This is a genomic window from Vogesella oryzagri, from assembly GCF_040148885.1.
GTDB lineage: Bacteria > Pseudomonadota > Gammaproteobacteria > Burkholderiales > Chromobacteriaceae > Vogesella > Vogesella oryzagri.
In genome coordinates, this window is record NZ_JBEFLD010000008.1 from 1 (window position 1) to 111,544 (window position 111,544).

Consider the following 111,544-nt stretch of genomic DNA (forward strand, 5'->3'; position numbering starts at 1 on the left):
CGAGGCTTACCAGTGGCCCGGCCAGCACCAACGGTACCAGCACGGTGATGATGCCGGCAGACACGCCGCCGCGCCCGCGCAGCTTGTGCGTCAGCCAGCGCTGCACCGGCGCCAGCAGAAAGGCCAGACAGATGCCCCACGCCAGCGCATCCCAGAACGGCGCCAACATCCTGTACAGCGCCAGACCACACAGGGCGATGACAGCGATGACAAAGCCCTTGAGATAGAGATCCACGCTCGCTCCTCTGTGATTCCGGTAGCACACCGCGGGCAGCAATAGACAAGCCGGGCGGCGGGTACGCGGTTGCGGCCAACCTTTGCAGGCAGACCCTCACCGCCGCACCGCATACCGCGGCTTAAAGACGACCGCTAATCAACCGTACCAGAAACATCACGACGGCGATGACCAGCAAAATATGAATGAAACCGCCGAGGGTGTATGACGACACCAGCCCCAGCAGCCACAGAATCAGCAGGATCACTGCAATGGTGGTAAGCATGCTTCGTACTCCTTTTCCGGCGCATTACTTAGTGCTTCAGAAAGCCGGCATGTTGCTGTCGTTCAAAACGCTTGATCAGTTGCTCGGCCTCATTCCGGCTGATGCCGTAGGCTTGCTGCAGCTTGTCCGACAACGTCACGCGCCTGCCGGCAATCGTGTCAAGGCAATCGTCGGGCAGATTGCTCCACTCGGCTTTTACCTTGCCTCGGAATTCCTTCCAGTTTCCTGCTATCCGGTTCCAGTCCATCATCGTTCCTTCCGCATGGTGCCCGCATGCTGACATCGCCAAGCGGGCTGCCGATCATGCAGCCGGCTGTGCACTACTGCTGCCCCCATGCAAGAACAGGGTACTGCAGCCAAAGCAGGCCATCGTGTGTACTGTGCTCATGAACAAGCCGGTTACAGTATTAAGGATAAACAGTGACCGCGGTCCTGTCGGTACGCTGCCAGACATAAGCCGATGATTGTCCGCCACCAGGGTGCCGACCTGGAGCCGACCGATATTCCACCGATTGCTACACGACCCACCGCAGCTTGCGGCTGCGCGGTAGGCGCCAGCAGTCGGTGCCGACGGTGTTGGGTGCGCTGGCGCACAGACGGCAGCGCGCGTTGTCGTAGCATCAAATGGCACGCCAAAGGTTGGCCGCAGACGCTGGCCGGGAGCCGTGCACGACGGCAAAGGAGTGGAATATGCAACTCGGCCTGCTTGATCTGCCCTGGTGGGGTACGCTGCTGGTCACGCTGGGGCTGACCCACGTCACCATTGCCGCGGTGACCATCTTTTTGCACCGCCACCAGGCGCACCACGCACTGTCGCTGCATCCGGTCGTCAGCCACCTGTTCCGTTTCTGGCTGTGGCTGACCACCGGCATGGTCACCCGCGAGTGGGTGGCGATCCACCGCAAGCATCACGCCGCCTGCGAACTCGCAGGCGACCCGCACAGTCCGCAGGTGTACGGGCTGCGCACGGTGCTGCTACAGGGCGCCGAACTGTATCGCCGCGCGGCCACCGACCCGGCGATGTTGGAGAAGTACGGCCACCACACCCCCGACGACTGGCTCGAACGCCGGCTATACGCCCGCTACAGCGTGCTGGGCGTTAGCCTGATGCTACTCATCGATCTGCTGCTGTTCGGTCCGCTCGGTCTCAGCGTGTGGGCGGTGCAGATGCTATGGATTCCATTCTTTGCCGCCGGTGTCATCAATGGCGTCGGCCACTACTGGGGCTACCGCAATTTCGCACCCGACGACTGTTCGCGCAATGTCGTACCCTGGGGCATCCTGATCGGCGGCGAAGAGCTGCACAACAATCACCACGCCTATGCCAGCTCTGCCCGGCTGTCGCGCCAGCGCTGGGAGTTCGACATCGGCTGGCTGTACATCCGCCTGCTGGCCGCGTTGCGGCTGGCCACCGTGCACAGGCTGGCGCCGCCGCTGCGCTACAACCGCGCCAAGACGGCGTGTGATGCCGACACGCTGCAGGCCGTGATCGTGCACCGCCATCACGTACTGGCGCGCTTTGCCCGCCTGCTGCACCCGGTAGCCATCGCCGAACTCGGTAGCAATGCGGCACTACCGCAGCCGCTGCCACACGCGGCGATTCGGCAGTGGCTGCAACGCGGCAGCCACGCCCTGTCGCTGCCACAACGCGCCGTACTGGAACAGGCGCTGCGCCACAACCGCAAGCTACATACCATTGAACTGATGCGCCAGGATCTTACCGCCCTGTGGCGCCGCTCTGGCACCTCGAAGGAGCAGCTGGTCGCCCAGCTGGAGGACTGGTGTCGCCGCGCCGAGGGTAGCGGCATTGGCGCGCTGCGGGAGTTCTCCCGCGTGCTGCAAAGCTACGACTTACCGTTAGAAGAGGCTAAATGAGCTTAGGAACCATACTGCTGATCGTGGTGGTCATAACTGCTGCTTGGCGCCATTCCCAGTTGGCCGCATAGCCGCCACTGGGGTTACGGCCCCAGTGGCGAGCGTGGATTGCTGTTGCTGGTATTGCTGATTCTGTTGGTGCTCAACCGTTTGTAAACCAGCAGCCACCCCAGCCAAACAAAAGCATCCCCGCACCTTGGTGCGGGGATGCTTTATGTCGGCAACTGCCGCCGTTACGACAGGATAATGCCGCGTGACCTGGGCTGGTGACGGATGACGCTGCCCGCCGCTGAGCGGCATTACCCCACCGCGATCTTCGACTGTCAGCAGATTGCGGGAACGGGGGGGCAGTTAAACCGGCGCGGGCACAATGCTTACGCCGGCGCCGGGCCCCGCGACAGTGGTGCAGCCCGGCCATTCCGGCCGGGCTGCACCGTTTAGTTAATGCCGATCATCGATTTCATGACCGATGACACCGCCAATGGCGGCGCCGCCCAGCGTGCCGAGCGTGCTACCACCGGTCAGTACTGCACCGCCGATAGCACCCACGCCAGCGCCGACGGCGGTGTTCTGCCCTTGGCGCGACATGCCGGCACACCCACCCAGGCTCAGCAGCATGGCTACGCTGACTGCACCGAGCGTCAATCTCTGCATTGTTTTCATGGGGTTACCTTTTTCCTGAATAGGCTGTTCCGGGTGAGCGGTAGCGGCACAGGCGTCGCTGACGCCTTGGCCGGACTAGTCACGCGGCTCACCTTGACTCCTTTGTGTGAATGGGCAGTGCCATGCCGGCAGGAGCTACCGTATGCACTGCTCGTCGCCAATACCAGGCGGCCCACAGGCCGGCATGGCACGCTGCAACAGGTGCAGTGGTATTGGCGCCAATGAGAACAGCTTAAAAGCACCGCCCCGGGCCGTCTGTCTGCTAACACACAAACAAAGGGAAATCGTCGCAAATGGCCAGCCGGATGCGGCGAGGTGAGTCGCGCAAGGGGAATTGCGCATGGTGCCCGCCAGCGGCGGGCTTACCAGCCTGGCGCTAGCAGACGGTACGGTTACGCGTCAGCAGTGCTGCCATTTTGTGACGAATGCCACGGCGGACTGCTATGTATGGCAACGAACAGACTGCGGCCAACCTAGGCACGATGATGATCCCATCTGTACCGGCCCCGCCGCCGGCACAGGCCGCGTGGCCAGGCATCCCTCCCAACAACATCGACATGCCACGCCACACCGCGCGCTTTCGAGCCGCCCCCGCCCGCAGTGCCAAGCGCGACCGGACAACCGGACAAACTTCGCCGCCGTCGTCCAGCCCCCCGGCAGGCACACCCGCCAGCTGCAGGCCACAGGAGAGTCACCATGAAAAGTATTCTGCTTGCCACGGCCATTACAGCCGCCACCGCCTTCGCCTCCCCAGCCCTTGCTGCCGACGTTGGCGTTTCAATCAGCATCGGCCAGCCCGGCTTCTATGGCCGCCTCGATATTGGCGGTTACCCGCCACCGCTACTGCTTTATCGCGAACCGCTCGTCATCCGCCGCGTGCCGGAGAGCCGCCAACCGATCTATCTGCGAGTCCCACCGGGACACGCTCGCAACTGGGGGCGCCATTGCCGCACTTACAACGCCTGTGGTGAACGGGTCTACTTTGTGCAGGATCGCTGGTACACCAACGAGTACATGCCACGCTACCAGCGTTATCAGCGTGATCGCCAGCAGCAGCGCCGCCATCGCACCTATCAGCAGGACGACCATTGGGATCACCGCTACGACCAGCAGGACATCCCGCCCTTGTATAACCGCAACAGCGGCGATCAGGACGGCAATGACGGCTATCAGAACCGCTGACCATGGTGCCGCATCTTTCTGGCCAGGGTCGCGCTTTCCAAGCGCTCCAGGCCGGCGCCATTTGCCCTCCTCCCTGCAACCGCCAGCAACCGCCACCGCATCACGACATTTTGTCTGGCGGCCACCGCCGGTGCTGCAGCCCTTGCCGCACTCAAACCGGCATAACGTAGGCGATGTGCGGGTGCCGGCGCAGCAGCGACACCACCTGCCGTGGGGGTAACGAATTTATGGTGATCCTGTCGTAGCGAAGGGGAAGACCCGGATCACAGGTAGTGCCCAAGATCCAGCATGCGCTGGCGCAACCTTATCTGCTGGGCCAAGAAGCACTGGCGATCACCACCAGTATCGGCATCGCCATGCTCCGCCGCCGGCAGTAAAGCGCGGACGAATTGCTGCCGCAGCCCGACGGCAATATGTACCGCAACAAGCAAGCGGCCAGTGCGACCCGCGCCGCACCAGCCCAGCACAACCTGCAGCCGTAAGCGCCGCCAGCTGGGCGGCATCAGTACCGAAATCTTGGAGTGGGCTTCAGCGTGAGGCGGAAATTTGTCTACCGCCCCTGGGACAGTCCACCTGGCAAGCAAACCGAGCGACAACTGCTCCCTAGCAACGTCAACCTGAATCATGACCTTACGCGTTTGGAGAAGCCTTCAACATTCGATTCTGCTTCACTGAATACGCCGTTCAATCACCATCATGCTGTCGAGAGGAATCGTGCTTGGTCATGTCTTTTCAGCTTCTTGGGCGATTGGCCGCTTTGCACGATCAGGCTGCACACCTGAGTAGTAGTGAAATGCCCGATGATTGGCTAAGGGCTCCATAGCGTCGCGATAGCGAGGTTTAGCAATGAGGTTGCTAAGCTGACCGAGTAACGCCGCATTGAGGGGGAGAAACTGCTGCCTGGCATAGCCCCCCAGGATGGCGTGGAAAACGCTGCGGCCATCGGCATTCAGATTGCGTAGGTCGTCAAAGGTAAAGGGCAAAAGGGTGGGCCGGGCATCCATCTGCAACCAGAAACGGGCCAGCAGCTCGCGGTTGTCACGCCCGGCTACGGTCTGGATTCTGGCTAAAAGCTCACTTTCATTCATCCCATATCTCCTGGCTGAAGGTAAGTCAGTGCCATACCTTGCGGGGTACAACCCTGGCGCAAACGCACGACACAGGAGCAGCATGCGCTTTGCGCGTACACCACCTCTGTTCACTAACACACACAAGCATCGAAATAGCCGCTATTCGGGTGGCCAACAGCGTACGGCCCCCACCCGACCGGCCCCGACTCTCATGGAGGGACTGCCCCAGGTCCATCAGGTATTTGTCTACAACAGAAGAAGACGCCACGATGGCCATCAGGAGACGCCCTATGACACCACAGAAATCTGACGCAGCCCCCCTCCCTCGCAACGTTGATCACTTGCGTTTTCACCGTCCTCATATGCACCTTGCCACCACCTTTGGCAACGATCGGTTCGCACTCAAAGCAGAAGCTTTCGCCCGCTTTTTCGGCACGCCAGTTTTCTTGGGAGCTCAGACCATCATCGTCGCCATCTGGATTGGCATCAACGTGCTTGGCCTCACCAAGTTTGACGTCTATCCATTCATCCTTCTCAACCTCGCGTTCAGTCTCCAAGCGGCCTACGCGGCACCACTCATTCTGCTCGCGCAGACAAGACAAGCCGCACGCGATAAAGCTCACGCAGAAGCAGATGCCTTACATCGAGAAGCTCTTGCGGTCGCCAACGAGCAGCGCCAGACGATCGCCGCACAAAATGCAGCACAAATATTGGAGTTGCTACAGCAGAATACGAAGCTGACCGAGCTTACAAAGCAACTAACGGAGCGGATCGAACTACTGACGGTAGAGATGCACGAGCGATTCGTGCCCAAAGATGCTCGACCATAGTGGCGAGCACCTGAGGCAAGGTGCGGGAAGAAGGATTAAGAAATACGGTGCAGAGTGGAGTAAGTCGCCCCGCTTTCCTAGATACTTTTACGGCAGCTTTTAACATGAAAGCTGCCATCTTTAATCTGGCCCATGAATGACTGCTTCGGCCGACGATCTGCCAGCACGCATGATGAGCTGGCCTACAAGCCTGCCAAAGCGGTCCCCTACTTTTTGCTCAGACCATGACTGCTTTCTGTCAGAAAACAGCCTCTTACTTCCTGTTGGAGCTGGGGCAGACCAGACAGTCATTAGTACAGCTCGATGGTCATCATCGAGAGTGATGGCGGACATTGAGGAAATGACTTCCACTGACAGAAGTTCGGCGTTCGTCGCCGTTGCGATGCTCTCAGTAACTGCGCCAGCAAAATAGCTGCGGATTGCTGACTGTAGTGAAGCTTGGTGTGCCAAGGCGCCACGTCCACCATCGACTAAATATGCCGAGCTGCCATCTGGTTGCTCACATCTCTTGTCAGCTTTCGTCCGGCGTGACCATGCGCATGGGGCGGGTCCCGATCTTCGCCCCGGTGACCTCATCCACGGCGACGGCCTTGATTTCGGTGCTGGTTTCCGCGTCGAAGAAACGCGTCAGCTTGCCGCCGCCCCGGTATTGGCGCCCCCAGGCACCAATCATGAACAGCACCGGCAGAAAATCGCGGCCGGCGGCGGTCAGCAGATACTCCTCGCGCGGCGGGTGTTCCGAGTAGCGCCGCTTCTCCAGCAAGCCCTCCTCGGTCAGTGCCGCCAGCCGGCGGGTCAGCATCGTCGGTGCAATGCCTAGGCTTTTCCGGAATTGGTCAAAGCGCGTGAGGCCGGCGTGGGCGTCCCGCAGGATCAATATGCTCCACGCGTCGCCGGCGACAGCCAGGCTGCGCGCGATCGGGCACGGGTTATCGCAACTATTTTCATAGTCCATACTATTTTGATAGTGACTTACTTTCAGATTGGTAGTATTGTTCGTATCAGTTTGATACTAACACTTCGACGACCAGCAATCCACCCGCACGGAGATTTCATCGATGGGCACGAACAATACAGGTATCGCTCCGGCAAGCGGGGCATCGTCAGGCATCGGCGCCGCCACTGCGGCGCGGCCGATGGGCAAGGTGACATGGAAGGATGTCCCGACCCGCACGCTAGCCGTTGGCGGGGTGGCTTTCGCCTACCGTGAGCTCGGCCCCGACGCCGGCGTGCCGGTGATCTTCCTGCACCACCTGATGGCCGTGCTCGACGACTGGGACCCGCGCGTGATCGACGGCATCGCCGCGCAGCGCCGGGTGATCACCTTCGACAATCGCGGGGTCGGCGCCTCGGGCGGATCGGTACCGCACACCATCGAGGAGATGGGGCGCGATGCCATCGCCTTCATCCGCGCCTTGGGACTCCAGAAGGTCGATCTGCTCGGCTTCTCCCTGGGCGGCGGCGTCGCGCAAATGGTGGCCTTGCAGGCGCCCGAGCTTGTGCGCCGGATCGTCCTTGCCGGCACGGGGCCACGTGGCGGCGGCGGTATCGACAAGATCACCAGAATTGCCGTCACCGCCTACCTCAAGGCGGCGTTGACCTGGAGCGATCCGAGGAATTTCCTGTTCTTCCCCCGCACCCCGGAGGGCAAGCGCGCGGCGAAAGACTATTTCGCCCGGCTGAAGGAACGCATCCAAAACCGTGACAAGCCCATTTCCCTGCAGGCCCGGCGTGCCCAGCTGCAAGCCATCAGAGCGGCGGGGCTGAGTGCGCCCGACGACCTGTCGGTGATCACGCAACCGGTTTTCGTCGCCAACGGCGACCGTGACCTGATGGTCGACAGCAGCCATTCGGCCGACATGGCTCGCCGCCTGCCGAATGCCCGACTCACGATCTATCCCGATTCCGGCCACGGCGGCGTCTTCCAGCACTACCGGGCCTTTGTGCCGGCGGTGCTGGACTTCCTCGCAGACTGATCTGATCCGACCAGAATGAAAAACCAGGGATGAACAATCAAACCATGAAAGCCCTCACCTTCAAACGCTATGGCAAGTCGCCCGGGATCGGGCTCGCCGAGGTACCCCGCCCCACGCTGAAGGGCGACGAACTGCTGGTGCAAGTCCACGCTGCCAGCGTGAACCCGATCGACAACATGATTCCGACCGGGATGTTCAAACCGGTGCTGCACTTCCAGCTGCCGGCCACGCTGGGCAGCGATCTGGCCGGCGTGGTGACCGAGGTTGGCCGCAACGTGACCCGTTTCAAGCCGGGCGACGCCGTCTTCGCCAGCATCTTCGACCTCGGCACAGGGGCCATTGCCGAGTTCGCGGTGGTGCCGGAGCGCGCCGCCGCGCTGAAGCCGGCCAACCTGGACTTCGTGCAGGCCGCGGCTCTCCCGATGGTCGGCCTCACCTCGTGGCAAGCGCTGAAGGAACGCGCCAGTCTTCAGGCCGGTCAGAAGGTGTTCATCCCTGCAGGTGCCGGCGGGATCGGCACCTTTGCGATCCAGCTGGCCAAGCACCTTGGCGCCACGGTGGGCACCACCACCAGTACCGGTAACGTCGAACTGGTGCGCAGCCTGGGCGCAGACGAGGTGGTCGACTACAAGCAGCAGGCATTCGAGAACGTGCTGCGCGACTACGACGCGGTACTTGGCACCGTCAGGGGCGACGCGATCGAGAAGTCCATCGCCATCCTCAAACCGGGAAGCAGGATCATCTCGCTGATCGGGCCGCTGGACGCCGCCTTCGCGCGTGCCAAGCGCTTGAACTTCGTGCTGCGGTTCGTGTTCGGGTTGATGAGCCGCAAGATCATGCGTCTCGCGAAGCAGCGGGACGTCAGCTACTCGTTTCTGTTCATGCACCCCGACGGCGCCCAACTCACCGAAATCGGCAAGCTGCTCGAAACCCAGCGCATCAAGCCCGTGATCGACAAGGTGTTTCCGTTCGAGCAGGCCAAGGAGGCGCTTGAGTACCTTGCCCAAGGGCGATCCAAGGGCAAAGTGGTCGTCAAGATGCGGTGAACCGTCACCATCAAACCCCCAGTTTTTACCCACCAGACCGACAGAAGAAAACCATGAACTCATCCAGAAAAATCGCGGTTGTCACCGGCGCTTCATCCGGCATTGGTGCTGTCTACGCCGATCGTCTTGCCCGGCGCGGCTATGACCTATTGCTCGTTGCCCGGCGCGGCGACCGCTTACAGACGCTCGCCACAAGGCTTGAGCAGGCTTACGACATCAAGGCCGAAACGCTGGTCGCCGACCTGGCGCAAGAAGCCGGTCTCACGCAGCTGGAAAGCGTTCTCGCAAGCAATCCCGCCATCCGGGTGCTGGTGAACAACGCCGGCATCGCCAGGCTGAGCCCGGTTGCCGACGCACCGCCGCAAGACTCGCTGTCGCAGATCGCGTTGAACATCACCACCCTGACGCGCTTGACGCATGCCGTGCTGCCGGCGTTCAAGGCGCGCAACGATGGCGTCATTATCAATATTGCCTCGGCGTTGGCGCTTCATGCGCTGCCGGTCAGCGCCGTCTACAGCGGCACCAAGGCTTTCGTGCTCAATTTCAGCCGCGGCCTGCAACAGGAACTGGCGAATACCGGCGTCCGGGTGCAGGTGGTGCTGCCTGCCGCCACCGCCACCGATCTTTGGGATATCTCCGGGGTGCCGCTGGCCGCATTGGCGCCAGACACGGTGATGTCTGCCGAGCATCTTGTCGACGCCGCGTTGGCCGGTTTCGACCAGGGCGAGTCGGTCACGTTGCCGTCCATGGCAGATACCGGCCTGTGGGCGCGATACGACACGGCACGCGCCGAGCTGTTCACCACGATGCAGACCGGCCAGCCCGCGCCGCGACTCCTTGCCCTCTGACACCGAACGACATCCCCTGGAGATTTTCATGAGCAGCACCCTCTTCACCCCCACCGAGCTTGGCCGCCTGACGCTGAAGAACCGCATCGTCATGGCACCGCTGACGCGCAGCCGCGCGCCCGGCAACCTGCCCAATGAACTGATGGCGCACTACTACCGCCTGCGGGCGGAGGCCGGACTGATCATTACCGAAGGCACCTCGCCGTCACCCAACGGCCTGGGTTACGCACGCATACCCGGACTGTTCAACGCAGAGCAGGTGCAGGGCTGGCGACGGGTGACTGATGGCGTCCATCAGGCCGGCGGCAAGATTTTCGTGCAATTGATGCACACCGGGCGGGTCAGCCATCCCTCGAACATGCCAGCCGGCGCCAGCATCCTGGCGCCCTCGGCGGTCGCCGTTCCCGGCGAGATGTGGACCGACGCCGACGGCATGCAGCCGCATCCCGTACCACGCGAAATGAGCGAGGCGGACATTGCGCAGAGCATCGCCGAATATGCAGCGTCGGCCAAACTGGCGATACAGGCCGGTTTCGATGGCGTCGAACTGCATGCGGCCAACGGTTATCTGATCGACCAGTTCCTCAATACGGCGTCCAATCAGCGTCAAGATCGCTGGGGCGGCACGGTCGAAAACCGCATCCGCTTCGCAGTCGAAGTCGCCAGGGCGACCGTCGCCGCCATTGGCGCCGGGCGCGTCGGCATGCGGATCTCGCCGTATGGCGTCTTCAATGCCCAAGTGCCAGACGCCGAGATGGATGACGTGTACCTGCGCCTGATCGACGAGTTGAATGCGCTCGGCCTGCTCTACATCCACGTCGTGGATCACAGCGCCATGGGCGCGCCGGAAGTCAGCCCCGAATTGAAAGCCAGGCTCCGTGCCGCGTTCAACGGGCAATACATACTCTCCGGTGGCTACGATGTCGCCCGCGCCGAGGCCGATCTCGACGCGCAGCGTGGCGACTTGGTGGCTTTCGGCCGCCCGTTCATCTCGAATCCGGATCTGGTCGCCAAACTGAAGTCGGGGCAGGAACTGGTGGCGCCTGATTTCGCGACTTTTTACACGCCTGGCGAAAAGGGTTACACCGACTATTGAAGCCTATCCCAGGTTATATACCTGCCATTGAGGACCGGCGTGGAACTGGTCGCGTCAGTGTGGGAAGCGGGCATCTATCCTTCTGGGGAGGCTGGCGCCCGACGCGCATTGGCCGGTTGTGGAGCCGGCTGTATGCTTGGGCGTCTGGTCTTGTCCTCGTGCCAAGGCTGCTCCTCACGCTACGTGGACTGCCCCGGGACAGTCCAGATCAGCCAAAGCGGTTTCTCAATTTCTGCTCGAACCTCGGCTGCTTTATGCCGCAAAGCCGCCTGTTCTGCACTGGATGCTGGAACGCAGAGCAACCGAAGAAGCGGGACAAAGCAGGCCGACGAACCGTCGGCAGCGCTGCCGACCCGGCAGCCGTACGGCCTGTCGCCGAGCCTCCGAAGAGATCTCTGGCTGCTTCACATACATAAAGCAGCCAGCGGGCCATCTTGCGCATCATGTCAATTCAAGCGGGGATCACGATGGCCAGTGATTAGCAACCCTGAGGGGGCTATTTCAGGTTGCCAGAAAGAAACTGCGCCAGGCGCTCACTCTGCGGCGACACCAGTACCCGCTTGGGGTCACCTTGTTCCTCTACCCTGCCCTGATGCAGAAAGATCACGTGGTTGGACACCTCACGCGCGAAGCCCATCTCGTGCGTCACCACCAGCATGGTGCGGCCCTCTTCGGCCAAGGTTTGCATCACCTTCAGCACTTCGCCCACCAGCTCCGGGTCGAGCGCCGAGGTCGGCTCGTCGAACAGCATTACCTCCGGCTCCATCGCCAGCGCGCGCGCGATCGCCACGCGCTGCTGCTGGCCGCCCGACATGTGCGACGGGTACTTGCCCTCGACACTTTCCGGCAGCCCGACCTTGGCCAGGTACTTGCGCGCACGCGCCTCGGCCTCGTCGCGACTCAGCCCCAGCACGTGCATCGGCGCCTCGATGATGTTCTCCAGCACCGTCATGTGGCCCCACAGGTTGAAGTGCTGGAACACCATGGCGAGCTTGGTGCGCATCTGCTGCAGCTGCTTCGGGTCGCTCACGCGCAGCGCGCCCTGCTTGTCCGGCGCGGTACGGATCGCCTCGCCGTTGAGTGTGATGCCGCCAGCGCAGGGCTGCTCAAGGAAGTTGATGCAGCGCAGGAAGGTGCTCTTGCCCGAGCCCGAGGAGCCGATGATGCTGATCACGTCGCCGGCCTTGGCCTTCAGCGACACCCCCTTGAGCACTTCATGTTGGCCGTACTTCTTGTGCAGCTCGTCCACGGTCAGTTTGTACATTTCAATTTCTCCCAATACGGCGAATCAGTGAGCCTGCGGCTTCAGGAAGGCAAGCCAGCGCAGCTCGCAACGGCGGAACAGCCAGACCAGTGCGAACACCAGTACGGCGTACAACACGGCAGCGATGCCGAAGGCTTCGAACGAGGCGTAGGTGGCGGCATTGACGTCGCGCGCCACCTTGAGGATGTCCGGCACCGTGGCAGTGAACGCCAGCGTGGTGGAGTGCAGCATCAGGATCACCTCGTTGCTGTAGTACGGCAGCGCGCGGCGCAGCGCCGAGGGCAGGATGATGCGGCGGTACAGCGTGAAGCGCGACATGCCGTAGGCGCGCGCCGCCTCGATCTCGCCGTACGGCGTGGCGCGGATCGCGCCGGCGAAGATTTCCACGGTGTAGGCGCAGGTGTTGAGCGCGAACGCCAGCAGCGTGCAGTTGATACCCTCGCGGAAGAAGGCGTCCAACAGCGGCTGGGCGCGCACCGACTCGATGCTGTAAATGCCGGTGTAGAACACCAAGAGCTGGATGTAGAGCGGGGTGCCGCGGAACACGTAGGTGTAGAACCACACCGGGCCGCGGATCAGCGGGTTCTCCGACACCCGCGCCACCGCCAGCGGCAGCGCCAGCACGAAGCCGATGGCGATCGAGGCGACCAGCAGCCACAGGGTCATGGCGACCCCGGACAGGTGGTAGCCGTCGCTCCACAGGTAGGCCTGCCAGTATTGCTGCAGAATCTCGTTCATAGTGCGGCCTTTCTGACGCCGACCGAGTAGCGCCGCTCCAGCCAGAGCAGAACGCCGTTCGATACCGTGGTGATGGCGAGGTAGATCAGCCCGCCTACCACGCAGAAATAAAACAATTGCATCGAGCTCTTGCCGGCGTCCTGGGTCGCCTTGACGATATCGGACAGGCCGATGATCGATACCAGCGCGGTGGCCTTGATCATCACCTGCCAGTTGTTGCCGATGCCGGGCAGCGCGAAGCGCATCATCTGCGGGAACAGCACGCGGCGGAACACCTGCCACGGCTTCATGCCGTAGGCCACCGCCGCCTCTAGTTGGCCGCGCGGCACGGCCTGAAAGGCGCCGCGGAAGGTTTCGGTGAAATAGGCGCCGTAGATGAAGCCCAGCGTCACCACCCCGGCGAGGAAGGGGTCGATGTCGATCTGGTCGACGCCGGCCCACTCGGTGGCCTGGTTGAGCAGCATCTGCAGGCTGTAGAACAGCAGCAGCATGATCACCAGGTCGGGGACGCTGCGGATCAGTGTGGTGTAGCCGGTGGCAAAGCCGCGCAACAGGCGGCTGCCGGACAACTTGGAACTGGCGCCGATGAGTCCGATCAGCACCGATGCCAGCATCGACAAGAGCGCCAGCTTGATCGTCATCCAGGTGCCGCTCGCAATCAGCGGGCCATAGCCTTGTAAAAACATGTCATTACTCCTCACAAATGGATGTTGCGCGCACGACCTGGCTGACTGGCGCCAAGGGCGTGCGGCAACGCGTCCATGATCGACAGCATTCTGATGGCCGACTTGCCGTGCTGCCGGGGCCGAAGGTGGGTGAAGCTGCCCCCGGCCTTAACGTGCCGGCAAGCGCTCAGTTGTAGATATCGAAGGAGAAGTATTTCTTCTGGATCTTGTCGAAGGTGCCGTTCTTGTGGATCTCGGTCAGCGCGCCATTGAGGATTTTCTTCAGTTCGGCATCCTCCTTGCGTAGACCGATGGCGGCCCCGATGCCCAGTGTTTTGGTATCGCGCAGCGCCGGCCCGGCAAAGGCATAGTCACGCCCCTCCGGGCTCTTCAGGAAACCCACCTCGGCCTGCACCGAATCCTGCAGCGCGGCATCCAGGCGCCCGGCCAGCAAGTCCTGGTACACCAGATCCTGATTCTGGTAGGCAACCACCGTCACCCCCTTGGGCTCCCAGTAGGTCTTGGCATAGGTTTCCTGCGTCGAGCCCTGCTCTACCCCTAGCCGTTTGCCATTGAGCGATTCGGCCGTCGGCAGAATACCGAGGCCCTTTTTCGCTACCAGCCGGGCCGGGCTGCGGTAAATCTTGTCGGAAAAATCGATCTGTACCAAACGCTTCTCGGTCACGCTCATGGAGGAAAGAATGGCGTCGAATTTTTTGGCTTTCAGTGCCGGGATGATGCCATCCCAGGCATTCTCGACCCACACGCACTTGGCTTTGAGCTGAGTGCAAATGGCGTTGCCCAAGTCGATATCAAGACCCACCAGCTTGCCGTTGGAAGCCTTGGACTCGAATGGGGCATAACTCGGATTGACGCCGAAACGAATGACGGTCCAGTCCTTGGCATAAGCGCCGCTGGCAGCCAGGGCCAAAACAACAGAAATTGCTAGCTTCTTCATGGGATTCTCCGTAGACATGCGGGTTACTACTGGGGTTGAGGGAGGCCAGCCTGCTATTGGATTTGCTTTGTGCCGGTTGGCCAGGGCATTACTCTTCATTCTTGAGGTGATCAGTGCTCACCTGCTTGCGACTGCGACAAAAAGCGCTCTGCCAGCCGCGCCCAGTAGGCGGCGCCGATAGGCAGGTTGTGGTCGTTGAAGTCGTAGCCGGGGTTGTGCACCATGCAGCCGTCCTCGCCCTCGCCGTTACCGATGCGCAGGTAGCAGCCGGGACGCTCCTGCAGCATGTAGGCGAAGTCCTCGCTGCCCATCAGCTGGTTTGTGTGAGGTACCACGCAGTCGGCTCCCACCAGCTCTTGCGCGACCTGGATTGCGAACTCGGTTTCACGGTCGGTATTGATCACCACCGGATAACCCATCAGGTACTCGATTTCGGCCGTGGCGCCATAGCTGGCGGCCTGTTGATGCACCAGGCCAGTGATGCGCTCTTTGAGCAAGGCTCGCACTTCGGGGCTGAACGAGCGGACGCTCAATTCAAGCCGGGCACTGTGCGGAATGACATTGTTGGCGCTGCCGGCCTGCAGCACGCCCACGGTCACTACCGCCGCCTGCGCCGGCTCGATATTGCGTGCGACGATGGTCTGCAGCCCCATCACGATGCTCGAAGCGACCACGACCGGATCGACCGTCAGGTGCGGGCGAGCCGCGTGACCGCCGCGACCCTTGATCGTGATGTAGACGTTGTCGCCAGCGGCCTGGAACGGCCCGCTGCGGAACAGAAGGGTGCCCGCCGGCGCGCCGGGGTGGTTGTGCATGCCGAATACCGCATCGCAGGGAAAGCGCTCGAACAGCCCGTCCCGGATCATGCTGAGCGCACCACTGTTGATGCCGTGCTCCTCTGCCGGCTGGAAATACAGATGCACGGTACCGGAAAAACGGCGCGTTTCAGCCAGGTACTGCGCCGCGCCCAGCAGCATGGTGGTGTGGCCATCGTGACCGCACGCATGCATCTTGCCGTGGTGCCGGCTGGCATAGGGCAGGCCAGTTTGTTCGTGAATCGGCAGAGCATCCATGTCGGCACGAATCCCGATACTGCGCTTGCCATCCCCCACCCTGAGCGTACCGACCACACCGGTGTGCCCGACGCCGGTAGTGACCTCGTAACCCCACGCCGCCAGCTTCCGGGCAACCAGCGCGGCAGTTTCGGTTTCTTCATAAGCCAGCTCGGGGTGCTGATGTATCTGGTGCCGGATGACACGCAGCCCTTCGGCGGCGGTGGCTAGGTCGCCGATTTCGCAATAACGCTTTGCAATGTCCATATCGCCTGGCTTCTCTGGCTGGTTTCCCGCATGGCGGGAAGCGGTTGCAGGGGGTGCTGCCGTGTGCCGCACCGTGATGGAAGCCACGATAAAGATTGATCAGCGCTCTGAAAAGATGTAATTTTTTTGAAAATGATTACTTTTATTTATCACGAGGCCGCGCCATGAAGTTGCAGCAATTACAGGTATTCGTTGCCGTTGCGGAAGAGAAGAGCCTGCGTGCGACCGCACGGCGCCTTGACCTGACTCAGCCCGCAGTGACGCGCTCGGTGCAAGAGCTGGAGAGCGACCTGGGGGTGGTGCTGATGACGCGCAGCGTGCAAGGTGTGGAGTTGACCGAGTATGGCGCGTCGCTGAAAACGCGCGCCCAGCAGATACTCGAAGACATGCGGCGCGCCCGCGAGGAGATCGCGCAGATCAAGGGCGAGATGCGCGGCAAGGTCAGCATCAGTGCCACATCAACCATCGCACTGACCATCCTGCCGAAGGCACTGGAGCAGTTTCGGCAGGCCGCCCCGGAGGCCGAGCTATCGTTCCTGGAGGTCAAATTCCCGCTTGCAGCGCAGCATTTGCGGGACGGTTCCATCGATTTCGTCGTTTCGCATGTGCTACCCGACATGCTGGGCGACGACCTGATCAGCCTGCCCTTGTTCTCAACCGATTTCGTCGTGATGGCACGGGCAGGACACCCACTGTCCGGTGCGCGTCATCTGGCAGACCTGGCCGAGGCGCAATGGTCGACCACCGTTCCCTTTGGCGGCTTCCAACATAGCGTCATGGAAACGATGTTCGAGCGCGAAGGACTGCCGCTGCCCAGCCGCATCATCCCGTGCTCGTCATTCGCCATCGCGTTGGGACTGGTTTCCGGTACGGACACCCTGGTGCTGTTCTCGCGGCTGCTGGCACGGCAGATTGCCAGTTACGGGCTGCAGCAAATCCCGTTGGAAAACCCGTTGCCGGCGCTGGAGATGAGCATCATCATGCGCAAGAACATTCTTCTCACCCCGGTTGCCCAGCATTTCATGAGCTGTTTGCAGGCGGCTGCGAAAAATATTTAACTAATGAAGTGGTAGATGCCACTCGCTGAGGGCTGCGAGATAAACCTGCTTACCTGCCAATAGCTGCCGCTGCGGCGACGTGAAGTTAATGGCCGCTTCGGCCGACGCAGTCTTCAGTCTACAAACAGGTCGTCGACCAAAGTGAACAGTCTCCTCTGCCAAGGAGCGCGGCGGCTTGCTGGTTTGTTCCTACCATTTTTTGAAACCAGCAACTCAGAGAGGCAGAAGGCGATCTTGTATGACGTTCTTCATGACCAGCGTCGAGGTCAGGCGCTGCACGCTGGGTAAGGTGGAAAGCTGTTCATCGTACAGCTGCTGAAACGACGCCAGATCGCTGGTGAGCACATGCAGCAGGTAGTCCGGGTCGCCAAAAAGCCGCTGCGCCTGAATCACCTGCGGAATGGCAGTCAGTGCATCTTCAAATACCTGAACTGCTTGGTGATCGCCAGCTCGCAACGTCACAAAGACCAGTGCCGAAAAATGTAATCCCAAACGTAGGGGATCAAGGTGGGCACGGTAGCCCTGAATAGCCCCTGCCTGCTCCAAAGCACGCACCCGACGGTGACACGGGGAGACGCTAAGCCCGATGCGTTCGGCCAGGTCAGTAACCGACAGGCGCCCATCACACTGCAGTTCCGCAAGAATCTTGCGATCTAGCTTGTCCACGTAGAAAACTTTCCCAAAATTCGTGTCATTCGTAACGGTATTCGGAAGCACATTCTAGTCACCAATGGATAGTATTTCCAAAACTTGTTTACATGTTGGAAATATCTACTTTTTGCATGCTCATGCATGCAAAGAAACTACGGTGAGAGGAGAGACGAATGGAGAAGCCTATATGTCGGCAACTTTGGGCGGGCCGCGTGACAGGCATCACACATGGGCAAGGTGAGCAGGAAACGCTCGAGGAGTGTCAGCCATGCCGGTAAGCATTGTTGCCGCGTTCTGGGCGGTCTCCATCCTGTTTGTTATTACCCCAGGCGTGGATTGGGCCTATGCCATCGCGGCCGGTATGCAGGGAAGAGTCGTGGTGCCTGCGGTTGCTGGCCTGCTATTTGGTCACCTGACTGCCACCCTGGTGGTGGCCGCCGGAGTCGGGGCGCTGGTGGCAAGCATGCCGGCGATGCTCACCATCCTGACGGTTATCGGTGCCGCTTATCTGCTCTGGATTGGTATCAACATGCTACGGCATCCTGCCAACCCGAGTGCGGCAAGCATGGCCTCCACTCCGTCCTGGCGCCGTTGGGCTATCAAGGGCGCATGCGTGAGCGGCCTGAATCCCAAGGTGTTCTTGTTGTTTTTGGCGCTCCTGCCACAGTTCACCGACAAGACGGCTGCGTGGTCAATTCCAGCGCAGATTATGGCGCTTGGGTTGATACATATTTTCAGCTGCGGAGTGGTGTACTTGTGTGTCGGTTTCAGCGCTCAGACCGTCTTGCAAACACGCCCTCGCGCTGCGCGTTTAGTCAGTCGCATCTCTGGTGCTGCGATGGTCCTGATTGCCGTGCTACTGATTGCGGAGCAAGTTGTACGTTGAGTCAAGTACGAACGAATGGCTGCTACTGGCGTCAATTAACGCCACGACATGGCTAATCAGGTGGAGGCAACACCGCACCGGACAAACAAGAAGGAATACCATGGACCATCTACAAGACAGAATACCAGCTCCATCTTCGCAGCCTTTGCGACCTTGCGTTCTGTCTCTTTCTGGACCGTCACGCTACTCAAGCCGGACTCCAGCTCCCCAATCTCTAAGTCGTACACGGCAGCCATCAGCAGACCACTCCACGCAAATTTCAAATGACATAAAAAGTACGAACAGCTTCAAAGCCAGGCCTGGCAAGGCGGTGAGGTTGTTTTCGACTTTAATGTTTTGTTTTCGACTTTAATTGGCAGGAACAAGCTGTTCTGCCCGATGCCCATTACACCACTAGACCGACCGGTCTAATTGTTCTATAGTCGCAACATGACCCGAGACCGACAGCAACCCGACACCCGCGAACACATCCTGGCCACCGGCGAGGAGCTGATTCATGGCCGCAGCTTTACCGCGCTGGGGCTGACCGAACTATTGTCGGAAGCCGGCGTGCCCAAGGGCTCGTTCTACCACTACTTCAAGTCCAAGGAAGACTTTGGCGTGGCGATGCTGATGCGCTACTTCACCAGCTACCGCGAGCGAGTGGGCGGGCTGCTTACCGACCAGAGCGTGGGCAACGGCCGCGAGCGGCTGCTGTGCTACTTCCAGCAATGGCTGGACAACCACGCCCGCTGCGAGGCGCAGAGCTGCCTGGCGGTGAAGCTGGCGGCGGAGGTGTCCGACTTGTCGGAACCGATGCGGGTGGCGCTGGACGAAGGCATGCTGGCCATTGTGCAACGGTTGGCCGCATGTATCCGCGCCGGCCAGGCCGATGGCTCGATCAAGCCGCAGCTGCCGCCGGACGACACCGCTTACGCGCTGTACAGCCTGTGGTTGGGCGCGGCGCTGATGTACAAGACCCAGCACAGCCTGCAACCGTTGCAGGCGGCGATGATTCACACCCAGGGCCTGTTGCTGCCATGTAATGCAACCTGAAACCGCTGCCGTTTGCCATGCGCAGACGGTTTTTTTTGAGCCGCAAACTAGACGACCGGTCTAATTTTATTCAACACCCAGCCAGAGGACTTACCATGCAAGCCGACAAACTGCTGACTCCGCTGCACCTCGGTGCCGTGACCCTGAACAACCGCGTGCTGATGGCGCCGCTGACCCGTCTGCGCAACACCGAGCCGGGCGACGCGCCGACCGCGCTGGCGATCGACTACTACCGCCAGCGTGCCGGTGCCGGCCTGATCATCAACGAAGGCACCCACATCTCGCCAACCGCCAAGGGCTATGCCGGCGCGCCCGGCATCTACAGCGAAGAGCAGGTGCGCGCCTGGCGCGAGGTCACCGACGCGGTGCATGCCGAAGGCGGCAAGATTGCCATTCAGCTGTGGCACACTGGCCGCATCTCGCACAGCAGCCTGCAGCCGAACGGTGACGCCCCGCTGGCGCCGTCCGCCATCAAGGCCGACAGCAACACCAATATCCGCGACGAAAACGGCCAGCTGGTGCGCGCCCCGACCTCCACCCCGCGCGCGCTGGAAACCGCCGAGATTGAAGACCTGATCGAAGACTACCGCCGCGCCACCGATAACGCGCGCCGCGCCGGCTTCGACCTGGTGGAAATCCACGGTGCCCACGGCTACCTGCTGGACCAGTTCCTGTCGCCGGCGGCCAACGTGCGTACCGACCAGTACGGCGGCAGCGTCGAGAACCGCGCCCGCCTCGTGCTGGAAGTGCTGGATGCAGTGATCGCCGAATGGGATGCCGCCCACGTCGGCATCCGCCTGTCGCCGCTGGGCGTGTTCAACGGCCTGTCCGAGACCGACCAGCAGGAGATGGCGCTGTACCTGATCGGCGAGATCGCCAAGCGCAATATCGCCTTCCTGCACCTGTCGGAGCCGGACTGGGCCGGCGGTCCGAAATGGCCGGACGAGTTCCGCAAGGCCGTGCGCGCCATCTACCCGCACCCGATCGTGGCCGCCGGCGGCTACAGCGTGGACAAGGCGGAGCAGCTGATCGGCGCCGGGCTGATCGACGCAGTGGCGTTTGGCCGCCCGTTCATCGCCAACCCGGACCTGCCGGCGCGCTTCGCCCGTGGTGCCGAACTGAACCAGCCGCAGCCGGAAACCTTCTACGGTGGCGGCGCAGCAGGCTACACCGACTACCCGGCACTGGCAGGGTAAGCCATAGCAAGCAGCCGGCCTGAGCATCAACACGGTGGCGCCTACAGTGCAAGTGGGCGCCATTTTTTGTATCCGCTACGCGGATGTTGCTTGAAGTCGCCGGTTCCGCCCGGCGGACGGGGCGGGGGGCGTGCCGCCGCCCCCCCACCCCCGCTCGCCCCAATGGTCCACGAAACCCCGGCCCAAAAGGCATTCGCCAGGCGCCAGCAATTCGCCATTTGCTAACGTCAAACGGCTCAGCTGCCGTCTTAACACCTGGCGAACACCATTTTGACCGGCGCTCCCCGTAGGGCAATCTGGTGCCTCACCACGTTGGCCGCATGCTGTGTCGGCTTGACCAACAAGACGGTAGCTACGGTGGACGCTGTACGCCCCCGCCCCACCCTCCGGGCTGAAGCGACGGCTGTAAAAAGTATCCGCGCAGCAGATTCAATATCGCTTTTCTTCAAACGGCGCAGCAAGCTCTGGCGCCGCCGCCTGCCGCCTGCACTATGCTGCTGTTACAGGCCGCCCGGTCACGCCGGTTGCCGATCAGGGTTGGCCGCAGGCCGGCAAACAATTCGCGAGGAGGTGCCATGAAGCATGTGCTGTTCGTCCTGACCAGCCACGACACGCTGGGCAACACCGGCCACAAGACCGGTTTCTGGGTGGAGGAATTCGCGGCGCCCTACTACCTGCTGGCCGATGCCGGCGTGCAGATCACCCTGGCCTCGCCCAAGGGCGGCTACCCGCCGATCGACCCCAAGAGTGCCGACCCGGCGTTCAGTACCCCGGCTACCGAGCGCTTCAATGCCGATGCCGCACTGCAGGCCAAGCTGTCGCAGACACTGCCGCTGGCCGGCATTACCGCCAGCGATTTTGACGGCGTGTTCTACCCCGGCGGCCACGGCCCGCTGTGGGATCTGGCTACCGACAAGCATTCGCTGGCGCTGATCGCCGCCACCATCGGTGCCGGCAAGCCGGTGGCGGCGGTGTGCCATGCACCGGCGGTACTGATCAACGCGCAAAACGCCGATGGCAGCCCGCTGGTGGCCGGTAAGCATGTCACCGGCTTCAGCAATAGCGAGGAGGCGGCGGTGCAGCTGACTGATATCGTGCCGCTACTGGTGGAAGACGGCCTGAAAGCCCGCGGCGGGCTGTATGTGAAAGCCGACGACTGGGCATCACATGTGGTGGAAGACGGCCTGCTGATTACCGGCCAGAACCCGGCGTCGTCGGAAGCCGTGGCTCACGCACTGTTGCAACGGCTGCAAGCCTGAGGCTGCGGCCAACCTTGCCGCCAAGATCACGCCACACGGCTTGCCGTGTGGCGTTTTGCCATCTGCGCTAACGGCCGCTGCTACCGTGCACCGCCTGTTGCAGGCCATGCACCGCCACGCTCAGCTGATCCTGGAACCCGGCCTCGGCCTGCTGGCTGCTGTAGACATCCTCCAGCCCTTCGCGCACCAGTGCCAGCAGCGCTTCCTCCTGCCGCTCGGTCAACCCCAGCCCCACCATGGATTGCTCCAGCCGCATCAGCACGCCATTGAGCACCGTCAGCGCATCGGCCCGGCTCTGCCGCTGCTGCAGGTCGACATCGGCCAGCACCCGGGTCAGGGTTTCGATGGTGCCGCTGATGGCATCGCCACGGCGGCTGGCCAGGCTGGCGTTGTTGATGGCCGCCAGCCGTGCCTCGGCAGCCTCCAGCAACATGGCCAGATGGTCGCGCAGCCGGCCGCAACGATCCGGGTCGTCCACCGGCATATTGGTCACCACCAGCCGGCAATGCGGGTAGCTGATGGACATGCGGGTCTTGAACTGGGTGATGCGATCCATGGTGGCCATATGGTGCAGCACCGAGATTTCCAGTTCGCTGGCCGGGCCGCGGCCATTGAGCGCGATGCCGCTACCCCCTTGCAGCAGCAGTTCCACCACGCCATCCACCGCGAACAGCGCCAGCGACTCCTGCAGCGCCTGCGCCAGCTCGCGCGCTTCGCCGCACTGGTTGAAACGTTTCATCACCTCCAGCAGCAGCCCGGTTTCGCTCATGCTGGTCATCGCCGTCATGGCGGTGCTGGTGGCGTATTGCGCCTGCGATTTGAGCTGGCTGCGCTCTTGCTGCAGCGCCAGCACCTTGGCCACCTTGGCCTGCAGGATGCGCGGGTTCACCGGCTTGGTGACAAAGTCCTCGCCGCCCACTTCAAAGCCGCGCAGGCGATCTTCGATGCCATCCAGCGCCGACAGGAACAGCACCGGCGTGTCGCCGATGTCGAAATCGTCCTTCACTTCGCGACACAGCGCGTAGCCGTCCATCTCCGGCATCAGCACATCCACCAGCATCAGTGCCGGCGCCAGCGCCCGTGCCCGCTGCAGCCCGTCTGCCGCGCCGGCGGCGCAGTGCACCGCGTAGTGCTCGCCCAGACTGTCGGCGATGAAATCCAGCATGAAGCGGTCGTCATCCACCACCAGCACTACTGCCCTGTCGTCATCGGTCACCATGTTCGCCCCCTGTTTGCCAATCGCCGCCAGCCTGTACCGCACCGGCGTGCCTGTTGCTATCGTCCGCTGCCCGTTACCGTCTCATGCTGTTGTTGCCACTGCTGCAGCCAGTGCACAAACGCTCCCGCCGCCATCGGACGGGCAATGAAATACCCCTGCACGTCCTGGCACCCAGCGGCCACCACCAGATCCAGGTCGTCCTGGGTTTCTACCCCCTCGGCCACCAGTTTCAGTGCGAAGCGCCGCCCCAGGCTGACACTTTCTTCCAGTATGGTGCGCGCCCACGGGTCGCGGCTGGCGCCGGTGACGAAGGCGCGGTCGATCTTCAGCTCGGTAAACGGCGTACGCATCAGGTGTTCCATGGTGGAAAAGCCGGTGCCGAAGTCGTCGATCGACAAGCCGAAGCCCTTGATGCGCAGCCGGGTGAGGATGTCCAGGCACATCACATGGTCGCGCCCCAGCCGGGTTTCGGTGATCTCCAGCATGATGTCACCCGGCGCCACGCCATACTGCCGCGCCAGCTCGGCAAACTGCTCCGGCAGGTCCAGCCGCGACAGATTGTCCATCGACACATTCACTGCCAGCTGCAGGTCGATGCCCTGCTGCTGCCAGCTGTGCTGCTGCTGCAGCGCCTGGCTCAGCACCGCGAAGGTCATCTCGTCGATCAGCCCCAGCGATTCGATCATCGGCACGAACAGCCCCGGCCCCAGCAGACCCAGCTGCGGGTGGTGCCAGCGCGCCAGGCATTCGGCGCCGCTGACGCGCCAGGTGCTGGTATTCACCTTGGGCTGAAAGTACAGCTCGATGGCGCCCTGCTGCAGGCCGCGGCGCAGCTCGGCCTCGTCCAGCTGCGGCTCGCTCATATTGCGTACCGGCCGCACCGCCTGATCCGCGCCCGGCTGGTGCAGCAGCGTCTGCAGCGCATCGCGGCTGACCGGCTTGCCCAGCGCACCCTGAAAGTTGAGGCCGAAGGAGCGTGCCAGCCGCTCGGTAGCTTTCAGCACGTGGCTATCCATGCCGGACAGGATCACCACCCGCCCCGGGTAGTGCAGCTCGCCCAGCAGCCGCAGGAAGGCGATGCCGTCCATGTCCGGCATTTGCAGATCGCAGATCAGCCAGTCCGGTGTCGGCTGGCTATCCAGCTGCGCCAAGGCCGCGCGCGCGCTGGCGCAGGTGATGACATGCCCGGCCTGCAGCTCTTGCAGTTGTTGCTGCAGCAGCTCCAGCGTGAAGGCGTCGTCGTCCACCAGCATCAAGCGCGGCGCACCCTGCGGCACGTTGGCCGCAACCACGCTGACGGCCGCCGGCAGCTGCGGCAGGCTGGACAGCAGCTGCTGGCGGTGCAACTCGTCGCAAGTGGCGGCAAAGCATTGCTGCACCGCGCGCAGGCCGCGGCCAACCTCAGCGATGCCACGCTGCTGCGGCCATTTTTCCAGCTCGGCCAGCGCCTCGCCCAGCGCCATCGCGCCCACGGTGCGGGCCACCGATTTCAGGCGATGGCTTTCGCGCGCCACCGCATCGCCATCCTGCTGTTGCACCACCTTGTCCAATGCGGCCAGCCCCTCGGTCAGCCAGCCGGCAAACTTGTCGCAGTAGCGGCGCAGCTTGTCCTGCTCATCGCCCAGCATGGTGTGCAGCACGCTGCTGTCCAGCAGCAACGGCGCCGCCGGCAGCGCTGGAGGCGGTTCACTATCGTGGAGGCTGGCCGCAGCCGGTATGGCGGCGGCACTGTCGGCGACAGCCAGCACCGGGCTATGGCTGCCATCCAGCCAGTAGCTCAGCGTGTGGTATAGCGTGGCCGGCTGTACCGGCTTGCCGACAAAATCGTTCATGCCGGCATGCAGGCAGCGCTGACGGTCTTCGGTCGCCACGTTAGCGGTCATGGCGATGATGGGCAGGTGGTCAAACGCCGGCTCGCGCCGCAGTTGGCGGCTGGCCTCCACCCCGTCCAGATTGGGCATCTGCATGTCCATCAGCACGGCGTCGAAGGACTGGCGGTGCGCCAGCGCCAGCGCCTCGTTACCATCGGCGGCGATGCTGACCTTGATGCCCACCGCCTGCAGCAGCTCGGCCGCCACCTGCTGGTTGAACGGGTGATCGTCCGCCAGCAATACGCGCTTGCCGGCCAGCTGACGCCGGTAATCCTGCGCCGGGCGCGGCGCCGCCGGCGGCGGCGGTGCCTGCGGCACTGCCGGCAACGCCAGGCTGAAGCCGAATTCGCTGCCCTGCCCAGGCTGACTGCTGACCTGCAGGTTGCCCCCCATCAGCTGCACCAGCTGGTAGCTGATGGCCAGCCCCAGCCCGGTGCCGCCGTACTTGCGCGAGGTGGAACTGTCGGCCTGCTGGAATGACTGGAACAGCCGCGCCTGCACCTGCGGCGTCATGCCGATGCCGCTGTCGCAGACGCTGAAGCCGATGCGCTCATCCGCCTGTACAGTCACCCGCAGCTGCACCTGGCCGTGCTCGGTGAACTTGATGGCATTGCTCAGCAGGTTCAGCAGCACCTGGCGCAAGCGCAGCGCATCGCCACGCAGATAGCGCGGCACCTGCGGTACCAGCTCGATCGCCAGCCGCAGCCGTTTTTCCTGCGCCCGCTGCGCCACCAGGCCGCGCAATTCTTCCAGCAGCGCCTTGAGGTCGAAGTCACCGCTATCCAGCTCCAGCTTGCCGGCCTCGATCTTGGAAAAATCCAGGATGTCGTTGATCAGGCCCAGCAGGTGCTGGCCGGAGACGCTGATCTTGTCCAGGTAATCGCGCTGGCGGGCGTCCAGCCGCGTTTGCAGCGCCAGGTGCGCCATGCCCAGCACGCTGTTGAGCGGGGTGCGGATCTCGTGGCTCATATTGGCCAGGAAGCTGCTCTTGGCGCGGTTGGCGCTTTCGGCCTGTTCGCGCGCCACCTCCAGCTCGCGGGTGCGTTCCTGCACGCGGTACTCCAGCGAGGTGGCCAGTTGCAGCAGCTCCTCTTCCGCTGCCTTGCGCTCGGTGATGTCGCGCACCACCGCGGTGTAGATAGGTTGGCCGCCGTTGTCGGCGTAGGAAATGGACACCTCCACCGGAAACGGCACCCCGTCGGCACGCCTTCCCAGCAGCGGGCGCGGGCTGCGCGTGGCCATGCCGCCGGCCCGCGCGGCCTCGTCGGCAAAGCGCAGCATCAGCTGGTGATGGTGCTCGGCCCGGCCGTCCGGCAGCAGCAAGTCCAGCGGCCGGCCAATCATCTGCGTGGCCTGATAGCCGAACATGCGCTCGGCCGCCGGGTTGAACACCACGATGTTCAGCGCCGCGTCGGTGGTGATGATGCCGTCCATAGCGGTTTCGATCATGCTGGACAGCCGCAGCTGGTTGGCTTTCAGCGCCAGCTCGGTAGCCTTGCTGTGGCTGATGTCGGTCATGGTGCCGATCATGCGCAGCGGCTGGCCATGCTCATCGCGGCGAATCACCATGCCGCGCCCCAGCACCCAGATATAGCTGCCGTCCTTGTGCCGCAGGCGGTGCTCGGTCACAAACGTGCTTTCCAGCCCGGCCAGCGCCGGCTGCAGGCGGCCGTTGAGCAGCTCGACGTCGTCCGGGTGAATCCGCTCGCGCCATTGCGCTTCGCTGCAGGAAAGTTCGTCGTCGGTATAGCCCAGCATGCGCGCCAGCAGGGTGGAGCCTTCCACCTTCTGGGACGGAATATCCCAGTCCCACACGCCGTGGCCGGCCCCTTCGATGGCGAACTTCCAGCGTTCTTCCGCCTGCCGCAGCGCCTCGCTGGCCAGACGGAATTCATTGCGGCTGCGGGTGGCGCTGATCACCTGGCCATAGGTCACCAGCAGCGGCTGCAGCAGTGCCAGCAGCTGTTCGTCGTAGCCGCCGGCGCGGTTGGCAACGCCGACCAGCCCGACCAGCTGCTCGCCGTGCAGCACCGGCACCGCCATGAAGTTCTGCAGCACCGGATGGCCGACAGGTTGGCCGCCGGCGCGCGGGTCCTGGGCCGGGTTGTTGCTCAGCACCGGCTGTGCGGTTTGCAGCACCTGGCCCAGCAGGGTATCCAGCCGGCGGAATTCCATGCCGGTGTGCAGGCGGTTGGCAAACGCCGCACGCGAGGCGTCGTCCCAGCTAATGTCGGTCAGTGCGTGCAGACGCAGGAACGGCTGCCCGTCGTCGTCATGCAGCACTTCGCCCACCAGCCCGTAGGCGCTGGCGGTGAGCTGCAGCAGCTGTGCCAGTACGGTTTCGTAGGTGGTCTGCTCGTTGTGGTGCTCGATGTATTCGCCCTGGATGCGGGCCACCGCCTGCAGCTCGGCGGTGGACAGCGCCAGTTGCTGCTGTGCCTGCCGGCTGGTGGTGATGTCCTGCTGCGACACCAGCCAAACTTGGCCGTAACGCGGGTGGCGAAACAGCGAGATGCCGGTCTGCGTCCAGAAGCAGCTGCCGTCCAGCCGCCGCGCCGGCCACTCGCCCTGCCAGTGGGTCTGCTGCTGCAGCGCCAGTTGCACCTCCGGCGGCAATGCCGGCCCGTCCTCCGCCTGCAGGCACAGCAGCGGCAAGCCATTCATGCCGCCCGGCGGGTAGCCATACATCGCCAGCAGGCGCGGGTTGGCGTACAGGATGCGCTGCTCGGCGGCATCCACCAGGCACACGCCTTCGAGCATATTGTCGAGAATCTGCGCATGCAGGCGCAGGTCGGCCTCCATGCTGGACAGCCGCTGCTGCAGCGCCAGCTGGCTGCGCCACTGCGCCCGCGCGCGGATGATGCGTCCCTGTGCATCGCGCACCACGCTGATATCCAGCTCCACCGGCAGCAGGCTGCCGTCGCTGGCCAGCACCTCCAGTGCCACCGTCTTTATCTCCTGCCCGGCCAGCAGAGCCGGCAGCAGGCGCTCCTGTAGCAGCCGGCGGCTGGCCGGCGGGTGGAAGTCGAAAATCGCGCGGCCAACGAAGGCATCGCGCCGGTAGCCCAGCGTCGCCAGCAAGGTGCGATTGCAGTTGAGCACCAGCCCGCTGTACGGGTCCAGCGACAGCAACAGCTCGGGGGCGTGGTCGTAGGCATCCTGCAGCTGTTGCTGGTTGTCCAGCAGCTGCTGCCGCCGCTGGCGGTGATGGCTGATGTCGGACAGGAAGCCCTGCACGTACAACAGCTGGCCATCGGCGTCGTACACGCCGTGGCAGGCGTCGGCCACCCATTTCACGCTGCCGTCGGCCGCCACCAGCCGGTATTCCAGATTGCACGGCTGCTGCGCCTGCAGCTGCTGCCAGTATTGCTCCTGCACCGCCGCGTCCTCGGCATGCAGCAAGGCGCCCAGGCCGTAGTCCGGCCGGCCCAGCAGCGCCGCCGCCGGCAGCCCGGTCAATGCCAGGCAGCCGCCGCTGCAGTATTCCAGCGTGCGTGCACTATCGTTACGGCAGCGATACACCATATACGGCAGGTTGCTGGCGGCGACCTCGGGCAGCGGCACCGCCGGCACCACCCCGGCCAGCAGATAGCCATAGCCGTCCGCGACGCGGATCAGCACATCCTGCGGCCCGGCCGGCAGCTGCAGCCGGCAGGCGTATTCGAATGGCACCTTGTCGGCAAGCGCCTGCTGCCAGGCCGCCAGCAGCAGCGGTCGCTCCGCCGCGGCCAGGCGACACAGCCAGCCCTCCCCCTGCGCCTCGGCCGCGGACAGTGCCAACAGTTGGCAGCAGGCGGCATTGGCGTGCAACAGCCGGCCCGGCGCGGCGGCCCGGAATACGGGCAGCGGCAAGGCATCCAGCGATGCATCGTCATGGGGCGGGCTTGGCCGGGTAGCGCTCATGCGGGCAGCAGTCCTCTGCATGGAAGTGAAAGCCAGCGACAGCCGGCAGGATGGCCTGCCGTGGCTGGCTTGGCGTCTGCATACGCGACTGGCATGCAGCTTCACTCTAGGAAAATTCTCGGCGTTAGGCCAGCGAAACGCGCAAGGATGCTGCATTGCAATGTAGCGGCAGTCGCTTTGTCACCCGGCTGCCATGTAACGGCGCAACTACACCACAGTCGCCACTGGCGGCCGGCCGTTTTTGCGCATTACGCCACCTGGTGGATTGACAGCCGAGAACGGATGCTTAGAATCACACCGAAAATAAAAACAACAAATTAAGTACAAAAACAAACACAAAACAAACACAACCAACAGTAAGACGTACAGCCCAAGGAGACTTTCAATGCAAGACCAGTACATCCTGGCGTTTGACCAGGGCACTACCAGTTCTCGCGCCATCCTGTTCGACCGCGGCGGCAATATCGTGTCGTCCGCACAGAAGGAGTTCCGCCAGATCTACCCGCAGCCGGGCTGGGTAGAACACGATCCGCAGGAGATCTGGGCCGGCCAGGTCGGCGTGGCCGCCGAGACGCTGGCGCGCGCCGGCATTCCGGGCAGCCAGGTGGCGGCCATCGGCATCACCAACCAGCGCGAAACCACCGTGGTGTGGGACCGCGACACCGGCCAGCCGGTGTACAACGCCATCGTGTGGCAGGACCGCCGCACCGCGCCGTTCTGCGACGACATCCGCGCCCGCGGCCTGGCCGACAGCATCCGCGACAAGACCGGCCTGCTGGTGGATGCCTACTTCTCCGCCACCAAGGTGCGCTGGATCCTGGACAACGTGCCGGGCGCGCGCGAACGCGCCAATGCCGGCAAACTGGCATTCGGCACCATCGACAGCTGGCTGATCTGGCAGCTGACCCACGGCCAGGTGCACGTCACCGACGTGTCCAATGCCTCGCGCACCATGCTGTACAACATCCACAGCCTGCAGTGGGATGCCTCGCTGCTGGACATCTTCGGCATTCCGGCCAGCATGCTGCCGGCGGTGAAAAGCTCCAGCGAAGTGTACGGCCACACCCACGCCGCGCACCTGGGCGTGTCGGTGCCCATCGCCGGCGTGGCCGGCGACCAGCAGGCGGCGCTGTTCGGCCAGCAGTGCACCACGCCAGGCATGGTGAAGAACACCTACGGCACCGGCTGCTTCATGATGATGAATACCGGCGATACCCCGATCACCTCGCACAACCAGCTGCTGACCACCATTGCCTGGCAGGTGGGCGACAAGGTGCAGTACGCGCTGGAAGGCAGCATCTTCATCGGCGGCTCGGTAGTGAAATGGCTGCGCGACGGGTTGGGCATCATCAAGCAGTCCAGCGATGTCGGCCCGCTGGCGGCCACTGTGGACGATAGCGATGGCGTGTACCTGGTGCCGGCCTTTGCCGGGCTGGGTGCCCCGCACTGGAATTCCGACGCGCGCGGTACCATCGTCGGCATGACCCAGGGCACCGGCGCCGCGCACATCGCCCGCGCCGCGCTGGACAGCATCGCCTTCCAGACCATGGACGTGCTGGGCGCGATGCAGGCCGACTCCGGCATCACCATCGCCGAGCTGCGTGTGGACGGCGGCGCCTGCGTCAACAATGTGCTGATGCAGTTCCAGAGCGACATCCTGCGCACCCGCGTGGCACGGCCGAAGATCACCGAGACCACCGCGCTGGGCGCCGCCTACCTGGCCGGCCTCGCCGTCGGCTACTGGCAGAGCACCGACGACATCCAGGGCCAGTGGCAGCTGGACACCTGCTTTGCACCGTCGCTGCCACAGGACATGGTGGATCGCTACGTGGCCGGCTGGCAGCGCGCCACCCGCGCCGCCATCGGCTGGGCCAACGACCAGGCCTGATCCCGCGCGCGCCCCGCGACATCCCTCAATCAACGCGCCCGCCGCCGTGCCCGCACGGCCGGCGCTGGGTGGGCTTTTGCCTGCGGCCAACGTTGGCCGCAAACCCGCGCGGGCGTCAGGAGACAGTTTTATGCATGCATTGTTTGGAGAATTCATCGGTACCGCCTTGCTGGTGCTGCTGGGTAACGGCGTGGTGGCCAATGTGCTGCTGAAAGGCACCAAGGGCCACAACAGCGGCCTGATCGTGGTGGCCTTCGGCTGGGCGATGGCGGTGTTCGTCGGCGTGTTCAGCGTGGCGGCCATCAGCGGCGCCCACCTCAACCCGGCGGTGAGCGTGGCGCTGGCGGTGGCCGGCAAGTTCGCCTGGGCCGACGTGCCCGGCTACGTCGCCGCGCAGATGGCCGGCGGCATGGCCGGCGCGCTGCTGGTGTGGCTGATCTACCGCGACCATTTCGACAGCACCGACTGCGCCGACAGCAAGCTGGCCACCTTCTGCACCGGCCCGGCGATCCGCAGCCTGCCGGCCAACCTGCTGTCCGAGGTGTTGGCCACCTTCGTGCTGGTGTACGCCATCCTCAGCATGGTGGCGCCCAAGGTCTCGCTGGGGGCAATGGACGCGCTGCCGGTGGCACTGCTGGTGCTGGGCATCGGCGTGTCGCTGGGCGGCACCACCGGCTACGCCATGAGTCCGGCGCGCGATCTGGCGCCGCGCATCATGCACGCGCTGCTGCCGATTCGCGGCAAGCGCGACAGCGACTGGCGCTATGCCTGGATTCCGGTGTTCGGTTCGCTGCTGGGCGGCAGCCTGGCGGCGGTGGCACACGGCATCGCCTGAGCGGCGACTGACCGCGATTGCTTTCTCTCCCTTGAGGGCGCCTGGTGCGCCCTGTTTTTTTGCCATCAATACAACATTATTCGAACATTAATTTTCGTTTTATGTTGTTTTGTCGTTTGAATTTGCTTATCTTCTATCATCAGATTATCGACGGCGCTACCCGCCGGCCAGACAGCAAAGGACCCTCCGTGGAAAGTTATGACCTGCTCGTGATCGGTGGCGGCATCAACGGCGCCGGCATCGCCCGCGACGCCGCCGGCCGCGGCCTGAAAGTATTGCTGTGCGAAAAGGACGACCTGGCCGCACACACCTCGTCCGCCAGCACCAAGCTGATTCACGGCGGCTTGCGCTATCTGGAGTACTACGAGTTCTCGCTGGTGAAAAAGGCGCTGCAGGAGCGCGAAGTGCTGCTGGACGCCGCGCCGCACATCATGTGGCCGCTGCGCTTCGTGATGCCGCACGACGCCGAACAGCGCCCGGCGTGGCTGATCCGCTGCGGGCTGTTCCTGTACGACCACCTGGCACGGCGCCGCCGCCTGGCCGGCAGCCAGCGCATCCGCTTCGACCGCCACCCGGCCGGTGCCCCGCTGAAAAGCCGCTACCACCAGGGTTTTGTCTATTCCGACGGCTGGGTCAACGATGCGCGGCTGGTGGTGCTCAACGCCATGGATGCCGCCCAGCGCGGCGCCACGGTGCTGACCCGCACCGCCTGTGTCGCCGCCCGCCGTAACGGCGACGGCTGGATCTGCACGCTGCAGGATGCACGCGGCCAACGTGAGGTACGCGCCCGCGCGCTGGTGAATGCCGCCGGGCCGTGGGTGCAGCAGCTGCTGGGCGGGGTGATCCACGCGCCAGCCAGCAAGGCCATCCGCCTGGTGAAGGGCAGCCACATCATCGTGAACAAGCTGTTCGAGCACCCGTTTGCCTACATCTTCCAGAACCCGGACAAGCGCATCATCTTCGCCATCCCCTACGAGCAGGAGTTCACCCTGATCGGCACCACCGACGTGGATTTCCATGGCGACGCCAACCAGGTGGCGATCGACGGCGACGAGATCGCCTATCTGTGCGCGATGAGCAACCGCTATTTCGAGCGCCAGATCGGCCCGGCCGACGTGGTGGCCACCTACTCCGGTGTGCGTCCGCTGCTGGACGACGAGCATGGCGATGCCAGCGGCGTCACCCGCGACTACGCGCTGGAGCTGGACAGCGACGGCGCGCCGCTGCTGTCGGTGTTCGGCGGCAAGATCACCACCTACCGCAAGCTGGCGGAACAAGTGGTGGACCAGCTGGCGCCGCTGCTGGGCAATATGCGGCCAAGCTGGACCGCCGGCAGCACGCTGCCGGGCGGCGATCTGCCGGATGGCGACTTCGACACCTTCCTGCGCCAGCTGAACACCAGCAAGCCATGGCTGCCGGCCACGTTGGCCGCCCGCCTGGCGCGCGCCTATGGCAGCCGCGTGTTCATGCTGCTGGGCAGTGCCGGCAGCCTGGCGGAGCTGGGCCACGAAGTGCAGCCCGGCCTGTACGAGGCGGAACTGCGTTATCTGGTAGCAGAAGAATGGGCCACCACGGCAGAAGACATCCTGTGGCGGCGCAGCAAGCTGCGCCTGCACCTGCCGGCCGGCGCCGACGCCGCGGTGGCGGCCTGGCTGGCAACGTACCAGCGCCAGGCGGCCGACGCCGGCCTGCTGCGCACCGGCTAAGGCTGGCAGCTGGCCGGCTGCAGCTGGTAGCGGCGCACCAGCCGCGCCATGTCGCCGCTGCGGCACAATTGCTGCAAGGCGGCGGCAAAACGCGCCGCATCGGCGGCATCCACCCGCTGGCGCGACAGCCCGAACGAATACAGCAGCTCGCGCACCGGCGGCAGCAGACGCACGCCGCCAATCTGCTGGTGGCTGATCAGCCACTGCGCCGCGCCCTCGTTCACCAGCACCAGGCCGTTGCGACCATAGCGACCGGCGGCCAACTTGCGCAGCGCCACCAGATTGTCGGTTTCCTCGCTGGCCTGATACGTCAGCCCGCTGCCCAGTTCGCGCAGCGCCTGTTCGGTGGCCGACGGGCCATACACGCCGATGGTGCGGCCGGCGATATCCGCCACCGAACGCCACGGCGTCGGGCTGCTGGCCTGCTCGGCAAAGGCGTAGCGCGCGCGGATCACCGGCGGGCTGATATGAAAGTAATGCCGGCGCTGCGCCATGTTCACCACGGTGAAAATCCCGTCCACCCGGCCATCCTCCGCCAGCTGCAGCGCCCGCCGCCACGGCAGCACCTCGATGCGGCACGGCAGCGCCAGCTTGCCGCACACCGCGCGCAGCACATCCGCCATCGGCCCGGCCGCCTGGTCGCTGGCATAGCTGTAGGGCGGGAATGACTCGGTAACAAAATGGTAGCCGGCGGGGGCCGCCAGGGCGGGGCTGGCCAGCAGCAGCAGCCAGCTAGAACGGAAAATCATGCGCGCTACTCGTCATTGGCATACGCCATGGTATGCCAGCATCCGCCGGCTTGCCAAAGCCGATGTCATGGCGTGGCCAGCAGTCGGGCGACCCGCGCCTGCAACGCTGGCAGCACTGCGGCCTGAAACCACGGGTGCTGACTGCGCCAGCGCTGGTTGCGCGGGCTGGGATGCGGCAGCGCCAGCACGCCAGCCGCCAGCGTGGCCTGCCAATCCGCCACTGCCGCCGTCACCGTGGAGTACTGCGGCAGGTGCCAGGCCAGCGCGTACTGCCCCAGCACCAGCGTCAACTGCCGCTGCGGCAGCTGCGCCAGCAAGGCGCTCCGCCATTGCGGCGCGCATTCCGGCCGCGGAGGCAGGTCGCCGGATTTGCTGCTGCCGGGGTAGCACAGCCCCATCGGCAGAATCGCGATCTGCTGCGGGTCGTAGAAACAGGCGCGGTCCACTCCCAGCCACTGCCGCAGGCGCTCGCCGCTGGCATCGTCGAACGGCACGCCGCGCTCGTGTGCCTTGCGCCCCGGCGCCTGGCCGACAAGCAGGATGCGCGCGCCGGGCGCCAGCTGCAGCAAGGGGCGCGGCCCCAGCGGCAGGTTGGCCGCACACAGCCGGCAGGCGCGCACCTCGGCCAGCAGTTGCGCGCAGGCAGTCATCGGCGGCGTCCTGGCCGGGAGTCGTTAAGGATGGGCAGCACAGGCATGGCGGCTCGGCGTCCGTGGGGTAGCAATGGCGGAGGGGATGAATGGAATGATAGTGCAGGGCTGGCACAAGTGCGCCGTTGTCTAGCCGCGCCGCCGCAGGCCATGGCACGCAGCCGGCCGCCGTGGTCGCGGCATGGGCATGACCGCCGGCTGGCGGGCAGGCTTACGCCGCCACCACCAGCCGCGTGTTGCCCTTCTCTAGCACTTCCTGCAGCTGGGCGCTGACCGGGCTGTCGGTAAACAGCGCATCCACCTGCGACAGATGGCCCAGCTCCACCATCGCCGGGCGCTCGAACTTGGAATGATCCGCCACCAGCCACACCTGGCGTGATTGCTGCAGGATGGCCTGGCTGGTCAGCACCTCGCGGTAGTCGTAATCGCGCAGCGTGCCGTCGTGCTCGATGCTGGAAATGCCGATGATGCCGTAGTCGACCTTGAACTGGCGGATGAACTGCACCGTGGCCTCGCCGGTCAGGCCGCGGTCGCGCTTGCGCAGGCTACCGCCGGCCACCAGCACCTCGCAGTCCGGGTAATCGCACATCAGGTTGGCGATGTGGAAGTTGTTGGTAATCACCCGCAGGCCGCGGTGCTGCGACAGCGCGCGCGCTACCTCCTCGGTGGTGGTGCCGAGGTTGATGAACAGCGAGGCGTTGTCCGGGATTTCCGCCGCCACCGCGCGGGCGATGCGGCGTTTCTCCTCCGCCATCAGCACCTGGCGCGCGTCGTAGGCCACGTTCTCCACGCTGGACAGCACGCTGGCGCCACCGTGGTAGCGCTGCAGCAGCTGGTTTTCCGCCAGCAGGGTGATATCGCGGCGGATGGTCTGGGTGGTGACCTGGAACTGCGCGGCCAACCGGTCCACCGACACATAGCCCTCGCGGTTTACCCAGGCAAGCAGGTCTTTCTGGCGTTGATTGAGGATCAGCATGCGGCGGCACGGTGAAAATGATGACCGGGCATTGTAACCGAGGCCACAAGGTTGGCCGCAAGCCGCGTGCATCGCACAGCCGGCTTGCCGCCGCGCGGCAAACGCCGATAATGCCGGCATTCATTTTTCGCCCTGCCCGCGCCATGACCAAGCTGCCCCGCATCGTTTTCATCGTCCACGGCCGCCACAACCCGCAAGGGCTGGCCGAAGCGCAGCTGGCGCCACTGCGCGGCAGCTTCGACATCGACGTGCTGCTGACCAGCTCTGCCGACAGCGCCACCCGCTTTGCTCGCGAGGCGGCACTGTCCGGCGCGCACTGGGTGATTGCCGTCGGCGGCGACGGCACCGTGCACGAGGTGGTCAACGGCCTGATGAGCGTGCCGGCGGCGCGGCGCGACAACGTGGTGCTGGGCGTGCTGCCCACCGGCACCGGCAACGACTTTGCCCGCAGCCTGAAAAGCGGCGACAGCCTGTCACGGCTGCTGGCGATGATCGCCGCCGGGCGCGTGCACGCGCTGGACCTGATCCGCGTCACCCTGGCCGATGGCAACGTGCGCTGGTGCAACAATATCGGCTCCATCGGCATCAGCAGCGACATCGTACGCCGGGTGAAGCGCCTGCCGTCCCGGCTGCCGGCCAGCCTGGCGTTCTACAGTGCGGTCAGCAGCGCGCTGCTGGCATGGCAGCCGCAGCCGATGCGGCTGATGCTGGATGGCGAGCCGATCACCGGCCGCTTCACCTGCGTATCCGCCGCCAACGGCCGCTACTTCGGCAGCGGGCTGGGCATCGCGCCGGACGCGCGCTGCAACGACGGCCTGCTGGACGTGGTGCTGATCGGCAATGCCGGCAGCCTGGACTTTCTCCGCCTGCTGCCGCAGCTGCGCCGCGCCCAGCGGCTGGACGACCCGCGCATCCGCTACCTGCGCGGCCGCTCGCTGACGGTGGACGGTGATGCCCGTCGCTGTCCGCTGGAGCTGGACGGCGAGCTGTATGGCGCCACCCCGGTGCGCTTCGACATCGAACCGGCGGCGCTGAACTGCCTGGCCGGCTGGTAAGCCAGCCGGCAACGTTGGCCGCCACCGGCACGCCGCGCAAAAAAGCCAGTCAACTCAAGGCGATAGTGCGCTAAAATACCCGGTTCGCCGCGCCGGGTGAGACCGATCCCGTGCGCCACGCCATCCATTCGACTGTTTTTCGACGGAACCATGCACAACAACACCCGTAAAGCCCTGGTTGTCCTTTCTGGCGGCCAGGACTCCACCACTTGCCTGTACTGGGCGCTGCGCGAATTCGGCGCGGCCAACGTAGAGGCCGTGACCTTCGACTACGGCCAGCGCCACCGCGTGGAGCTGGACGCCGCGCGCCAGGTGGCCGCCATGGCCGGCGTGCGCCAGACCGTACTGCCGATCGACACCTTCGCCGCCATCGGCGGCAATGCGCTGACCGACGACAGCATCACGCCGGAAGCCGGCGCCCGCGCCGATGACGACAGCGCGCTGCCCAACACCTTCGTGCCGGGCCGCAACCTGGTGTTCCTCAGCTTTGCCGCCGCCTTTGCCTACACCCGCGGCATCGAGCACGTGGTCACCGGCGTAGCGCAGACGGATTATTCCGGCTACCCGGACTGCCGCGAGAACACGCTGAAGGCGCTGGAGCTGGCGCTGCGGCTGGGCATGGACAGCCGCGTCACCCTGCACACGCCGCTGATGTTCATGAGCAAGGCGGAGACCGTACAGCTGGCGCAGGACGTCGGCGCCATGGCCGCCATGGCCTACAGCCACACCTGCTACAACGGCGAAGTGCCGCCGTGCGGCCATTGCGCCGCCTGCGAACTGCGCGCCAAGGGCTTTGCCGAGGCCGGGGTGGCCGATCCGCTGCTCGTACGTACCCGCGGAGCCTGAACATGAACAGTCACAACCAACTGGCCGCCGCCGGTTTCGAAGCCGCGCGCACGCTGCCGGGCATCGGCGAACACGGCCACAGCTTCCGCGTGCTGGCACGCGCCAATGCGGTCCCTGGCCAACTGACACTGGGCGCCGAGCTGCAACACGCCGCCGCCGCGCTCAACTACTGCCATCTGAACCACAAGCTGGAGTACTGCGGCGATCTGGCACTGGCGCAGCATCTGGCCGCGCAGTGCAGCCTGCCGGTAGACCTGCATCTGGCCAGCGCGCCGGATCGCGGCGTGCTGCTGGGTGAAAACGGCGACGCCTATGTGTATCTGGACACCCGCTTCGAAGCGGCACACCAGCTGCCACACGTGCCGCCGGGGCACAAGTGCGGCCGCCTGCACGGCCACGGCTTTGGCGTGCGCATCGTCGCCGCCGCCGACAAGGCCAGCGTTAACGACATCCTGCTCAAGGCCTGGCCGCCGCTGTTCGCGCGCCTCAACCACCGCTACCTCAACGACATCCCCGGCCTGGAAAACCCCACCAGCGAAGTGATGGCCGCCTGGCTGTACCAGCAGCTGCAGCCGGCGCTGGCCGGCCTGGCCTGGGTGGAGGTACGCGAAACCCACACCGCCGGCAGCCAGTACGACGGCGAGACCTTCCGCATCTGGAAGGAACAGCACTTCGAAAGCGCGGTGCCGTTCGACGGCGAAGGCCACTACACCGGCCACAGCTACCTGATCCGCCTGGTGCTGCAGGGCAAGCTGGACGCGGTAATGGGCTGGGTGCTGGATTTCGGCGACGTGAAGGAACGCTTCAAGCCGATCTACCGCCAGCTGGACCATAACCCGCTGGACCAGCTACCGGGCATTCAGGGCAGCGACAGCGCCAGCGTGGTGGAGTGGGTGCACGGCCAGCTCAAGGGCCGGGTACCGGAGCTGGCACGCATCGACCTGATGAGCACGCCGCAGCATGGCGTATCGCTGAGCTGGCACGGCGACATGCGCTGGCCGCTGCTGTTCGGCCAGTAAGGGGCGCGCCATGTATACCGTGAAAGAAATTTTCTACACCCTGCAGGGCGAAGGCCGTCAGGCCGGCCGCGCCGCAGTGTTCTGCCGTTTCAGCGGCTGCAATCTGTGGTCCGGCCGCGAGGAAGACCGCAGCAAGGCCATCTGCCAGTTCTGCGATACCGATTTTGTCGGCACCGGCGACGACGGCGGCAAGTTCCCCACCGCCGCCGAGCTGGCCGCGCGCATTGCCGCCACATGGCAGGGCGAAGGCGGCCAACCCTATGTGGTGTTCACCGGCGGCGAGCCGCTGCTGCAGCTGGATGCCGCGCTGGTGGACGCCATGCACGCGGTGGGCTTCGAAGTGGCGGTGGAAACCAACGGCAGCCTGCCGGCCCCGGCCGGCATCGACTGGATCTGCGTCAGCCCCAAGGCCGGCGCCGATTGGGTACAGCGCAGCGGCAACGAGCTGAAACTGGTGTTCCCGCAGCCTACGCTGCTGCCGTCCGAACTGCCGGCCGATCTGGCGTTCGAGCACCTGTACCTGCAACCGATGGACAGCCCGCTGCAGCGCCAGAACACCCGCGAGGCGATTGCCTGGTGCATGGCGCACCCGGCGTGGCGGCTGTCGGTGCAGACGCACAAGGTGGTGAACATCCGCTGAGGCGCTCGCCACCTCAGGTACAAGGCCGCCCGCAGGGCGGCCTTGTCGTTTGCGGGGAGAAGCGGCAAACCGCAGCGAAGCCGTTGCAAGATGCCAGCCATGACCCCGGGCAGGTGCCGTTGCCCAGCAGAAACGGTGCCAACGTTGGCCGCAGCCCCCCCTCTGCCCCCTTGCCGCCCCGCAAAAAAAATTTCGCCACTTGCTGTAATCTCCCGCCCGGCACGGCGACTAAAGCCCCGAACGCGATACATTGCGCGTTTGCCAACCCCACCCTTACAGGAGTTTCATCATGTCCGTTACCAGCCAAACCCTGATCGCCTCCGCCCTCACCGCCATGGTGGCCATGAGCGTGGCCGCCCCCGCCGTTGCCGCCGACGCCAAGGAAAAATGCTATGGCGTGGCCATGGCCGGCAAGAACGACTGCGCCGCCGCCGGCCACAGCTGTGCCGGCCAGGCCAAAGTCGACAAAGACCCGATGGACTGGAAATACGTGGCCATGGGCAGCTGCACCCAGATGGGCGGCATGCTGGAGCCGATGAAGAAATAATCACCCCTGTCCCGCCCCCGCGGCGGCACCGCTTCCGGTCATTCTGGCTGCCTGGCCAGAGGCGGTGCCGCCATCCCCGGGGGAGACCGATCGGTAACCGCGCCGACCTCGGCAACACTCGCGACCCAGCACCCGTGCCCATCATGAACACCACCCTGCCCGTTTGCGCCGGCATCGGCCTGCGCCATCCCCACTACCGCCAGGTACTGGAGCAGTTGCCGCCGCTTGGCTGGCTGGAGCTGCACAGCGAGAACTTCTTTGCCGGCGGCCAGCCGCTGGCGATGCTGCAAACCCTGGCTGCACACTACCCGCTGTCCTTGCACGGTGTCGGCCTGGGGCTGGGCTCGGCGGCGCGGCCGGACCGCGACCACCTGGCCGCGCTGCGCCGGCTGCTGCAGGCGGTGCCGGCGGCGGCGGTATCCGAGCACCTGGCCTACAACCACGCTGCCGGCGGCCACTACGCCAATGACCTGCTGCCGCTGCCCTACACCCGCGACCTGCTGGACTGCGTTGCGGCCAACGTTGCCGAGGCACAGGACGCCATCGGCCGCCCACTGCTGCTGGAAAACCTGTCCGCCTACCTGCAGTTTCCGGACAACGACATGAGCGAGGCCGAGTTTCTGGCCGAGCTGGTCGCCCGCACCGGCTGCGGCATCCTGCTAGACGTGAACAATCTGTACGTCAACCAGCAGAACCTGGGTACCGACGTGGCCGCCTACCTGGCGGCGCTGCCGGCCGAGGCCATCGGCGAAATCCACCTTGCCGGCTACAGCACGCGCCAGTTCGACGACGGCAGCCACCTACTGGTGGACACCCACAGCCAGCCGGTGCACCCGCCAGTATGGACACTGTACCAGCAGGTGCTGGCGCGCTTTGGCCCACGGCCGACGCTGATCGAATGGGACATCGACCTGCCGCCGCTGGATACGCTGCAGGCAGAAGCCGCCCGCGCCCAGCGCCTGCTACAGGATTGCCAGCCATGACCACCGCCACCCACTGGCAGGCCGACCTGCTAGCCGCCATCACCGACCCGCAGTGGCAGCCGGCACCTGGGTTTCCCGCCGCCGCGCTGGCGGTGTATCGCAACAATTACCGCGTCGGGCTGATGGAGATGCTGGCGCTGGCCTACCCGCTCTGCCGCCAGCTGCTGGGCAGCGAATTCTTCGACGGCCTGACACGCGAATACGTGCGCGCCACGCCGTCGCGCAGCGGCAATCTGCACCACTACGGCGCCACGCTGGCCGACTTCATCGCCGGCTTTGCGCCCTGTGCCGAGCTGCCGTATTTGCCGGACGTGGCGCGCCTGGAATGGGCGCTGCACTGCGGCTACTACGCCCCGGACGCGCCACGCTACGATGCGGCCAACCTTGCCGCCGTGCCGCCCGCCAGCTGGGGACAACTGCGCTTCGGCTTTCAACCGGCAGCAACGGTGCTGCTGTCGCGCTGGCCACTGGCCGCCATCCACGCCTGGCACCAGCCGGACGGCGAGCACACCGTGGTGGACATGCAGCAGGCGCAACCGCTGCTGCTGTACCGCGACCACGTTGGCCGCATGCAGCTGACGGCGCTGGACAGCGCCGCGGCGGCGTTCTGCCACGCGCTGTACTGCGGCAACACGCTGGACGAAGCCACCACCGCCGCGCTGGCGCAGGATGCCGGCTTCGACCTGCAGGCGGCGCTGCTGCTGTTGCTGCACAGCGGCGCACTCTCTACCGTGAAGGAGCCATCATGATCGCCACCTTGCTACGTTGCGGCCAACGGGTCGGCCCGCTGCTGGAGCGCGGGCTGCAGCCGGTAGTGCTGCTGGCCATGCGCCTGTATCTGGCCAAGGTGTTCTTCGCCTCCGGCCTCACCAAGCTGGCGGACTGGGACACCACCTTGCTGCTGTTCACCGAGGAGTACCACGTGCCGCTGCTGCCGCCGGCGCTGGCGGCGGTGCTGGGTGCCAGCGGCGAGCTGCTGTTGCCGCCACTGCTGCTGGTCGGGCTGTGCGGGCGCTTTGCCGCGCTGGGGCTGACGGTGCTCAACCTCATGGCGGTGATCAGCTACTGGCATGCGCTGCAAGGTACGGCGCTGGAATTCCACCTGGTGTGGGGACTGATGCTGGCGCTGCTGCTGGCTGCCGGCCCCGGCCGGCTGGCACTGGATCAGGCAGTCAAACAACGGTTTGGATGACGCACGCCGGGCGCCCGCAACGCGTGGCATAATCGACGGCAATCTTTATCCAACTGTATTGATTGTCCATGAGCGCCAGCCACACTCTCGTCCTGCAAGCCCCCCATCTTGATGTCACCCGCGTCACCGAACTGTCCATTCTGGCCGGTGCGGCCAACGTGCCGACCATTGCCAACGGCGTTGCCCGCGTCGTCGGCTGCAACCCGGCGCGGCGCGAGGTGGTGCTGGAGCGCGCCGAGGCGCTGGGCGTGGATGCCAACTTTGTCGATGGCGAGCGCCGCTTCGCCGATTTCGGCCTGCTGGTATCCGACATGGATTCCACACTGATCACCATCGAGTGCATCGATGAAATCGCCGACATGCAGGGACTGAAGCCGCAGGTGGCGGCCATCACCGAGCGCTCGATGCGCGGCGAACTGGATTTCAGTCAGTCGCTGCGCGAGCGCGTGGCACTGCTGGCCGGGCTGCCGGAAGCCGCACTGGCGCAAGTGTATGAGCAGCGGCTGCAGCTGATGCCGGGCGCCCAGGCACTACTGGCGGCCTGCCGTGAGCACGACGTGAAGTTCATGCTGGTGTCCGGCGGCTTTACCTACTTTACCGAGCGCCTGAAAGCCGAGCTGAATCTCGACTATACCTATGCCAACCAGCTGGAAATCGTCGATGGCAAACTCACCGGCCGCGTGCTGGGCGACATCGTGGATGGCGAAGCTAAGCGCCAGTTGCTGATCGCCAAGCGCGAGGCGCTGGGCCTGCGCCCGGATCAGGTGATTGCGGTGGGCGATGGCGCCAACGACCTGAACATGCTGGCCGAAGCCGGTGTCGGCGTGGCCGCCCACGCCAAGCCGGTGGTGCGCGCCCAGGCCGCCTACCGCTTCAACGTCAGCGGCCTGGACGCCATTCGCAATCTGTTCCTGTAAGCGGCCAACCCGTGACCCTGCCCCAGCTCGATACCGCCAGCTTCGATGCCCAGCTGCCGCTGGCCATCCGCCAGGCCGATGCGCAAGAGAGCGCCCGCGCGCTACTGGAAACCCGGCTGGCACTGGCCATCCTGGCGGCGCCGGGCGATGCCGGCGACGGCTCCGCGCAGCTGCAGCGGCTGGAAGCCAAGCTCGACCTGTCGCTGGAGCTGGCGCTGCGCGCCCGCGCACAGCAGGCCGGGCAGCTGTGCAGCTGCCGCATCGGGCTGGACAGCATTGCCTGGCAGCAGGACAGCCCGCTGCCGCTGGGCAGCCAGTGGCTGCTCAGCCTGCAGACCGGGCTGGATTCCGCGCTGACGCTGCACCTGCCGATCACCATCCGCCTGTGCGAACAGCATGCCGACGGCTGGCTGCTGCGTGCCGACTGGGCCGGCGCGCTGGCCGAGGCGGTGCAGCAGAACTGGGAGCGCTGGGTGTTCCGCGGCCACCGGCAACAGGTGGGTAAACGTCGATGAACCACTCCCCGACCGCACCGCTGGACCGCCGCGAATCCCGCCTGCGCTGGATGGACAGCCTGCTGACCGCCCTGTTTCTGCTGCTGCTGTGGTGGCTGGTGGCGGAAATCCTGTACGAACGCGCCGGCAGCCTGAGCCAGCGCGTGGAGCTGCGCCAGCAGGGCTGGCTGCAGCAGGCCAGCCGCGCGGTGGATGCACGGCTGGAGACGCTGCAGCGCGAAATGCAGCTGTTCGGCCAGGTGGATGCCGGCCTGGCACAGCAGGCAACCAGCCTGCATCCATTGGAAAACGGCCAGCTGTGGCTACTGGACCACGAACAGCTGAGCCAGCCGCTGGGCCCGCAGCAAGCACTGCCGGCCAGCGCCCGCGACAATCTGCAGCAGCTGCTGGCCCAGCACCCGGCCAACGGCAAGATGCTGCTGCTGCCGGCCAGCTCGGCGGCCAACCCGGATCGGCTGCAGGTGAGCATGGCGGTGTGCGACGACAACAGCAGCGACTGCAACCGCGCCATTACCGGCTTCATCACCCTGACCTCACTGCTGGACCCGGAGCTGCTGCTGCCGCGCCCGTACTTTGCGCTGCTGGATGCGCAAGGCAACCAGCTGGCCTCGCGCCACGGCAATGACAACAACGGCAACCTGCTGCATACCCACAGCACCAGCAGCACGCTGAGCACCGTGCCGCTGCAGCTGTCGGTGCAGTTCAACCCGCGCGAAGAGCTGCGCCCGTTCATGCTGTTCGCCCTGTTCCTGGTCGGCGGCGGCGCGCTGCTCAGCCTGCTGCTGATGCTGCTGATCGTGCGCGTCAACCGCAAGCTCGGCTACGCCGTGCGCCACAGCCGGGAAGTGACCCAGGCCACCCACCTGCTGACGCTGACCAACAACAGCCTGCGCGACCGCCTGCAGACGCTGGTGGACGAACAGCGCGACCAGCAGACACTGATCGACACCGTACAGGTAGGCGTGCTGATGCTGGATGCCGAGCAGCAGACCCTGCTCACCGCCAATGAAGCCGCGCTGCGCATGCTGGGCTTCAACCGCCAGGCGCTGTTCCGCCAGCTGCCGGAACAGCTGTTTGCCGACGCCGCGCTGTATGCGCAGCTGCAGGCGCAGCTGAAAGAACAGCAACTGGTGAGCGAACGCGAGGTGGAGCTGGTCACCCGCAGCGGCGAGCGGCTGTGGGCGGTGCTGTCGATGCGGCCGCTGCTGTTCCGCGAGCGGCGCGCCATCGTGCTGAGCTTCGTCGACATCACCGAACGGCTGCTGCACGCGCAGCGGCTGGAGCAGGAAAAACAGACCACCGAGCGCACGCTGGCGCAGCTGCAATCCACCCAGCACGAGCTGTACCAGCGCGCCACCCGCGACGACCTGACCGGCATCGCCAACCGCCGCCACTTCCTCAGCAATGCCGGCAAGGCGCTGGAGCAGGCGCGGCGCGAACAGCAGTCGTTCGCGGTGGCGGTGCTGGACGTGGACCGCTTCAAGTCCATCAACGACCACTACGGCCATGCGGTGGGGGACAGCGTGCTGCGCCAGAGCGCCACCACCATCGCGGCCCTGCTGCCGGACGTGGCGCTGTTCGGCCGCCTGGGCGGCGAGGAATTCGCCATCGCCCTGCCCGGCTTTACCCTGCTGGAAGCACACGCGCTGCTGGACCAGCTGCGCGACAAGTTGGCCGCACAGCCGCAGCAGGTCGACGAACACCTGCTGCTGGTGACCTTCTCCGCCGGCGTGGCCGAGCGCCAGCTGTGCGGCGACCTGCTGTCCAACCTGCTGAAAGAAGCCGACCACGCCATGTACCGCGCCAAGCGCAGCGGCCGCAACCGGGTGGAAAGCGCACGCGGCAGCAACTAGCCGCCTGTTTGCCCCGCAAAAAGCACAAGGCCCGGCGCTGCCGGGCCTTGTCGTTGCTGCAACGCCGCAGTTACGGCGCCAGCGCGCTCAGCAGCTTGCCGTGGATGCCGCCGAAACCGCCGTTGCTCATCACCAGCAGCTGGTCGCCGTCGCGCGCCTCGGCCACGATGGCGGCCACCAGCGCGTCGATGTCGTCAAAGCAGCGCGCCTTGGCGCCCAGCGGCGCCAGCGCCTCGGCCACGCTCCAGCCGAGGTCGGCCGCACCGTAGCAGAACACCTCGTCGGCGTCGGCCAGCGAGCCCGGCAGCGCCGCCTTCATGGTTCCCAGCTTCATGGTGTTGGAGCGCGGCTCCAGCACCGCCAGGATGCGTTGGCCGCGGCCAACCTTGTGGCGCAGGCCGGCGATGGTGGTGGTGATGGCGGTGGGGTGGTGGGCAAAGTCGTCGTACACGGTGACGCCGCGCACGGTGCCCTTCACTTCCATGCGCCGCTTCACGCTCTTGAAGCGCGACAGCGCGTCGATGGCCACCGCCGGCGTCACGCCGACATGGCGCGCGGCAGCAATGGCCGCCACCGCGTTCAGGCGGTTATGCTCGCCCGGCACCTCCCACTGCACGCGGCCCAGCGTCTCGCCATGCAGCAGCACGTCGAAGCTGCCATCGGCTGCCGCCGCACCGGCCTGCCAGCCGGTATCGCTGCCGAACTGCTCCACCGGCGTCCAGCAGCCGCGCGCCAGCACGCGGTCCAGGCTGGCCTCGCGGCCATTGCTCACCACCAGGCCGTTGCCGGGCACGGTGCGCACCAGGTGGTGGAACTGGGTTTCGATGGCGGCCAGGTCGGCAAAGATGTCGGCGTGGTCGAACTCCAGGTTGTTCAGTACCGCGGTGCGCGGGTGGTAGTGCACGAACTTGCTGCGCTTGTCGAAGAAGGCGGTGTCGTACTCGTCGGCCTCGATCACGAAGAACGGGCTGGTACTGGCCGCATCCTGGCGCGGGGTGCCCGGCAGCCGTGCGGAGATGCCGAAGTTTTCCGGGATACCGCCGATCAGGAAGCCCGGCTCCAGGCCGGCATCCTGCAGAATCCACGCCAGCATCGAGGTGGTGGTGGTCTTGCCGTGGGTGCCGGCCACCGCCAGCACCCATTTGTCGTGCAGCACGTTCTCCGCCAGCCACTGCGGGCCGGAGATGTACGGCAGGCCGCGATTCATGATCTCTTCCATCAGCGGCTTGCCGCGCGTCACCACGTTGCCGATCACGAACACGTCGGCGCCGATGTCTGCCTGTTCGGCGCCAAAGCCCTGCATCAGCTCGATGCCCATGGCTTCCAGCTGGGTGCTCATCGGCGGGTAGACGTTGGCGTCGCAACCGGTGACCTTGTGGCCGGCGGCCTTGGCGATGGCGGCGATGCCGCCCATGAAGGTGCCGCAGATACCGAGAATGTGGATATGCATGATGGTAAGGCGCGAGAAATTCGGGAAAGCGGCAAGGATACCGCAAAGCAGCAAGGTTGGCCGCATGCGGCCAACCTTGCGCCTCAGAACAACAGCCAGCCCAGCAGCAGGAACAGCGGCAGCAGTATCGCCGCCGACCACAGCAGGTAGCCGAAGAAGCTGGGCATGGCGATGCCGCGCTGTTCGGCAATCGCCTTCACCATGAAGTTGGGGGCATTGCCGATGTAGCTGAGTGCGCCCATGAACACCGCGCCCATGGAGATGGCCAGCAGCGTCTGCGCCTGCGGCCCCATCAGCTGCGCCGCGTCGCCGGATGCCAGGTTGAAGAACACCAGATAGGTGGGCGCATTATCCAGAAACGCCGACAGCAGCCCGGTCATCCAGAAATACATGCCGTTGACCGGCGCGCCGTCGCTGCCGGAGACCAGCCGCACCAGCGGCGCCAGTTGCCCGGCCATCCCCACCTGCAGGATGGCGATCACCGGCGCGATGGTGACAAAGATGCCGGCAAACAGCTTGCCCACCTCCAGCATCGGCGCCCAGTTGAACTCGTTGCCGGCGCGCACCTGGCGCGGGGTGATTTTCAGCGACACGGCGGCAATCGCCAGCAGCAGCGCATCGCGCAGCAGGTTCTGCAGCGCCAGCGGCGTGCCCAGGATGTCGAAGCTGATACCCGGCTGCCAGAAGCCGGACAACAGCACCGCACCGATGATGGCCAGCAGCAACGGTACATTGCGCAGGCCGTACAGTTTCAGACCACTAGCCGCTGTCTTGTCGCGCGGGCGGATGCCTTCCTGACGGAACAGGTAGCTGTCCAGCGCGTAGAACAGCGCCAGCAACACCAGCACCAGCAGCAGCACTGGCAGCGCCATCGCCTTGAGCGTCCAGAAGAAATCCACGCCTTTCAAAAAGCCGAGGAACAGCGGCGGATCGCCCAGCGGCGTCAGCCCGCCGCCGATATTGGCCACCAGGAAGATGAAGAACACCACCACGTGCACATTGTGGCGGCGGTTATCGTTGGCCTTGATGATGGGGCGGATCAGCAGCATGGCGGCACCGGTGGTGCCCATGATGGACGCCAGCAGCGTGCCCAGCGCCAGCAGCCCGGTATTCAGCGCCGGCGAGCCGCGCAGATTGCCCCACACCAGGATGCCGCCGGACACGGTGTACAGCGCGAACAGCAGCACCACGAAGGGGACGAACTCGGCCAGCAGCGCATGCACCACCAGCGCAGCGGTGGTACCGGCGCCAAAGCTGAAGGCAAACGGAATCAGGAACAGTGCGCTCCACAGTGCGGTGATCTTGCCGAAATGATGGTGCCAGAAGCCCGGCGCAAACATCGGGAACAGCGCGATAGACAGCAGGATGCCGGCAAACGGCAGCCCCCAGCCCAGGCTCAGGCTGGCGCCATCCAGCGTGGCGGCCTGCGCCAGCGCCGGTGTGGCCAGCAGGGCAAGGCTGCTTAATAGTCGGTTCATGGATTCTCCTTGTAGTCATCGCAGCCGGCGCCGCCGGCCATGCCATGTTCATGATGGCACGGCACGCCGGCTGGCGGGCAAAGTTATCCGAGGCGCGCCGGTGCCAAAAATTCCCCTCCGCAGCGGCAAATATTTTTAGCCAAAAACAAAAACCCCGGCGTTGCCGGGGTGTGGGGGCATGCGGCCAACGTTGGCCGCAGCGCAGCAGCGCTTAGTGGCTGCCCTTTTGGATGAACTCGATCTTGTAGCCATCCGGATCCTCGACGAAGGCGATCACCGTGGTGCCGTGCTTCATCGGGCCGGCTTCGCGCACTACCTTGCCGCCCTTGGCGCGCACCGCGTCACAGGCGGCGTAGGCATCGGCCACTTCCACCGCCAGGTGGCCGAAGGCGTTGCCCAGCTCGTAGCTGTCGGTGTCCCAGTTGTGGGTCAGCTCGATCACGCTGTTGCTGGCCTCGTCGCCGTAGCCGACAAAGGCCAGGGTGAAGCGACCGTCCGGGTAGTCGTGCTTGCGCAGCAGTTGCATGCCCAGCACGTCGGTGTAAAACGCCAGCGAACGCTCGAGGTTGCCGACACGAATCATGGTGTGCAGAAGACGCATGGAATGCTCCGTAACAAGGTTGGCCGCAGGCTGCAGCACATCGATCAGGACAGGCAGATGCGGCCAATCGGCGCCAGCGCAAGCCGGCCAGGGAAAAACATCGTGTTCAGCCGTGGCGGAACAGGCTGTCGCCATGCTGCTTCAACCACTGTCGTGCGCCCTGCCAGCCCGGATACAGCCGCTCCACTTCGGCCCAGAACGCCTTGGAGTGGTTCATATGCAGCAGGTGCGCCAGCTCGTGCGCGATCACGTAATCGAGTATCGCCGGTGGCGCCTGCACCAGCCGCCAGTTCAGGCGGATAACGCCGCGGCCGGAGCAGCTACCCCAGCGGCTGCGGGCGCTGGACAAGGCCCAGCCGGACAGCGGCCGCGCCGCGCGCGGCAGCCACAGCTGCAGCCGCTCGGCAAAACGGCGCTTGGCTTCGCGCTGCAACCAGGACAGCAGCGCCGCCTGCCGCCGCGCCGGCAGCTCCAGTTGCGGGCCGGCCAGATGCAGCGCACCGCCCTCCACCCGTGCGCTGACGCGCTGGGCGGCATGGCAGTGCAGTTGCAGGTTTTCGCCACCGTACAGCACCAGGTCCGGGCTGGCGGCCTGCTGCTGCGAGGCTTCGCGGTGGCGCGCCAGGTGGCCGGCGATCCAGTCGCGCTTTTTCGCCAACACCTCCTGCAGATAGGCCAGCGACACCCCGGGTGGGGCGATCACCTCCACCTCGCCGCGCTGCACGCGGATGCCCACGCTCTGCCGCTGGCGCCGCGTCAGGCGTACCGCTACCGGGCCGTCAGGCAGCGTGAGAGTGAGCGCGCCGGGCCTTGCGTTCATCGGGATGGGCAAATGGGCCGATGCCGCCGATCTCGCGCTGACGCGCTTCGATCCACTCCTCGGCGGCACGGGTCATGGCTTCGGGGCCGGGGTAGTCCTGCGGCCGGATGGCCGGACCGATCACCACAGTGATCTCGCCCGGATGCTTGAGAAAGGCATTGCGCGGCCAGAATTCGCCAGCATTGTGCGCCACCGGCACCAGCGGCATGTCCAGCTGCCGCGCCATGCGCGCCGCGCCCAGCTTGTACTTGCCGCGCATGCCTGGCCGCACGCGGGTGCCTTCCGGAAACACGCTGATCCAGAAGCCGTGCTGCTTGCGGTTCAGCCCCTGTGCCAGCATGCGGTTGTTGGCGCGGCTGCGGTCGGAACGGTTGATGGTGATCGGGTTCATCAGCCCCAGGCCCCAGCCGAAGAACGGAATCCACAGCAGCTCTTGCTTGGCAACGAAGATCTGCGACGGAAAGATTTTCTGCAGCGCCAGCGTCTCCCAGCCGGACTGGTGCTTGGCGCAGATGATGGCAGGCTCGGCGATGATGTTTTCCGCGCCGATCACGCGGTAGCGCAGGCCGACGAGATGCCACAGCGCCCAGGTCAGCAGCCGGGCCCAGCTTTCGCCGAACACGTGGCGCTTGCGGCGCGGCAGCGGTGCCGCCAGCAGCAGCAGGATGAAAAAGATCGGCGTGGACACGGCGACCAGCAGCCAGTACAGCAGGTTACGGACGAGCAGCATGCGTATCAGTCTTCAAGATTGATCAGGTAGTCGGCGGCATCGAACAGATCGTCGAACACCAGGGTGCCTTCCGGCAGACCGCCCTTTTCCAGCGTGCGCAGGCCCTTGCCGCTGCGCACCAGGATGGGTTGGCCGCCGACGGCGGCCACTGCCTGCAGGTCGCGCAGGCTGTCGCCGATCAGCGGCAGGCCTTCGCCGCGCACATTGAAGCGCTCCATGATCTCTTCCACCATGCCCGGCTCCGGCTTGCGGCAGCGGCAGTTGTCATCCGCCATGTGCGGACAGAACACCACCGCGTCGATACGGCCGCCGGCCAGGTTCACCAGTCGGTGCATCTTCTCGTGCATGCTGTTGAGCGCATGCATGTCGAACAGGCCGCGGCCGATACCGGACTGGTTGGTGGCCACCACCACATGCCAGCCAGCCTGGGTGAGGTTGGCGATGGCATCGCAGCTGCGCGGCAGCGGCTGCCATTCCATGGTGTTCTTGACGAAATCGTCGCGATCTTCATTGATCACGCCGTCACGGTCGAGGATGACGAGTTTCATGGTTCCCTTTAACCAAATTTTGGCCACGACGCGCACGCAATACTGGCAACGTCGTGCGGCGGGCAATCAGCAAGCCCACCGGGTGCTGCGTGTTTTGCGTGAGTGTCGTGGCCAGGCGGTGTTTATTCCGCCAGCAGCGAGATATCCGCCACGCGGTTGAACAGTGCGGCCAACCTTGCCAGCAGCGCGATACGGTTCGCACGCACCGCCAGATCATCGGCCATCACCATCACGCCATCGAAGAAGGCATCCACCGGCGCACGCAGCGACGCGAGCTGGGTCAGCGCGCCGGCGAAGTCGTGGGCGGCGAACTTGGCGTCCACCGCCGGTGCCAGCGCTTCCACCGCCGCGAACAGCGCACGCTCGGCGTCCTCGGCAAACAGCGCCGGGTTCACCGCGGCGATGTCGCCTTCGGTCTTCTTCAGGATGTTCTTCACGCGCTTGTTGGCTGCGGCCAACGTGGCCGCTTCCGGCAATGCCTTGAACTGCGCGACGGCGGCCAGGATGGCGCCCACTTCGTTCAGCTGCGTCGGCGCCAGCGCCAGCACGGCGTCGATCTCGTCGCCCTTGTAGTCGTTGGCGAGGTAGTTCTTCAGCCGTTCCAGGCAGAAGGCGTACACCTCGTCCACCACCGTGGCGGACAAGAGGCCGGCCGGGAAGGCGTCGGCGGCGGAGCTGATCAGCGCCTTCAGGTCCAGCGGCTGCTCCAGCACCATGCGCAGTACGCCCAGCGCGGCACGACGCAGCGCGAACGGGTCCTTGTCGCCGGTCGGGATCAGACCGATGCCCCAGATGCCGACGATGGTTTCCAGCTTGTCGGCCAGTGCCACCGCGGTGGCGATGGCGCCCTGCGGCAGGCTGTCACCGGCAAAGCGCGGGTGGTAGTGGCCTTCGATGGCGTCGGCGACCACGTCGTCCTCGCCGTCCAGGCGCGCGTAGTAGCGACCCATGATGCCCTGCAGTTCCGGGAACTCGCCGACCATGTCGGACACCAGGTCGGCCTTGGCCAGATAAGCGGCGCGGCCGGCCAGCGAGCTGTCGGCGCCGAGCTTGCCGGCGATGGCGGCAGCGATGCTGGACAGGCGGGTGATGCGTTCCAGCTGGTTGCCGATCTTGTTGTGGTACACCACGTGTTCCAGCCGCGGCAGGCGGCTGTCCAGGCGGTGCTTCTGGTCCTGTTCGTAGAAGAACTTGGCATCGGACAGGCGCGCGCGCAGCACGCGCTCGTTGCCGCCGATGATGTAGCGCGGGTCGGCGGCTTCCAGGTTGGACACCAGCAGGAAGCGGTTGATCAGCTTGCCCTGCGCGTCCAGCAGCGGGAAGTACTTCTGGTTCTGCTGCATGGTCAGGATCAGGCATTCCTGCGGCACGTGCAGAAACTCGGCCTCGAAGCCGGCTTCCAGCACCACCGGCCACTCCACCAGCGCGGTCACTTCATCGAACAGCGCTTCCGGGGCGGCGATGGTGGCGCCCAGCTTGGCGGCTGACTCGGCCAGTTTGTGTCCCACCAGCTCGCGGCGGGCGGTAAAGCTGGCAATTACCTTGCCCTGTTCCGCCAGGGTGCGGGCGTAGGCATCGGCGTTGGCGATGCTGACATCACCTTCGGACAGGAAACGGTGGCCACGGGTGACGTTGCGGCTCTTGAGGCCCAGCACTTCGCCATCGATCAGCGCGTCGCCATGCAACATCACCAGGCCGTGCACCGGGCGCACGAACTGCACGTCCAGATCGCCCCAGCGCATCAGTTTGGGCGCCGGCAGCTTTCTCAGCGCAGTGGCGACGATGCCGGACAGCACCGCGGACAGGCTCTCGCCGGCCTTGGTGGATTCGTAGGCAAACACATCCTGCTTGCCGTCGTGCACGGTGCTGAGCTGGCTCACTTCCACGCCGCAGGAGCGGGCGAAGCCGGCCAGTGCCGGCGACGGCTGGCCGTCCTTCATGCCGGCGGCAACCGCCGGGCCGCGACGCACGATGTGCTGGTCCGGCTGGATGGCGGCCACGGCCGGAATCTGCACCGCCAGGCGGCGCGGGCTGGCATACACGTTGGCCGCAACGTCGGCGGCCACGAACTGCAGCTTTTTCAGTTCGTCGCTAATGGTATCGGCAAAGCTGGCTGCCAGTTTTTCCAGCGCCTTGGGCGGCAGTTCTTCGGTCAGCAGTTCAATCAGCAGGGTCGCGGTTTGGGTCATGATCATTCAATTTTCAGGCGAGGAGCGTCGGGCGCCAGGCGGCAGACAATCTGCAGCATGGTGTCGGCAATGGAACCGGTTTCGACCGGGACGAAGGTCCAGTTGAAACGCTGCAGCGGAAACATCTGGGTGTAGACATGCTTGCCCTTGCTCGTCCAGTAGGAGGTATTCACAAAGGCGTACTGCCGGTTCTGGCAGTCGGCGCGGCCTTCAAGGCGGCGCACCTGGTAGCTGATACCCAGCGCGGGTTCCTGTTTCTTGTCGGCAAAACGCTCCTGGTTGACGAAACGGACAAGCCCTTCGTTCACGTTGGCAATGGCGTCCAGCTCCAGCGACAGCTCCAGCGCCTCGCTGGACTGGTAGACCTCGAACTTGCCTTGCTGCGCCGGTGGCTGTACCTGGTGCTGTAGATACCAGGTCAGCGCTGCCAGCGTCAGCAGAATGACGAAGATGGTTGCCCACGTCTTCATGCAATCAGGCTTTCTTGCACATCGGGAAGCCCAGCGCTTCGCGGGCGTTGTAGTACGCCTGCGCCACGCCACGCGCCAGATTGCGGATGCGGCCGATGTAGGCGGCGCGCTCGGTCACCGAGATGGCGCCGTGGGCATCCAGCAGGTTGAAGGTGTGGCCGGCCTTGAGGATCAGCTCGTAACACGGCAGCGGCAGGCCGGCATCCAGCATGCGCTTGGCTTCGCCTTCGAACTGCTCGAACTGCTTGAACAGCAGCTCGACATTGCTTTCCTCGAACGCGTACTTGGACTGCTCGTACTCGTTCTGGAAGAACACGTCGCGGTAGGTCACGGCCGTGCCGTCCGGCAGGTAGGTCCACACCAGGTCGTACACGTTTTCGATGTCCTGCAGGTACATCGCCAGGCGTTCCAGACCATAGGTGATCTCGCCCAGCACCGGCTTGCAATCCAGGCCGCCGACCTGCTGGAAATAGGTGAACTGCGTCACTTCCATGCCGTTCAGCCAGACTTCCCAGCCCAGGCCCCAGGCGCCCAGCGTCGGGTTTTCCCAGTCGTCTTCCACGAAGCGGATGTCGTGCATGGTCGGATCGATACCCAGCTCTTTCAGCGAGCCCAGGTACAGTTCCTGGATATTCGGTGGCGACGGTTTCAGCACTACCTGGAACTGGTGATGCTGGAACAGGCGGTTGGGGTTCTCGCCGTAGCGGCCGTCTTTCGGGCGGCGGCTAGGCTGCACATAGGCGGCGTGCCACGGCTCCGGGCCGAGCGCGCGCAGAAAGGTTGCGGTATGCGAGGTGCCTGCGCCCACTTCGGTATCGTACGGCTGGAGCAAGGCGCAGCCCTGACGGTTCCAGTAGTGCTGCAGGGTAAGGATGATTTCCTGAAAAGTGAGCATGTGGCAAACGGAATGGATTGGGAAACAAAAAGGGATTCTAACCGTTTACGCAAGGCCGGGAAAACCGTTTGCAGTTGGCCGCCCATGCATGGCGGCGCCTTGCCGCGCTACTGACATTTAAGACACAGCCGGCAGAACTTATTGTCATGCTCAAGGCATGGCGTTACCACCGGCTGGCACAGCGTGCTAAAGTGCTGCGCTTCTGGAGATGTTAGCCGCCGATGAATCCGACCCAGACCATCCTTGTCGTCGATGACGCCGAGATCAATCTGCACCTGCTGCAAGGACTGCTGCAGCCGGATTATCGCGTGCTGACCGCCGACAACGGCACCGCCGCGCTGCAGCTGGCGCTGGAGCAGCAGCCGGACCTGGTGCTGCTGGACGTGATCCTGCCCGGGATGGATGGCTACGCCGTACTGCAACGGCTGCAGGCCGACGCCCGCACCAAGCATATCCCGGTAATCTTCGTCACCGCGCTCAGCAGTGCCGAGGACGAGGCCCGCGGCCTGGAGTTCGGCGCCGTCGACTACATCACCAAGCCGCTCAACCCCATCATCGTCAAGGCGCGGGTCGCCACCCACCTGAAGCTGGAGCGCCAGCGCCGCATGCTGGAGGCACTGGCCAATATCGACGGTCTGACCGAACTGCCCAACCGCCGCCAGCTGGACAAGGTATTCCTCACCGAGTGGGAGCACGCCGTGCGCGGCGGCAGCGAGCTGTCCGTGGCCGTCATCGATGTCGATTGCTTCAAGCAGTACAACGACCTGTGCGGCCATGCCCGCGGCGACTGGGTACTGCGCCAGGTGGCGCGCACCATCTCCGCCAGCCTGCTGCGCAGCACCGACTTCGCCGCCCGCTACGGCGGCGAGGAGTTCGTGGTGGTGCTGCCGGCCACTCCGGCCGATGGCGCCTGGCTGCTGATGGATACCCTGCGCCGCAATATCGAGCGCCTGGCCATCCCGCACCCCGGCTCCGATGTGTCCGATTTCGTCACCATCAGCGTCGGCGTGGCCGGCTGTCGCCCGCTGCCACAGCAGCAGGCGGCGCTGCTGCTGCAGAAAGCCGACCAGCGGCTGTATCACGCCAAGCGCAGCGGCCGTAACTGCGTGGTGGGCGATGGCCTGCACAGCAGCTTCAACAGCAGCGCGGTGTTCAGCCCGGATCTGCCGCTGGACTTCCCCGGCCTGTAACCCATAAAAAAAGCCCGCGGTTGCGGGCTTTGTTGTCTGCGGCCAACGTTGGCCGCATGGCGCGTTACTGCCAGTCCAGAATCACCTTGCCGCTCTGGCCGGACAGCATGGCGGCAAAGCCGGCTTCGAAATCATCGACCTTGAAGTGGTGGGTGATGATCGGGCTGATGTCCAGACCGGACTGGATCAGCGCCACCATCTTGTACCAGGTCTCGAACATCTCGCGGCCGTAGATCCCCTTGATTTCCAGGCCCTTGAAGATCACCTGGTTCCAGTCGATGGCGGTATTAGCCGGCGGAATGCCCAGCAGTGCCAGCTTGCCGCCGTGGTTCATCACTTCCAGCATCTGGCGGAAGGCGTGCGGGTTGCCGGACATTTCCAGGCCCACGTCGAAACCCTCGGTCATGTGCAGTTCCTGCATGACCGCCTTCAGATCCTGCTTGGCCACGTTCACCGCGCGGGTGGCGCCCATCTTCTGCGCCAGCTCCAGCCGGTAGTCGTTGACGTCGGTGATCACCACATGGCGTGCGCCGACATGTTTGGCGATGGCTACCGCCATGATGCCGATCGGGCCGGCGCCGGTGATCAGCACATCCTCGCCCACCAGGTTGAACGACAGCGCAGTGTGCACGGCGTTACCGAACGGGTCGAAGATGGACGCCAGATCGTCGGAGATGTCATCCGGAATCGGGAAGGCGTTGAAGGCCGGAATCACCAGGTATTCGGCAAACGAGCCTTCGCGGTTAACGCCCACGCCGGTGGTGTTGCGGCACAGGTGACGGCGGCCGGCACGACAGTTGCGACAGTGGCCGCAGGTGATGTGGCCTTCGCCGGACACGCGCTGACCGATCGTGAAGCCCTGCACTTCCGAGCCCATGCCGGCCACCACGCCGACGTATTCGTGGCCGACGTGCATCGGCACCGGGATGGTCTTCTGCGCCCAGTCGTCCCAGTTCCAGATATGGATGTCGGTGCCGCAGATCGCGGTTTTGCGGATCTTGATCAGCAGATCGTTGTGGCCGACTTCCGGCATCGCAACGTCGGTCATGGACAGACCGGGAGCGGCCTGCAGTTTGGCAAGTGCTTTCATTGTTTGCTTGTCCTTTGCTTTGCCACGAAAACGCGTGGCACCGCTGGCAGTCTGGCCCGCCGCCGCCCGTCAGTATGCCGGGTGCAATGGCGGATGGCAGCAGACACTGGCGATGTCATGCCATGCCGGCGACGCAGCGTGCGTTGCGTGGCAAAAAAATCACGTCAGATCACGCCCAGCTCGCGGCCAACCTTGATGAAGGCGGCCACGGTGCGCTCTACCTGTTGCAGGGTGTGGCCGGCGGACATCTGCGTGCGGATGCGCGCCTTGCCCTTGGGCACCACCGGGTAGGAGAAACCGATCACGTACACGCCTTCGGCCAGCAGCGCCGCCGCCATTTCGCCAGCCAGTCGCGCATCGCCCAGCATCACCGGCACGATGGGATGCTGCCCCGGCACCAGGCTGAAACCGGCGGCGCTCATGCCCTGGCGGAACGCCTCGGCATTGCGCTTGAGGTTGGCACGCAGCTCGGCGCCTTCGGCACTACCCAGGATCTGCAGCACCTTCAGGCTGGCGGCAGCGATGGCCGGTGCCAGGGTGTTGGAGAACAGATACGGGCGCGAACGCTGGCGCAGCAGGTCGACAATCGGCTGCCGTGCCGCCACGTAGCCGCCGGAAGCGCCGCCCAGCGCCTTGCCCAGCGTGCCGGTGTAGATGTCGACGCGGTCACTGACGCCGCAAAGCTCCGGGGTGCCGGCGCCGGTTTCGCCGATGAAGCCCACCGCGTGCGAGTCGTCCACCATCACCAGCGCACTGTAACGGTCGGCCAGCTCGCAGATAGCTTTCAGGTCGGCGATGATGCCGTCCATGGAGAACACGCCGTCGGTAACGATCAGCTTGAAGCGCGCGCCGGCCGCCTCGGCTGCCTGCAGCTGGGCCTCCAGGTCGGCCATGTCGTTGTTCTGGTAACGGAAGCGCTTGGCCTTGCACAGCCGCACGCCGTCGATGATGGAGGCGTGGTTGAGCGCATCGGAGATCACCGCGTCTTCCTCGCCCAGCAGGGTTTCGAACACGCCGCCATTGGCATCGAAACAGCTGGAATAGAGGATGGTGTCGTCGGTGCCGAGGAAACCGGAAATGGCCGCCTCCAGATCCTTGTGCACCTGCTGGGTGCCGCAGATGAAGCGCACCGAGGCGCAACCGTAGCCGTAGTCGTCCATGCCCTGCTTGGCGGCATCGATCAGGCGCTGGTCGTCGGCCAGGCCCAGGTAGTTGTTGGCGCAGAAGTTCAGCACGTGCTGGCCGCCGGCCAGGTTGATATCGGCGCGCTGCGGCGAGGCAATCACCCGCTCCGGTTTCTCGTAACCTTCGGCGCGGATCTGCGCCAGCGTGGCTTGCAGGTGAGCAAGGTAGGTATGGTTCATCCTGGTTTCCTTGGGTCGGTGCCCGCCGCCGGATCGCGGCAGCCATGGCAATACTGTCACCATTGTAGACCCCGGCATTTTGCTCGTTCAGATACAGTTGCCGACGATTTTGCGCCTGCCGGTGTTACCGTTGTCTTACAGCATAGCCGTTGCGGCATGCGACAATACGCCATCGCTACCGTTTGCCCGATCGTGAAAACCAGCCCGCCGCCCCTGCACTGCCGCTTCTGCCGCCACTACTACATCAGCCACGATGTGCGCTTTCCCTATGGCTGCCGTGCCATGGATTTCAAGAGCAAGCGCCTGCCGCTGCAGGAGGTGCGCGAGGCCACCGGCCGTGACTGCCAGACCTTTGCGCCGAAACCGCCGCGCTGAGCGCAACGTTGGCCGCATGGCAAACAAGCGGCCCGGATAATGCAAAACCCCCGCATGGCGGGGGTTGGCGCTACAGCGCGGCAGGGATGGCGGGGGACGACGGCCTGGGCACCTTGTGCGCATGCACGATGTGCTTGTGCGGGTGCTTGTGATGCACAGGCTTGGCCGCCAGCGGCCGCTGCAGCGTGCTCGCCACCACAATGTTGACCGGCGGTGGCTCGCTGGCAAAACCACCGGCGGCAGACAGCCCGCACAGGGCCGCCACCACGGTGAGAACAAGCCTGTTCATCGCCTACGGCTTACTTGGCGGCGGAAGCCGCTTTTTTCATGCCGGCCTTGTGGTGCTTGGCGGCATGCTTCTTGTGCAGCACTTTCTTGTGCATGGCTTTGGCCGGCGCCTTCTGCACCACGGCAGGCTTGGCGGCGGCGGCGGCCGGCTTGGCGGCATCGGCAGCAAAGCCGGCCATGGAGGTCAGGCCCAGTACGGCGGCAACGGTCAGTGCGGTCAGTTTTTTCATGATGGCAACTCCAGAGAATTCGATTCAGCTGACCGGGCCGCATACCGTGGCCCGGTGGCAAGATGCGTCCGGCTTACTTGGCGGCGGAAGCGGCTTTTTTCATGGCAACCTTGTGATGCTTGGCGGCATGCTTCTTGTGCAGCACTTTCTTGTGCATGGCTTTGGCCGGTGCCTTCTGTACCACGGCCGGCTTGGCCGCAGCAGCGGCCGGCTTGGCGGCATCGGCGGCAAAACCTGCCATGGAAGTCAGGCCCAGTACGGCAGCGACGGTCAGTGCGGTCAGTTTTTTCATGATGCTCACTCCTGTGATATGCGATGTGAAGTCCGGGGGTCACCCATGCGACTTACCCTTGACGTCATCCTATGCCGCCGCCCGGCCAAGGTATGTAAGGCAGCTGTTACCGCATGTTGGCCGCCACGCGCTACCGTTACCCGGCGTTACATGGCAGGCCGAATCGACGCCGCTCCGCCCGCCCAGGTAACCGCACGTAATGACCGCACCAAAAAACATGCGGCCAACCCCGCTACAGGGTTGGCCGCAGGTGTTACCGCGCTTGCGCTCAGCGCTTGAGCAGGCGGGCCACGTCCATGGCGAAGTAGGTAAGGATGCCGTCGGCACCGGCACGCTTGAACGCCAGCAGGCTTTCCAGCATGCACTTCTCTTCGTCCAGCCAGCCGTTCTGGAACGCCGCCTTCAGCATCGCGTACTCGCCGGAGACCTGGTAGGCGTAGGTCGGCACCTTGAAGTGGTCTTTGACGCGGCGGATCACGTCCAGGTAGGGCATGCCCGGCTTGATCATCACCATGTCGGCGCCTTCTTCCAGGTCCATCGCCACTTCGTACAGCGCTTCGTCCAGGTTGGCCGGGTCCATCTGGTAGGTGTATTTGTCGGCCTTGCCCAGATTGGCCGCCGAGCCGACCGCATCGCGGAACGGGCCATAGAAGGCGGATGCGTACTTGGCGCTGTAGGCCAGAATCTTGGTGTGGATAAAGCCTTCGTCTTCCAGCGCGCTACGGATGGCGCCGATGCGGCCGTCCATCATGTCGGACGGGCCGAGCACGTCCACCCCGGCGGCGGCGTGGCACAGGCCCTGCTGCACCAAGATTTCGGTGGTTTCGTCGTTCAGCACGTAGCCGCTGTCGTCCAGGATTCCGTCCTGGCCGTGCACGGTGTACGGGTCCAGCGCCAGGTCGGTCATGATGCCCAGTTCGGGGAAGCGGGTTTTCAGCTCGCGCACCACGGTCGGCACCAGACCGTCCGGGTTGAAGGCTTCCTCACCGGAATTGTCCTTGCCGGTTTCGATTACCGGGAACAGCGACAGCATCGGAATGCCCAGCTGCAGCGCTTCTTCCGCGGTGTACAGCAGCTTGTCCAGGCTCTGGCGCACCACGCCCGGCATCGATGTCACCGCTTGCTCGCGCCCCTGCCCTTCCAGCACGAACACCGGGTAGATCAGATCGTTACAGGTCAGCACGTTTTCGCGCATCAGGCGGCGGGAAAAATCATCACGACGCATGCGGCGCATACGGGTCGCGGGGAAATAGCGATTGGTGAACATGGGCAGGTCTTTCGGCAGGATGAGGATGAAAAACGGCTAGCAAGATAGCAAAGGCAGACAGCGGCGCCCAGCCTTGGTTCACGCTTTCTTGTTGCGGCGCAAGGTTGGCCGCCACGCCGAATGGCGCCGGTTACGGCTGCTTCGCCGGCCGGTCATCGTCTTCGTCGTCGTCCTGCTTGTCGGTGGCGTAGGTGCCGGGAATCACGCCCGGCGGCAGCTTGATCGGTCCCTGTTTTTTGGACAGCCGGGCCAGCGTGCCGACAACGGTGACGATGGGGCCGATGATCAACAGTACCCAGAACCAGGTGGAATGCAGCAAATCCATGTCTTTGCCTGAATGAGCAACGCCGGGCGGCCCGGCGTCGAAAGGTTGTGTGGATGGGCTAAGGCTAGCACAGCTGGCCCGCGCCGGCGGCCGCGGCGGCATGCGGCCAACCTTAGCGGCGCGCAAACGACATCGCGCCGCCTGCCAGGCAGGACGGCGCGATGTTGGCCACACGCGGTGCGGCTTAGCCGAAGAAGTCCTTCAGCTTGTCCATGAACGACTTGGTACGCGGGCTGTGGGTGGCGACATCGCCCTGGCTGATGGCCTCGAACTCGCGCAGCAGCTCTTTCTGCCGCTCGGTCAGCGCCACCGGGGTTTCCACCACCACGTGGCACATCAGATCGCCGTAGTCGCTGCCACGCACCGACTTCACGCCCTTGCCGCGCACGCGGTAGACGCGGCCGGATTGGGTTTCCGCCGCGATTTTCACCTTCACCATGCCGTCCAGGGTCGGGATTTCCACCTCGCCGCCCAGCGCCGCGGTGGCGAAGCTGATCGGCATTTCGCAATGCAGATCGCGGCCGTCACGCTCGAACACGCTGTGCTTCTTGATGTGGGTGACCACGAACAGGTCGCCGGCCGGGCCGCCGTTCTGCCCCGGTTCGCCCTCGCCCGCCAGGCGGATGCGGTCGCCCTCGTCCACGCCGGCCGGAATCTTCACGTTCAGCGTCTTGTGGGTCTTCACCTGGCCGGCGCCGTGGCACTTGTGGCACGGGTCGGTGATTTCCTTGCCGCTGCCGTGGCAGGTCGGGCAGGTCTGCTGGATGGAGAAGAACCCCTGGCTCATGCGTACCTGGCCGTGGCCGCCGCAGGTGCGGCAGGTCTTGGGCTGGGTACCCGGCTTGGCGCCAGTGCCGTGGCACACGTCGCAGTTTTCGTGCGACGGAATGCGGATCTGCTTCTCGCAGCCGCGCGCCGCGTCTTCCAGCGAGATTTCCATGTTGTAGCGCAGATCGGAGCCGCGATACACATTGGAACGACCGCCGCCGCCACGCTGACCACCGCCGAAGATGTCGCTGAAAATGTCGCCGAAATCGAAGCCGCCGAAACCGGCGCCGCCACCCCCCATGCCAGCCTGCGGGTCGACCCCGGCGTGGCCATACTGGTCATAGGCTGCGCGTTTCTGGCTGTCGGACAGGATCTCGTAGGCTTCCTTCACCTCCTTGAACTTGTCCTCGGCTTCCTTGCTGTCCGGATTGCGGTCCGGGTGGTACTTCATCGCCAGCTTGCGATAAGCCTTCTTGATGTCGTCGTCCGAGGCATCGCGATTAACGCCCAATGCCTCGTAGAAATCCTTCTTCGCCATGCTGTCTCACCATTGTGCCAACCGTGAAAGGTTGGCCGCCTATCAAGGAAAAGGCACAGCGCCCCGAAGGGCCTGTGCCTTGACGCGATTGAGGAAGCTTACTTCTTCACTTCTTCGAATTCGGCGTCGACTACGTTGCCGTCGTCTTTTTTGTCGTCGGCCGGCTGGGCCTCGGCAGCGGCGTCACCGCCCTTGTCGGCGTACATGTGCTCGGCCAGCTTGTGCGAGGCGGTCATCAGTGCCTGTACCTTGGCATCGATGGCTTCCTTGTCGTCGCCCTTGATCACTTCTTCGGCTTCCTGCAGCGCGGTTTCGATCGCAGCCTTCTCGTCGGCGGAAATCTTGTCGCCAAACTCGACCAGCGATTTCTTCACACTGTGGATCAGGCCTTCACCCTGATTGCGGGCCTGCACCAGTTCGTGCAGCTTCTTGTCTTCTTCCGCGTTCAGCTCGGCGTCACGCACCATCTGCTGGATTTCCGCTTCGGACAGACCGGAGGAGGCCTGAATGGTGATGTTGGCCTGCTTGCCGGAAGCCTTGTCCTTGGCGGACACGTGCAGGATGCCGTTGGCGTCGATGTTGAATTCAACTTCGATCTGCGGCACACCGCGCGCGGCCGGCGGGATGTCACCCAGATTGAACTGACCCAGCGACTTGTTGGCCGCAGCCTTTTCACGCTCGCCCTGCAGCACGTGGATGGTTACCGCGGTCTGGTTGTCATCGGCAGTAGAGAAAGTCTGCGATGCCTTGGTCGGGATGGTGGTGTTCTTCTGGATCAGCTTGGTCATCACGCCACCCAGGGTTTCGATACCCAGCGACAGCGGAGTCACGTCCAGCAGCAGCACGTCCTTGCGATCACCGGACAGTACCGAACCCTGGATCGCGGCACCCACGGCCACGGCTTCGTCCGGGTTCACGTCACGGCGCGGTTCCTTGCCGAAGAAGGCCTTCACCGCTTCCTGTACTTTCGGCATGCGGGTCTGACCGCCAACCAGGATCACGTCGGTGATGTCGGCCAGCGATACGCCAGCGTCTTTCAGCGCCACTTTGCACGGCTCGATGGAGCGCTGTACCAGGTCGTCGACCAGGCTTTCGAACTTGGCGCGGGTGATCTTCATCGCCAGGTGTTTCGGGCCGGTGGCGTCCATGGTGATGTACGGCAGGTTCACTTCGGTCTGGGTAGCGGACGACAGCTCGATCTTGGCCTTTTCCGCGGCTTCCTTCAGGCGCTGCAGGGCCATCACGTCGTTCTTCAGATCAACGCCCTGGTCCTTCTTGAACTCAGTCACAATGTAATCGATCACGCGCTGGTCGAAGTCTTCGCCGCCGAGGAAGGTGTCGCCGTTGGTGGACAGCACTTCGAACTGGTGCTCGCCGTCAACGTCGGCGATTTCGATGATCGATACGTCGAAGGTACCGCCGCCCAGATCGTACACCGCGATCTTGCGGTCACCTTCCTGCTTGGCCAGGCCAAAGGCCAGCGCGGCAGCGGTCGGTTCGTTGATGATTCGCTTCACGTCCAGACCGGCGATGCGGCCGGCGTCCTTGGTGGCCTGACGCTGGCTGTCGTTGAAGTAGGCCGGCACGGTAATGACCGCTTCGGTCACTTCTTCGCCCAGGTAGTCTTCGGCGGCCTTTTTCATCTTGCGCAGTACTTCGGCAGAGATTTGCGGCGGCGCCATTTCCTTGTCGCGCACCTGTACCCAGGCGTCGCCGTTACCGGCTTTCTTGATCTGGAAAGGCATCAGGTCGATGTCTTTCTGTACTTCCTTGTCTTCGAAGCGGCGGCCGATCAGGCGCTTTACCGCGTACAGGGTGTTCTTCGGGTTGGTTACCGCCTGGCGCTTGGCCGGTGCGCCCACCAGGATCTCGCCGTCTTCCATGTAAGCGATGATGGACGGGGTGGTGCGTGCGCCTTCGGCGTTTTCGATTACTTTCGGGTTGCCGCCTTCTACCACTGCCACGCAGGAGTTGGTGGTGCCCAGGTCAATACCGATGATTTTGCCCATGTTCGATCTTCCTATGCTTGTAACTGGATTCAGGCGCCGCGATGTTGGCCGCAGCCGCCGGTTGAGTTGTCAGATATTGGCTATCGCCACAATTTCAAGAGGGACTTGTACCACGCTGGCCTTCAGGCCTTGGATTTAGCCACCACCACCATCGCCGGACGCAGGATGCGGTCGGTAATCAGGTACCCCTTCTGCATCACACGCAGCACGGTACCGGCCTCGGCATCGGATTCTTCCTGGCTGATGGCCTGGTGCTTGTGCGGGTCCAGCTTCTCGCCCACCGGGTTGATCTCGCTGATCTGACCTTTTTCGAACGCGGCCACCAGCTGCTTCAGCGTCAGGTCGACACCGAATTTGAGGTTTTCGAACTGGCCGGACTGGTCCAGAACCGCCATTTCCAGGCTGTCCTTCACTGCCAGCAGTTCGGAGGCGAACTTCTGGATAGCAAACTTTTGTGCGTTGACTACATCTTCCGCCGCACGGCGACGCATGTTTTCGGTTTCGGCCTTGGCGCGCAGACACTGGTCTTTCCATTCCGCCACTTCGGCCTCCAGCGCAGCGATGCGTTGTTCCGGCGTCTGCTCCACCGCGGCGGCAGCTTCTGCCAGCGCAGCATCAGTTTGTGTAAGCACTTCTTCTGCTTGGGGATTCTGGTTTTCCTGCATGGCGCTTCCATTTGAGTGAAGTCATAAACACCTTCGCCATATAAGGCCATCGGCGGACTTTTCAAGCCCTGGCCCCACAGCTTGCCGCGGTGCGTTTATTTACCTTTTTTTTCGCATTGCACAAAAAGTGTCATACGAAAATATTCGTTTCTGCGCATGCGTGTTAGCTTTTGAAAACAAAGGATTTTTTTTGTGCTGCAGTGCACACAAGGCAATTTTTTTGTGATTAAATGATTTCACAACAGCGCTACTGCACGGCCCGCCAGCCCCCTTATCCGGGGCGGTTTCCGGCAGTGAAACCAGCTACCAAAACAGGCTGGTGCTAACGCAAAAACGCCGGCAAGACCGGCAGGCAACAAGAGAACTGGGAGCGCCGGTCATCCGGCAAAACGCAACTATCAAGTGAAGGGTTCATCACCATGACGACTCGTGAACAACGCATCGCCGCCATCCAAAAAGACTGGGACGAAAATCCGCGCTGGAAAGGCATCAAGCGTGGCTATACTGCCGCTGACGTAGAGCGCCTGCGCGGCTCCGTACAAGTGGAGCACACCCTGGCACGCAATGCAGCCAACAAGCTGTGGCATCTGGTGAACACTGAGCCGTACATCAACTGTCTGGGCGCCCTGACCGGCGGCCAGGCCATGCAGCAGGTCAAGGCCGGCATCAAGGCCATCTACCTGTCCGGCTGGCAGGTTGCTGCTGACAACAACGAATACGCCGCCATGTACCCGGACCAGTCGCTGTATCCGGTGGACTCGGTACCGAAGGTAGTGGAGCGCATCAACAACGCCTTCACCCGCGCCGATGAAATCCAGCACTCCAAGGGTATCGAGCAGGGCAACGCCGGTTATGTCGACTACTACGCCCCGATCGTGGCCGATGCCGAAGCCGGTTTCGGCGGTGTACTGAACGCCTACGAGCTGATGAAGGCGATGATCCGCGCCGGCGCCGGTGGCGTGCACTTCGAAGACCAGCTGGCTTCGGTGAAAAAATGCGGCCACATGGGTGGCAAGGTGCTGGTACCGACCCAGGAAGCCGTGCAGAAGCTGATCGCCGCTCGTATGGCTGCCGACGTTTACGGCGTACCGACCCTGGTAATCGCCCGTACCGACGCCGAAGCCGCCGACCTGCTGACTTCCGATTACGACGAAAACGACAAGCCGTTCCTGACCGGTGAACGCACTGCCGAAGGCTTTTACAAGACCAAGAAGGGTCTGGAACAAGCCATCAGCCGCGCCGTGGCCTACGCCGAATACGCCGACCTGGTATGGTGCGAAACCGGCACCCCGGATCTGGAGTTCGCCCGCAAGTTCGCCGAAGCAGTACATGCCAAGCATCCGGGCAAACTGCTGGCCTACAACTGCTCGCCTTCCTTCAACTGGAAGAAGAACCTGGACGATGCCACCATCGCCAAGTTCCAGCGCGAACTGGGCGCCATGGGCTACAAGTACCAGTTCATCACCCTGGCTGGCATCCACAACATGTGGTATAACATGTTCGATCTGGCACAAGATTACGTGGCTCGCGGCATGTCTGCCTACGTTGAGAAGGTGCAGGAACCGGAATTCGCCGCCCGCGATCGTGGCTACACCTTCGTGTCGCACCAGCAGGAAGTGGGCACCGGCTACTTCGACGACGTTACCACCGTGATCCAGGGCGGCAAGTCCTCGGTTACCGCGCTGACTGGTTCTACCGAAGAAGAGCAGTTCCACTAAGCTTTTCGACATCAAACGGCGACTCGACCCCGCCGTCTGCGTCAAAAGCAAAACCCCCGTCGCCAGACGGGGGTTTTGTCTTTCCGGCATGCGGCCAAGGTTGGCCGCAAGCATCACGCAGTACGCAGGGCGGGTTGAACCAGCGGTTCATACCCGCGTGAACCGCCAACCACGCGCGGCGATGGTCTGCGGCTAACCTGTCCTGCAGCTGCCGATACGGCCAACACATAGCGAATTCAGCACCCGCCTCAACACCCGCCAAAGAAAATGCCGTCCACCTTCATAAGGTGAACGGCATTACGCCTCGCAAGCGGGAGATGCCTTTTGCGGCCAACCCTGCAATGCAAAGGTTGGCCGCATCGCACATCAGGCCTTGTGCAGGTGCGAACGCTGGCGCGAGTAGCCGAAGTACACCACCAGGCCGATCAGCAGCCAGGCCACGAAGCAGATCCAGGTCAGGCTGGACAGCTGCGCCATCAGGAACACGCAGAACAGGATCGCCAGCGCCGGCACGTACGGTACGCCCGGGCAGTGGAATTTGCGCGGCAGGTTCGGTTCGCGCTTGCGCAGCACAATGATGGCGGCGGCGATCAGGCTGAAGGCGGCCAGGGTGCCGATATTCACCAGCTCGGCCAGGGTGCCCAGCGGCACGAAACCGGCGATCAGCGCGATGATGCAGCCGATCAGCCAGGTCGCCTTGTACGGCGTGCCGTATTTCGGGTGCACTTCGGAGAACACCTTGGGCAGCAGGCCGTCGCGCGACATAGCGAACAGGATGCGGGTCTGGCCGTAGGTCATCACCAGGATCACTGTCAGCATGCCGAGGATGGCGCCTAGGTCGACGAAACCGGCGAACCAATCCAGCTTGGCCACTTGCAGCGCCAGCGACACCGGATGGTCAATACCCTTGAACTGCATGAACGGCACGATGCCGGTCATGATGGCGGACACGATCACGTACAGCAGCGAGCAGATCGCCAGCGACCAGATCACCCCTTTTGGAATGTCCTTCTCCGGGTTTTTCACCTCTTCCGCCGCGCAGGTTACCGCGTCGAAGCCGAGGAAGCTGAAGAACACGATGGCGGCGCCCTGGAACACCCCGCTCATGCCGTACGGCAGCGCCGGGTTCCAGTTGGCCGGTTTCACGTGCCATACCGCAATGCCGATGAACAGCAGCACCACCGCCACCTTGATCAGCACCACGACATTGTTCACCTTCTTCGATTCCTTGATGCCGAACGCCAACAAGGCGGTAATCAGCATCGCCACCACAAAGGCCGGCAGGTTGAATACGGTGTCGACACCGGGACGGGCGCCGGCGGCGGCGGTCAGCGCATCCGGCAGATGGATGCCAAAGCCGGACAGCAGACTCTGGAAGTAGCCGGACCAGCCCACCGATACCGCCGACGAGGCCAGCAGGTATTCCAGCATCAGGTCCCAGCCGATCATCCAGGCAATGATCTCGCCCAGCGTGGCGTAAGCGTAGGTGTAGGTGGAGCCGGATACCGGCAGCATGGAGGCAAATTCGGCGTAGCACAGCGCGGCAAAGCCGCAGGCGATGGCGCCAATGATGAAGGACAGCACCAGACCGGGGCCGGCCACGGTGGCACCGGTGCCGGTGAGCACGAAAATACCGGTGCCGATGATGGCGCCGATACCCAGCATGGTGAGGTCAAAGGCGGAAAGCTCCTTGCGCAGCACGCCCGCGCCCTGCGACGCGGCCAGCATCTGGCGCACGTCCTTCTTGCGTAACAAACTCATTGTCTGGTCCCTTTTCGCCGGCAACGCCGGCGCTCGTGGAGCCGGGTACCGGGTGTTGTTGTGATGTATGGCGAGGCGCTGGTCAGACGCAACGCGCAGGGGCGCGAATATGCCGCATCACAACAGGGGATTCAAGCCGACATCAACAATAGTATTTTGTATCCATACTGCAATCTGCAGAAATATGGGCTAAATCTACTAGCCGCAGCCCATCCGGCTGTTATATCGCGCCACGATATGCCAAATCGCGGCAGATCACTGCAAATATGCTTGCCATGCCGATGGCGGCCGCCGTAGCACGGCAGGCACGCGGCATGAGCCGAGGCAGGCCAACCCGGACTATCACCCAAAAAGTAAAAGATGTTGTCGGTTTTTGCCTATTTTTCTGCCACCTGGCTAACGCTAAACTGGCACGCTGATAACGAGAGTGCGCGCTAGCGTGCCACGGTCGGCCAGCGGCCGGACCGACAACCAAGGAGAGACCATGGCACTGCAATTGCCGCCGGGAGTGGACATCCTCGCGCCGGTGAGACCCGCGCACCAGACGCTGCTGAGCAGCGAGGCGCTGGCCTTCATCGCCATGCTGCACCGCCAGTTCGAGCCGCGCCGCCGCGAATTGCTGGCGCTGCGCCAGCACCGCCAGGCCGAGCTGGATGCCGGCAAGCTGCCGGACTTCCTGCCGGAAACCGCTGCCATCCGTCAAAGCGAGTGGCAGATCGCCCCGCTGCCCGCCGAGCTGCTGGACCGCCGGGTGGAAATCACCGGTCCGGCCGAGCGCAAGATGATGATCAACGCGCTGAACTCCGGCGCCAGCTGCTTCATGGCCGATTTCGAGGATGCGCTAAGCCCCGGCTGGCGCAACATCCTGCATGGTCACCAGAACATGTGCGATGCCTGGCGCGGCAACATCAGCTACCACAGCCCGGACGGGCGTCACTACCAGCTGAGCGGCAAGCCGGCCACGCTGATGCTGCGTCCGCGCGGCTGGCACCTGGCGGAAAAACACCTGCGCATCGACGGCCAGCCGGTCTCCGCCGCGCTGTTCGACTTCGGGCTCAGCTTCTTCCACAACGCCGCGCTGCTGCATGGCCACGGCCGCCATATCTACTACTATCTGCCCAAGCTGGAAAACCACCTGGAAGCTCGGCTGTGGAACGATATCTTCCTGACGGCGCAGCAGGCACTGGCGCTGCCGGTGGGCAGCATCCGCGCCACGGTACTGATCGAGCACCTGTTGGCCGCCTTCGAGATGGACGAGATCCTGTACGAGCTGCGCGCGCACAGCGCAGGACTGAATGCCGGACGCTGGGATTACCTGTTCAGCTGTATCAAGAGCTTCCGCCAGGTGCGGCATTTCTGCCTGGCCGACCGCGAGCAGATCAGCATGACGGTGCCGTTCATGCGCTCCTACGCGCTGCTACTGCTCAAGACCTGCCACCGCCGTGGCGCGCCGGCGATCGGCGGCATGTCGGCGCTGACGCCGATCAAGCACGATGTGGCGGCCAACGAGCGTGCGCTGGCGGCGATTCGCGCCGACAAGGAACGCGAGGCGCGCGACGGCTACGATGGCAGCTGGGTGGCGCACCCGGCGCTGGTGCCGCTGGCGTTCGAGGCGTTCCGCAGCGTGGCCGGCGACGCGCCCAATCAGCTGGCACGCCAGCGCGAACACGTGGTGATCACCGCCGCCGACCTGCTGAATTTCCAGCCGGAAACCCCGATCACCGAGCAGGGGCTGCGCAACAATATCAGCGTCGGCCTGCAGTACCTCGGCGCCTGGCTCAGCGGTAACGGCTGCGTGCCGATTCACAACCAGCTGGAAGAGGCCGCCACCGCCGAGATCGCCCGCGCCCAGCTGTGGCAGTGGCTGCACAGCCCCAAGGGCGTACTGGACGATAGCCGCAAGGTCAGCCAGTCGCTGCTGCGCGACCTGGCTACCGACGAGATCAACCGGCTGCAGGCCGAATACGGCAGCCGCTGGAGCCGGCATTTCGAAGACGCCGCGCAGCTGTTCGACCTGCTGATCACCAGCGAGGAATTCATCGACTTCTTCACCCTGCCCGGCTACGAATACCTGGATTGAGGCCGGTGGCCCAGCAGGCAGAGCCACCCGCACGCGGCCATCCATTCAGCTGTACTGGCAGCACTACATAATTCGCCAGCATCCACCCGCCAGCGCAAGCCAGGCTGGCGGGATTTTTCCGTCGCGCACCAATGATGGGCACATCGCACCAAATGAATACAATATTTGAAATATTATTGCTTTGCACAATCTGAAACCACGGCGGCTTTGGAATATGATTGCGCGGTCTTTGCACTGCACCATTCCAAAGGAATTACCATGTCCGCCGTTTCCCGCCGCACCCTGCTGGCGCTGGCCGTTGCCGCCAGCCTGTCCCCATTTGCCCTGGCTGCCGAGCAGAAATCGGTGGCGGTTACCGCCATCGTTGACCACCCGGCACTGGATGCCGCGCGCAAGGGTATCGAGGACGAGTTGAAAGCCGCCGGTTTCGAACCGGGCAAGCAGCTGAAATACCAATTCCAGAGCGCACAGGGCAACCCGGCCACCGCCGCGCAGATCGCGCGCAAATTTGTCGGCGATGCGCCTGACGTGATCGTGGCCATCGCCACCCCCAGCGCCCAGGCCGTGGTTGCCGCCACCCGCTCCATCCCGGTGGTATTCACCGCAGTGACCGACCCGGTAGCCGCCAAACTGGTACCGGGCTGGAGCGCTAGCAAGACCAACGTTACCGGCGTGTCCGACAAGCTGGCACTGGCACCGCAGATCGACCTGATCGGCAAGGTGAAGCCGGGCGCCAAGCGCGTGGGCATGGTGTACAGCCCGGGCGAAGTGAACTCGGTGGTGGTGGCCAAGGAGCTGAAAGCCGAGCTGGCCAAGCGCGGCATGAGCCTGGTGGAAGCGCCGGCGCCGCGTACCGTGGACGTGGCCCCGGCCGCCAAGAGCCTGATCGGCAAGGTCGATGCCATCTACACCACCACCGACAACAACGTGGTGTCCACCTATGAATCGCTGGTGGCGGTGGCACAGCAGGCCAAGCTGCCGCTGGTGGCCGCCGATACCGACTCGGTGAAGCGTGGCGCCATCGCCGCGCTGGGCCAGAACTACTACGACATCGGCCGCCAAACCGGCAAGCTGGTGGTGCGCATCCTGAAAGGCGAAAAAGCCGGCAGCATCGCGCCGCAACTGGGCGAAAAGCTGTCGCTGTCGCTGAACCCGGCCGCAGCGCAAAAGCAGGGCATCACTCTTAGCCCGGCACTGTTGAAAGACGCTAAGGAAACCGTGAAGTAAATCCTGGCATGGTTGGCCGCACACCCCTGCGGCCAACCTGTTTTCCACCGCGCAGCCACGAGCTGCGCGCTGTCATTTTCTGCGAGTAATACCATGACCCTGATTGCCCTGATGGGGGCGCTGGAAATCGGCCTGATCTTTGCGCTGGTGGCGCTGGGCGTGCTGATTTCCTTCCGCATTCTGGACTTCCCCGACCTGACCGCCGACGGCAGCTTTCCGCTGGGCGGCGCAGTAGCCGCCACCCTGATCGCCGGTGGCCACGACCCGTGGCTGGCCTGTGGCGTAGCCACGCTGGCCGGCGCCGCCGCCGGTCTCACCACCGCCTGGCTCAACGTGCGGCTGAGCATCCTGCAGCTGCTGGCCTCCATCCTGGTGATGATCGCGCTGTACTCCATCAACCTGCGCATCATGGGGGCGCCGAACATGCCGCTGATCGGCAGCCCGACGGTGTTCAGCCCGCTGATCGGCGACAATTTCGATATCGCCTGGCAGGTACAGCCGGCGATGTTGGCCGCGGTGATCGTGATCGCCAAGCTGGCGCTGGACGTGTTCTTTGCCTCGCAGACCGGGCTGGCGATGCGCGCCACCGGCGCCAATGCCCGCATGGCGCGGGCACAGGGCATCGCTACCGAGCGCATGGTGCTGGCCGGCATGGCGCTGTCCAATGCGCTGATCGCGCTGGCTGGTGCGCTGTACGTGCAGACCCAGGGGGGCGCCGACGTGTCGATGGGCGTGGGCACCATCGTGGTGGGGCTGGCGGCGGTGATCATCGGCGAAACGCTGCTGCCGTCGCGCACGCTGTGGGTGATCACCCTGGCCACCGTGCTGGGTGCACTGCTATACCGCCTGCTGATCGCGCTGGCGCTGAACGCCGACTTCATCGGCCTGCAGGCGCAGGACCTGAACCTGATCACCGCTCTGCTGGTGGGCTTTGCGCTGGTACTGCCGAAACTGAAAGCCAAGATGGCCCGCAAGGCCGGAGGAACCCGCTGATGCTGCGCGCCGACAACCTGTTCAAGACCTTCAACCCGGGCACCCCGATCGAAAACCCGGTGCTGCGCGGCCTGTCGCTGCAGATCGACAGCGGCCAGTTCGTCACCGTGATCGGTAGCAACGGCGCCGGCAAGTCCACCTTTCTCAATGCGCTGGCCGGCGATGTGATCGTCGATAGCGGCAGCCTGGCCATCGATGGTCAGGACGTCACCCGCACCCCGGGTTGGCAACGCGCCGGCCTGGTGGCACGCGTATTCCAGGACCCGATGGCCGGCACCTGCGAGAACCTCAGCATCGAGGAGAACATGGCGCTGGCCTACTACCGCGGCAAGAAGCGCGGCTTTGGCGCCTCGCTGAACCGCCAGCTGCGCGAACTGTTCCGCGACAAGCTGGCCACGCTGCAACTGGGGCTGGAAAACCGCCTGCCGGACCGCATGGGCCTGCTGTCCGGCGGCCAACGTCAGGCGGTAAGCCTGCTGATGGCCAGCCTGCAGCCGTCGCGCATCCTGCTGCTGGATGAGCACACCGCGGCGCTGGACCCGAAAACCGCCGCCTTCGTGCTGGAACTGACCGACCGCATCGTGCAGGAGAACAAACTCACCGCGCTGATGGTCACCCACTCCATGCGCCAGGCGCTGGATCACGGCCATCGCACCGTGATGCTGCACCAGGGCCGCGTGGTGCTGGACGTGGCCGGCGACGAGCGCAGCCGCATGCAGGTGACCGACCTGCTGGCGATGTTCGAGAAGACCCGCGGCGAAGCCATCGACGACGACGCGCTGCTGCTGGGCTGAGCCTCCCCGCAGCAACACACAGGGTCGCGCAATGCGGCCCTGATTGTTTGCGGCCAACGTTGCCGTCGCGGCGCCCTGTCCGGTGCGCGATAGGCAAGCCACCACCAAGCAGGTAATCTGCATCTATCGAAATCCCCGGTCGTCCGCATGCTGCTGCTTGACCCCTTTACGCTGTATTTCCTGCTGATGGCCACCCTGCTGTTGCTATCGCTACTGCTACTGTTGATCGGGCATATCTACCGGCAGGAGCGTTCGCTGCGGCTGTGGGGACTAAGCGGGCTGCTGGGCGTCGGCGGCGTGCTGCTGCTGATGGCGCGCGATGTGCTGTCGCCGTGGCTGGGAGTGGTTGCGGCCAACTCGCTGCTGTTCTGCAGCCTGGCCGGCACCTGGCTGGGCATCGCCGAATTCCAGCAGCGCCCGCTGCCCTGGCGGCTGGCCGGCCTGCTGTGCGGCGGCTGCAGCCTGCTGTGGGTGCTGCTGCTGTTCCACGGCGATACCGGGCTGCGCGCGCTGCTGTACGGCCCGATCTACCTGCTGTTTGCCGGCTTGGCGCTGCACGAGCTGTTCCGCCAGCCGCAACACTGGCAGCGCGGCAGCTACCGGCTGGTGGGCGCCATCATCCTGCTACTGATGCTGAGCTACACTTACCGCACCTACTTTATGCTGCAACACCCGGTGCACAACCCGCTGCACAATACCGGCCTGCCGCTGCAGCAGCTGCTGGCCAGCCTGCTGGAGTTCGCCAAGACGCTGGGCCTGCTGTACCTGGTATTCGAACGCATGCAGCAGCGGCTGCAACAGCTGGCGATGCAGGACGCGTTGACCGGGTTGCACAACCGCCGCGCCTTCGAGCAGCAGGCGACGGCCGCCTTGCAGCACGATGGCCACCACCGCCATGCGCTGCTGGTAATGGACCTGGACCTGTTCAAGCGCATCAATGACGGCCATGGCCACCAGGCCGGTGATGCTGCATTGCAACACTTTGCCGGTCTGTTGGCCGCGCAGCTGCCCGCCGGCAGTATCAGCGGTCGCCTGGGCGGCGAGGAGTTCGTGGCGCTGCTGCGCGACACCAGCAGCAGCCAGGCCTGGCAGGTGGCGGAGGCGATCCGCAGCCAGCTGGCCGCCAACTGGATCGGCCTGCCGGACAAGCCGGTGTTTCAGGTCACCACCAGCATCGGGCTGGCCATGCGCCAACATGGGCAGCAGACGTTGGCCGCGCTCTACCATGACGCAGACATGGCGCTGTATGATGCCAAGCAGCGCGGTCGCAATCAGGTCTGCAGCAGCCAACCGCTCGTTGCGGTGCCGGCACTGGCGTGAACCTGTTGCCCCGCACCGCAGTCTGACAGCGCTCAACCATCCCCGGGAGCCCCCATGCGTACCATCGCCCTTGGCAGCCTGCTGCTGACTACCGTACTTTTCAGCGCACCGGCACTGGCCGACAACAGCACCATGCTCAATCTCAGCGCCAGCGCGCAGCGCGAGCTGGCCAATGACGAGGTCAACGCCAGCCTGTACGTGCAGGATCGCCAAGCCCAGCCGGCACTGCTGGCCGACCGGCTCAACAAGGCGCTGGCCCGAGCCAAGGCGGAATCCGGCAGCTTCCGCCAGGTAGAAGTCAGCAGCGGCAGCTACAACAGCTGGCCGGACTATGGCCGCGACGGCAAGATCCAGGGCTGGCAGGGCCGCGCGGAAATTCGCCTGAAAAGCCGCGACTTCACCGCCACCGCCGAGCTGGTCGCCCGACTGCAGAAATTCATGCTGCTGGAGAACGTGCAGTTCAGCGTCGCCGACAGCACCCGCCGCCAGGCGGAAGACCGCCTGATTCCGGAAGCCATTGCCGCCCTGCAGGCGCAAGCCGCCGCCGCCGGCAAGGCGCTGGGCCGCCCCAACCAGCAAGTACTGGAGCTGAGTATCGGCAATGTGCAGGCGCCGCCCCCGATGCCGATGCTGCGTACCAAGGCCATGATGGCCGATGCCGCCGCCCCCGAGGTCGCCACCCCGGACTGGCAGGCCGGCAACAGCCTGGTGCATCTCAGCGTCAGCGGCCGCATCGAATTGCGCTGAACACACCCGGTGCCAGGCAACGCCGGGCTTTTGATCGGCCGGCCGTTACGCTAAATTAGATGCTGATACCCCCATCGCCCACTCGTGCCCACACCATGAAACTGATCGCATCGCTTACCAGCCCCTACGCCAGGAAAGTCCGCATCGTCCTGGCGGAAAAGAAGATCGACTGCCCGCTGCAGTTGGATATTCCGTGGGAAGCCGGCTCCACCGTTACCGACTTCAACCCGCTGGGCAAAGTGCCGGTGCTGCTGATGGACGATGGCAGCACGCTGTACGACTCGCGCGTGATCGTCGAATACCTGGAGAACAGCTCGCCGGTCTCGCGCCTGCTGCCACAGGACAGCAAGCGCCTGCTGATCGAAACCCGGCGCTGGGAAGCGCTGGCCGATGGCATCTGCGATGCGGCCGGCAGCATCGTAGTGGAAGGCCGCCGCCCGGCTGACAAGCAAAGCGCGGAGTGGATCGCCCACCAGCAGGGCAAGGTGGACCGTGGACTGGCGGCGCTGTTCGCCATGCTGGGCGAGCGGCATTGGTGTAACGGCGAAGCCTACAGCCTGGCCGATATCGCTACCGGCTGCGCGCTGGGGTATCTCGATTTCCGCTTCCCGCAGCTGGACTGGCGCGGCGCCTACCCCAACCTGGCCGTACTGGAAGAAAAACTGGCCGCCCGCCCTAGTTTTGCCGAAACCGTGCCGCCTGCCGCCTAAGCCGGCAAATACCGGAAAAATGCCGTTTCACTGAAGCGGCATTTTTTACGTGCATTTTTTCTGCACCCGTCTATGCTGAATTCAGGTTAGCCACAAGCAACCATACGCGGGAGCACAAACATGAGACTCGAACACTTCAATCACGTCGCCAACCTGATCGGCCTGAAGAAAAAATCGCGCGAAGCCGTGTGGCTGATGGAAATCGACGGCATGACCGGTTATGCCGCTTCCAAGCAGCTGGATATCAGCCAATCCACCGTGTCGCGGGCGCACGCGCGCTTCCGTCGCGCGCTCAATGAAATCAACGCGCTGTCCCCCTTCCTGCCGCTGTAAGCCGGCAAGCGGCTGCCCGCCCGCGGGCAGCCGCTTATTCAAACACCGCGCTGCGCACATTGCCGTCGAACTGCAGGCAATCCGTCACCCGCTGCAGCTGCATGGCAGACAGCTCCGCCAGTGGCCAGTAGCGCCAGGCCAGATGTTCATCACTCAAACGCACACTGCCACCGGCCGGTAAGCGGCAGCGAAAAATGCACACCTGCGACTGATAGCACGCGTGGTAATACACGCCGGACAGGTAATCGATAATTACCGCCACCCCCAGCTCTTCCCGGCACTCGCGCAGCAAGGTCTGATGAATGGTTTCACCGGGTTCCACCCCGCCGCCGGGCAAGCCCCAGCGGCCATCGCCATAACTGGCCTGCAACTGCAATACCTGTCCGCGATCATCGGTAATCACCGCATGACAGCTCATGCGGAACATGTCGTTAAATACCATCCCGGCTCCTCCTGCTGCGATGGTGCGATTGAGGATATTGTCGTATTCCGGCTACTTGGCAAAATTCCAGCGTAACCATGGCAAATTTTTCACAAAAACTATTGACGCCGGCAAGTGCCATCCGTATAGTTCGCGTCTCTCGCAAGTCAACGACAAACGAGAAACAGCGCACCCGTAGCTCAGTTGGATAGAGTATCTGGCTACGAACCAGAGGGTCGGGCGTTCGAATCGCTCCGGGTGCGCCAGCTGTCCCCATCGTCTAGAGGCCTAGGACACCGCCCTTTCACGGCGATAACCGGGGTTCGACTCCCCGTGGGGACGCCACAGTACGCACCCGTAGCTCAGTTGGATAGAGTATTTGGCTACGAACCAAAGGGTCGGGCGTTCGAATCGCTCCGGGTGCGCCAGCTGTCCCCATCGTCTAGAGGCCTAGGACACCGCCCTTTCACGGCGATAACCGGGGTTCGAATCCCCGTGGGGACGCCAGGATTCGACAATCAAGCCACCGCAAGGTGGCTTTTTTGTTTTCTGCCCACCCTGCCAAACCTCCCACAGCCCCCGCCAGTCTTATACCCAGCCAATCGTTTTGCTGCGCCCTTTCATAGCATAACGATATATATATTCAGTCTTTTGCTAGCGCAGCGCTCTCCGGTACATTGCCACTGCCGGACAATCCGGCGGCCGCTGCGGCCCTACTGTCGAAGTCAACTGTTCAAGAAACGAGTGCCACGATGAAAATCAGTCAGGAGAGGCTGACCCACCTCAAGCAACTGGAAGCCGAGTCCATCCACATCATTCGCGAAGTCGCCGCCGAGTTCGAGAATCCGGTGATGCTGTACTCCATCGGCAAGGATTCCGCCGTGATGCTGCATCTGGCACAGAAGGCCTTTGCCCCGGGCAAGCCGCCGTTCCCGCTGATGCACGTGGACACCACCTGGAAGTTCAAGGACATGATCGCGCTGCGCGACAAGCAGGCGCGCGAGCATGGCTGGGACCTGATCGTGCACGTGAACCAGGAAGGCGTGGACGCCGGCATCAACCCGTTCACCGCCGGCAGTGCCAAGCACACCGACGTAATGAAGACCGAGGGTCTGAAACAGGCGCTGAACAAGTACAAGTTCGACGCCGCCTTCGGTGGTGCGCGCCGCGACGAGGAAAAATCCCGCGCCAAGGAGCGCGTGTACTCGTTCCGCGACAAGAACCACCGCTGGGACCCGAAAAACCAGCGCCCGGAGCTGTGGAACATCTACAACTCGCGCATCAACAAGGGCGAAAGCATTCGCGTGTTCCCGCTGTCCAACTGGACCGAGCTGGACATCTGGCAATACATCTTCCTGGAAAACATCGAGATCGTGCCGCTGTACTTTGCCGCCGAACGCCCGGTGATCGAACGTGACGGCACGCTGATCATGCTCGACGACGACCGCATCCTGCAGTACCTGACGGAAGAAGAAAAAGCCAAGATCGAGACCAAGCGCGTGCGTTTCCGCACCCTGGGCTGTTATCCGCTGACCGGGGCGGTGGAGTCCTCCGCCACCACGCTGCCGGAAATCATCCAGGAAATGCTGCTGACCAAGACCTCCGAACGCCAGGGCCGCGTGATCGATCACGACTCCTCCGGCTCGATGGAGAAGAAGAAAATGGAAGGCTACTTCTAAGCCGCTGTTTCTTTCGCATACCGAACTTCCAGAGGTTGGCCGCATGCGGCCAACCTTGCTGATGCAAGGCACGACGCTCATGGCACACCAATCCGACCTGATCTCCAGCGACATCCTGTCCTACCTGAAGCAGCACGAAAACAAGGACATGCTGCGCTTCATCACCTGCGGCAACGTCGACGACGGCAAATCCACACTGATCGGCCGCCTGCTGCATGACTCCAAGCTGATCTTCGAAGACCAGCTGGCCGCCATCCAGCGCGACTCCAAGAAGTACAACACCACCGACCAGGACATCGACCTGGCGCTGCTGGTGGACGGCCTGCAGGCCGAGCGCGAACAGGGCATCACCATCGACGTGGCCTACCGCTACTTCAGCACCGATCGCCGCAAGTTCATCATTGCCGACTGCCCGGGCCACGAGCAGTACACCCGCAACATGGCCACCGGCGCCTCTACCTGCAACCTGGCGGTGATCCTGATCGACGCCCGCTACGGCGTGCAGACCCAGACCCGCCGCCACAGCTACATCGTCAGCCTGCTGGGCATCAAGCACGTCATCGTCGCCATCAACAAGATGGACTTGGTGGATTTCGACCAGAGCGTGTTCGACCGCATCCAAGCCGACTACACCGCCTTTGCGGCCAACCTGGACATCCCGGACATCCGCTTCGTCCCGATCTCGGCGCTACGCGGCGACAACGTGGTGAACCGCAGCGACAGCGCGCCGTGGTACGACGGCCAGACGCTGATGGAAATCTTGGAAACCGTCGAGATCGATCACGACGTCAAGCTGCCGGCGTTCCGCCTGCCGGTGCAGTACGTCAACCGCCCCAATCTGGACTTCCGCGGCTTCTGCGGCACCGTCGCCGCCGGCGAGATCCGCCCCGGCGACCGCGTGCGCGCGCTGCCGTCCGGCAAGGAAAGCACCGTCAAGGCCGTGGTGGTATACGAAGGCGAGCTGGCATCGGCCCATACCGGCCAGGCCATCACCCTGACCCTGAGCGACGAGATCGACATCTCGCGCGGCGACATGATCGTGCGCGTGGACGAGGCGCAGCCGGAAGTCAGCCAGGGCGTGGAAGCGCATCTGGTGTGGATGGACGAGGCGCCGCTGGTGGTGGGCAAGGAATACCTGTTCAAACTGTCCGGCAAGAGCGTCACCGGCCGCGTGGAACGCATCGTGCACCGCGTCGACGTGAACACCCTGGATGCCTTCGAAGCGGAAAAGCTGCAGCTGAACGAAATCGGCCTGGTACGCATCGCTTTCAACTCGCAGGTGGTGTTTGACGCCTACCGCGACAGCCGCGCCACCGGCAGCCTGATCGTGATCGACCGCCTGTCCAACGCCACCGCTGGCGCCGCCATGATCCGCAGCGCCGCCAACAGCGAAGGCCAGAGCGAACACGACGAACTGGCGCACTTCAAGGCCTTCGAGGTGGAGCTGAACACCCTGGTGCGCAAGTACTTCCCACACTGGGAAGCGCGCGACATCAGCAAATTGCTTGGTTGATCGCCAGCCAGGCAGCAACAGCGGAATCCATACTGGATTCCGCTTTTTTATTGCCGGCAAGCACCGTAAATGCCACACATAAGTAAAGTGCTGGCAGACAGCCGCAGGCCATGCCAGGTCCATCGCCAGCTGCTTGCTGGTAAACTGCCGCCCTTTCCGGGCCCGATACCAAGCACAACACAAAGGGCTAGGCAGCGCCCCCGGAGCGCCAGCATTCGCCCGCCGCACAGGATTTCCCATGTCGATCATCCGTCTACCCCGCGCGGCTAGTGCCGCGCTGGCCGGCTTGCCGCTGCTGGCCCACGCCGGTGTCAACGGCGCCGAGCTGTCCGCACTCTGGGCCGTACCGTTTGCCGGCATGCTGCTGTCCATCGCGCTGCTGCCGCTGTTTGCGGCCAACCTTTGGCACCACCATTTCGGCAAGATCGCCGCCGGCTGGGCGCTGGCGTTTGTGCTGCCGTTTGCCGCCGGCCACGGCCTGGAGCTGACGCTGCACGAAATGGCGCACACCCTGGTGCTGGAATACGTGCCATTCATCATCCTGCTGATCGCGCTGTTCAGCGTGGCCGGTGGCATTTATGTGCGCGGCAACCTGCATGGCTCGCCGCTGCTGAATACCGGCTTCCTCGGCATTGGCACCCTACTGGCCAGCTTTACCGGCACCACCGGCGCCTCCATGCTGCTGATCCGCCCGCTGCTGCGCGCCAATGACAACCGCCGCTATAAGACGCACGTGTTCGTGTTCTTCATTTTCCTGGTCGCCAATATCGGCGGCTCGCTGACGCCGCTGGGCGATCCGCCGTTGTTCCTGGGCTTTTTGAAGGGTGTCGGTTTTGGCTGGACCATGCAGCACATGCTGGCGCCGATGCTGACCGCCAGTGCCATCCTGCTGCTGGCCTTCTACCTGCTGGACCGCCACTACTACCGCAAGGAAGACGATCTGCCAGCACTGCCGGACCCGACGCCGGATTCGCGCGTCACCCTGCAGGGCAAGGTCAATCTGTTGCTGCTGCTGGCGATTGTCGGCGCGGTGCTGCTGTCTGGCATATGGCAGCCGGGCATCGGCTGGCAGATTTTTGGTCTGGACATCGAACTGCAAAACCTGGTGCGCGACGTGCTGCTGCTGGCCATTGCCGGCCTGTCGCTCAAGCTCACCCCCGGCAACTGCCGCCAGGCCAATGCCTTCAACTGGGGGCCGATGCTGGAGGTTGGCAAGCTGTTTGCCGCCATCTTCGTCACCATGATCCCGGTGCTGGCGATGCTGAAAGCCGGCCAGCACGGCGCCTTTGCCAGCCTGGTGGGCATGGTGAGCCAGCCGGATGGCACGCCGGTGAACGCCGCCTACTTCTGGCTCACCGGCGCACTGTCCAGCTTCCTCGACAATGCGCCGACCTACCTGGTGTTCTTCAACCTGGCCGGCGGCGATGCGCAGCAGCTGATGGGCCACGGTGCTGCCACCCTGCTGGCGATTTCCGCCGGCGCGGTGTTCATGGGCGCCAACAGCTATATCGGCAATGCCCCCAACTTCATGGTGAAGGCCATTGCGGAAGAACGCGGCGTGGCCATGCCCAGCTTCTTCGGCTACATCGGCTGGGCGCTGTGCTGCCTGATCCCCACCTTTGTGCTGCTGACCTTCTTGTTCTTCTGAAGCGCCTGCGGCCAAGCCCAAGGTTGGCCGCAGCCATAAAAAAAGCCGCCTTTACTGGCGGCTTTTTCATGCGCGGGGCTACGCTCAGGCGCGATAGCTGGCGCTGGTCATCAGTTTAGCACTGAGCTTCATCATGCCGCGCAGCGGGGCCGGCAGCCGTGCCGCGCCCAGCTCATTGGCCATTTCGGCATGCTTCAGCTCATCGTCGCGCATCTGCGTCACGATGGCGCGGCTACGGGCGTCCTGTGCCGGCAGCTCCTGCAGATGGCTGTCCAAGTGCGCGCCGACCTGATGTTCGGTTTCTTCCAGAAAACCCAGGTTCCACTTGTCGCCGAGCATGCCGGCGGCCACGCCAATGGCCAGCGAGCCGGTGTACCACAACGGGTTGAACAGGCTGGGGCGGCCACCCAGTTCGCGGATGCGCTGCTCGGTCCACGCCAGGTGCTCCACTTCCTCGAACGCGGCATGGCGCAGCGCCTCGCGCGCCGCCGGATCGCGCGCGGTCAGCGCCTGGCCCTGGTACAGCGCCTGCGCGCACACTTCGCCGCAGTGATTGACGCGCATCAGCCCCAGCGCGTGCTGTTTTTCCGCCTGGTCAAGCTCGGCTTCCGCCACGGCATGGTCCGGGTGCGGACGGGCACTGTGCGCCGGCGCAAACAGCGTGCGCAGGCCACGATCGAATTCGGTAATCAGGTTATCTAGCATCATGCAAGGTGATGGAGGTCATCAATAGTGGCAATTATACCCTGCGCCGGCTGCTGGTATAATCCCGCGGTTATTTGTTCCAAACTCAGCGCAAAAGGACAGCAAGCATGAACATCGACCTCATCGGCCCGGGCAAAGACATGCCGAACGACTTCAACGTCGTGATCGAAATCTCCGCCAACGCGGCTCCGATCAAGTACGAATTCGACAAGGAAAGCGGCGCGCTGATGGTTGACCGCTTCATGGGTACCTCCATGATGTACCCGGCCAACTACGGTTTCGTACCGCAGACCCTGGCCGGCGACGGCGACCCGGTAGACGTGCTGGTGGTCACCCCGTTCCCGCTGCCGCCGAGCGTGGTGATCCGCGTACGCGCCCTGGGCATGATCAAGATGGAAGACGACGGCGGCGTGGATGCCAAGCTGGTGGCGGTGCCGGTAGAAAAACTGTGCCCGATGTACAAGGACATCCAGAAGCTGGAAGACCTGCCGCAACTGCTGCGTGACCAGATGGTGCACTTCTTCGAGCACTACAAGGATCTGGAAAAAGGCAAATGGGTGAAGATCCAGGGCTGGGGCAGCATGGAAGATGCCACCCGCGAACTGGTGGAAGGCATCGAGCGCGCCAAGCAAGCCTGATAGGGTTGGCCGCAAAAAAAAAGCCGGGGAATCCCCGGCTTTTTTTTTGCCTGCGGCCAATTTACTTGGCGAAGCGGCCGGCAGTCTGCGCGATGCGGGCGCCGAACAGGCGGGCGGATTCCAGATCGGCGGCATCCGGGGTCACCTCGGCCGGCGCATTGTCGGTACGCGCCATCAGACCCAGCGAACTGCCGTAACGGTTGATCTGCGTGCCGGTAACGCCACCCGGCAGCAGGCCGGTACCCACCCAGATCATGCTGTGCTGTGCAGCGAATACCGACAGCTGCTGCAGGGTGTTGAGCTTGTCACCGCTGGGGCTGTTGGACACGGTGAAGCCGGCAGCGATCTTGTCCTTCCAGCCCTGGGTGTACCAGACCTTGGAGCTGGCATCCATGAACGCCTTGAAGCCGGCCGAGACACTGCCCATATAGGTTGGTGCGCCGAAAATGATGGCATCGAAGGCGGCCAGTTCGTCCAGGCGCTGGCTGGCATCGTCAGCGGCAAACAGGGCGACCTCGGCATAGTCACGCGCACCGGCGGCCACTTCTTCGGCCAGTTTGGCGGTATGGCCATAGCCACTGTGATACACCACGGCAAGCTTGGTACTCATCGACATTTCCTTATATAAACATAGAACGCAGGCATAGCTTGATGGTCTACTAGACCAGCCTTCGCGCTGCTGATTCAAAAAAACTGGATTGAAATCATGTAACTGGCACCGCGGCACCAATTGTTTTTGCTTGATCTGCAAAGGTTGGCCGCAGTATAAAAAGCCTGTACGCCCAAAAACAGCAGAACATTTTGATTTTTATTTTCAGAAAATCTGACGATGAAACTGACTCTAGACTCGCTCATGGTGCTGGACGCAATCGACCGCCGCGGCAGCTTCGCCGCCGCCGCCGAAGAGCTGTACCGCGTCCCCTCCGCCATCACCTACAGCGTGCAGAAACTGGAGCAAGACCTGAACGTGCAGCTGTTCGACCGCAGCGGGCACAAGGCACGCCTCACCTCCGCCGGTGAACTGCTGCTGAAAGAAGGCCGCGCGCTGCTGGATTCCGCCGCCATGGTGGAAAGCCGGGTCAAGACCCACGCCACCGGCTGGGAAGGCCAGCTGCGCATCGCCATGTCGGATCTGCTGCAGTTCGATGACGTACTGCGCCTGGTGGGCGAATTCGATGCCCTACAGGCCGATACCGAGCTGCGCCTGAGCCGTGAAGTGTTTGGCGGCACCTGGGATGCGCTGGTGGACAACCGCGCCGACCTGGTGATCGGCGCCACTGAGAACAGCCAGGGCGGCGTGTTCCACAGCAAGCCGATGGGCAAGGTGCAGTTCGTGTTCTGCGTCGCGCCGCACCACCCGCTGGCCGGCATGGAAGATCCGATCCCGCAGCACGTGATCCGCCGCTACCGCGTCGCGGTGGCCGCCGACACCTCGCGCAACCTGCCGCCGCGCAGCATCTCTATCCAGGAAGGGCAGCCGCGGCTGACCGTGGCCAGCGTGGAAGACAAAATCGCTGTGCAAAGGGCCGGACTTGGCGTAGGGTTTCTGCCTACCTGCCGCATACACGAGGATCTGGCCAGTGGCCGGCTGATCGTGAAAGAACTGGAAGAAAAACGCTCGCTGGTTTCGCTGCACTACGCCTGGAAGGAAAGCCAGCCCGGGCAGGCCCTCAGCTGGTTCATCAAGCGGTTGCAGACTTTTGACTGGCACCTGAACTGACCCCACACCATGTCCGCTGACTCAGCGTACCGCCTGGCCCTGCAACAGCGACTGGCCACCGGCGGCCTTCCCCACCCCGCCGTAGCGCGCGGCGACAACTGCCTGCAATGGCAGCAATTGCTGATCCACTGCGGCCCCCTGCCGCTAACCGCCACGCCTGCGGCCAACCTTGCGCTGGAACTCAACAGCCCGTGGCTGCCGCCGCAAGCCAGCAGCGGTTTTGCGCTGCTGGTCGCCGGCCAGCGTCAGGCACTGCAGCAGGCACAACCGCTGCTGGATGCGCTGGCACCGCAAGCCGGTGGCTGGCTGTACTGCGGGCCGCTGGGTGCCGCCAGCTTTTGCCGCCGCGTGTTCGACGCGCTGTTTTATCTGAGCGGGCCGCTGCTGCTGCAAGCGGCCGCCAGCGGCCAGCAAACGCCGATCGACTGGCCCGCCCTGCTGTTGCAACAGCAGGAGCTGCTGCAACAGTTGGCCGCCCTCAGCCGCGACTACCTGCAACAGCAGGGCGAAGACGCCGCCACCGCCGACGAGCAATGGCAAGTGCTCGACGACTTTCGCCAGCCGCCGCTGCAGCAACAGCATTTCGCCCGCAACCTGGCGCGCCTGCTGCTGCTGGCGGACAGCCTGGGCGAGAATGCCCGTCAGTTACTGGAGGCGGCGCTGGATCTGGCCGCCGCCAGCACGGGGCCACAAAATGCAAAAAGCCCGCCGTAGCGGGCTTTTTTTAACACTGCGCGGCGAATCAGGCAGCCGGAGTGGTGGTCTTGCGGGCACGGCTTACGGCAGCACCAGCGGCCTTGGCGGAAGTCTCGGCGGCTTCAACACTGGCTTCGGCGAAATCGGAGCCGACTTTCTTGGCAGTCTTGGAAGCGCTTTCGAAGGCGGCGCTACCGGAAGACACCAGGTTCTTCAGCACCTGCACGGCGGATTCGGAACCGGCCGGTGCATGCTTGGCCAGACGATCCAGCGCTTCCAGCACCTGCTTGTTGGTTTCGGCAACCTGCTCTTCTACGAAGGAAGTCAGCTCGGTCTGTGCCGCAACGGTGGCGTCGTACACTTCGCGGGCAGTGGCCAGGGTCTTGTCCAGGTTCGGTTGAACCAGGCCAGCCTGGAATTCGGCGAAGGACTTCGGATCCTTGATGCCGGTCAGCTGCTTCACGGTCTCGGCGTTTTCAGCCACGACCTTGCGCGCGATTTCCAGCTGCAGGTTGGTGATGCGCTCGGCGCTGGCCAGCACGATGGAGGACAGGCGAACGGCTTTGTCGAACTGGGCCTGACCGAAAGCGGAGAATTCTTGTACGTTGGTAAACATGGAGATAATCCTTTTCAGTGAATAACTACTCAGCAGCAAAACCGTTAGTATCTTGATGACCGACCAGATGTTGCGCTGCAACAACTCGAATCATATATTGCACCGCAGCAATGTCAAGTAAATTTACGCGGCACCCCGGCTAAGTGACTATTTTTACAACAGCTTTCGCCAGTCTGCCGCCACCAGATGACAGCAGGATGACAACGCGCTGCATGCTGCCCTGCAGTGTCGATCGCAGCGGCAAACACACCACAACCGCCACCTGGCCGCCCGGCCTGCCGAAAAGCCGGCACTGTGCGTTGAAACGCTTAGCCCAACGCTATACACTCGCCGTCATAAATTAAATCTATCTGTTAGCGAAACCAGACAATGAGCCAAGCGGCCAACCTTTTCGACATCAAATCCGCCAGTCTCGACCTGCTGGCCATCCTGCTGCGCAGCGGTGACTGCGCTGCGCTGGCCGCCGCACTGGAGACCCGCTTCGGCAGCAAGGTCGATGCCAGTCAGAGCGAGGCCTTCCTGCTGGATCTGGAAGCCATCGAACAACCGGCAGCCCTCGACCTGGCTCGCATCCGGCAACTGTTTCAGGCCAAGGGCATTGCCATCATCGCCCTGCGCCACCGCGATCATGCCGTCGCCGCGCTGGCCCGCCAGCACGGCCTGGCCTTTGTCAGCAGCAGCAACAGCCCGCGTCAGAGCGAACTGCCGGTTGAGGCCCCCGCCGCGGAAGCCGCGCCGGCCCTGCCGGCCGCCACGCTGGTGATCGACCGCCCGGTGCGCGCCGGCCAGCAGATTTACGCCAAGGGCGGTGATCTGGTGGTGCTGGCCATGGTCAATGTCGGGGCGGAACTGATCGCCGATGGCAGCATCCACGTGTATGCCCCGCTGCGCGGCCGTGCGCTGGCTGGCGCCCGCGGCAACACCCAGGCGCGCATCTTCGTGCAGAGCATGGAAGCCGAACTGGTCTCCATTGCCGGGGTGTACCGCACCATCGAACAGGCGCTACCCGACAGCATCCAGGGCAAGCCGGCACAGATTTACCTTGAAAACGAGCGCCTGGTGATGAGCGCGCTCGGTGCATAAGAACTCGCAAGTTGAAGGAATCCCCATCGTGGCAAAAATCATCGTAGTGACTTCCGGCAAAGGCGGCGTAGGCAAGACCACCACCAGTGCCAGCTTTTCCTCCGGCCTCGCCCTGCGCGGCCACAAGACCGTGGTAATCGACTTTGACGTCGGCCTGCGCAACCTGGACCTGATCATGGGCTGCGAACGCCGCGTGGTGTACGACCTGATCAATGTGCTCAATGGCGAGGCCAGCCTCAACCAGACCCTGATCAAGGACAAGCACTGCGACAACCTGTTCGTGATTCCGGCCTCGCAGACCCGCGACAAGGATTCGCTGTCCGAGGAAGGCGTGGAGAAAGTGCTGAAAGAGCTGGGCGACATGGGCTTCGAGTACATCGTGTGCGATTCGCCGGCCGGCATCGAAAAAGGCGCGCTGCTGGCGCTGCTGTTCGCCGATGAAGCCATCGTGGTCACCAACCCGGAAGTGTCCTCGGTGCGCGACTCCGACCGCATCCTGGGCATCCTGGCCTCCAAGTCGCGCCGCGCCATCGAAGGCCGCGAACCGGTAAAAGAGCACCTGCTGCTGACCCGCTACGCGCCGGGCCGCGTGGACAAGGGCGAAATGCTGTCGGTGGACGACGTGAAGGAAATCCTGCGCGTCAACCTGATCGGCGTGATCCCGGAATCGCAGGCCATCCTGCAGGCGTCCAACTCTGGCACCCCGGTGATCCATCAAAAAGGCAGCGATGCTGCCGATGCCTACAGTGATGTCGTGGCGCGTTTCCTCGGTGAAACCCGCCCGATGCGCTTCCTCGAAGCCGAGAAAGTCGGCTTCCTCAAGCGTCTGTTTGGAGGCTAAGCCATGTCGCTGATCGATTTGCTGTTCGGCAAACGCCAGAAAACCGCCTCTATCGCCCGCGAACGCCTGCAGATCATCCTGGCGCACGAACGCAACGGCCGCAGCGCCCCGGATTACCTGCCGGCGCTGCAGCGCGAGCTGATGGAAGTGATCTCCAAGTACGTGGCCGTCAATCTGGACGACATCAAGGTGCAGGTAGAACGCCAGGACGACTTCGAAGTACTGGAAGTCAACATCGTGCTGCCGGAGCACCAGCGCTGACACCATGACCCTTACCGAACTGCGTTACATCGTGGCCGTGGCGCGCGAGCGCCACTTCGGTCGGGCAGCACAGAGCTGTTTTGTCAGCCAGCCCACCTTGTCCATTGCGATCAAGAAGCTGGAAGATGAACTGGGCGTCACCCTGTTTGAACGCGGTGGCCAGGAGGTGGCGGTCACCGAGATCGGCGAGCGTATCATCGAGCAATCGCAGCGCGTGCTGGAAGAAGCCGAGATGGTGAAACGCCTGGCCGGCGAGCACCAGAACGAGCTGGCCGGGCCGCTGAAGCTGGGGGTGATCTTTACCATCAGCCCCTATCTGCTACCCAAGCTGATCCCGGCGCTGCGCATCCTGGCGCCGGACATGCCGCTGATCCTGGAAGAAAACTACACCGCGCGGCTGGCAGAGATGCTCAAGCGCGGCGAAGTGGACGCCATCATCGTCGCCGACCCGTTCGACGAGGCCGGTACCGAGGCCTACCCGCTGTACGACGAGCAGTTCCTGGTGGCCACACCGAAGGGCCATCCGTGGGAAAAGCGCCAGTCGGTACGCCCGGATGAGCTGCGCGACGAAAGCGTGCTGCTGCTGGCACAGGGCAACTGCTTCCGCGACCAGGTGCTGCAGGCCTGCAGCGAAGTGGCCAGCCGCCAGCACCAGTCCGGCAGCCTGGCGTCCATGGTGCAGGGCACCTCGCTCAACACCATCCGCCACATGGTGGCCAGCGGCATGGGCATTACCGTGCTGCCGCAGACCTCGGTGGCGCCGGGCGACGAGAACCTGCTGTCGCTGATTCCGTTTGCCGCACCGGTGCCGCAGCGCCGCGTGCTGCTGGTGACGCGGCGCCAGTTCTTCCGCAAGAAGGCGATCCACACCCTGCAGCAGGCGGTGTTCCGCTCCGGGCTGGCCGGAGTCACCATGCTGGAAGACGAAGCCGCGCTGGTCTGAGCCGACACGCCTGGTTGGCCGCAACAAACAAAAAGCCACCTCGCGGTGGCTTTTTCGTTTACTGCCGCAGGGCAGAAGACGCGCAGCGGCGTTCCGCCCTGACTCACATCCACGTTGTTGGCAGAACGCCCCGGCATGCCGGGGCTTCCGCCCTACACGGACAGCATCAGGCGGCGCGGATCACGCCAGCCAGACGGGCAATGCCCTGCTCGATGCGCTCCGGCGAAGCATGGCTGAAGTTCAGGCGCAGGTGGCCGATGCCCTGCTCCGGATTGGCGTAGAACGCCTCGCCCGGCATGAAGGCCACGTTGTGCTGCTCCAGCGCCACTTTCAGCAGCGGACGGGTGTCGCGCGGCTGCTTCAGCGTCAGCCAGAAGAACAGGCCGCCCTGCGGCACCAGCCAGTCGGCGATGTCGCCAAAGTGTTTTTCCAGCGCCGCCTGCATCGCATCGCGGCCAACCTTGTAGCTTTGCTGCAGCTGCTGCAGATGGCTGATGTAGTCGCCGCTTTGCAGCCACTTGGTGTTGAACCACTGCCCCAGACGGTTGGTGTGCAGGTCGGCCGCCTGTTTCAGCTTAATCAGGTACGGCATCAGGTCCTTGGATGCCACCATATAGCCAATGCGCAACCCCGGTGCCAGCGTCTTGGAGAACGAGCCACAGTAGATCCACGGCGCGTCTTGCAGATGGGTGACCAGTGGCTTGGGTGCCTCGCCGTCGTAGGACAGCGCGCGGTAGGGATCATCCTCGATCACTGGCAGCTTGGCCGCCTCGATCACCGCCGCCAGCTCCCGGCGGGTCTGCTCGGTATAACAGGCACCGGACGGGTTTTGGAAGGTCGGAATCAGGTAGGCCAGCTTGGCCTTGCTGTCGCTGATGGCGGTTTGCAGCGCAGCGGCGGACAACTGGCCATTGCTCTGCTGCTGCACGGTGGTGATGTCGGCGCCGAACAGCTTGAACACCTGCAGCGCCGCCAGGTAGGTCGGGCCTTCGGTAATCACCGGCGTGCCCGGATCGATGAACAGCTTGGCGGCCAGGTCCAGCGCCTGCTGCGAGCCGGACAGCACCAGCACCTGCGAGGCATCCACATTCAGGCCGATACGCGCCAGTTCCTCTACCACGGCGGCGCGGAATTCCGGCTCGCCCTCACTGGTGCCGTATTGCGCCAGATTGGCCGGTACGCCGGCAAAATCCAGCTTGGGCAGGCAATTGGCAGCCGGCAGGCCACCGGCAAAGGAAATCACTTCCGGACGCTGCGCGGCGGCGAGAATCTCGCGGATCAGTGAGCCGGACAGACGTTCGACGCGTTCGGAAAACATGGTACTCTCCTTGGCTGACAGGTATGCTTTAAGTCAAATTGTTTGACCAATCTAACGTCTATTGACGCACACGTCAACATGCAATCACCACTGCCCAACACCTTGCTGCGCGACGCGATGAAAGCCTTCTTTCACGCCTATCTCGCCTTCACCGACAAGCCGGACGAAATGCTCGCCAAGCGCGGTCTGGCGCGGGTGCACCACCGCATTCTGTTCTTCGTGGCGCTGTACCCGGGGCTGTCGGTCAAGGACCTGCTTGGCTGTCTGGATGTCACCAAGCAGGCCATCAATATTCCGCTGCGCCAGCTGATGGAAATGGACCTGATCGTCGCCGGCACCGCCGCCCACGACAAGCGGGTGAAAGAGCTGCGCCTGACCGAAGAAGGCCGCAAGCTGGAAGAAGCACTGCACCGCGAACAGGCCAAGCTGCTGATGCAGGCGTTTGCCGAAGCCGGCGAGGACGCCACCCGCGGCTGGCTGGCGGTGAACCAGGCCATGGCGGTGCACGCCGTCGGCCCCTGACAGGCAGGCGGCCAACAGCAAGGTTGGCCGCAAGCATCTGCACCTCACTACGCGTTACTACTCGATGCGCGCGTAACGCACCTCCAGAATTTCGATCTCTTCCTCACCCTGCGGCCCGCGGAAAAACACCACATCGCCTTCGCGCGCCTTGATCAGCGTGCGCGCAATCGGCGAGATCCAGCTGATATGCCCCTTGGCGAGGTCGATCTCGTCCACGCCGACAATCGACAGCAACTGCTCGCTGCCATCGCCGCGCAAAATCAGCACCGTGGCAGAGAAAAACACCTGGTCGGTGGCCTCGCGCAGCTCCGGGTCCACCACCTCGGCCGCTTCCAGCCGCTTGGTCAGAAAGCGGATGCGACGGTCGATCTCGCGCAGCCGGCGCTTGCCGTACAGGTAGTCGCCGTTTTCCGAGCGATCGCCATTGCTGGCCGCCCAGTTCACCACCTGCGTCATGTGCGGACGCTCTTCCTTCACCAGCTGGTTCAGCTCCTGGCGCAGGCGGTGCCAGCCACCCGGGGTGATGTAGTTCTTGCTTGAGGCGGGCAGGCGCTGCTCGGCGGGCAGATCATCGTCCTGCTCGTCGTCGCTCTCGCGGGTAAACGCTTTGCTCATGAAATTTCCTTTTCCATCCCGACAGGGACGGGACGCTTGCTGTGGCACCTACCGCCGGGCACCGCATGACGGCACCGAGTTCCGCCATGCGCGCCACAGGCAGCGACGCCGCGATGAAAAACGCCTCCGGCCAGGGCAGCCGGAGGCGTAGCAGTTTACCGCTCAGCGCGCGCGCTTGTTGCCGCGAGCCGGCGCTTCCTGGCCGGTAGCAGACAAACCGGCCCACTTCATTACTGCGGCCACTTCCGATTCGTTCAGCTCGTAGTACTGGCCACGCTTCAGGCGCGGCGGCAGGCCGATATTGCCGAAGCGCACGCGGATCAGGCGGCTGACGGTGAGGCCGAAGTGTTCGAACATACGGCGCACTTCGCGGTTGCGGCCTTCGCGGATCACCACGTTGTACCAGCGGTTGGCGCCGTCTTCGGCACCGCCCTTTTCGCTGACGCGCTGGAATACTGCCGGACCGTCTTCCAGCTCCACGCCCTTGGTCATTTCGCCCATCTGTTCGCGGGTCAGCTCGCCCAGCACGCGCACCGAGTATTCACGGTCGAACTCGAAGCTCGGGTGCATCATGCGGTTGGCCAGCTCGCCGCTGGTGGTGATCAGCAACAGACCGGAAGTGTTCACGTCCAGGCGGCCAATCGCCACCCAGCGGCTGGAACGCGCCTGCGGCAGGCGGTCGAACACGGTAACGCGGCGTTCCGGGTCGTCGCGGGTAACGATTTCGCCTTCCTGCTTGTGATACATGATCACGCGCGGCAGGCGGTCGGCCCATTTCAGCTTGATGTTGTCGCCCTTCACCATCACGCGGTCACGCGGACCTACCTTGTCACCGAGGCTGGCCTTCTTGCCGTTGACGGTGACAAAGCCGGCTTCGATCCATTCTTCCATCTCGCGGCGCGAACCCACGCCCGAGGCCGCCAGTGCCTTCTGCAGGCGTACCGGCTCGATATCGTCCACGTCGACGCGAGTTTCGCGCAGACGCTGCGAACGATCGACCACTTGCTGATTGGGGGCACGCAACGCCAGTTTCTTGGCGCGCGGCACCTTGCCGCGCGGCTTGGCATTGGCCTGGGTATCGCCGGGGGTGCGACGGGCCTGGCCGAATTCGCGGCTCGGCTGTTCGCCGGCGGCGGCCGGCATGGCGGCATTCTTGTTGCCGAAACGGCGTTCGTGCTGCAGCGGGGCCGGCGCAGTGGCGCCATCGGCGCTGCGACGCTTGACGCTCGGCGGCGCACTGCGGCGGCTATCGCCCTGCGCGGCAGTGCGGTCAACATTGGCCGCAGGCTTGGCGCGCGGCGCGGCCGGGGCGTTCAGCGGGCTGAGAGCGCGCGGGCCACGTGGCGCTTGCGGTTTGCGGGATTGGCCGGATTCCTGGCCACGGACACGGGCCAGCGGCTGGCGCGAATTGTTGCGTTGTCCTTTAGACATAATGCTTGCTTCTTCCTGATGTAGGGGGTGGCGCATGCCTGCGCGGCGTAACCTGTGCGGTGTGCCGCTCAATCCACCCGGGGCGCCTCATCCACGAGGGGCTCTTCTTCGTCCCTTGCTGCCGGGGCCTCGGCAATCACCAGTGTCGACAGTTCCGCCAAAGGCGGCAGGTCGCGCAAAGTGGCAAAGCCAAGGTCATCCAGAAACTTGTGCGTGGTCGCATACAGACCGGGACGTCCGGGCACATCCTTGTGCCCGATTACTTCGATCCAGCCCCGCTCCAGCAGGGTCTGCATCACACTGGTGGACACCGACACGCCACGAATGGCCTCGATGTCGCCGCGCGTTACCGGCTGTTTATAGGCAATGATGGCCAGCGTTTCCATCACCGCCCGCGAGTAACGCGGCGGTTTTTCCGGCGTCAGCCGGTTAAGGTAGGGGGTGAACTCGGCGCGCGCCCGAAAGCGCCAGCCGGAAGCCAGCTTCACCAGCTCGATGCCCCTGCCCTTCCAGTTCAGTTGGATCTCGTCGAGGATGTCATTGATCAACGCCGCCTTCACGTCCTCGGTGAACAGCTTTTTCAGCTGATGCACGGTCAGCGGTTCCTGCGCGGTCAGCAGCGCGGTTTCCAGCACGATCTTGAGATAAGCGAGGTCGGTAATGGTCGACATGACAGCCACGAATGGGCACAACAGAACGGAAGGCGCGGATTTTACACGATTTTTTGCCGGCCAGTGCGGCTTTGCAGCCGTGCCGGAATCCGCCTGGCCGCACTCAGCTGCGCGGCGCCAGCATGATCACCGCCATGCCGGCCAGGCACAGCCCGACGCCAGCCACATCCCACAAGGTTGGCCGCACACCATCCACCAGCCACAGCCACGCCAGCGCCACCGACACATACACCCCGCCATAGGCGGCGTAGATACGACCGGAGGCATCCGGGTGCAGGGTCAGCAGCCAGGCAAACAACGCGAGGCTTAGCGCCGCCGGCAGCAGCAACCACGGCGAGCCGCCTCTTTTCAGCCACAGCCATGGCAGGTAGCAGCCGAGGATCTCACACAAGGACGTGACCACAAAAAGGTAAAAAGTGCGCATCACAGCAATCTGCTCACGGTAGGTCGACCGGCTCCAGCTGCTGAATACAACTGCGCAATGCCGGGACGATGACATCTGCACTCTGCAACTCAGAAAATCTTGCCACGGGCATAGTAACTGCGGAGCAAAAGCGGGACGCCGGAAAGGCTGTCAAGTGATGAATTATCATATTGACACTGAACGCCCACTGCGGTGCCCCAGCGTCAACTGCCTTTAGTGGCAAGAAAGAAGTTTGTAACTGCAACTCAAGTAACACACGGAATGCCGCTATCTGATCAGCTTCAAGCCGGATATTTTCAGGCGCAAATCCACGCGGCAGAGGCGCGATCTCGACACCCTTTTCAGCTAACGATTTCCCGAGCATCGTCGCTAGCATCTGTAAATGCTGTTCTTGCGCCACACCCGCCAATGGCGCGGGCTTACGCATCACAATTCCCACCGCAGCATTTCTCCCTGCAACGGGCATCCAAACGGAGGTAGAGGAGCAAGCGGCCAACTGTATGCTCGCAACAATTGCTATCAGGCATCGCATGGTCGGCACCTTATATTTCATCTTTACCAAGCTTAGCCGACGCTACACCAATGCCAATCTTACGTAGATCGGCTGGTACGGCTCGTCCTGGCTCACCTTGATCATGCCCTCCTTCACCAGCTCCAGCACGGCGATGAAGTTGACCACCAGGTGCGCCACGCCCTTGTGCAGGTCGAACAACTCCTCGAACGCCACGTAGTCGCGGCCGTCGAGGTAGCGCACGATCCAGCTCATCTGCTCGCGCACCGACAGTTCATCCTTTTCCACCTTGTGGTGGCGGTTGTGCTTGGCGCGCGACAGGATCGCCAGCCATGCCTGGCGCAGGTCCAGCGGGCTGACGTCCGGCAGCCGCTGCTCGGCGGATTGTTCCACCAGCACCGCCAGCCAGGCGAAGTCGCGGTCGGCCTGCGGCAGTTGGTCCAGTTCCAGCGCCGCCAGTTTCATCTGCTCGTACTCCAGCAGCCGGCGCACCAGCTCGGCACGCGGGTCGTCCGGGTCGTCGTCGCCGTCCACTGGCGGGCGCGGCAGCAGCAGCCGCGACTTGATCTCGATCAGCAGTGCCGCCATCAGCAGGTATTCTGCCGCCAGCTCCAGCCGCCCGCCGCGCATGGCGTCGATATAGCCCATGTACTGCGCGGTGACCTCGGCCATCGGGATGTTGAGCACGTCCAGGTTCTGCTTGCGGATCAGGTACAGCAGCAGGTCGAGCGGGCCTTCGAAGCTCTCCAGGATCACCTGCAGCGCATCCGGCGGGATGAACAGATCCTGCGGCACTTCCAGCACCGGCTGGCCGAACACGTGCGCGATCGGCACGCCGGCAGGCAGTTCGGGCGGGGTGAGCTGGAAGTCGGGATCGGTCATGGTTTCTCGATAAAAAAGGTTGGCCGCAGGGCATGCGGCCAACCTTGGTCACGGTGGCGGCGGGTTTAGTAGCCCAGTCCGATGGCGGCGCGCACGTCGTCCATGGTGGCACGCGCCACTTTCTCTGCCTTGGCGTTGCCGTCGGCCAGGATGTCCTGCACCAGCTTGGGGTTGGTCAGGTATTTCTCGGCACGTTCGAACATCGGTTGCTGTTCGCGCACCACGGCGTCGATCACCGGCTGCTTGCAGTCCAGGCAGCCGATGCCGGCGCTGGTACAGCCGGCCTTCACCCACTCCTTGGTCTCGCCGCTGCTGTACACCTCGTGCAGCTGCCATACCGGGCATTTTTCCGGGTTGCCGGCGTCGGTACGGCGCACGCGCGCCGGGTCGGTGGGCATGGCACGGATTTTCTTGGACACCGCCTCCGGCGCTTCGCGCATGGTGATGGTGTTGCCGTAGGACTTGGACATCTTGTGGCCGTCGAGGCCCGGCATCTTGGAGGCGGCGGTAAGCTTGGCCTCGCACTCCGGCAGGATGGTCTTGCCCTTGTTTTCCAGCCAGCCCATCAGCCGTTCGCGGTCGGCGGCGCCCAGGTTCTGGCTGGCGGCCAGGATTTCGTGCGCCTGCACCAGTGCCTCGGCGTGGCCATCCTGCAGGTAGGCGGTACGCAGCTGCTCGAACTGCTTGCCAGCCTTGCCGATCTTCTTCACCGCGGCTTTCGCCAGTTCCTCGAAGTTCGGCTCGCGGCCGAACATGTGGTTGAAGCGGCGTGCCACTTCGCGGGTCAGTTCGATGTGCGGTACCTGGTCTTCGCCTACCGGCACCAGGCCGGCCTTGTAGATCAGGATGTCGGCAGCCTGCAGCAGCGGGTAGCCGAGGAAGCCGTAGGTGGTGAGATCCTTGTGGCTGAGTTTTTCCAGCTGGTCCTTGTAGGTGGGCACGCGCTCCAGCCAGCCCAGCGGGGTGACCATCGACAGCGCCAGGTGCAGCTCGGCGTGCTGCGGCACCTTGGACTGTACGAAGATGGTGGATTTTTCCGGATCAACGCCGGAGGCCAGCCAGTCGATCACCATTTCGTTAATCGATTTGCCGATGATGGACACATCGTCGAAGTTGGTGGTCAGCGCGTGCCAGTCGGCCACCATGAAGAAGCATTCATGGCTGTGCTGCAGCTCGACCCAGTTCTTGATCACACCGTGGTAATGGCCAAGGTGCAGGCTGCCGGTGGGGCGCATGCCGGAGAGGATACGGTTGGCAAACATGGATGAGGTTCCGGTTGATGGGTGGTCTCAGAGCAGCTGCCCGAGCAGATTGAAAACGAAATTGGTAAACGGCCGCAGGATCGGCGACAGCAGGCCGGTGAACACCAGCGCCAGCAGAATCCACATGCCGTAGGGCTCCAGCTTGGAGAAGGTGTACGCCTGGCGCGGCGGCAACAGGCTTTCCACGATGCGGCCACCGTCCAGCGGCAGGATCGGCATCAGGTTGAGCACCATCAGCACCACGTTGATGCCGATGCCGGCCTGGCTCATCAGCGCCAGCGGCTCGCTGTAGCTGTTGTCCATCACGATGGCCAGCTTGAGCAGCAGCACCCAGGTGATGGCCATCAGCAGGTTGGCCGCAGGGCCAGCGGCGGCCACCAGGCGCATGCCGCTGCGCGGTTTGCGCAGGTTGCCAAAACGTACCGGCACCGGCTTGGCCCAGCCGAACAGGAAGCCGCCCAGCACAAGGCTCAGCAGCGGCAGCAGCACGGTGCCGACCGGGTCGATATGACGCAGCGGGTTCAGCGAGACGCGGCCCATGCGCTCGGCGGTGTCGTCGCCGCACAGCTTGGCCACGTAGCCGTGCGCCGCTTCGTGCAGGGTGATGGCAAACAGCACCGGCAGCGCATACACCGAGATTTTTTGAATCAGGTTGAGTTCGTCCAAGTGAATTTCCTTTTTACAGGCCGAGTATGGCCGGGTCGCCCTTGCCGCGGCGCAGCAGTTCCACGCCGTCGGTCATGTCGATCACGGTGGTGGGATCGGTGCCGCACCAGCCTCCATCGATCACCAAGTCCACCTGTTGTTCCAGCCGCTCGCGGATTTCATACGGGTCGGTGAGGGCTTCCTCGTCACCCGGCAGCAGCAGGGTGCAGGACAGGATCGGTTCGCCCAGCTCCGCCAGCAGCGCCAGCGCTACCGGGTTTTCCGGCACGCGCAGGCCGATGGTGGCGCGCTTGGGGTGCAGGGTGCGCTTGGGCACCTCGCGGCTGGCTTCCAGGATGAAGGTGAAGCTGCCGGGAGTGGCGGCCTTCAGCTGGCGGAACTGCGCATTATCCACCCGCGCATAGTTGGCCAGCGACGACAGATCGGCGCATACCAGCGTCAGGTGGTGCTTGAGGTCCAGCTGGCGAATGGCCAGCAGCCGTTCCATCGCCTTCTTGTCGCCCAGGTGGCAGCCCAGCGCGTAACAGGAGTCGGTGGGATACACCACCACGCCGCCGTCGCGGATGATCTTGGCCGCCTCGCGGATCAGCCGCAGCTGCGGGTTGTCCGGGTGAATCACAAAAAACTGTGCCATGGTCTAGGCTCCGCTGCTCGGGGCGGCCGCCGGCGGCAGAATGCGCGCGGCCAGCGGTTCCCAGATCGGTTTGCAGATCGGCGGTAGCGGCTCGGTGTAGCCGACATCACGGCCACCCTCGCCCGGAGCGTGAAAATCGCTGCCGGCGCTGGCGTACAGCTCGAACTTCTGCGCCACCAGCGCGAACTTGAGCATGTCGTCCAGGCTGTGGCTGCCGCTGGCCACTTCGATGCCCTCGCCGCCAGCCTCCTTGAATTCGGTTACCAGCCGCTCGATCAGGGTGCGGCCCATGTCGTAGCGCCCCGGGTGGGCGATCACCGCCATGCCGCCGGCGGCGCGGATCCACGCCACCGCATCCTGCAGGCTGGCCCAGCGGTGCGGCACATAGCCCGGCTTGCCCTTGGCCAGGTATTTGCGGAACACGCCCTTCACGTCCTTCACCACCCCGCTTTGCACCAGGAAACGGGCAAAGTGGGTGCGGCTGATCATCTCCGGGTTGGCCGCCAGTGGCATGGCGCCGTCAAACGCGCCGTGGATGCCGGCCTTTTCCAGCGCCGCCGACATCAGCCGCGCCCGCTCGATGCGGCCATCGCGAATCGACTTCAGCCCGGCCGCCAGGGTCGGATCATCCGGGTCGATGCCCAGGCCGACGATGTGCACGGTGTGGCTGTCGTTCCAGGTAACCGATACCTCTACCCCGGCCAGAAACGGCAGGCCACAGGCCGCGGCGGTGGCGGCGGCCTGGGCAATGCCGGCGGTGCCGTCATGGTCGGTCAGCGCCACCAGCGTGGCGCCGCGCTCGGCGGCGCGGCGGATCACTTCGTCCGGCGGCAGGCCGCCGTCGGAGGCGGTGGAATGAAAATGCAGATCAACAGTGGCCATGTCAGCCTTCCTGCCGCGCGTTACGCGCAGCCTCACGCAGTTGCCAGGCCGCCAGCTTGCGGCGGTAGTCCTGCACGGCAGCGTTGTAGGTGTCCCACACGCACGGGTCGCAGCCGCTGCCGCAACACATGTCGTCGGTCGGCGCTTCCGGTGCTTCCGGCATCGGATCGAAATCGTCGTCGCCGACCAGCAGCGGCTCGCTCACGCCGCCACCACGGTGATTTCGAAGCCGTCGCCGCTCACCACCTGGCCGGCGCGGATCTTGTTGGTCTTGCGCAGTTCCTGCTGTCCGTCCACCAACACATTGCCGTCGGCAATGAAATGTTTGGCCTGGCCGCCGGTGTCGCACACGCCGCAGGTTTTCAGCAGATCGCACAGCGGAATGTAGTCGCCTTGCAGTGCGTAATTTTCTTTAAGCATGGTTGTTCACATATTTTCCAGGCTGCGGCCAACGTTTTTCACATTGTCGTTTGACAGCCTTGTGAGCCGCTTGTGGACAAGACACACAAGCCGCTGATTCATCATGATTTTTCGCAGATGCTCAAAAAACAGGCAGTTTATTTTTACTTTCCACATCCGGGCTGGACAGCCTTGTGAGCCATCTGTGGACAAGTTGTCCAAGTACTTGAGACAGCAACACAATCAGCCCGTTGCACAAAAAACAGGCAATTGCGGCAATAAACCGCGCAATGCCGGCCACACTGCGGCCAACCTTTGCTGCCGGCTGCCAGCCAGCACGCGGTAATCCACAGCCGCGGCATCCAGCGCGGCGCGATACAGGCCGAACAGCCAGTCGCGCTGCTCCGGGTGGCTGCGCAGCGGGTCGTACTGCCAGGGAATATCCGCCGCCGCCAGCAGCGTCAGCGTGTAATCCTGCGGCCGGTTCAGCGCCAGCAGCGCCGGCTCCGCCACGCCAAAGGCTACCTCGGCCCAGATACGGCAGGTCAGCACCGTGCTGTCACACAGCAACACCTGCACCTGCACCTGCTCGGCCAGCGCGGCTTCCGCCGCCAGCTGGCCATGGGCAATGGCGAAGATATCCGCCGGCGTCGGCGCGTACGCGCGCGTGGCGTAGTAGTCGCGGGCGAACTCCGGCACCACGGCGACGGCCACGCCGCAGCGTTGCAGTGCCTGTGCCAGATCGGCCGCCAGGGTGCTTTTGCCGCAGGATTCCGGGCCGACGATGGCGATGCGCAGTGCTGACATAGCCGCACATTATAGCGCGCGCAGCCTGCACCACGGCGCTTGTCCACAATGGAATGCAAAACGCCCACATCCTGTGGGAGCAAGGATGTGGGCGCGTTGTGGAAAAGCGAGCTAAGTCGCTGATCTGCAAGGCAGGCAAAGCGGCTGCCCATTTTTTAGGCGGCCATCAACAGATTATCCCGCATCGTCTTGCATAGCACTGTGAGCGGCTTGTGGATAAGCGCGGCAAGTGGCTGACGCGGCAGGGCAAAACCGTTTATGCCTATTTTTTAATCAGTCGAGGGTAATCTCGCCCACCTGATCGCGGGCAAAGGCGGCGCGAATCTCGGCGCTGGACAGGCCCTGCGACAGCAGCAGCAGCAGCTTGGCTTGCGCTGCTTCCGGCGTCATGTCGCCGGCGCTGACCGCCCCGGCCTGTGCCAACGGCTGGCTGGCGGCATAGGCGCCCACTTCCACCGCGCCGCGTGGGCATTGCGTCAGGTTCACCACCACGCAGCCGGCGGCGCTTGCGGCACGGATGCCATCCAGCAGCGCCGGCTCTTCCGGGGTGTTGCCGTTGCCGTAGGAAAACAGCAGCGCGCCCTGCGGCGTATCGGCGGCCAACCAGCGGCCGAACGCCGCCGCCATGCCGCCCGGCAGCAGGAAGCCGCTGCGGATGTCCTGTTCCTGCGGCAGCACGGCGCGGAACTCGCCACTGCCACGCCGCCACTGGCTGCGCTGCCAGTGCGCCGCGATGCCAAACTGCGCCAGCGGCGCGGCATTGGGACTGTCGAAACCGGCAAAGCTGGTGGCATCCACCTTGCGCGCACGACAGCCGCGCAGCAGCACGTTGTCGAAGGCAATCGCCACTTCGTGCAGGTTCGGCTGGCAGGCCGCTTCGATCGCCACGCCGACATTGCTCCAGCCGTCGCTGCGCGGGTGCACCAGCGGCAGCTGCGAGCCGGTGACGATCACCGGCTTCTGCAGGTTTTGCAGTGCAAACGCCAGCACACTGGCGGTATAGGCCATGGTATCGGTGCCGTGGATCACCACGAAGCCGTCGTACTGCTGGTAGGTGGCGGCGATGTCGGCCACCAGCTGGCGCCAGTGGGCGATGGTGATGGCGGAGGAGTCGATCAGCTGCGGGTACTCCACCACGTCCCAGCTGACGCCATCGCGTGCCAGCCGCTCCAGCTGGCGCGGCAGGTAGCCGGATACCGGCGCCAACCCTTGCGGGGTGTAGTCCATACCGATGGTGCCACCGGTATACAGAATCAGCAGTTTGCTCATGCGTGCTCCAGAGTAAGGCCACAGACGCCACGAAACGGCAGCCAGCTACCGTTTCGTGGTGCGGGTGGCAAAACGGCAGTACCGTTGTCCGGCACTGCGAGGATGAAAGATGGCCGATACGGCAGCCGGCGGCTGCGGCCAACCTTGCGCCGCCACAGCATATGGCAGGCCGGGTGCCCGCCACGCCGCGCATCAACACATTGCCGGCAATATACAATATTTACCCCGCCGGTCCGTAGCGCCGCCAGGCGGCCACGTTGCACACACCAGCCGCCATGCGTATACTCGCGCTTCACCTGACGCGGGTGTAGCTCAATGGTAGAGCAGAAGCTTCCCAAGCTTACGACGAGGGTTCGATTCCCTTCACCCGCTCCACCCCGCCGTTCACGTCTATCCCGCCGCAAAAACACCGCACGCCGCCGCGCCGTTTTCCGTTGATCTTGCCGGCCACATCGTGCGCGGGTCAGACGCCAATCGACTTACACCGGGACGGGCACTGCACAATGAAATGGAATTCCGGCCGCCTGTGGCTGAAAGTGTCGGTATACACCCTGCTGCTGCTGGGCAGCCTGCTGGTGCTGGCACTGACGCTGTTCTTTCTGCGCTTTGACAGCCAGAGCGTGCGCACCAACCTGCAGCGCTCGCTGGCCGACACCCACCGCACCATTACCATCAACGGCTCGGTATCGCCGATGCTGTTCCCGTCGCCAGGCCTGGCGCTGGGCGATGTCAGCGTCAGCGAGCCCGGCGGGCGCGACGAATTTGCCCGCGTCGGCGAGATTCAGGCCCGGTTGGCCTGGCTGCCGCTGCTGTTCGGCGACCTGGAAATCACCCACCTGTCGCTGCGCGACAGCACCGTCAAGGTGGTGCGCAACAGCGACGGCACGCTCAACTTTACCGACCTGCTGCGCCGCCGCAAGCCCAGCCGCTTCAAGCTGAACCTCGACACCATGGCGCTGCGCGGCACCACCATCCTGCTGTCCGACCGCGTCAACGGCCGCAACAGCAAGCTGGAAGAAGGCAGCCTCGATGTCGAAGGCCTGCGCAGCGATGCCAGCCTATCATTCGGCGGCCGCCTGCTGGCCGGCAGCCAGGTCGTCAGCCTGGCCATGCAGGCGCCGTTCACCCGCCTGGACGATCAGGTCAATATCGAGCACCTGTCCGCGCTGGCGATCAGCAGCACCGACAAGCTGGGCGAGTTGCGGCTGAAGGCCGAGGGCAAACTCAAGCTCAACTTTGGCACCCTGCTGGCCAGCGGCGAAAACCTCAAGCTGACGCTGGACAGCTCGCTGCCCAAGAGCCACGCCGAGGCGCTGCTGCCGTCGGTCAATGCCAGCCTGTCCGAGCTGAGCACCCCGGCGGCCAGCATCAGCGGGCAGATGGACTACGCCCGCACCCAGTACCGCTTCAACGGTCAACTAGCCGAGCTGCGCCTGACCCGCGACGGCGCGTTTGCCAGCCAGCTGCAGAGCCAGCTGTCGTGGCTGGTGGGCACCCACTCGCTCAATATGACACTGCGGGCGCCGCTGAACCTGGCCGGCTACAACCTGCTGCGTCTGGAACCGCTGACGCTGACCGCCCAACTGAAGACCCCGGCATTGCCACGCGGCCAACTGCAGGCCGCGCTGAGCGGCGCACTGGATGGCGACCTCAATGACAGCCGTCTCAACCTGCGCGTGGCCGGCCAGCTGGATGGCGCCGCGCTGTCCGCCACCGCCACCCAGTATGGTTTCCTGTCGCCACGGCAGGAGGTCACCCTGTCGCTGGGCAAGCTGGACCTGAACCGCTACCTGCCGGAAAACCAGGCACAGCAAGCGGTGGCGCTATTCCAGAACGGCACGCCGTTCCGGCTGGACTGGATGGACTTCCTCGATCTGGACGGCAAGCTGGCCATCGGCGAGCTGGCAATGGGCCGCTTCCGCATCAAGGACATCGCTGCCGATGTGACTGCGCGGCCGGAAAGCCTGGCACTGGACAACCTCAGCGCCGCCATCTACGGCGGTGCGCTGAAAGGCTCGCTGCATCTGCTACGCGACAAGGAGCCGCGGCTGGAGCTGTCGCAGCAGCTGCTGGGCATGCAGATTCGGCCGCTGATGCAGGACTTGTTTGATGTTGGCCGCGTGGAAGGCGCCGGCAATGGCTGGGTACAGCTGACTGCCCACGGCAACTCGCTGGCGGCGCTGCGCAACACGCTGAACGGCAAGGTGGCAGTGCGACTGGAAAAAGGCGCCCTCAACGGCATTGACCTAGTCTCGGCGCTGCGCGATCTGCCGGGCGAACTGAAAGACTGGAACAGCAGCAGCATGCCGGCCAAGCCGGATCAGAAAACCACCTTCTCCGCCATGGCCGCCGCCTTCGAGCTGCAAAACGGCGTGGCGCGCAGCCAGGATCTGCAGCTGGCGTCGTCGCTGGTGAACGTCAGCGGCAGCGGCAAGGTGGATCTGGTGCAGAACATCGTCGACTACACGCTGAATGTGCGCGCCAACCCGAAAGCCTTTGCCCGCCTGGGCGGCGTCAACATTCCGCTGAAGATTACCGGCCCGCTGAACCAGCCGGTGTATGCGCTGGACTTCAACTCCATCGTCAAGGGCAAGAAAACCGAAGGCGAAAAGCAGCAGGCGCTGAAGCAGGAACTGAAGAAGCAGATCACCACCATCCTGCCGCAGCCCACACCACGCGAGCACGCCAAGTAAGGCACGGCGAGCAGCAAACAGAACGGCCAGGCTGTCAGCAGCCTGGCCGTTTCATTTTGCCGCCGCGGGCATCACATGCCCTGCAGCAACAGGCTTTCCGCCTGCATCAATGGCGCCGGCCGTCCCAGCAACACCAGCACATCGTCTTCTTCCAGCTCAAAATCCCGTGTCAGCTCGGTGTAGCGGGCGCTGCCGCGCCGCAGCGCCTTGATCTGCACCCCCAGCTCCGCCAGCGGCAAGTTACCCAGATGCATGCCGATGGCGCTGGCCCCCGGCAGCAGCTGCACGCTCAGCAGCCGTTCCAGCTGCGCGTCGTCGATGCCATCCACCTCGTCGGAAGCACCGCGGAAGAAGCCCTTGAACAGGTCGTAGCGCTGTTCGCGCACGGTGCGGATGCGGCGCAGTACGCGGTTGAGCGGCACGCCCAGCACCATCAGCGCATGCGAGGCCAGCATCAGGCTGCCTTCCATCACCTCGGACACCACCTCGTCGGCGCCGGCGGCACGCAGCTGCGCCATGTCGGAATCATCAATGGTGCGCACGATCACCGGCAAGTCGCGGCGCTGCTGGCGCACCACGTCGATAATGCGCTCGGAGGCATGCGTGTCGGCAAAGGTGATCACCACCGCCTTGGCGCGCATCACCCCGGCCGCCATCAGCACCTCGCGCTTGCCGGCATCGCCAAACACCACCGAGTCCCCGGCCTCGCCGGCCTCACGCACCCGCTCCGGGTCCAGATCCAATGCAAAGAACGGGATGTCCTCGCTTTCCAGCAACCGGGCCAGATACTGGCCGCTACGGCCGTAACCGCAGACGATGACGTGCTCGTTCTTCAGCATGCTCTGCACCAGGATCTGGTGCAGGTCCAGCGACTGCATGGTCCAGTCCTGCTTGATCAGGCGCTTGACGATCTTGTCGGCATTCTGGATCAGGAACGGTGCCAGCAGCATCGACAGCAGGATGCCGGCGATGGCCGCCTGCTCCATTACCGGCGGCAGCAGCTTGAGGTTGCCGGACAGCGACAGCAGCACGAAACCGAATTCGCCGCCCTGCGCCAGCGCCAGCGCGGCCTTGAAGGCGTCCTTGTTACGCTGGCCGAAGACGCGCGCCAGCAGCCAGACGATCAGCAGCTTCAGCGGAATCAGCAGGAACAGCATCAGCAGAATGCTGCCGGACTCGGCAAACAGCACGTTCACATCCAGCCGCATGCCCACGGTGATGAAGAAGAAACCCAGCAGGATGTCGCGGAACGGCTTGATGTCCTCTTCCACCTGGAAGCGGTACTCGGTTTCCGAGATCAGCATGCCGGCGACAAAGGCGCCCAGCGCCAGTGACAGGCCGGCCAGCTGGGTGATCAGCGCCACCCCCAGCGTCACCAGCAGCACATTGATCATGAACAGCTCGCCGGAACGCTGCCGCGCCACCAGGTGAAACCAGCGCCGCATCAGCTTCTGGCCAAACACCAGCAGCAGGCTGAGCACCAGCACCACCTTGAGCAGCGCCAGCCCCAGATCCAGCCAGATGCGGTCAGAGTTGGCCGCAAACGCCGGCAGCAGGATCAGCAGCGGCACCACGGCGATGTCCTGAAACAACAACACCCCCATCGCCAGCTGGCCATGCGCCTGCGGCAGCTCCAGCCGCTCGGACAACAGCTTGCTGACAATGGCGGTGGACGACATCACCAGCGCGGCGGCCACAGCAAAGCCGCTCAGCGCGCTGCTGTTCATGATGCCGATCACCCCGCCCACCAGCAGCATGGTCAGCAGCACCTGCGCCAGCCCGAGGCCAAACACCAGGTGGCGCATGGCCTTGAGCTTGGCCAGCGAGAACTCCAGGCCGATGGAAAACATCATGAACACGATGCCGATTTCGCCGAGGAACTCGGTTTCCGGCCCTTCCGGCACCAGATGCATCACACCGGGGCCCGCCAGAAAGCCCACCACCAGATAGCCCAGCATCGCGGGCACGCGCAATTTTCGGCAGGCGGTCACGGCCAGCACGGCCACCAGCAATACCATCACAACGGGAAACAAGGAATGCATCGTGTCGGGAAACTCCTGGCGCTTTGTCGCGCCCAAGCAAAAATTGCACCTGCGGGATTAGTGCCTGATTATAAGCTGATATAATTACTGGCTATGGATATTGCGCTCAAACAACAGCGTCTTGCGCTGGCACGCGAGGTGTTGCACACCGAAGCCGACGCCATCATCGCCCTGTCGGATCGACTAGGCGACGATTTTCTCGCCGCGGTAGAACTGGTACTGCAGTGCCAGGGTCGCGTGGTGGTCACCGGCATCGGCAAGTCCGGCCATATCGGCAACAAGATTGCCGCCACGCTGGCCAGCACCGGCACGCCCTCGTTCTTCATGCACCCGGCCGAAGCCGCGCATGGCGACCTGGGCATGATTACCGAACGCGACATCATGCTGGCGCTGTCGAACTCCGGCGAAAGCGCGGAAGTCATCGCCCTGCTGCCGGCGGTGAAGCGCAAGGGCATCCCCATCATCTCGCTGACCGGCCGCCCGCAGTCCACGCTGGCGCGCGAATCCAGCGTGCACCTGGATGCAGCGGTGGACAAAGAAGCCTGCACCCTGGGACTGGCGCCCACCACCAGCACCACCGCCGCGCTGGCGCTGGGCGATGCGTTGGCAGTCACCCTGCTGGATGCGCGCAACTTCAAACCGGAAGACTTCGCGCTGTCGCATCCGGGCGGCAGCCTGGGACGGCGCCTGCTGGTGCACATCAGCGACCTGATGCACAGCGGCGAGGCCCTGCCGCGCATCGTTAGCGGCAGCTCGTTGAAAGAGGCGCTGCTGGAAATGACGCGCAAGGGCCTGGGCATGACTGCGGTAGTGGATGGCGACGGCAACCTGCTCGGCATCTTCACCGATGGCGACTTGCGCCGCACGCTGGATCGCACCCTGGATCTGGCCGGCCTGCGCATCGACGACGTGATGACGCCCAAGCCACGCACCATTGCGGCCAACCTGCTGGCGGTGGAAGCGGTCAAGGAAATGGAACAACGCAAGATCAACGGCCTGCTGGTGGTAGACCAGCAGGGGCGCCTGGCAGGCGCACTCAACATGCACGACCTGCTCAAGGCAGGCGTGGTATAGGACTAGCCATGCAACCGATTACCGAACTGGCCAAACAGATCAAGCTGCTGATCATGGATGTGGATGGCGTGCTGACCGATGGCCGCATCTTCATCACCGCCAGCGGCGAAGAGCTGAAAGCCTTCAATACACTGGATGGCCACGGCCTGAAAATGCTGCAGTCCACCGGCGTGCAGCTGGCCATCATCACCGGCCGCGCCGCTCCCGGCGTTGCCCACCGCGCGCGCGGCCTAGGCATCGACCATTACTACGAAGGCGTGCACGACAAGCGTGGCGTGTTCGCCGAGCTGCTGGCCAAAACCGGCCTGCAAGCCGAACAGTGCGCCTATATCGGCGATGACGTGGTGGACTTGCCGGTAATGTCGCGCGTCGGCTTTGCCGTGGCAGTGCCGGATGCGCCCAGCTTCGTGCGCCAGCATGCCCACTTCGTTACCGGCAGCCAGGGCGGCAGCGGCGCGGTACGCGAGCTGTGCGAGCTGATCCTGCAGGCGCAGGGCAATTACGAACGGCTGATGGCGGCGTACCTGGCATGAAAAGTCGCGCCGGCAAACTGTTCCCGCTGGGCCTGCTGCTGGGCATGGGCCTGATCGCGTCCTGGCTCAATGTGCTGACGCAGTGGCAACAGCCGGTCCAGCGCGAGCTCAACCCGGACAAGCCGGAATACACCATCGAAGAAGTCAGCGCCAAGCGCTTCGACGAGCAGGGCCGCCCGTGGCAACAGCTCACGGCCACCCAGATGTGGAAGCTGCCCAAGGTGAACACGGTGTACTTTACCGAGCCGGAACTGCAGCAGTTCAGCCAAGGCCAGGCGGATTACCGCATTACTGCCGACAATGGCCGCTATAACAAACCGCAGGACGTCGCCGATTTCTCCGGCCGCGTACACCTGCAGCGCGCGCCGCAGGCCGGCAAGCCGGCCATGCACCTGCAAACGCCGTCGCTGCGCCTAGACAACCGCAGCCAGACTGCCAGCAACCATGCGCCGCTGGTCCTGGACTACGGCACCTCGCAGATCCGCGCGGTAGGCTTTATCTACAATCACCAAGCCGGGCAGCTGAAACTGCTGTCCCAAGTAAGGATGCACTATGCGCCATAGCCTGATGCTTGCACTGGCCCTGTGCTGTGCTGCGGCCAACGTTTACGCCGAAAAGGCAGACAGCAGCAAACCCATCGAACTGGCGGCGGATCGCGGTTCGCTGGACCAGAAACAGGGCATCAACATCCTGGAGGGCAATGTGGTCGCCACCCAGGGCACGCTCAGCATGCGTGCCGACAAGACCATTGTCACCCGCGACGCCCAGGGCAACCAGACGCTGCAGGCCTTTGGCAACCAGGCACAGTTCCGCCAGAAGCTGGACGGCAAGAACGAGTACATCGAAGGCCAGGCCAACCGCGTGGACTACACCAGTGTCACCAACCAGGTGGTGCTGACCGGCAAGGCGCGCGTGAAGCGCGGTGCCGATCTGGTGACCGGTGAGCAGATCACCTACAACACCGTGACCGAGATCTACCAGGTAATGGGTGGCAGCCCGGCCGCCAGCGGTGGCACCAAGGGCCGCGTGACCGTGATCATCCAGCCCAAGCCGCAGGACAAGCCATGACGCAAAGCCGCCTGAGCATCCAGCACCTGAAAAAAACCTTCAAGAAGCGCACCGTGGTGCAGGACGTGTCGATGGACATCGCCAGCGGTGAAGTCATCGGCCTGCTCGGCCCCAACGGTGCCGGCAAGACCACCAGCTTCTACATGGTGGTGGGTCTGGTCGCCGCCGATGCCGGTGACATCACCCTCAACGGCGACACCATTACCCACCTGCCCATCCACAAGCGCGCCCGCCTGGGGCTGGGTTATCTGCCGCAGGAAGCCTCCATCTTCCGCAAGATGACGGTGGAGGAAAACATCCTGGCGGTGCTGGAAGTGGCCGGCTATCGCGGCGAACAGCTGGAAAACGAGCTGCAACTGCTGCTGGACGATCTGCACATTGATCACCTGCGCGACAGCAATGCCATGGCGCTGTCCGGCGGTGAGCGCCGCCGGGTGGAAATCGCCCGCGTGCTGGCCACCCGTCCGCGCTTCATCCTGCTGGATGAACCGTTTGCCGGCGTCGACCCGATCGCGGTCATCGACATCCAGAAGATCATTTCCTTCCTCAAGGAACGCGGCATCGGTGTACTGATTACCGACCACAACGTGCGCGAGACCCTGCGCATCTGCGACCGCGCCTACATCATCTCCGAAGGCCGCGTGCTGGCTTCCGGCCTGCCCGCCGAACTGGTCAGCAACGAACAGGTGCGGCAGGTTTATCTTGGCGAGCACTTCCACCTGTAAAGCGGCATGAAACAGTCCCTGCAGCTAAAAGTCAGCCAGCAACTGACCCTGACCCCACAATTGCAGCAGTCGATCAAGCTGCTGCAAATGTCCACGCTCGACCTCTCCACCGAGCTGGAGCGCTACCTGCTGGAAAACCCGCTGCTGGAACGCGCCGACGGCGACAGCCAGAGCGAACACGAGCCGGCAGAGGCACAGGTCAGCAACGAAGCCAGCAGCGACAGCAGCAGCACTGAAGACAGCCCGCGCGAGCGCGATGAAATGGAGCTGGGCGACTGGGGCAGCGGCGGCGGTGGCAGCGGCCGTGATGACGACGACGAATTCGACCCCATTCTCAACACCCCGTGCCGCCCGACGCTGCGCGAGCACTTGGCGGCACAGATCGGCGAAATGCCGTTGAGCCGCCGCGACAGCGCACTGCTGACCCTGCTGATCGAGGAGCTGGACGAAGACGGCTACCTCACCACGCCGCTGGACGAATTTGCCGCCAGCCTGCCGCTGGAACTGGACGTCGACACCGACGAGCTGGAGTACCTGCGCAAGCTGCTGCTGCAGTTCGAGCCGGTCGGCATCGGCAGCCGGCAGCTTGCCGAATTCTTGCAACTGCAGTTGGCCGCATTGCCGACATCCACGCCGTCACGCGAACTGGCGACCACCCTGGTGCGCGAGCACCTGGCCCTGTTGGGCAACCGCGACTTTGTACGCCTGAAGAAACTGCTGAACGTGGGCGAGGCCGAACTGCGCGCCGCCCACCAGCTGATCTCCACCCTGCGGCCGCGGCCGACCAGCGGTTTCGACCAGGGCGAGACCCACTACGTGGTGCCGGATATCCACGTTGTCCGCCGCCGTGGCCGCTGGGTCGCCCAGCTCAACCGCAGCGTGCTGCCGAAACTGCAGGTCAACCAGCTCTATGCCGGCATGCTGCAACAGCGCGACAGCAGCCACAACCTCAGCGGCCAATTGCAGGAGGCGCGCTGGCTGGTGAAAAACATCCAGCAGCGATTTGACACCATCCTGAAAGTGTCGGAAGCTATCGTTGACAGGCAACAGGCGTTCTTTGAACACGGCGAAGTGGCAATGCGGTCCCTGATTCTGCGAGACATCGCGGATGAGCTGGGGCTGCATGAGTCAACGATTTCCAGGGTCACAACCCAGAAATACCTGCTGTGCAGCCGTGGCCTGTTCGAGCTCAAGTATTTCTTCGGTAATGCGCTGGAAACCGACAGTGGCGGCGAATGCTCCGCCACGGCCATCAAGGCGCATATCCGCCAGATTATCGATGCGGAAGACAGCAAAAAACCGCTGTCCGATAGTGCCATCGCCGATCGTCTCACGGCACAGGGCATACAGGTTGCCAGGCGCACCGTAGCCAAGTATCGTGAAGCTATGCAGATACCGCCAGTTAACCTTCGCAAAGCACTATAAGAGTGCTACGAAAACCCGGTACGGCCAGCCCGACCGTATCGTCAACAGAAGGAGTCAGGGTATGAACCTCAAAATTACCGGTCTACACCTCGAAGTTACCCCCGCCCTGCGCGATTTCATCGAGAGCAAACTGGAACGCATCACCCGTCACGTTGATAATGTTATCGGCGTAACCGTGACGCT

The 111,544-nt window shown here is 64.0% G+C and carries 113 protein-coding genes, 5 tRNA genes and 1 pseudogene (1 of these 119 cut by a window edge); 62 read left to right on the forward strand and 57 right to left on the reverse strand.

All coding sequences use genetic code 11. The features are described 5' to 3' along the window. From ABNW52_RS14835 to ABNW52_RS14845, 3 genes and pseudogenes are all read right to left on the reverse strand, one after another. Positions 1-235 (reverse strand): annotated as a pseudogene (locus ABNW52_RS14835) (AI-2E family transporter); the annotation flags it as partial. A 121-nt stretch (positions 236-356) separates the two neighbouring features. Further along, positions 357-500: a lmo0937 family membrane protein gene (locus tag ABNW52_RS14840; protein ID WP_349589393.1), complete on the reverse strand. Its 144-nt coding sequence runs from the start codon at positions 498-500 to the stop codon at positions 357-359. A 28-nt stretch (positions 501-528) separates the two neighbouring features. After that, positions 529-750 (reverse strand): CsbD family protein, encoded by a 222-nt coding sequence (locus ABNW52_RS14845; protein ID WP_349589395.1) that lies wholly within the window; start codon positions 748-750, stop codon positions 529-531. Between the two features lie 440 nt (positions 751-1,190). Between ABNW52_RS14845 and ABNW52_RS14850 the strand changes: the two genes are divergently transcribed. Further along, entirely contained in the window at positions 1,191-2,375 is a 1,185-nt protein-coding gene (locus tag ABNW52_RS14850) for a DesA family fatty acid desaturase (RefSeq protein WP_349589398.1), read from the forward strand. Positions 2,376-2,426: 51 nt separating this feature from the next. Next, positions 2,427-2,531, forward strand: coding sequence for a DUF3309 family protein (locus tag ABNW52_RS14855; RefSeq protein ID WP_386108236.1), 105 nt, complete (start codon positions 2,427-2,429; stop codon positions 2,529-2,531). 285 nt (positions 2,532-2,816) lie between these two features. Here ABNW52_RS14855 and ABNW52_RS14860 read toward each other — a convergent pair whose 3' ends face one another. Beyond that, a complete protein-coding gene (locus ABNW52_RS14860; protein WP_349589400.1) occupies positions 2,817-3,038 on the reverse strand; it encodes a glycine zipper 2TM domain-containing protein in 222 nt (73 codons plus the stop codon). Between the two features lie 696 nt (positions 3,039-3,734). On the opposite strand from ABNW52_RS14860, the gene ABNW52_RS14865 reads away from it, so the two are divergent. Then, entirely contained in the window at positions 3,735-4,220 is a 486-nt protein-coding gene (locus ABNW52_RS14865; RefSeq protein WP_349589403.1) for a hypothetical protein, read from the forward strand. Between the two features lie 722 nt (positions 4,221-4,942). Here the strand turns inward: ABNW52_RS14865 and ABNW52_RS14870 are convergent. Then, entirely contained in the window at positions 4,943-5,308 is a 366-nt protein-coding gene (locus tag ABNW52_RS14870) for a hypothetical protein (protein WP_349589406.1), read from the reverse strand. 272 nt (positions 5,309-5,580) lie between these two features. On the opposite strand from ABNW52_RS14870, the gene ABNW52_RS14875 reads away from it, so the two are divergent. Beyond that, positions 5,581-6,120 (forward strand): DUF1003 domain-containing protein, encoded by a 540-nt coding sequence (locus ABNW52_RS14875; RefSeq protein ID WP_349589410.1) that lies wholly within the window; start codon positions 5,581-5,583, stop codon positions 6,118-6,120. 511 nt (positions 6,121-6,631) lie between these two features. Here ABNW52_RS14875 and ABNW52_RS14880 read toward each other — a convergent pair. Continuing rightward, positions 6,632-7,075 (reverse strand): winged helix-turn-helix transcriptional regulator, encoded by a 444-nt coding sequence (locus ABNW52_RS14880; RefSeq protein WP_349589413.1) that lies wholly within the window; start codon positions 7,073-7,075, stop codon positions 6,632-6,634. A 103-nt stretch (positions 7,076-7,178) separates the two neighbouring features. On the opposite strand from ABNW52_RS14880, the gene ABNW52_RS14885 reads away from it, so the two are divergent. The 4 genes from ABNW52_RS14885 to ABNW52_RS14900 are packed head-to-tail and all read left to right on the forward strand — an operon-like array spanning position 7,179 to position 11,086. Continuing rightward, on the forward strand, positions 7,179-8,096 hold the full coding sequence (locus ABNW52_RS14885; protein WP_349589416.1) for an alpha/beta fold hydrolase: 918 nt from the start codon (positions 7,179-7,181) through the stop codon (positions 8,094-8,096). 29 nt (positions 8,097-8,125) lie between these two features. Beyond that, positions 8,126-9,142: an NADP-dependent oxidoreductase gene (locus ABNW52_RS14890; RefSeq protein ID WP_349589419.1), complete on the forward strand. Its 1,017-nt coding sequence runs from the start codon at positions 8,126-8,128 to the stop codon at positions 9,140-9,142. Between the two features lie 53 nt (positions 9,143-9,195). Next, positions 9,196-9,990 (forward strand): SDR family NAD(P)-dependent oxidoreductase, encoded by a 795-nt coding sequence (locus ABNW52_RS14895; RefSeq protein ID WP_349589421.1) that lies wholly within the window; start codon positions 9,196-9,198, stop codon positions 9,988-9,990. A 28-nt stretch (positions 9,991-10,018) separates the two neighbouring features. Continuing rightward, positions 10,019-11,086, forward strand: coding sequence for an alkene reductase (locus ABNW52_RS14900; protein WP_349589424.1), 1,068 nt, complete (start codon positions 10,019-10,021; stop codon positions 11,084-11,086). A gap of 496 nt (positions 11,087-11,582) precedes the next feature. Here ABNW52_RS14900 and ABNW52_RS14905 read toward each other — a convergent pair whose 3' ends face one another. The 5 genes from ABNW52_RS14905 to ABNW52_RS14925 all read right to left on the reverse strand — a co-directional run bounded on the left by ABNW52_RS14905 (position 11,583) and on the right by ABNW52_RS14925 (position 16,030). Then, positions 11,583-12,350, reverse strand: a complete 768-nt coding sequence (locus ABNW52_RS14905) for an ABC transporter ATP-binding protein (protein WP_349589426.1) — start codon at positions 12,348-12,350, stop codon at positions 11,583-11,585. 24 nt (positions 12,351-12,374) lie between these two features. After that, positions 12,375-13,088, reverse strand: coding sequence for an ABC transporter permease (locus ABNW52_RS14910; RefSeq protein WP_349589429.1), 714 nt, complete (start codon positions 13,086-13,088; stop codon positions 12,375-12,377). Next, entirely contained in the window at positions 13,085-13,774 is a 690-nt protein-coding gene (locus ABNW52_RS14915; RefSeq protein WP_349589432.1) for an ABC transporter permease, read from the reverse strand. The genes ABNW52_RS14910 and ABNW52_RS14915 overlap by 4 nt, the downstream gene beginning before the upstream one ends. Before the next feature lie 166 nt (positions 13,775-13,940). Beyond that, complete coding sequence (locus ABNW52_RS14920; protein ID WP_349589435.1) at positions 13,941-14,711, reverse strand: ABC transporter substrate-binding protein; 771 nt, start codon at positions 14,709-14,711, stop codon at positions 13,941-13,943. Between the two features lie 110 nt (positions 14,712-14,821). Further along, on the reverse strand, positions 14,822-16,030 hold the full coding sequence (locus ABNW52_RS14925; RefSeq protein ID WP_349589438.1) for a M20 aminoacylase family protein: 1,209 nt from the start codon (positions 16,028-16,030) through the stop codon (positions 14,822-14,824). 164 nt (positions 16,031-16,194) lie between these two features. Between ABNW52_RS14925 and ABNW52_RS14930 the strand changes: the two genes are divergently transcribed. Beyond that, entirely contained in the window at positions 16,195-17,088 is an 894-nt protein-coding gene (locus ABNW52_RS14930; protein ID WP_349589440.1) for a LysR family transcriptional regulator, read from the forward strand. A gap of 213 nt (positions 17,089-17,301) precedes the next feature. On the opposite strand, the gene ABNW52_RS14935 is transcribed toward ABNW52_RS14930, so the two are convergent. After that, positions 17,302-17,754, reverse strand: a complete 453-nt coding sequence (locus tag ABNW52_RS14935) for an Lrp/AsnC family transcriptional regulator (RefSeq protein ID WP_349589443.1) — start codon at positions 17,752-17,754, stop codon at positions 17,302-17,304. 253 nt (positions 17,755-18,007) lie between these two features. Between ABNW52_RS14935 and ABNW52_RS14940 the strand changes: the two genes are divergently transcribed. The 4 genes from ABNW52_RS14940 to ABNW52_RS14955 all read left to right on the forward strand — a co-directional run bounded on the left by ABNW52_RS14940 (position 18,008) and on the right by ABNW52_RS14955 (position 22,115). Beyond that, positions 18,008-18,625: a LysE family translocator gene (locus ABNW52_RS14940; protein WP_349589446.1), complete on the forward strand. Its 618-nt coding sequence runs from the start codon at positions 18,008-18,010 to the stop codon at positions 18,623-18,625. Positions 18,626-19,054: 429 nt separating this feature from the next. Continuing rightward, complete coding sequence (locus ABNW52_RS14945; protein ID WP_349589449.1) at positions 19,055-19,660, forward strand: TetR/AcrR family transcriptional regulator; 606 nt, start codon at positions 19,055-19,057, stop codon at positions 19,658-19,660. Between the two features lie 95 nt (positions 19,661-19,755). Continuing rightward, complete coding sequence (gene nemA / locus ABNW52_RS14950; RefSeq protein WP_349589452.1) at positions 19,756-20,856, forward strand: N-ethylmaleimide reductase; 1,101 nt, start codon at positions 19,756-19,758, stop codon at positions 20,854-20,856. 575 nt (positions 20,857-21,431) lie between these two features. Next, complete coding sequence (locus ABNW52_RS14955; RefSeq protein ID WP_349589455.1) at positions 21,432-22,115, forward strand: type 1 glutamine amidotransferase domain-containing protein; 684 nt, start codon at positions 21,432-21,434, stop codon at positions 22,113-22,115. Positions 22,116-22,182: 67 nt separating this feature from the next. Here ABNW52_RS14955 and ABNW52_RS14960 read toward each other — a convergent pair whose 3' ends face one another. Together ABNW52_RS14960 and ABNW52_RS14965 are read right to left on the reverse strand one after the other, a co-directional pair. Next, a complete protein-coding gene (locus tag ABNW52_RS14960; RefSeq protein WP_349589458.1) occupies positions 22,183-23,334 on the reverse strand; it encodes a response regulator in 1,152 nt (383 codons plus the stop codon). Between the two features lie 56 nt (positions 23,335-23,390). Beyond that, positions 23,391-29,108, reverse strand: coding sequence for a PAS domain S-box protein (locus tag ABNW52_RS14965; RefSeq protein WP_349589461.1), 5,718 nt, complete (start codon positions 29,106-29,108; stop codon positions 23,391-23,393). A gap of 385 nt (positions 29,109-29,493) precedes the next feature. On the opposite strand from ABNW52_RS14965, the gene glpK reads away from it, so the two are divergent. The 3 genes from glpK to glpD all read left to right on the forward strand — a co-directional run bounded on the left by glpK (position 29,494) and on the right by glpD (position 33,537). After that, positions 29,494-30,996 carry a glycerol kinase GlpK gene (gene glpK, locus ABNW52_RS14970; RefSeq protein WP_349589463.1) on the forward strand — a complete coding sequence of 501 codons (1,503 nt, stop codon included), beginning with the start codon at positions 29,494-29,496 and terminating at the stop codon, positions 30,994-30,996. 130 nt (positions 30,997-31,126) lie between these two features. Beyond that, a complete protein-coding gene (locus ABNW52_RS14975) occupies positions 31,127-31,831 on the forward strand; it encodes an MIP/aquaporin family protein (RefSeq protein ID WP_349589466.1) in 705 nt (234 codons plus the stop codon). 188 nt (positions 31,832-32,019) lie between these two features. Then, positions 32,020-33,537 (forward strand): glycerol-3-phosphate dehydrogenase, encoded by a 1,518-nt coding sequence (glpD, locus tag ABNW52_RS14980; RefSeq protein WP_349589468.1) that lies wholly within the window; start codon positions 32,020-32,022, stop codon positions 33,535-33,537. On the opposite strand, the gene ABNW52_RS14985 is transcribed toward glpD, so the two are convergent. The 3 genes from ABNW52_RS14985 to ABNW52_RS14995 form a co-directional block, all read right to left on the reverse strand. After that, entirely contained in the window at positions 33,534-34,286 is a 753-nt protein-coding gene (locus ABNW52_RS14985) for a substrate-binding periplasmic protein (protein WP_349589470.1), read from the reverse strand. The two genes, glpD and ABNW52_RS14985, sit on opposite strands and share 4 nt — an antisense overlap. Positions 34,287-34,351: 65 nt before the next feature. After that, complete coding sequence (locus ABNW52_RS14990; RefSeq protein ID WP_349589473.1) at positions 34,352-34,936, reverse strand: uracil-DNA glycosylase family protein; 585 nt, start codon at positions 34,934-34,936, stop codon at positions 34,352-34,354. A gap of 211 nt (positions 34,937-35,147) precedes the next feature. After that, a complete protein-coding gene (locus tag ABNW52_RS14995; protein ID WP_465270728.1) occupies positions 35,148-35,912 on the reverse strand; it encodes a DeoR/GlpR family DNA-binding transcription regulator in 765 nt (254 codons plus the stop codon). Positions 35,913-36,055: 143 nt separating this feature from the next. Here ABNW52_RS14995 and ABNW52_RS15000 point away from each other — a divergent pair, with 143 nt between their 5' ends. From ABNW52_RS15000 to ABNW52_RS15055, 11 genes are all read left to right on the forward strand, one after another. After that, complete coding sequence (locus ABNW52_RS15000) at positions 36,056-36,967, forward strand: diacylglycerol/lipid kinase family protein (protein WP_349589475.1); 912 nt, start codon at positions 36,056-36,058, stop codon at positions 36,965-36,967. A gap of 150 nt (positions 36,968-37,117) precedes the next feature. Further along, positions 37,118-37,813: a 7-cyano-7-deazaguanine synthase QueC gene (gene queC / locus ABNW52_RS15005; RefSeq protein ID WP_349589478.1), complete on the forward strand. Its 696-nt coding sequence runs from the start codon at positions 37,118-37,120 to the stop codon at positions 37,811-37,813. A 2-nt stretch (positions 37,814-37,815) separates the two neighbouring features. Further along, on the forward strand, positions 37,816-38,832 hold the full coding sequence (locus tag ABNW52_RS18625) for a 6-pyruvoyl trahydropterin synthase family protein (RefSeq protein ID WP_465270729.1): 1,017 nt from the start codon (positions 37,816-37,818) through the stop codon (positions 38,830-38,832). Positions 38,833-38,842: 10 nt separating this feature from the next. Next, positions 38,843-39,472 (forward strand): 7-carboxy-7-deazaguanine synthase, encoded by a 630-nt coding sequence (gene queE / locus ABNW52_RS15020; protein ID WP_349589480.1) that lies wholly within the window; start codon positions 38,843-38,845, stop codon positions 39,470-39,472. A 289-nt stretch (positions 39,473-39,761) separates the two neighbouring features. Next, positions 39,762-40,019 (forward strand): BufA1 family periplasmic bufferin-type metallophore, encoded by a 258-nt coding sequence (locus ABNW52_RS15025; protein WP_349589482.1) that lies wholly within the window; start codon positions 39,762-39,764, stop codon positions 40,017-40,019. Positions 40,020-40,162: 143 nt separating this feature from the next. Beyond that, positions 40,163-41,002 carry an MNIO family bufferin maturase gene (bufB, locus tag ABNW52_RS15030; protein ID WP_349589484.1) on the forward strand — a complete coding sequence of 280 codons (840 nt, stop codon included), beginning with the start codon at positions 40,163-40,165 and terminating at the stop codon, positions 41,000-41,002. Next, on the forward strand, positions 40,999-41,751 hold the full coding sequence (locus ABNW52_RS15035) for an HvfC/BufC N-terminal domain-containing protein (protein WP_349589486.1): 753 nt from the start codon (positions 40,999-41,001) through the stop codon (positions 41,749-41,751). The genes bufB and ABNW52_RS15035 overlap by 4 nt, the downstream gene beginning before the upstream one ends. Continuing rightward, on the forward strand, positions 41,748-42,194 hold the full coding sequence (locus tag ABNW52_RS15040; protein ID WP_349589488.1) for a DoxX family protein: 447 nt from the start codon (positions 41,748-41,750) through the stop codon (positions 42,192-42,194). The genes ABNW52_RS15035 and ABNW52_RS15040 overlap by 4 nt, the downstream gene beginning before the upstream one ends. Positions 42,195-42,262: 68 nt before the next feature. After that, positions 42,263-43,111, forward strand: a complete 849-nt coding sequence (gene serB, locus ABNW52_RS15045) for a phosphoserine phosphatase SerB (protein WP_349589490.1) — start codon at positions 42,263-42,265, stop codon at positions 43,109-43,111. A gap of 11 nt (positions 43,112-43,122) precedes the next feature. Beyond that, on the forward strand, positions 43,123-43,626 hold the full coding sequence (locus ABNW52_RS15050) for a PilZ domain-containing protein (protein ID WP_349589492.1): 504 nt from the start codon (positions 43,123-43,125) through the stop codon (positions 43,624-43,626). After that, positions 43,623-45,479, forward strand: coding sequence for a sensor domain-containing diguanylate cyclase (locus ABNW52_RS15055; protein WP_349589494.1), 1,857 nt, complete (start codon positions 43,623-43,625; stop codon positions 45,477-45,479). The genes ABNW52_RS15050 and ABNW52_RS15055 overlap by 4 nt, the downstream gene beginning before the upstream one ends. A gap of 70 nt (positions 45,480-45,549) precedes the next feature. On the opposite strand, the gene mpl is transcribed toward ABNW52_RS15055, so the two are convergent. The 9 genes from mpl to glyQ form a co-directional block, all read right to left on the reverse strand. Then, positions 45,550-46,932 (reverse strand): UDP-N-acetylmuramate:L-alanyl-gamma-D-glutamyl-meso-diaminopimelate ligase, encoded by a 1,383-nt coding sequence (mpl, locus tag ABNW52_RS15060; protein WP_349589909.1) that lies wholly within the window; start codon positions 46,930-46,932, stop codon positions 45,550-45,552. 80 nt (positions 46,933-47,012) lie between these two features. After that, entirely contained in the window at positions 47,013-48,407 is a 1,395-nt protein-coding gene (locus ABNW52_RS15065; RefSeq protein WP_349589496.1) for a sodium:proton antiporter, read from the reverse strand. Between the two features lie 211 nt (positions 48,408-48,618). Next, positions 48,619-49,008: a lactoylglutathione lyase gene (gene gloA, locus ABNW52_RS15070; RefSeq protein ID WP_349589498.1), complete on the reverse strand. Its 390-nt coding sequence runs from the start codon at positions 49,006-49,008 to the stop codon at positions 48,619-48,621. Positions 49,009-49,114: 106 nt separating this feature from the next. Next, on the reverse strand, positions 49,115-49,828 hold the full coding sequence (locus ABNW52_RS15075; protein ID WP_349589500.1) for a M48 family metallopeptidase: 714 nt from the start codon (positions 49,826-49,828) through the stop codon (positions 49,115-49,117). Then, positions 49,788-50,558: a lysophospholipid acyltransferase family protein gene (locus ABNW52_RS15080; protein WP_349589501.1), complete on the reverse strand. Its 771-nt coding sequence runs from the start codon at positions 50,556-50,558 to the stop codon at positions 49,788-49,790. The genes ABNW52_RS15075 and ABNW52_RS15080 overlap by 41 nt, the downstream gene beginning before the upstream one ends. 5 nt (positions 50,559-50,563) lie before the next feature. Beyond that, positions 50,564-51,106 carry a D-glycero-beta-D-manno-heptose 1,7-bisphosphate 7-phosphatase gene (gene gmhB / locus ABNW52_RS15085; RefSeq protein WP_349589503.1) on the reverse strand — a complete coding sequence of 181 codons (543 nt, stop codon included), beginning with the start codon at positions 51,104-51,106 and terminating at the stop codon, positions 50,564-50,566. Positions 51,107-51,228: 122 nt separating this feature from the next. After that, complete coding sequence (gene glyS / locus ABNW52_RS15090; protein WP_349589505.1) at positions 51,229-53,295, reverse strand: glycine--tRNA ligase subunit beta; 2,067 nt, start codon at positions 53,293-53,295, stop codon at positions 51,229-51,231. Between the two features lie 2 nt (positions 53,296-53,297). Then, positions 53,298-53,765 (reverse strand): surface-adhesin E family protein, encoded by a 468-nt coding sequence (locus ABNW52_RS15095; RefSeq protein WP_349589508.1) that lies wholly within the window; start codon positions 53,763-53,765, stop codon positions 53,298-53,300. Between the two features lie 4 nt (positions 53,766-53,769). Then, positions 53,770-54,660 carry a glycine--tRNA ligase subunit alpha gene (gene glyQ, locus ABNW52_RS15100; RefSeq protein ID WP_349589510.1) on the reverse strand — a complete coding sequence of 297 codons (891 nt, stop codon included), beginning with the start codon at positions 54,658-54,660 and terminating at the stop codon, positions 53,770-53,772. Positions 54,661-54,881: 221 nt separating this feature from the next. On the opposite strand from glyQ, the gene ABNW52_RS15105 reads away from it, so the two are divergent. Next, a complete protein-coding gene (locus ABNW52_RS15105; RefSeq protein ID WP_349589512.1) occupies positions 54,882-55,850 on the forward strand; it encodes a diguanylate cyclase in 969 nt (322 codons plus the stop codon). A 64-nt stretch (positions 55,851-55,914) separates the two neighbouring features. On the opposite strand, the gene tdh is transcribed toward ABNW52_RS15105, so the two are convergent. Together tdh and ABNW52_RS15115 are read right to left on the reverse strand one after the other, a co-directional pair. Continuing rightward, entirely contained in the window at positions 55,915-56,940 is a 1,026-nt protein-coding gene (gene tdh, locus ABNW52_RS15110) for an L-threonine 3-dehydrogenase (protein WP_349589515.1), read from the reverse strand. Between the two features lie 164 nt (positions 56,941-57,104). Further along, positions 57,105-58,304 (reverse strand): glycine C-acetyltransferase, encoded by a 1,200-nt coding sequence (locus tag ABNW52_RS15115; RefSeq protein ID WP_349589517.1) that lies wholly within the window; start codon positions 58,302-58,304, stop codon positions 57,105-57,107. Positions 58,305-58,460: 156 nt separating this feature from the next. On the opposite strand from ABNW52_RS15115, the gene ABNW52_RS15120 reads away from it, so the two are divergent. Beyond that, positions 58,461-58,679, forward strand: a complete 219-nt coding sequence (locus ABNW52_RS15120; RefSeq protein WP_349589519.1) for a hypothetical protein — start codon at positions 58,461-58,463, stop codon at positions 58,677-58,679. Between the two features lie 70 nt (positions 58,680-58,749). On the opposite strand, the gene ABNW52_RS15125 is transcribed toward ABNW52_RS15120, so the two are convergent. The 8 genes from ABNW52_RS15125 to grpE all read right to left on the reverse strand — a co-directional run bounded on the left by ABNW52_RS15125 (position 58,750) and on the right by grpE (position 65,061). After that, the gene (locus tag ABNW52_RS15125) at positions 58,750-58,968 is read right to left on the reverse strand and encodes a hypothetical protein (protein WP_349589522.1); all 219 of its coding nucleotides are present in this window, start codon (positions 58,966-58,968) and stop codon (positions 58,750-58,752) included. 10 nt (positions 58,969-58,978) lie between these two features. Then, complete coding sequence (locus ABNW52_RS15130; RefSeq protein WP_349589524.1) at positions 58,979-59,197, reverse strand: hypothetical protein; 219 nt, start codon at positions 59,195-59,197, stop codon at positions 58,979-58,981. Between the two features lie 73 nt (positions 59,198-59,270). Beyond that, complete coding sequence (locus ABNW52_RS15135) at positions 59,271-59,489, reverse strand: hypothetical protein (protein ID WP_349589526.1); 219 nt, start codon at positions 59,487-59,489, stop codon at positions 59,271-59,273. Between the two features lie 268 nt (positions 59,490-59,757). Next, a complete protein-coding gene (hemB, locus tag ABNW52_RS15140) occupies positions 59,758-60,756 on the reverse strand; it encodes a porphobilinogen synthase (RefSeq protein ID WP_349589529.1) in 999 nt (332 codons plus the stop codon). Between the two features lie 130 nt (positions 60,757-60,886). Next, positions 60,887-61,081, reverse strand: coding sequence for a hypothetical protein (locus tag ABNW52_RS15145; protein WP_349589531.1), 195 nt, complete (start codon positions 61,079-61,081; stop codon positions 60,887-60,889). 184 nt (positions 61,082-61,265) lie between these two features. Then, entirely contained in the window at positions 61,266-62,387 is a 1,122-nt protein-coding gene (gene dnaJ, locus ABNW52_RS15150) for a molecular chaperone DnaJ (RefSeq protein ID WP_349589533.1), read from the reverse strand. A 98-nt stretch (positions 62,388-62,485) separates the two neighbouring features. Next, positions 62,486-64,396: a molecular chaperone DnaK gene (dnaK, locus tag ABNW52_RS15155; RefSeq protein ID WP_349589536.1), complete on the reverse strand. Its 1,911-nt coding sequence runs from the start codon at positions 64,394-64,396 to the stop codon at positions 62,486-62,488. Between the two features lie 122 nt (positions 64,397-64,518). After that, positions 64,519-65,061, reverse strand: coding sequence for a nucleotide exchange factor GrpE (gene grpE, locus ABNW52_RS15160; protein WP_349589539.1), 543 nt, complete (start codon positions 65,059-65,061; stop codon positions 64,519-64,521). 419 nt (positions 65,062-65,480) lie between these two features. Here grpE and aceA point away from each other — a divergent pair, with 419 nt between their 5' ends. After that, a complete protein-coding gene (gene aceA, locus ABNW52_RS15165) occupies positions 65,481-66,779 on the forward strand; it encodes an isocitrate lyase (protein WP_349589542.1) in 1,299 nt (432 codons plus the stop codon). A gap of 366 nt (positions 66,780-67,145) precedes the next feature. On the opposite strand, the gene ABNW52_RS15170 is transcribed toward aceA, so the two are convergent. Beyond that, positions 67,146-68,540: an amino acid permease gene (locus ABNW52_RS15170; RefSeq protein WP_349589543.1), complete on the reverse strand. Its 1,395-nt coding sequence runs from the start codon at positions 68,538-68,540 to the stop codon at positions 67,146-67,148. Positions 68,541-69,024: 484 nt separating this feature from the next. On the opposite strand from ABNW52_RS15170, the gene aceB reads away from it, so the two are divergent. From aceB to ABNW52_RS15210, 8 genes are all read left to right on the forward strand, one after another. Next, a complete protein-coding gene (aceB, locus tag ABNW52_RS15175; RefSeq protein WP_349589545.1) occupies positions 69,025-70,620 on the forward strand; it encodes a malate synthase A in 1,596 nt (531 codons plus the stop codon). Between the two features lie 258 nt (positions 70,621-70,878). Beyond that, positions 70,879-71,847, forward strand: a complete 969-nt coding sequence (locus ABNW52_RS15180) for an ABC transporter substrate-binding protein (protein ID WP_349589548.1) — start codon at positions 70,879-70,881, stop codon at positions 71,845-71,847. A 93-nt stretch (positions 71,848-71,940) separates the two neighbouring features. Beyond that, positions 71,941-72,840 carry an ABC transporter permease gene (locus ABNW52_RS15185; RefSeq protein WP_349589550.1) on the forward strand — a complete coding sequence of 300 codons (900 nt, stop codon included), beginning with the start codon at positions 71,941-71,943 and terminating at the stop codon, positions 72,838-72,840. Then, entirely contained in the window at positions 72,840-73,634 is a 795-nt protein-coding gene (locus ABNW52_RS15190; RefSeq protein ID WP_349589553.1) for an ABC transporter ATP-binding protein, read from the forward strand. Before ABNW52_RS15185 ends, ABNW52_RS15190 begins: the two co-directional genes overlap by 1 nt. 147 nt (positions 73,635-73,781) lie before the next feature. Next, the gene (locus tag ABNW52_RS15195) at positions 73,782-74,954 is read left to right on the forward strand and encodes a GGDEF domain-containing protein (protein ID WP_349589556.1); all 1,173 of its coding nucleotides are present in this window, start codon (positions 73,782-73,784) and stop codon (positions 74,952-74,954) included. 54 nt (positions 74,955-75,008) lie between these two features. Then, positions 75,009-75,701, forward strand: coding sequence for an SIMPL domain-containing protein (locus ABNW52_RS15200; RefSeq protein ID WP_349589558.1), 693 nt, complete (start codon positions 75,009-75,011; stop codon positions 75,699-75,701). Between the two features lie 95 nt (positions 75,702-75,796). Then, positions 75,797-76,411, forward strand: a complete 615-nt coding sequence (locus ABNW52_RS15205) for a glutathione S-transferase (RefSeq protein ID WP_349589561.1) — start codon at positions 75,797-75,799, stop codon at positions 76,409-76,411. Between the two features lie 120 nt (positions 76,412-76,531). Next, a complete protein-coding gene (locus ABNW52_RS15210) occupies positions 76,532-76,744 on the forward strand; it encodes a helix-turn-helix domain-containing protein (RefSeq protein WP_174873822.1) in 213 nt (70 codons plus the stop codon). Positions 76,745-76,778: 34 nt separating this feature from the next. Here the strand turns inward: ABNW52_RS15210 and ABNW52_RS15215 are convergent, their stop codons facing one another. Then, the gene (locus ABNW52_RS15215) at positions 76,779-77,186 is read right to left on the reverse strand and encodes an NUDIX hydrolase (protein WP_349589564.1); all 408 of its coding nucleotides are present in this window, start codon (positions 77,184-77,186) and stop codon (positions 76,779-76,781) included. Between the two features lie 168 nt (positions 77,187-77,354). Here ABNW52_RS15215 and ABNW52_RS15220 point away from each other — a divergent pair. The 7 genes from ABNW52_RS15220 to ABNW52_RS15250 all read left to right on the forward strand — a co-directional run bounded on the left by ABNW52_RS15220 (position 77,355) and on the right by ABNW52_RS15250 (position 82,005). After that, a tRNA-Arg gene (locus tag ABNW52_RS15220) sits at positions 77,355-77,431 on the forward strand. Between the two features lie 3 nt (positions 77,432-77,434). Then, positions 77,435-77,510: transfer RNA gene (locus ABNW52_RS15225), tRNA-Glu, on the forward strand. A gap of 6 nt (positions 77,511-77,516) precedes the next feature. Then, positions 77,517-77,593: transfer RNA gene (locus tag ABNW52_RS15230), tRNA-Arg, on the forward strand. Between the two features lie 3 nt (positions 77,594-77,596). Beyond that, positions 77,597-77,672 (forward strand) — tRNA-Glu (locus ABNW52_RS15235). A gap of 245 nt (positions 77,673-77,917) precedes the next feature. Then, a complete protein-coding gene (gene cysD, locus ABNW52_RS15240; protein WP_349589567.1) occupies positions 77,918-78,844 on the forward strand; it encodes a sulfate adenylyltransferase subunit CysD in 927 nt (308 codons plus the stop codon). A 79-nt stretch (positions 78,845-78,923) separates the two neighbouring features. Beyond that, positions 78,924-80,357 (forward strand): sulfate adenylyltransferase subunit CysN, encoded by a 1,434-nt coding sequence (gene cysN, locus ABNW52_RS15245; RefSeq protein ID WP_349589570.1) that lies wholly within the window; start codon positions 78,924-78,926, stop codon positions 80,355-80,357. Between the two features lie 238 nt (positions 80,358-80,595). Continuing rightward, positions 80,596-82,005 carry a sodium:proton antiporter gene (locus tag ABNW52_RS15250; RefSeq protein WP_349589573.1) on the forward strand — a complete coding sequence of 470 codons (1,410 nt, stop codon included), beginning with the start codon at positions 80,596-80,598 and terminating at the stop codon, positions 82,003-82,005. Positions 82,006-82,089: 84 nt separating this feature from the next. On the opposite strand, the gene coq7 is transcribed toward ABNW52_RS15250, so the two are convergent. After that, complete coding sequence (gene coq7 / locus ABNW52_RS15255) at positions 82,090-82,710, reverse strand: 2-polyprenyl-3-methyl-6-methoxy-1,4-benzoquinone monooxygenase (protein WP_349589911.1); 621 nt, start codon at positions 82,708-82,710, stop codon at positions 82,090-82,092. Between the two features lie 107 nt (positions 82,711-82,817). Between coq7 and ppa the strand changes: the two genes are divergently transcribed. Beyond that, entirely contained in the window at positions 82,818-83,348 is a 531-nt protein-coding gene (ppa, locus tag ABNW52_RS15260) for an inorganic diphosphatase (protein WP_349589576.1), read from the forward strand. 61 nt (positions 83,349-83,409) lie between these two features. Here ppa and ABNW52_RS15265 read toward each other — a convergent pair whose 3' ends face one another. Beyond that, on the reverse strand, positions 83,410-83,958 hold the full coding sequence (locus tag ABNW52_RS15265; protein ID WP_349589578.1) for a flavodoxin family protein: 549 nt from the start codon (positions 83,956-83,958) through the stop codon (positions 83,410-83,412). Positions 83,959-84,177: 219 nt separating this feature from the next. On the opposite strand from ABNW52_RS15265, the gene ABNW52_RS15270 reads away from it, so the two are divergent. Both ABNW52_RS15270 and ABNW52_RS15275 read left to right on the forward strand, forming a co-directional pair. Beyond that, positions 84,178-85,068 carry a LysR family transcriptional regulator gene (locus ABNW52_RS15270; RefSeq protein ID WP_349589580.1) on the forward strand — a complete coding sequence of 297 codons (891 nt, stop codon included), beginning with the start codon at positions 84,178-84,180 and terminating at the stop codon, positions 85,066-85,068. Between the two features lie 9 nt (positions 85,069-85,077). Continuing rightward, entirely contained in the window at positions 85,078-85,782 is a 705-nt protein-coding gene (locus tag ABNW52_RS15275; RefSeq protein ID WP_349589583.1) for a hypothetical protein, read from the forward strand. Between the two features lie 28 nt (positions 85,783-85,810). Here the strand turns inward: ABNW52_RS15275 and ABNW52_RS15280 are convergent, their stop codons facing one another. Further along, a complete protein-coding gene (locus ABNW52_RS15280) occupies positions 85,811-86,380 on the reverse strand; it encodes a phasin family protein (RefSeq protein ID WP_349589585.1) in 570 nt (189 codons plus the stop codon). A 369-nt stretch (positions 86,381-86,749) separates the two neighbouring features. Here ABNW52_RS15280 and minC point away from each other — a divergent pair, with 369 nt between their 5' ends. Genes minC through ABNW52_RS15300 form a run of 4 tightly spaced genes read left to right on the forward strand, consistent with a single transcriptional unit; the run spans position 86,750 to position 89,508 of the window. Continuing rightward, positions 86,750-87,463: a septum site-determining protein MinC gene (minC, locus tag ABNW52_RS15285; RefSeq protein WP_349589588.1), complete on the forward strand. Its 714-nt coding sequence runs from the start codon at positions 86,750-86,752 to the stop codon at positions 87,461-87,463. Between the two features lie 28 nt (positions 87,464-87,491). After that, positions 87,492-88,304, forward strand: coding sequence for a septum site-determining protein MinD (minD, locus tag ABNW52_RS15290; RefSeq protein ID WP_349589590.1), 813 nt, complete (start codon positions 87,492-87,494; stop codon positions 88,302-88,304). A gap of 3 nt (positions 88,305-88,307) precedes the next feature. Further along, positions 88,308-88,565: a cell division topological specificity factor MinE gene (minE, locus tag ABNW52_RS15295; RefSeq protein ID WP_349589592.1), complete on the forward strand. Its 258-nt coding sequence runs from the start codon at positions 88,308-88,310 to the stop codon at positions 88,563-88,565. 4 nt (positions 88,566-88,569) lie between these two features. Continuing rightward, positions 88,570-89,508 (forward strand): LysR substrate-binding domain-containing protein, encoded by a 939-nt coding sequence (locus tag ABNW52_RS15300; protein WP_349589595.1) that lies wholly within the window; start codon positions 88,570-88,572, stop codon positions 89,506-89,508. A 166-nt stretch (positions 89,509-89,674) separates the two neighbouring features. Here the strand turns inward: ABNW52_RS15300 and ABNW52_RS15305 are convergent, their stop codons facing one another. Then, on the reverse strand, positions 89,675-90,826 hold the full coding sequence (locus ABNW52_RS15305; protein ID WP_349589597.1) for an aminotransferase-like domain-containing protein: 1,152 nt from the start codon (positions 90,824-90,826) through the stop codon (positions 89,675-89,677). Positions 90,827-90,904: 78 nt separating this feature from the next. Between ABNW52_RS15305 and ABNW52_RS15310 the strand changes: the two genes are divergently transcribed. Further along, complete coding sequence (locus ABNW52_RS15310) at positions 90,905-91,348, forward strand: MarR family winged helix-turn-helix transcriptional regulator (protein WP_349589600.1); 444 nt, start codon at positions 90,905-90,907, stop codon at positions 91,346-91,348. A gap of 57 nt (positions 91,349-91,405) precedes the next feature. Here the strand turns inward: ABNW52_RS15310 and greB are convergent, their stop codons facing one another. The 14 genes from greB to ABNW52_RS15380 form a co-directional block, all read right to left on the reverse strand. Further along, positions 91,406-91,963, reverse strand: coding sequence for a transcription elongation factor GreB (gene greB, locus ABNW52_RS15315; protein WP_349589603.1), 558 nt, complete (start codon positions 91,961-91,963; stop codon positions 91,406-91,408). A gap of 162 nt (positions 91,964-92,125) precedes the next feature. Then, the gene (locus tag ABNW52_RS15320; RefSeq protein WP_349589606.1) at positions 92,126-93,394 is read right to left on the reverse strand and encodes a pseudouridine synthase; all 1,269 of its coding nucleotides are present in this window, start codon (positions 93,392-93,394) and stop codon (positions 92,126-92,128) included. A 68-nt stretch (positions 93,395-93,462) separates the two neighbouring features. Beyond that, positions 93,463-94,065 carry an SMC-Scp complex subunit ScpB gene (scpB, locus tag ABNW52_RS15325; protein WP_349589608.1) on the reverse strand — a complete coding sequence of 201 codons (603 nt, stop codon included), beginning with the start codon at positions 94,063-94,065 and terminating at the stop codon, positions 93,463-93,465. Positions 94,066-94,168: 103 nt separating this feature from the next. Then, a complete protein-coding gene (locus ABNW52_RS15330) occupies positions 94,169-94,489 on the reverse strand; it encodes a YnfA family protein (RefSeq protein WP_386108173.1) in 321 nt (106 codons plus the stop codon). Positions 94,490-94,502: 13 nt separating this feature from the next. Next, positions 94,503-94,916 (reverse strand): hypothetical protein, encoded by a 414-nt coding sequence (locus ABNW52_RS15335; protein WP_349589917.1) that lies wholly within the window; start codon positions 94,914-94,916, stop codon positions 94,503-94,505. A 147-nt stretch (positions 94,917-95,063) separates the two neighbouring features. After that, complete coding sequence (locus ABNW52_RS15340) at positions 95,064-95,882, reverse strand: segregation and condensation protein A (RefSeq protein WP_349589610.1); 819 nt, start codon at positions 95,880-95,882, stop codon at positions 95,064-95,066. Between the two features lie 65 nt (positions 95,883-95,947). Further along, positions 95,948-97,144 (reverse strand): tryptophan--tRNA ligase, encoded by a 1,197-nt coding sequence (locus ABNW52_RS15345; RefSeq protein ID WP_349589613.1) that lies wholly within the window; start codon positions 97,142-97,144, stop codon positions 95,948-95,950. Positions 97,145-97,171: 27 nt separating this feature from the next. Further along, positions 97,172-97,810 carry a site-2 protease family protein gene (locus tag ABNW52_RS15350; RefSeq protein ID WP_349589616.1) on the reverse strand — a complete coding sequence of 213 codons (639 nt, stop codon included), beginning with the start codon at positions 97,808-97,810 and terminating at the stop codon, positions 97,172-97,174. A gap of 13 nt (positions 97,811-97,823) precedes the next feature. Beyond that, positions 97,824-98,444, reverse strand: a complete 621-nt coding sequence (locus ABNW52_RS15355; protein ID WP_349589618.1) for an L-threonylcarbamoyladenylate synthase — start codon at positions 98,442-98,444, stop codon at positions 97,824-97,826. Between the two features lie 3 nt (positions 98,445-98,447). Then, a complete protein-coding gene (locus ABNW52_RS15360; protein ID WP_349589621.1) occupies positions 98,448-99,326 on the reverse strand; it encodes a 3',5'-nucleoside bisphosphate phosphatase in 879 nt (292 codons plus the stop codon). A 1-nt stretch (position 99,327) separates the two neighbouring features. Beyond that, complete coding sequence (locus tag ABNW52_RS15365; protein WP_349589624.1) at positions 99,328-99,531, reverse strand: oxidoreductase-like domain-containing protein; 204 nt, start codon at positions 99,529-99,531, stop codon at positions 99,328-99,330. Further along, positions 99,528-99,746: an RNA-binding S4 domain-containing protein gene (locus tag ABNW52_RS15370; protein WP_349589626.1), complete on the reverse strand. Its 219-nt coding sequence runs from the start codon at positions 99,744-99,746 to the stop codon at positions 99,528-99,530. Before ABNW52_RS15370 ends, ABNW52_RS15365 begins: the two co-directional genes overlap by 4 nt. A 222-nt stretch (positions 99,747-99,968) precedes the next feature. Beyond that, positions 99,969-100,532: an ATP-binding protein gene (locus ABNW52_RS15375; RefSeq protein ID WP_349589628.1), complete on the reverse strand. Its 564-nt coding sequence runs from the start codon at positions 100,530-100,532 to the stop codon at positions 99,969-99,971. Positions 100,533-100,805: 273 nt separating this feature from the next. After that, positions 100,806-101,801, reverse strand: a complete 996-nt coding sequence (locus ABNW52_RS15380) for an asparaginase (RefSeq protein WP_349589630.1) — start codon at positions 101,799-101,801, stop codon at positions 100,806-100,808. A gap of 301 nt (positions 101,802-102,102) precedes the next feature. Between ABNW52_RS15380 and ABNW52_RS15385 the strand changes: the two genes are divergently transcribed. After that, a tRNA-Gly gene (locus ABNW52_RS15385) sits at positions 102,103-102,176 on the forward strand. A gap of 128 nt (positions 102,177-102,304) precedes the next feature. Next, entirely contained in the window at positions 102,305-104,494 is a 2,190-nt protein-coding gene (locus ABNW52_RS15390) for an AsmA family protein (RefSeq protein WP_349589632.1), read from the forward strand. A 71-nt stretch (positions 104,495-104,565) separates the two neighbouring features. Here the strand turns inward: ABNW52_RS15390 and ABNW52_RS15395 are convergent, their stop codons facing one another. Beyond that, positions 104,566-106,536, reverse strand: coding sequence for a monovalent cation:proton antiporter family protein (locus ABNW52_RS15395; RefSeq protein WP_349589634.1), 1,971 nt, complete (start codon positions 106,534-106,536; stop codon positions 104,566-104,568). Positions 106,537-106,635: 99 nt separating this feature from the next. Between ABNW52_RS15395 and ABNW52_RS15400 the strand changes: the two genes are divergently transcribed. The 7 genes from ABNW52_RS15400 to hpf form a co-directional block, all read left to right on the forward strand. Continuing rightward, positions 106,636-107,610, forward strand: a complete 975-nt coding sequence (locus ABNW52_RS15400) for a KpsF/GutQ family sugar-phosphate isomerase (protein WP_386108241.1) — start codon at positions 106,636-106,638, stop codon at positions 107,608-107,610. An 8-nt stretch (positions 107,611-107,618) separates the two neighbouring features. Next, positions 107,619-108,143: a 3-deoxy-manno-octulosonate-8-phosphatase KdsC gene (gene kdsC, locus ABNW52_RS15405; RefSeq protein WP_349589638.1), complete on the forward strand. Its 525-nt coding sequence runs from the start codon at positions 107,619-107,621 to the stop codon at positions 108,141-108,143. After that, positions 108,140-108,706 (forward strand): LPS export ABC transporter periplasmic protein LptC, encoded by a 567-nt coding sequence (lptC, locus tag ABNW52_RS15410; RefSeq protein ID WP_349589640.1) that lies wholly within the window; start codon positions 108,140-108,142, stop codon positions 108,704-108,706. Before kdsC ends, lptC begins: the two co-directional genes overlap by 4 nt. Beyond that, entirely contained in the window at positions 108,696-109,211 is a 516-nt protein-coding gene (gene lptA / locus ABNW52_RS15415; protein WP_349589643.1) for a lipopolysaccharide transport periplasmic protein LptA, read from the forward strand. Before lptC ends, lptA begins: the two co-directional genes overlap by 11 nt. Beyond that, complete coding sequence (gene lptB / locus ABNW52_RS15420) at positions 109,208-109,936, forward strand: LPS export ABC transporter ATP-binding protein (protein ID WP_349589646.1); 729 nt, start codon at positions 109,208-109,210, stop codon at positions 109,934-109,936. The genes lptA and lptB overlap by 4 nt, the downstream gene beginning before the upstream one ends. 6 nt (positions 109,937-109,942) lie before the next feature. Beyond that, entirely contained in the window at positions 109,943-111,361 is a 1,419-nt protein-coding gene (locus tag ABNW52_RS15425; protein ID WP_349589648.1) for an RNA polymerase factor sigma-54, read from the forward strand. A gap of 61 nt (positions 111,362-111,422) precedes the next feature. Continuing rightward, positions 111,423-111,544, forward strand: the 5' end (the start) of a protein-coding gene (hpf, locus tag ABNW52_RS15430; protein ID WP_349589650.1) for a ribosome hibernation-promoting factor, HPF/YfiA family. 208 nt of this gene lie beyond the right edge of the window; only the first 122 of its 330 coding nucleotides appear in the window; it begins with the start codon at positions 111,423-111,425; the stop codon falls past the right edge of the window.

Coding starts and splice junctions, on each gene's coding strand:
- ABNW52_RS14840 (WP_349589393.1), bottom strand. CDS start 500: ATGCTTACCACCATTGCAGTGATCCTGCTGATTCTGTGGCTGCTGGGG.
- ABNW52_RS14845 (WP_349589395.1), bottom strand. CDS start 750: ATGATGGACTGGAACCGGATAGCAGGAAACTGGAAGGAATTCCGAGGC.
- ABNW52_RS14850 (WP_349589398.1), top strand. CDS start 1,191: ATGCAACTCGGCCTGCTTGATCTGCCCTGGTGGGGTACGCTGCTGGTC.
- ABNW52_RS14860 (WP_349589400.1), bottom strand. CDS start 3,038: ATGAAAACAATGCAGAGATTGACGCTCGGTGCAGTCAGCGTAGCCATG.
- ABNW52_RS14865 (WP_349589403.1), top strand. CDS start 3,735: ATGAAAAGTATTCTGCTTGCCACGGCCATTACAGCCGCCACCGCCTTC.
- ABNW52_RS14870 (WP_349589406.1), bottom strand. CDS start 5,308: ATGAATGAAAGTGAGCTTTTAGCCAGAATCCAGACCGTAGCCGGGCGT.
- ABNW52_RS14875 (WP_349589410.1), top strand. CDS start 5,581: ATGACACCACAGAAATCTGACGCAGCCCCCCTCCCTCGCAACGTTGAT.
- ABNW52_RS14880 (WP_349589413.1), bottom strand. CDS start 7,075: ATGGACTATGAAAATAGTTGCGATAACCCGTGCCCGATCGCGCGCAGC.
- ABNW52_RS14885 (WP_349589416.1), top strand. CDS start 7,179: ATGGGCACGAACAATACAGGTATCGCTCCGGCAAGCGGGGCATCGTCA.
- ABNW52_RS14890 (WP_349589419.1), top strand. CDS start 8,126: ATGAACAATCAAACCATGAAAGCCCTCACCTTCAAACGCTATGGCAAG.
- ABNW52_RS14895 (WP_349589421.1), top strand. CDS start 9,196: ATGAACTCATCCAGAAAAATCGCGGTTGTCACCGGCGCTTCATCCGGC.
- ABNW52_RS14900 (WP_349589424.1), top strand. CDS start 10,019: ATGAGCAGCACCCTCTTCACCCCCACCGAGCTTGGCCGCCTGACGCTG.
- ABNW52_RS14905 (WP_349589426.1), bottom strand. CDS start 12,350: ATGTACAAACTGACCGTGGACGAGCTGCACAAGAAGTACGGCCAACAT.
- ABNW52_RS14910 (WP_349589429.1), bottom strand. CDS start 13,088: ATGAACGAGATTCTGCAGCAATACTGGCAGGCCTACCTGTGGAGCGAC.
- ABNW52_RS14915 (WP_349589432.1), bottom strand. CDS start 13,774: ATGTTTTTACAAGGCTATGGCCCGCTGATTGCGAGCGGCACCTGGATG.
- ABNW52_RS14920 (WP_349589435.1), bottom strand. CDS start 14,711: ATGAAGAAGCTAGCAATTTCTGTTGTTTTGGCCCTGGCTGCCAGCGGC.
- ABNW52_RS14925 (WP_349589438.1), bottom strand. CDS start 16,030: ATGGACATTGCAAAGCGTTATTGCGAAATCGGCGACCTAGCCACCGCC.
- ABNW52_RS14930 (WP_349589440.1), top strand. CDS start 16,195: ATGAAGTTGCAGCAATTACAGGTATTCGTTGCCGTTGCGGAAGAGAAG.
- ABNW52_RS14940 (WP_349589446.1), top strand. CDS start 18,008: ATGCCGGTAAGCATTGTTGCCGCGTTCTGGGCGGTCTCCATCCTGTTT.
- ABNW52_RS14945 (WP_349589449.1), top strand. CDS start 19,055: ATGACCCGAGACCGACAGCAACCCGACACCCGCGAACACATCCTGGCC.
- nemA (WP_349589452.1), top strand. CDS start 19,756: ATGCAAGCCGACAAACTGCTGACTCCGCTGCACCTCGGTGCCGTGACC.
- ABNW52_RS14955 (WP_349589455.1), top strand. CDS start 21,432: ATGAAGCATGTGCTGTTCGTCCTGACCAGCCACGACACGCTGGGCAAC.
- ABNW52_RS14960 (WP_349589458.1), bottom strand. CDS start 23,334: ATGGTGACCGATGACGACAGGGCAGTAGTGCTGGTGGTGGATGACGAC.
- ABNW52_RS14965 (WP_349589461.1), bottom strand. CDS start 29,108: ATGAGCGCTACCCGGCCAAGCCCGCCCCATGACGATGCATCGCTGGAT.
- glpK (WP_349589463.1), top strand. CDS start 29,494: ATGCAAGACCAGTACATCCTGGCGTTTGACCAGGGCACTACCAGTTCT.
- ABNW52_RS14975 (WP_349589466.1), top strand. CDS start 31,127: ATGCATGCATTGTTTGGAGAATTCATCGGTACCGCCTTGCTGGTGCTG.
- ABNW52_RS14985 (WP_349589470.1), bottom strand. CDS start 34,286: ATGATTTTCCGTTCTAGCTGGCTGCTGCTGCTGGCCAGCCCCGCCCTG.
- ABNW52_RS14990 (WP_349589473.1), bottom strand. CDS start 34,936: ATGACTGCCTGCGCGCAACTGCTGGCCGAGGTGCGCGCCTGCCGGCTG.
- ABNW52_RS14995 (WP_465270728.1), bottom strand. CDS start 35,912: ATGCTGATCCTCAATCAACGCCAGAAAGACCTGCTTGCCTGGGTAAAC.
- ABNW52_RS15000 (WP_349589475.1), top strand. CDS start 36,056: ATGACCAAGCTGCCCCGCATCGTTTTCATCGTCCACGGCCGCCACAAC.
- queC (WP_349589478.1), top strand. CDS start 37,118: ATGCACAACAACACCCGTAAAGCCCTGGTTGTCCTTTCTGGCGGCCAG.
- ABNW52_RS18625 (WP_465270729.1), top strand. CDS start 37,816: ATGAACAGTCACAACCAACTGGCCGCCGCCGGTTTCGAAGCCGCGCGC.
- queE (WP_349589480.1), top strand. CDS start 38,843: ATGTATACCGTGAAAGAAATTTTCTACACCCTGCAGGGCGAAGGCCGT.
- ABNW52_RS15025 (WP_349589482.1), top strand. CDS start 39,762: ATGTCCGTTACCAGCCAAACCCTGATCGCCTCCGCCCTCACCGCCATG.
- bufB (WP_349589484.1), top strand. CDS start 40,163: ATGAACACCACCCTGCCCGTTTGCGCCGGCATCGGCCTGCGCCATCCC.
- ABNW52_RS15035 (WP_349589486.1), top strand. CDS start 40,999: ATGACCACCGCCACCCACTGGCAGGCCGACCTGCTAGCCGCCATCACC.
- ABNW52_RS15040 (WP_349589488.1), top strand. CDS start 41,748: ATGATCGCCACCTTGCTACGTTGCGGCCAACGGGTCGGCCCGCTGCTG.
- serB (WP_349589490.1), top strand. CDS start 42,263: ATGAGCGCCAGCCACACTCTCGTCCTGCAAGCCCCCCATCTTGATGTC.
- ABNW52_RS15055 (WP_349589494.1), top strand. CDS start 43,623: ATGAACCACTCCCCGACCGCACCGCTGGACCGCCGCGAATCCCGCCTG.
- ABNW52_RS15065 (WP_349589496.1), bottom strand. CDS start 48,407: ATGAACCGACTATTAAGCAGCCTTGCCCTGCTGGCCACACCGGCGCTG.
- gloA (WP_349589498.1), bottom strand. CDS start 49,008: ATGCGTCTTCTGCACACCATGATTCGTGTCGGCAACCTCGAGCGTTCG.
- ABNW52_RS15075 (WP_349589500.1), bottom strand. CDS start 49,828: ATGAACGCAAGGCCCGGCGCGCTCACTCTCACGCTGCCTGACGGCCCG.
- ABNW52_RS15080 (WP_349589501.1), bottom strand. CDS start 50,558: ATGCTGCTCGTCCGTAACCTGCTGTACTGGCTGCTGGTCGCCGTGTCC.
- gmhB (WP_349589503.1), bottom strand. CDS start 51,106: ATGAAACTCGTCATCCTCGACCGTGACGGCGTGATCAATGAAGATCGC.
- glyS (WP_349589505.1), bottom strand. CDS start 53,295: ATGACCCAAACCGCGACCCTGCTGATTGAACTGCTGACCGAAGAACTG.
- ABNW52_RS15095 (WP_349589508.1), bottom strand. CDS start 53,765: ATGAAGACGTGGGCAACCATCTTCGTCATTCTGCTGACGCTGGCAGCG.
- glyQ (WP_349589510.1), bottom strand. CDS start 54,660: ATGCTCACTTTTCAGGAAATCATCCTTACCCTGCAGCACTACTGGAAC.
- ABNW52_RS15105 (WP_349589512.1), top strand. CDS start 54,882: ATGAATCCGACCCAGACCATCCTTGTCGTCGATGACGCCGAGATCAAT.
- tdh (WP_349589515.1), bottom strand. CDS start 56,940: ATGAAAGCACTTGCCAAACTGCAGGCCGCTCCCGGTCTGTCCATGACC.
- ABNW52_RS15115 (WP_349589517.1), bottom strand. CDS start 58,304: ATGAACCATACCTACCTTGCTCACCTGCAAGCCACGCTGGCGCAGATC.
- ABNW52_RS15120 (WP_349589519.1), top strand. CDS start 58,461: ATGCGACAATACGCCATCGCTACCGTTTGCCCGATCGTGAAAACCAGC.
- ABNW52_RS15125 (WP_349589522.1), bottom strand. CDS start 58,968: ATGAACAGGCTTGTTCTCACCGTGGTGGCGGCCCTGTGCGGGCTGTCT.
- ABNW52_RS15130 (WP_349589524.1), bottom strand. CDS start 59,197: ATGAAAAAACTGACCGCACTGACCGTTGCCGCCGTACTGGGCCTGACC.
- ABNW52_RS15135 (WP_349589526.1), bottom strand. CDS start 59,489: ATGAAAAAACTGACCGCACTGACCGTCGCTGCCGTACTGGGCCTGACT.
- hemB (WP_349589529.1), bottom strand. CDS start 60,756: ATGTTCACCAATCGCTATTTCCCCGCGACCCGTATGCGCCGCATGCGT.
- ABNW52_RS15145 (WP_349589531.1), bottom strand. CDS start 61,081: ATGGATTTGCTGCATTCCACCTGGTTCTGGGTACTGTTGATCATCGGC.
- dnaJ (WP_349589533.1), bottom strand. CDS start 62,387: ATGGCGAAGAAGGATTTCTACGAGGCATTGGGCGTTAATCGCGATGCC.
- dnaK (WP_349589536.1), bottom strand. CDS start 64,396: ATGGGCAAAATCATCGGTATTGACCTGGGCACCACCAACTCCTGCGTG.
- grpE (WP_349589539.1), bottom strand. CDS start 65,061: ATGCAGGAAAACCAGAATCCCCAAGCAGAAGAAGTGCTTACACAAACT.
- aceA (WP_349589542.1), top strand. CDS start 65,481: ATGACGACTCGTGAACAACGCATCGCCGCCATCCAAAAAGACTGGGAC.
- ABNW52_RS15170 (WP_349589543.1), bottom strand. CDS start 68,540: ATGAGTTTGTTACGCAAGAAGGACGTGCGCCAGATGCTGGCCGCGTCG.
- aceB (WP_349589545.1), top strand. CDS start 69,025: ATGGCACTGCAATTGCCGCCGGGAGTGGACATCCTCGCGCCGGTGAGA.
- ABNW52_RS15180 (WP_349589548.1), top strand. CDS start 70,879: ATGTCCGCCGTTTCCCGCCGCACCCTGCTGGCGCTGGCCGTTGCCGCC.
- ABNW52_RS15185 (WP_349589550.1), top strand. CDS start 71,941: ATGACCCTGATTGCCCTGATGGGGGCGCTGGAAATCGGCCTGATCTTT.
- ABNW52_RS15190 (WP_349589553.1), top strand. CDS start 72,840: ATGCTGCGCGCCGACAACCTGTTCAAGACCTTCAACCCGGGCACCCCG.
- ABNW52_RS15195 (WP_349589556.1), top strand. CDS start 73,782: ATGCTGCTGCTTGACCCCTTTACGCTGTATTTCCTGCTGATGGCCACC.
- ABNW52_RS15200 (WP_349589558.1), top strand. CDS start 75,009: ATGCGTACCATCGCCCTTGGCAGCCTGCTGCTGACTACCGTACTTTTC.
- ABNW52_RS15205 (WP_349589561.1), top strand. CDS start 75,797: ATGAAACTGATCGCATCGCTTACCAGCCCCTACGCCAGGAAAGTCCGC.
- ABNW52_RS15210 (WP_174873822.1), top strand. CDS start 76,532: ATGAGACTCGAACACTTCAATCACGTCGCCAACCTGATCGGCCTGAAG.
- ABNW52_RS15215 (WP_349589564.1), bottom strand. CDS start 77,186: ATGGTATTTAACGACATGTTCCGCATGAGCTGTCATGCGGTGATTACC.
- cysD (WP_349589567.1), top strand. CDS start 77,918: ATGAAAATCAGTCAGGAGAGGCTGACCCACCTCAAGCAACTGGAAGCC.
- cysN (WP_349589570.1), top strand. CDS start 78,924: ATGGCACACCAATCCGACCTGATCTCCAGCGACATCCTGTCCTACCTG.
- ABNW52_RS15250 (WP_349589573.1), top strand. CDS start 80,596: ATGTCGATCATCCGTCTACCCCGCGCGGCTAGTGCCGCGCTGGCCGGC.
- coq7 (WP_349589911.1), bottom strand. CDS start 82,710: ATGCTAGATAACCTGATTACCGAATTCGATCGTGGCCTGCGCACGCTG.
- ppa (WP_349589576.1), top strand. CDS start 82,818: ATGAACATCGACCTCATCGGCCCGGGCAAAGACATGCCGAACGACTTC.
- ABNW52_RS15265 (WP_349589578.1), bottom strand. CDS start 83,958: ATGAGTACCAAGCTTGCCGTGGTGTATCACAGTGGCTATGGCCATACC.
- ABNW52_RS15270 (WP_349589580.1), top strand. CDS start 84,178: ATGAAACTGACTCTAGACTCGCTCATGGTGCTGGACGCAATCGACCGC.
- ABNW52_RS15275 (WP_349589583.1), top strand. CDS start 85,078: ATGTCCGCTGACTCAGCGTACCGCCTGGCCCTGCAACAGCGACTGGCC.
- ABNW52_RS15280 (WP_349589585.1), bottom strand. CDS start 86,380: ATGTTTACCAACGTACAAGAATTCTCCGCTTTCGGTCAGGCCCAGTTC.
- minC (WP_349589588.1), top strand. CDS start 86,750: ATGAGCCAAGCGGCCAACCTTTTCGACATCAAATCCGCCAGTCTCGAC.
- minE (WP_349589592.1), top strand. CDS start 88,308: ATGTCGCTGATCGATTTGCTGTTCGGCAAACGCCAGAAAACCGCCTCT.
- ABNW52_RS15300 (WP_349589595.1), top strand. CDS start 88,570: ATGACCCTTACCGAACTGCGTTACATCGTGGCCGTGGCGCGCGAGCGC.
- ABNW52_RS15305 (WP_349589597.1), bottom strand. CDS start 90,826: ATGTTTTCCGAACGCGTCGAACGTCTGTCCGGCTCACTGATCCGCGAG.
- ABNW52_RS15310 (WP_349589600.1), top strand. CDS start 90,905: ATGCAATCACCACTGCCCAACACCTTGCTGCGCGACGCGATGAAAGCC.
- greB (WP_349589603.1), bottom strand. CDS start 91,963: ATGAGCAAAGCGTTTACCCGCGAGAGCGACGACGAGCAGGACGATGAT.
- ABNW52_RS15320 (WP_349589606.1), bottom strand. CDS start 93,394: ATGTCTAAAGGACAACGCAACAATTCGCGCCAGCCGCTGGCCCGTGTC.
- scpB (WP_349589608.1), bottom strand. CDS start 94,065: ATGTCGACCATTACCGACCTCGCTTATCTCAAGATCGTGCTGGAAACC.
- ABNW52_RS15330 (WP_386108173.1), bottom strand. CDS start 94,489: ATGCGCACTTTTTACCTTTTTGTGGTCACGTCCTTGTGTGAGATCCTC.
- ABNW52_RS15335 (WP_349589917.1), bottom strand. CDS start 94,916: ATGCGTAAGCCCGCGCCATTGGCGGGTGTGGCGCAAGAACAGCATTTA.
- ABNW52_RS15340 (WP_349589610.1), bottom strand. CDS start 95,882: ATGACCGATCCCGACTTCCAGCTCACCCCGCCCGAACTGCCTGCCGGC.
- ABNW52_RS15345 (WP_349589613.1), bottom strand. CDS start 97,144: ATGTTTGCCAACCGTATCCTCTCCGGCATGCGCCCCACCGGCAGCCTG.
- ABNW52_RS15355 (WP_349589618.1), bottom strand. CDS start 98,444: ATGGCACAGTTTTTTGTGATTCACCCGGACAACCCGCAGCTGCGGCTG.
- ABNW52_RS15360 (WP_349589621.1), bottom strand. CDS start 99,326: ATGGCCACTGTTGATCTGCATTTTCATTCCACCGCCTCCGACGGCGGC.
- ABNW52_RS15370 (WP_349589626.1), bottom strand. CDS start 99,746: ATGCTTAAAGAAAATTACGCACTGCAAGGCGACTACATTCCGCTGTGC.
- ABNW52_RS15375 (WP_349589628.1), bottom strand. CDS start 100,532: ATGTCAGCACTGCGCATCGCCATCGTCGGCCCGGAATCCTGCGGCAAA.
- ABNW52_RS15380 (WP_349589630.1), bottom strand. CDS start 101,801: ATGAGCAAACTGCTGATTCTGTATACCGGTGGCACCATCGGTATGGAC.
- ABNW52_RS15390 (WP_349589632.1), top strand. CDS start 102,305: ATGAAATGGAATTCCGGCCGCCTGTGGCTGAAAGTGTCGGTATACACC.
- ABNW52_RS15395 (WP_349589634.1), bottom strand. CDS start 106,536: ATGCATTCCTTGTTTCCCGTTGTGATGGTATTGCTGGTGGCCGTGCTG.
- kdsC (WP_349589638.1), top strand. CDS start 107,619: ATGCAACCGATTACCGAACTGGCCAAACAGATCAAGCTGCTGATCATG.
- lptC (WP_349589640.1), top strand. CDS start 108,140: ATGAAAAGTCGCGCCGGCAAACTGTTCCCGCTGGGCCTGCTGCTGGGC.
- lptA (WP_349589643.1), top strand. CDS start 108,696: ATGCGCCATAGCCTGATGCTTGCACTGGCCCTGTGCTGTGCTGCGGCC.
- lptB (WP_349589646.1), top strand. CDS start 109,208: ATGACGCAAAGCCGCCTGAGCATCCAGCACCTGAAAAAAACCTTCAAG.
- ABNW52_RS15425 (WP_349589648.1), top strand. CDS start 109,943: ATGAAACAGTCCCTGCAGCTAAAAGTCAGCCAGCAACTGACCCTGACC.